112 protein-coding genes and 10 pseudogenes (1 of these 122 running past the window's edge) are annotated in these 115,343 nt (G+C 34.5%); 62 read left to right on the top strand and 60 right to left on the bottom strand.

From position 1 onward, the window contains the following. The 36 genes from OTJ99_RS07060 to aroB all read left to right on the top strand — a co-directional run. Nucleotides 1–755 carry the final stretch of an acyl-CoA carboxylase subunit beta gene (locus tag OTJ99_RS07060; RefSeq protein WP_045164710.1) on the top strand. It extends 790 nt beyond the left edge of the window, so 755 of the gene's 1,545 nt are visible here — the last part of the coding sequence; its start codon lies beyond the left edge, outside the window; it ends in the stop codon at nt 753–755. A gap of 36 nt (nt 756–791) precedes the next feature. Further along, nucleotides 792–983 carry a hypothetical protein gene (locus OTJ99_RS07055; protein WP_045164711.1) on the top strand — a complete coding sequence of 64 codons (192 nt, stop codon included), beginning with the start codon at nt 792–794 and terminating at the stop codon, nt 981–983. Between the two features lie 8 nt (nt 984–991). Continuing rightward, the gene (locus OTJ99_RS07050; protein WP_045164712.1) at nt 992–1,378 is read left to right on the top strand and encodes a biotin/lipoyl-containing protein; all 387 of its coding nucleotides are present in this window, start codon (nt 992–994) and stop codon (nt 1,376–1,378) included. A gap of 25 nt (nt 1,379–1,403) precedes the next feature. Continuing rightward, nucleotides 1,404–2,795, top strand: coding sequence for an oxaloacetate decarboxylase subunit alpha (locus tag OTJ99_RS07045; protein WP_045165515.1), 1,392 nt, complete (start codon nt 1,404–1,406; stop codon nt 2,793–2,795). 130 nt (nt 2,796–2,925) lie between these two features. Next, a complete protein-coding gene (locus OTJ99_RS07040; RefSeq protein WP_083943491.1) occupies nt 2,926–3,093 on the top strand; it encodes a DUF4264 family protein in 168 nt (55 codons plus the stop codon). A gap of 14 nt (nt 3,094–3,107) precedes the next feature. Further along, complete coding sequence (locus OTJ99_RS07035) at nt 3,108–3,971, top strand: MurR/RpiR family transcriptional regulator (protein ID WP_045164713.1); 864 nt, start codon at nt 3,108–3,110, stop codon at nt 3,969–3,971. Nucleotides 3,972–3,977: 6 nt separating this feature from the next. Then, nucleotides 3,978–4,607, top strand: a complete 630-nt coding sequence (locus tag OTJ99_RS07030) for a histidine phosphatase family protein (RefSeq protein ID WP_045164714.1) — start codon at nt 3,978–3,980, stop codon at nt 4,605–4,607. Nucleotides 4,608–4,631: 24 nt separating this feature from the next. Next, nucleotides 4,632–5,051 (top strand): HutP family protein, encoded by a 420-nt coding sequence (locus OTJ99_RS07025; protein ID WP_045164715.1) that lies wholly within the window; start codon nt 4,632–4,634, stop codon nt 5,049–5,051. Nucleotides 5,052–5,079: 28 nt separating this feature from the next. Next, nucleotides 5,080–5,433, top strand: a complete 354-nt coding sequence (aroH, locus tag OTJ99_RS07020) for a chorismate mutase (protein ID WP_045164716.1) — start codon at nt 5,080–5,082, stop codon at nt 5,431–5,433. Nucleotides 5,434–5,448: 15 nt separating this feature from the next. After that, complete coding sequence (gene cmk, locus OTJ99_RS07015) at nt 5,449–6,129, top strand: (d)CMP kinase (protein WP_045164717.1); 681 nt, start codon at nt 5,449–5,451, stop codon at nt 6,127–6,129. Beyond that, the gene (locus tag OTJ99_RS07010; protein ID WP_045164718.1) at nt 6,119–6,724 is read left to right on the top strand and encodes a lysophospholipid acyltransferase family protein; all 606 of its coding nucleotides are present in this window, start codon (nt 6,119–6,121) and stop codon (nt 6,722–6,724) included. Before cmk ends, OTJ99_RS07010 begins: the two co-directional genes overlap by 11 nt. 1 nt (nt 6,725) lies before the next feature. Then, nucleotides 6,726–8,714, top strand: a complete 1,989-nt coding sequence (gene ispH / locus OTJ99_RS07005; protein WP_045164719.1) for a 4-hydroxy-3-methylbut-2-enyl diphosphate reductase — start codon at nt 6,726–6,728, stop codon at nt 8,712–8,714. A gap of 28 nt (nt 8,715–8,742) precedes the next feature. After that, nucleotides 8,743–9,189, top strand: coding sequence for a PRC-barrel domain-containing protein (locus OTJ99_RS07000; protein WP_045164720.1), 447 nt, complete (start codon nt 8,743–8,745; stop codon nt 9,187–9,189). Between the two features lie 11 nt (nt 9,190–9,200). Continuing rightward, nucleotides 9,201–9,362 carry a hypothetical protein gene (locus OTJ99_RS06995; RefSeq protein WP_200889463.1) on the top strand — a complete coding sequence of 54 codons (162 nt, stop codon included), beginning with the start codon at nt 9,201–9,203 and terminating at the stop codon, nt 9,360–9,362. Nucleotides 9,363–9,427: 65 nt separating this feature from the next. After that, a complete protein-coding gene (locus OTJ99_RS06990; protein WP_045164721.1) occupies nt 9,428–10,483 on the top strand; it encodes an AI-2E family transporter in 1,056 nt (351 codons plus the stop codon). A 104-nt stretch (nt 10,484–10,587) separates the two neighbouring features. Next, nucleotides 10,588–13,233, top strand: coding sequence for an alanine--tRNA ligase (gene alaS / locus OTJ99_RS06985; RefSeq protein ID WP_045164722.1), 2,646 nt, complete (start codon nt 10,588–10,590; stop codon nt 13,231–13,233). Nucleotide 13,234: 1 nt separating this feature from the next. Next, on the top strand, nt 13,235–13,579 hold the full coding sequence (locus tag OTJ99_RS06980) for a histidine triad nucleotide-binding protein (protein WP_045164723.1): 345 nt from the start codon (nt 13,235–13,237) through the stop codon (nt 13,577–13,579). A gap of 41 nt (nt 13,580–13,620) precedes the next feature. Further along, nucleotides 13,621–14,403, top strand: a complete 783-nt coding sequence (locus OTJ99_RS06975) for an NAD(+)/NADH kinase (protein ID WP_045164724.1) — start codon at nt 13,621–13,623, stop codon at nt 14,401–14,403. Nucleotides 14,404–14,431: 28 nt separating this feature from the next. Next, a complete protein-coding gene (locus OTJ99_RS06970; protein ID WP_045164725.1) occupies nt 14,432–14,890 on the top strand; it encodes an arginine repressor in 459 nt (152 codons plus the stop codon). Between the two features lie 5 nt (nt 14,891–14,895). Beyond that, a complete protein-coding gene (recN, locus tag OTJ99_RS06965; protein ID WP_045164726.1) occupies nt 14,896–16,551 on the top strand; it encodes a DNA repair protein RecN in 1,656 nt (551 codons plus the stop codon). A gap of 76 nt (nt 16,552–16,627) precedes the next feature. After that, a complete protein-coding gene (gene spoIVB, locus OTJ99_RS06960) occupies nt 16,628–17,869 on the top strand; it encodes a SpoIVB peptidase (RefSeq protein WP_045165516.1) in 1,242 nt (413 codons plus the stop codon). A gap of 81 nt (nt 17,870–17,950) precedes the next feature. After that, entirely contained in the window at nt 17,951–18,754 is an 804-nt protein-coding gene (spo0A, locus tag OTJ99_RS06955) for a sporulation transcription factor Spo0A (RefSeq protein ID WP_045164727.1), read from the top strand. A gap of 68 nt (nt 18,755–18,822) precedes the next feature. After that, nucleotides 18,823–19,395 carry an oligosaccharide flippase family protein gene (locus tag OTJ99_RS06950; protein WP_235374568.1) on the top strand — a complete coding sequence of 191 codons (573 nt, stop codon included), beginning with the start codon at nt 18,823–18,825 and terminating at the stop codon, nt 19,393–19,395. Nucleotides 19,396–19,583: 188 nt separating this feature from the next. Then, nucleotides 19,584–20,327 (top strand): MATE family efflux transporter, encoded by a 744-nt coding sequence (locus OTJ99_RS06945; RefSeq protein ID WP_269015320.1) that lies wholly within the window; start codon nt 19,584–19,586, stop codon nt 20,325–20,327. 9 nt (nt 20,328–20,336) lie between these two features. Further along, on the top strand, nt 20,337–21,119 hold the full coding sequence (gene proC, locus OTJ99_RS06940) for a pyrroline-5-carboxylate reductase (RefSeq protein ID WP_045164728.1): 783 nt from the start codon (nt 20,337–20,339) through the stop codon (nt 21,117–21,119). 14 nt (nt 21,120–21,133) lie between these two features. Continuing rightward, the gene (rnhA, locus tag OTJ99_RS06935; RefSeq protein WP_045164729.1) at nt 21,134–21,571 is read left to right on the top strand and encodes a ribonuclease HI; all 438 of its coding nucleotides are present in this window, start codon (nt 21,134–21,136) and stop codon (nt 21,569–21,571) included. Nucleotides 21,572–21,599: 28 nt separating this feature from the next. Beyond that, nucleotides 21,600–22,652 carry a DUF3866 family protein gene (locus OTJ99_RS06930; protein WP_045164730.1) on the top strand — a complete coding sequence of 351 codons (1,053 nt, stop codon included), beginning with the start codon at nt 21,600–21,602 and terminating at the stop codon, nt 22,650–22,652. Nucleotides 22,653–22,661: 9 nt separating this feature from the next. Next, nucleotides 22,662–23,213 (top strand): NUDIX domain-containing protein, encoded by a 552-nt coding sequence (locus OTJ99_RS06925; RefSeq protein WP_045164731.1) that lies wholly within the window; start codon nt 22,662–22,664, stop codon nt 23,211–23,213. Then, a complete protein-coding gene (locus OTJ99_RS06920; protein WP_045164732.1) occupies nt 23,210–24,361 on the top strand; it encodes an endonuclease Q family protein in 1,152 nt (383 codons plus the stop codon). The genes OTJ99_RS06925 and OTJ99_RS06920 overlap by 4 nt, the downstream gene beginning before the upstream one ends. A 16-nt stretch (nt 24,362–24,377) precedes the next feature. Then, nucleotides 24,378–25,079 carry a YggS family pyridoxal phosphate-dependent enzyme gene (locus tag OTJ99_RS06915; protein ID WP_045164733.1) on the top strand — a complete coding sequence of 234 codons (702 nt, stop codon included), beginning with the start codon at nt 24,378–24,380 and terminating at the stop codon, nt 25,077–25,079. Between the two features lie 13 nt (nt 25,080–25,092). Then, nucleotides 25,093–25,530, top strand: a complete 438-nt coding sequence (locus OTJ99_RS06910) for a cell division protein SepF (protein ID WP_045165517.1) — start codon at nt 25,093–25,095, stop codon at nt 25,528–25,530. Between the two features lie 31 nt (nt 25,531–25,561). Further along, nucleotides 25,562–25,837 (top strand): YggT family protein, encoded by a 276-nt coding sequence (locus OTJ99_RS06905; RefSeq protein WP_045164734.1) that lies wholly within the window; start codon nt 25,562–25,564, stop codon nt 25,835–25,837. 37 nt (nt 25,838–25,874) lie between these two features. Then, on the top strand, nt 25,875–26,645 hold the full coding sequence (locus tag OTJ99_RS06900) for a YlmH family RNA-binding protein (RefSeq protein ID WP_052671459.1): 771 nt from the start codon (nt 25,875–25,877) through the stop codon (nt 26,643–26,645). A gap of 27 nt (nt 26,646–26,672) precedes the next feature. Next, nucleotides 26,673–27,134 carry a DivIVA domain-containing protein gene (locus OTJ99_RS06895; protein ID WP_045164735.1) on the top strand — a complete coding sequence of 154 codons (462 nt, stop codon included), beginning with the start codon at nt 26,673–26,675 and terminating at the stop codon, nt 27,132–27,134. Between the two features lie 27 nt (nt 27,135–27,161). Beyond that, nucleotides 27,162–29,924: an isoleucine--tRNA ligase gene (gene ileS / locus OTJ99_RS06890; protein ID WP_045164736.1), complete on the top strand. Its 2,763-nt coding sequence runs from the start codon at nt 27,162–27,164 to the stop codon at nt 29,922–29,924. A 66-nt stretch (nt 29,925–29,990) separates the two neighbouring features. Next, entirely contained in the window at nt 29,991–31,079 is a 1,089-nt protein-coding gene (gene aroB, locus OTJ99_RS06885; RefSeq protein WP_045164737.1) for a 3-dehydroquinate synthase, read from the top strand. Nucleotides 31,080–31,169: 90 nt separating this feature from the next. Here the strand turns inward: aroB and mtnA are convergent, their stop codons facing one another. Both mtnA and OTJ99_RS06875 read right to left on the bottom strand, forming a co-directional pair. Beyond that, on the bottom strand, nt 31,170–32,195 hold the full coding sequence (mtnA, locus tag OTJ99_RS06880; RefSeq protein ID WP_045164738.1) for an S-methyl-5-thioribose-1-phosphate isomerase: 1,026 nt from the start codon (nt 32,193–32,195) through the stop codon (nt 31,170–31,172). Between the two features lie 8 nt (nt 32,196–32,203). Further along, on the bottom strand, nt 32,204–32,977 hold the full coding sequence (locus tag OTJ99_RS06875; protein ID WP_045164739.1) for an S-methyl-5'-thioadenosine phosphorylase: 774 nt from the start codon (nt 32,975–32,977) through the stop codon (nt 32,204–32,206). A gap of 89 nt (nt 32,978–33,066) precedes the next feature. Between OTJ99_RS06875 and OTJ99_RS06870 the strand changes: the two genes are divergently transcribed. The 16 genes and pseudogenes from OTJ99_RS06870 (at nt 33,067) to pyrE (ending at nt 47,030) form a co-directional block, all read left to right on the top strand. Beyond that, nucleotides 33,067–33,318, top strand: a complete 252-nt coding sequence (locus tag OTJ99_RS06870) for a DUF5665 domain-containing protein (protein WP_269015319.1) — start codon at nt 33,067–33,069, stop codon at nt 33,316–33,318. Between the two features lie 67 nt (nt 33,319–33,385). After that, nucleotides 33,386–33,679, top strand: coding sequence for a TraR/DksA C4-type zinc finger protein (locus tag OTJ99_RS06860; protein ID WP_235374570.1), 294 nt, complete (start codon nt 33,386–33,388; stop codon nt 33,677–33,679). Next, nucleotides 33,680–33,742 (top strand): annotated as a pseudogene (locus OTJ99_RS12520) (TraR/DksA C4-type zinc finger protein); the annotation flags it as partial. It abuts the gene before it with no gap. Nucleotides 33,743–33,796: 54 nt separating this feature from the next. Beyond that, nucleotides 33,797–34,009: a hypothetical protein gene (locus OTJ99_RS06855; RefSeq protein WP_235374571.1), complete on the top strand. Its 213-nt coding sequence runs from the start codon at nt 33,797–33,799 to the stop codon at nt 34,007–34,009. 98 nt (nt 34,010–34,107) lie between these two features. After that, nucleotides 34,108–34,566, top strand: coding sequence for a signal peptidase II (lspA, locus tag OTJ99_RS06850; protein ID WP_052671460.1), 459 nt, complete (start codon nt 34,108–34,110; stop codon nt 34,564–34,566). After that, the gene (locus OTJ99_RS06845) at nt 34,563–35,465 is read left to right on the top strand and encodes an RluA family pseudouridine synthase (RefSeq protein WP_045165520.1); all 903 of its coding nucleotides are present in this window, start codon (nt 34,563–34,565) and stop codon (nt 35,463–35,465) included. Before lspA ends, OTJ99_RS06845 begins: the two co-directional genes overlap by 4 nt. 220 nt (nt 35,466–35,685) lie before the next feature. Further along, a complete protein-coding gene (gene pyrR / locus OTJ99_RS06840; protein WP_045164740.1) occupies nt 35,686–36,234 on the top strand; it encodes a bifunctional pyr operon transcriptional regulator/uracil phosphoribosyltransferase PyrR in 549 nt (182 codons plus the stop codon). Between the two features lie 28 nt (nt 36,235–36,262). After that, complete coding sequence (gene uraA / locus OTJ99_RS06835; RefSeq protein ID WP_045164741.1) at nt 36,263–37,648, top strand: uracil permease; 1,386 nt, start codon at nt 36,263–36,265, stop codon at nt 37,646–37,648. 54 nt (nt 37,649–37,702) lie between these two features. Next, the gene (locus tag OTJ99_RS06830; RefSeq protein ID WP_045164742.1) at nt 37,703–38,614 is read left to right on the top strand and encodes an aspartate carbamoyltransferase catalytic subunit; all 912 of its coding nucleotides are present in this window, start codon (nt 37,703–37,705) and stop codon (nt 38,612–38,614) included. A gap of 3 nt (nt 38,615–38,617) precedes the next feature. Then, nucleotides 38,618–39,910 carry a dihydroorotase gene (locus OTJ99_RS06825; protein ID WP_045164743.1) on the top strand — a complete coding sequence of 431 codons (1,293 nt, stop codon included), beginning with the start codon at nt 38,618–38,620 and terminating at the stop codon, nt 39,908–39,910. Next, nucleotides 39,904–40,821 (top strand): orotidine-5'-phosphate decarboxylase, encoded by a 918-nt coding sequence (gene pyrF / locus OTJ99_RS06820; RefSeq protein ID WP_045164744.1) that lies wholly within the window; start codon nt 39,904–39,906, stop codon nt 40,819–40,821. Before OTJ99_RS06825 ends, pyrF begins: the two co-directional genes overlap by 7 nt. 33 nt (nt 40,822–40,854) lie before the next feature. Next, nucleotides 40,855–44,082, top strand: a complete 3,228-nt coding sequence (carB, locus tag OTJ99_RS06815; RefSeq protein WP_045164745.1) for a carbamoyl-phosphate synthase large subunit — start codon at nt 40,855–40,857, stop codon at nt 44,080–44,082. Further along, the gene (locus OTJ99_RS06810; RefSeq protein WP_045164746.1) at nt 44,063–44,827 is read left to right on the top strand and encodes a dihydroorotate dehydrogenase electron transfer subunit; all 765 of its coding nucleotides are present in this window, start codon (nt 44,063–44,065) and stop codon (nt 44,825–44,827) included. The genes carB and OTJ99_RS06810 overlap by 20 nt, the downstream gene beginning before the upstream one ends. Next, a complete protein-coding gene (locus tag OTJ99_RS06805; protein ID WP_045164747.1) occupies nt 44,828–45,727 on the top strand; it encodes a dihydroorotate dehydrogenase in 900 nt (299 codons plus the stop codon). Nucleotides 45,728–45,739: 12 nt separating this feature from the next. Continuing rightward, nucleotides 45,740–46,462: a histidine phosphatase family protein gene (locus tag OTJ99_RS06800; protein ID WP_045164748.1), complete on the top strand. Its 723-nt coding sequence runs from the start codon at nt 45,740–45,742 to the stop codon at nt 46,460–46,462. Next, nucleotides 46,455–47,030: an orotate phosphoribosyltransferase gene (gene pyrE / locus OTJ99_RS06795; protein WP_045164749.1), complete on the top strand. Its 576-nt coding sequence runs from the start codon at nt 46,455–46,457 to the stop codon at nt 47,028–47,030. The genes OTJ99_RS06800 and pyrE overlap by 8 nt, the downstream gene beginning before the upstream one ends. Before the next feature lie 292 nt (nt 47,031–47,322). Here pyrE and OTJ99_RS06790 read toward each other — a convergent pair whose 3' ends face one another. The 6 genes from OTJ99_RS06790 to OTJ99_RS06765 all read right to left on the bottom strand — a co-directional run bounded on the left by OTJ99_RS06790 (nt 47,323) and on the right by OTJ99_RS06765 (nt 53,755). Next, entirely contained in the window at nt 47,323–49,026 is a 1,704-nt protein-coding gene (locus OTJ99_RS06790) for an IS1634 family transposase (RefSeq protein WP_013431836.1), read from the bottom strand. A 222-nt stretch (nt 49,027–49,248) separates the two neighbouring features. Continuing rightward, complete coding sequence (locus OTJ99_RS06785; protein ID WP_045164751.1) at nt 49,249–49,953, bottom strand: ABC transporter ATP-binding protein; 705 nt, start codon at nt 49,951–49,953, stop codon at nt 49,249–49,251. Next, entirely contained in the window at nt 49,946–50,716 is a 771-nt protein-coding gene (locus tag OTJ99_RS06780) for an ABC transporter ATP-binding protein (protein WP_045164752.1), read from the bottom strand. Before OTJ99_RS06780 ends, OTJ99_RS06785 begins: the two co-directional genes overlap by 8 nt. A 2-nt stretch (nt 50,717–50,718) precedes the next feature. Beyond that, nucleotides 50,719–51,654, bottom strand: a complete 936-nt coding sequence (locus tag OTJ99_RS06775; RefSeq protein ID WP_045164753.1) for a branched-chain amino acid ABC transporter permease — start codon at nt 51,652–51,654, stop codon at nt 50,719–50,721. A gap of 6 nt (nt 51,655–51,660) precedes the next feature. After that, on the bottom strand, nt 51,661–52,545 hold the full coding sequence (locus OTJ99_RS06770; protein WP_045165521.1) for a branched-chain amino acid ABC transporter permease: 885 nt from the start codon (nt 52,543–52,545) through the stop codon (nt 51,661–51,663). Between the two features lie 97 nt (nt 52,546–52,642). Next, nucleotides 52,643–53,755, bottom strand: coding sequence for an ABC transporter substrate-binding protein (locus tag OTJ99_RS06765; protein WP_408612532.1), 1,113 nt, complete (start codon nt 53,753–53,755; stop codon nt 52,643–52,645). Nucleotides 53,756–54,006: 251 nt separating this feature from the next. Between OTJ99_RS06765 and OTJ99_RS06760 the strand changes: the two genes are divergently transcribed. Both OTJ99_RS06760 and xerA read left to right on the top strand, forming a co-directional pair. Then, on the top strand, nt 54,007–54,552 hold the full coding sequence (locus OTJ99_RS06760) for a pyruvate kinase alpha/beta domain-containing protein (protein WP_045165522.1): 546 nt from the start codon (nt 54,007–54,009) through the stop codon (nt 54,550–54,552). Between the two features lie 131 nt (nt 54,553–54,683). Continuing rightward, the gene (gene xerA, locus OTJ99_RS06755; protein WP_045164755.1) at nt 54,684–55,670 is read left to right on the top strand and encodes a site-specific tyrosine recombinase/integron integrase; all 987 of its coding nucleotides are present in this window, start codon (nt 54,684–54,686) and stop codon (nt 55,668–55,670) included. A gap of 11 nt (nt 55,671–55,681) precedes the next feature. Here the strand turns inward: xerA and OTJ99_RS06750 are convergent, their stop codons facing one another. Beyond that, the gene (locus OTJ99_RS06750; RefSeq protein ID WP_045164756.1) at nt 55,682–56,011 is read right to left on the bottom strand and encodes a LysM peptidoglycan-binding domain-containing protein; all 330 of its coding nucleotides are present in this window, start codon (nt 56,009–56,011) and stop codon (nt 55,682–55,684) included. Nucleotides 56,012–56,159: 148 nt separating this feature from the next. Here OTJ99_RS06750 and lexA point away from each other — a divergent pair, with 148 nt between their 5' ends. After that, nucleotides 56,160–57,140 carry a transcriptional repressor LexA gene (lexA, locus tag OTJ99_RS06745; RefSeq protein WP_235374572.1) on the top strand — a complete coding sequence of 327 codons (981 nt, stop codon included), beginning with the start codon at nt 56,160–56,162 and terminating at the stop codon, nt 57,138–57,140. A gap of 312 nt (nt 57,141–57,452) precedes the next feature. Here the strand turns inward: lexA and OTJ99_RS06740 are convergent, their stop codons facing one another. From OTJ99_RS06740 to OTJ99_RS06730, 3 genes are all read right to left on the bottom strand, one after another. Further along, on the bottom strand, nt 57,453–57,674 hold the full coding sequence (locus OTJ99_RS06740) for a hypothetical protein (RefSeq protein ID WP_045164757.1): 222 nt from the start codon (nt 57,672–57,674) through the stop codon (nt 57,453–57,455). Between the two features lie 165 nt (nt 57,675–57,839). After that, a complete protein-coding gene (locus OTJ99_RS06735; RefSeq protein WP_045164758.1) occupies nt 57,840–58,787 on the bottom strand; it encodes an ABC transporter ATP-binding protein in 948 nt (315 codons plus the stop codon). A gap of 50 nt (nt 58,788–58,837) precedes the next feature. Next, complete coding sequence (locus OTJ99_RS06730; protein WP_269015318.1) at nt 58,838–59,800, bottom strand: ABC transporter permease; 963 nt, start codon at nt 59,798–59,800, stop codon at nt 58,838–58,840. A gap of 216 nt (nt 59,801–60,016) precedes the next feature. On the opposite strand from OTJ99_RS06730, the gene OTJ99_RS06725 reads away from it, so the two are divergent. After that, nucleotides 60,017–61,720, top strand: a complete 1,704-nt coding sequence (locus OTJ99_RS06725) for an IS1634 family transposase (RefSeq protein ID WP_045164485.1) — start codon at nt 60,017–60,019, stop codon at nt 61,718–61,720. Nucleotides 61,721–61,795: 75 nt separating this feature from the next. Here the strand turns inward: OTJ99_RS06725 and OTJ99_RS06720 are convergent, their stop codons facing one another. Beyond that, nucleotides 61,796–62,416 carry an ABC transporter permease gene (locus OTJ99_RS06720; RefSeq protein WP_045165525.1) on the bottom strand — a complete coding sequence of 207 codons (621 nt, stop codon included), beginning with the start codon at nt 62,414–62,416 and terminating at the stop codon, nt 61,796–61,798. Nucleotides 62,417–62,469: 53 nt separating this feature from the next. Between OTJ99_RS06720 and OTJ99_RS06715 the strand changes: the two are divergent. Next, a pseudogene (locus OTJ99_RS06715) lies at nt 62,470–63,654 on the top strand (ISNCY family transposase). Nucleotides 63,655–63,955: 301 nt separating this feature from the next. Here OTJ99_RS06715 and OTJ99_RS06710 read toward each other — a convergent pair. The 3 genes from OTJ99_RS06710 to OTJ99_RS06700 form a co-directional block, all read right to left on the bottom strand. After that, nucleotides 63,956–64,189 carry a hypothetical protein gene (locus OTJ99_RS06710; protein WP_045164759.1) on the bottom strand — a complete coding sequence of 78 codons (234 nt, stop codon included), beginning with the start codon at nt 64,187–64,189 and terminating at the stop codon, nt 63,956–63,958. Between the two features lie 92 nt (nt 64,190–64,281). Then, nucleotides 64,282–64,872 (bottom strand): DUF3267 domain-containing protein, encoded by a 591-nt coding sequence (locus tag OTJ99_RS06705; RefSeq protein ID WP_045164760.1) that lies wholly within the window; start codon nt 64,870–64,872, stop codon nt 64,282–64,284. A 483-nt stretch (nt 64,873–65,355) separates the two neighbouring features. Then, nucleotides 65,356–65,523 carry a hypothetical protein gene (locus OTJ99_RS06700; RefSeq protein ID WP_157841342.1) on the bottom strand — a complete coding sequence of 56 codons (168 nt, stop codon included), beginning with the start codon at nt 65,521–65,523 and terminating at the stop codon, nt 65,356–65,358. 607 nt (nt 65,524–66,130) lie between these two features. Here OTJ99_RS06700 and OTJ99_RS06695 point away from each other — a divergent pair. Next, nucleotides 66,131–66,766, top strand: a pseudogene (locus tag OTJ99_RS06695) (transposase); the annotation flags it as partial. Between the two features lie 65 nt (nt 66,767–66,831). On the opposite strand, the gene istB reads toward OTJ99_RS06695, so the two are convergent. Together istB and istA are read right to left on the bottom strand one after the other, a co-directional pair. Beyond that, nucleotides 66,832–67,623, bottom strand: a complete 792-nt coding sequence (gene istB, locus OTJ99_RS06690; RefSeq protein ID WP_045164761.1) for an IS21-like element ISCsa9 family helper ATPase IstB — start codon at nt 67,621–67,623, stop codon at nt 66,832–66,834. Further along, nucleotides 67,620–69,098 carry an IS21 family transposase gene (gene istA, locus OTJ99_RS06685; protein ID WP_083943534.1) on the bottom strand — a complete coding sequence of 493 codons (1,479 nt, stop codon included), beginning with the start codon at nt 69,096–69,098 and terminating at the stop codon, nt 67,620–67,622. Before istA ends, istB begins: the two co-directional genes overlap by 4 nt. A gap of 144 nt (nt 69,099–69,242) precedes the next feature. On the opposite strand from istA, the pseudogene OTJ99_RS06680 reads away from it, so the two are divergent. Next, nucleotides 69,243–70,043, top strand: a pseudogene (locus OTJ99_RS06680) (transposase); the annotation flags it as partial. A 276-nt stretch (nt 70,044–70,319) separates the two neighbouring features. Here the strand turns inward: OTJ99_RS06680 and OTJ99_RS06675 are convergent. After that, nucleotides 70,320–70,472 (bottom strand): annotated as a pseudogene (locus OTJ99_RS06675) (IS110 family transposase); the annotation flags it as partial. Between the two features lie 137 nt (nt 70,473–70,609). Here OTJ99_RS06675 and OTJ99_RS06670 point away from each other — a divergent pair. After that, nucleotides 70,610–70,928: pseudogene (locus tag OTJ99_RS06670) on the top strand (transposase); the annotation flags it as partial. A 64-nt stretch (nt 70,929–70,992) separates the two neighbouring features. On the opposite strand, the gene OTJ99_RS06665 reads toward OTJ99_RS06670, so the two are convergent. The 25 genes and pseudogenes from OTJ99_RS06665 to era form a co-directional block, all read right to left on the bottom strand. Continuing rightward, nucleotides 70,993–71,904: an ABC transporter ATP-binding protein gene (locus tag OTJ99_RS06665; RefSeq protein ID WP_013431186.1), complete on the bottom strand. Its 912-nt coding sequence runs from the start codon at nt 71,902–71,904 to the stop codon at nt 70,993–70,995. A gap of 328 nt (nt 71,905–72,232) precedes the next feature. Continuing rightward, nucleotides 72,233–73,426, bottom strand: coding sequence for an ABC transporter permease subunit (locus OTJ99_RS06660; protein WP_014042404.1), 1,194 nt, complete (start codon nt 73,424–73,426; stop codon nt 72,233–72,235). 111 nt (nt 73,427–73,537) lie between these two features. Further along, nucleotides 73,538–73,756 (bottom strand): class IIb bacteriocin, lactobin A/cerein 7B family, encoded by a 219-nt coding sequence (locus OTJ99_RS06655; RefSeq protein WP_013431188.1) that lies wholly within the window; start codon nt 73,754–73,756, stop codon nt 73,538–73,540. 88 nt (nt 73,757–73,844) lie between these two features. Then, nucleotides 73,845–75,245, bottom strand: a complete 1,401-nt coding sequence (locus OTJ99_RS06650; RefSeq protein ID WP_045164764.1) for an HlyD family efflux transporter periplasmic adaptor subunit — start codon at nt 75,243–75,245, stop codon at nt 73,845–73,847. Beyond that, nucleotides 75,242–75,535: pseudogene (locus tag OTJ99_RS06645) on the bottom strand (peptidase domain-containing ABC transporter); the annotation flags it as partial. The gene OTJ99_RS06650 and the pseudogene OTJ99_RS06645, both read right to left, overlap by 4 nt. Nucleotides 75,536–75,607: 72 nt before the next feature. Continuing rightward, complete coding sequence (locus tag OTJ99_RS06640; RefSeq protein WP_045164766.1) at nt 75,608–76,714, bottom strand: hypothetical protein; 1,107 nt, start codon at nt 76,712–76,714, stop codon at nt 75,608–75,610. Then, complete coding sequence (locus OTJ99_RS06635; RefSeq protein ID WP_045164767.1) at nt 76,711–77,364, bottom strand: ABC transporter ATP-binding protein; 654 nt, start codon at nt 77,362–77,364, stop codon at nt 76,711–76,713. Before OTJ99_RS06635 ends, OTJ99_RS06640 begins: the two co-directional genes overlap by 4 nt. Before the next feature lie 15 nt (nt 77,365–77,379). Further along, nucleotides 77,380–79,770, bottom strand: coding sequence for an ABC transporter permease (locus OTJ99_RS06630; protein ID WP_045164768.1), 2,391 nt, complete (start codon nt 79,768–79,770; stop codon nt 77,380–77,382). Further along, nucleotides 79,767–80,948 carry a site-2 protease family protein gene (locus OTJ99_RS06625; RefSeq protein WP_045164769.1) on the bottom strand — a complete coding sequence of 394 codons (1,182 nt, stop codon included), beginning with the start codon at nt 80,946–80,948 and terminating at the stop codon, nt 79,767–79,769. Before OTJ99_RS06625 ends, OTJ99_RS06630 begins: the two co-directional genes overlap by 4 nt. Before the next feature lies 1 nt (nt 80,949). Then, nucleotides 80,950–82,344, bottom strand: coding sequence for a radical SAM/SPASM domain-containing protein (locus tag OTJ99_RS06620; protein WP_045164770.1), 1,395 nt, complete (start codon nt 82,342–82,344; stop codon nt 80,950–80,952). A gap of 413 nt (nt 82,345–82,757) precedes the next feature. Continuing rightward, on the bottom strand, nt 82,758–82,901 hold the full coding sequence (locus tag OTJ99_RS06615) for a hypothetical protein (RefSeq protein ID WP_157841343.1): 144 nt from the start codon (nt 82,899–82,901) through the stop codon (nt 82,758–82,760). A 110-nt stretch (nt 82,902–83,011) separates the two neighbouring features. Further along, nucleotides 83,012–83,903 (bottom strand): annotated as a pseudogene (locus OTJ99_RS06610) (cysteine peptidase family C39 domain-containing protein); the annotation flags it as partial. A 453-nt stretch (nt 83,904–84,356) separates the two neighbouring features. Beyond that, on the bottom strand, nt 84,357–84,785 hold the full coding sequence (locus OTJ99_RS06605; protein WP_045164771.1) for a PIN domain-containing protein: 429 nt from the start codon (nt 84,783–84,785) through the stop codon (nt 84,357–84,359). Next, the gene (locus OTJ99_RS06600) at nt 84,772–85,020 is read right to left on the bottom strand and encodes a DUF6364 family protein (RefSeq protein WP_045164772.1); all 249 of its coding nucleotides are present in this window, start codon (nt 85,018–85,020) and stop codon (nt 84,772–84,774) included. The genes OTJ99_RS06605 and OTJ99_RS06600 overlap by 14 nt, the downstream gene beginning before the upstream one ends. A gap of 159 nt (nt 85,021–85,179) precedes the next feature. Continuing rightward, nucleotides 85,180–86,574 (bottom strand): annotated as a pseudogene (uxaC, locus tag OTJ99_RS06595) (glucuronate isomerase). A 99-nt stretch (nt 86,575–86,673) separates the two neighbouring features. Next, nucleotides 86,674–88,362: pseudogene (locus OTJ99_RS06590) on the bottom strand (IS1182 family transposase); the annotation flags it as partial. Between the two features lie 159 nt (nt 88,363–88,521). Then, complete coding sequence (gene eno / locus OTJ99_RS06585) at nt 88,522–89,826, bottom strand: phosphopyruvate hydratase (RefSeq protein WP_045164773.1); 1,305 nt, start codon at nt 89,824–89,826, stop codon at nt 88,522–88,524. 48 nt (nt 89,827–89,874) lie between these two features. Beyond that, nucleotides 89,875–91,410: a 2,3-bisphosphoglycerate-independent phosphoglycerate mutase gene (gpmI, locus tag OTJ99_RS06580; protein ID WP_268748478.1), complete on the bottom strand. Its 1,536-nt coding sequence runs from the start codon at nt 91,408–91,410 to the stop codon at nt 89,875–89,877. Nucleotides 91,411–91,437: 27 nt separating this feature from the next. Further along, a complete protein-coding gene (gene tpiA / locus OTJ99_RS06575) occupies nt 91,438–93,390 on the bottom strand; it encodes a triose-phosphate isomerase (RefSeq protein ID WP_045164775.1) in 1,953 nt (650 codons plus the stop codon). Between the two features lie 107 nt (nt 93,391–93,497). Then, complete coding sequence (gap, locus tag OTJ99_RS06570; RefSeq protein ID WP_045165528.1) at nt 93,498–94,511, bottom strand: type I glyceraldehyde-3-phosphate dehydrogenase; 1,014 nt, start codon at nt 94,509–94,511, stop codon at nt 93,498–93,500. 72 nt (nt 94,512–94,583) lie between these two features. Beyond that, a complete protein-coding gene (locus OTJ99_RS06565) occupies nt 94,584–95,606 on the bottom strand; it encodes a sugar-binding transcriptional regulator (protein ID WP_045164776.1) in 1,023 nt (340 codons plus the stop codon). 165 nt (nt 95,607–95,771) lie between these two features. Beyond that, nucleotides 95,772–98,423, bottom strand: a complete 2,652-nt coding sequence (gene ppdK / locus OTJ99_RS06560) for a pyruvate, phosphate dikinase (RefSeq protein ID WP_083943494.1) — start codon at nt 98,421–98,423, stop codon at nt 95,772–95,774. A 110-nt stretch (nt 98,424–98,533) separates the two neighbouring features. Next, on the bottom strand, nt 98,534–99,829 hold the full coding sequence (locus OTJ99_RS06555) for a glycine--tRNA ligase (protein ID WP_307188750.1): 1,296 nt from the start codon (nt 99,827–99,829) through the stop codon (nt 98,534–98,536). A 54-nt stretch (nt 99,830–99,883) separates the two neighbouring features. After that, complete coding sequence (recO, locus tag OTJ99_RS06550; RefSeq protein WP_045164778.1) at nt 99,884–100,618, bottom strand: DNA repair protein RecO; 735 nt, start codon at nt 100,616–100,618, stop codon at nt 99,884–99,886. A gap of 6 nt (nt 100,619–100,624) precedes the next feature. Beyond that, nucleotides 100,625–101,527, bottom strand: coding sequence for a GTPase Era (era, locus tag OTJ99_RS06545; protein ID WP_045164779.1), 903 nt, complete (start codon nt 101,525–101,527; stop codon nt 100,625–100,627). Between the two features lie 120 nt (nt 101,528–101,647). Here era and OTJ99_RS06540 point away from each other — a divergent pair, with 120 nt between their 5' ends. Beyond that, nucleotides 101,648–102,526: an RluA family pseudouridine synthase gene (locus OTJ99_RS06540; RefSeq protein ID WP_045164780.1), complete on the top strand. Its 879-nt coding sequence runs from the start codon at nt 101,648–101,650 to the stop codon at nt 102,524–102,526. Here OTJ99_RS06540 and OTJ99_RS06535 read toward each other — a convergent pair. From OTJ99_RS06535 to OTJ99_RS06500, 8 genes are read right to left on the bottom strand one after another with little or no spacing between them, the layout of a single operon-like run. Then, a complete protein-coding gene (locus OTJ99_RS06535; RefSeq protein ID WP_045164781.1) occupies nt 102,468–103,691 on the bottom strand; it encodes an aminotransferase class I/II-fold pyridoxal phosphate-dependent enzyme in 1,224 nt (407 codons plus the stop codon). The genes OTJ99_RS06540 and OTJ99_RS06535 overlap by 59 nt on opposite strands. After that, nucleotides 103,688–104,176, bottom strand: a complete 489-nt coding sequence (locus OTJ99_RS06530) for an Lrp/AsnC family transcriptional regulator (protein WP_045164782.1) — start codon at nt 104,174–104,176, stop codon at nt 103,688–103,690. The genes OTJ99_RS06535 and OTJ99_RS06530 overlap by 4 nt, the downstream gene beginning before the upstream one ends. After that, on the bottom strand, nt 104,173–104,763 hold the full coding sequence (locus OTJ99_RS06525; RefSeq protein ID WP_045164783.1) for a hypothetical protein: 591 nt from the start codon (nt 104,761–104,763) through the stop codon (nt 104,173–104,175). The genes OTJ99_RS06530 and OTJ99_RS06525 overlap by 4 nt, the downstream gene beginning before the upstream one ends. Beyond that, the gene (locus OTJ99_RS06520; RefSeq protein WP_045164784.1) at nt 104,760–104,996 is read right to left on the bottom strand and encodes a hypothetical protein; all 237 of its coding nucleotides are present in this window, start codon (nt 104,994–104,996) and stop codon (nt 104,760–104,762) included. Before OTJ99_RS06520 ends, OTJ99_RS06525 begins: the two co-directional genes overlap by 4 nt. Before the next feature lie 27 nt (nt 104,997–105,023). Then, nucleotides 105,024–105,464: a dUTP diphosphatase gene (dut, locus tag OTJ99_RS06515; RefSeq protein ID WP_045164785.1), complete on the bottom strand. Its 441-nt coding sequence runs from the start codon at nt 105,462–105,464 to the stop codon at nt 105,024–105,026. A gap of 20 nt (nt 105,465–105,484) precedes the next feature. Continuing rightward, complete coding sequence (locus OTJ99_RS06510) at nt 105,485–106,753, bottom strand: M16 family metallopeptidase (RefSeq protein WP_045164786.1); 1,269 nt, start codon at nt 106,751–106,753, stop codon at nt 105,485–105,487. Between the two features lie 13 nt (nt 106,754–106,766). Then, nucleotides 106,767–107,342: a J domain-containing protein gene (locus OTJ99_RS12390; RefSeq protein WP_045164787.1), complete on the bottom strand. Its 576-nt coding sequence runs from the start codon at nt 107,340–107,342 to the stop codon at nt 106,767–106,769. Beyond that, nucleotides 107,339–108,193: a DUF5685 family protein gene (locus OTJ99_RS06500; RefSeq protein ID WP_045164788.1), complete on the bottom strand. Its 855-nt coding sequence runs from the start codon at nt 108,191–108,193 to the stop codon at nt 107,339–107,341. The genes OTJ99_RS12390 and OTJ99_RS06500 overlap by 4 nt, the downstream gene beginning before the upstream one ends. Nucleotides 108,194–108,345: 152 nt before the next feature. Between OTJ99_RS06500 and OTJ99_RS06495 the strand changes: the two genes are divergently transcribed. Continuing rightward, on the top strand, nt 108,346–108,858 hold the full coding sequence (locus tag OTJ99_RS06495) for a hypothetical protein (RefSeq protein WP_045164789.1): 513 nt from the start codon (nt 108,346–108,348) through the stop codon (nt 108,856–108,858). A gap of 44 nt (nt 108,859–108,902) precedes the next feature. On the opposite strand, the gene atpC is transcribed toward OTJ99_RS06495, so the two are convergent. The 8 genes from atpC to OTJ99_RS06455 form a co-directional block, all read right to left on the bottom strand. Beyond that, the gene (gene atpC, locus OTJ99_RS06490) at nt 108,903–109,319 is read right to left on the bottom strand and encodes an ATP synthase F1 subunit epsilon (RefSeq protein WP_045164790.1); all 417 of its coding nucleotides are present in this window, start codon (nt 109,317–109,319) and stop codon (nt 108,903–108,905) included. 21 nt (nt 109,320–109,340) lie between these two features. Beyond that, a complete protein-coding gene (gene atpD / locus OTJ99_RS06485) occupies nt 109,341–110,744 on the bottom strand; it encodes a F0F1 ATP synthase subunit beta (protein WP_045164791.1) in 1,404 nt (467 codons plus the stop codon). A gap of 42 nt (nt 110,745–110,786) precedes the next feature. Continuing rightward, entirely contained in the window at nt 110,787–111,665 is an 879-nt protein-coding gene (gene atpG / locus OTJ99_RS06480; protein WP_045164792.1) for an ATP synthase F1 subunit gamma, read from the bottom strand. A gap of 12 nt (nt 111,666–111,677) precedes the next feature. Further along, the gene (atpA, locus tag OTJ99_RS06475; RefSeq protein ID WP_045164793.1) at nt 111,678–113,201 is read right to left on the bottom strand and encodes a F0F1 ATP synthase subunit alpha; all 1,524 of its coding nucleotides are present in this window, start codon (nt 113,199–113,201) and stop codon (nt 111,678–111,680) included. A gap of 15 nt (nt 113,202–113,216) precedes the next feature. Then, on the bottom strand, nt 113,217–113,756 hold the full coding sequence (atpH, locus tag OTJ99_RS06470) for an ATP synthase F1 subunit delta (protein WP_045164794.1): 540 nt from the start codon (nt 113,754–113,756) through the stop codon (nt 113,217–113,219). 2 nt (nt 113,757–113,758) lie between these two features. Further along, nucleotides 113,759–114,250 carry a F0F1 ATP synthase subunit B gene (gene atpF / locus OTJ99_RS06465; RefSeq protein ID WP_045164795.1) on the bottom strand — a complete coding sequence of 164 codons (492 nt, stop codon included), beginning with the start codon at nt 114,248–114,250 and terminating at the stop codon, nt 113,759–113,761. Between the two features lie 109 nt (nt 114,251–114,359). Then, complete coding sequence (gene atpE, locus OTJ99_RS06460; RefSeq protein WP_083943495.1) at nt 114,360–114,572, bottom strand: ATP synthase F0 subunit C; 213 nt, start codon at nt 114,570–114,572, stop codon at nt 114,360–114,362. A gap of 21 nt (nt 114,573–114,593) precedes the next feature. Then, nucleotides 114,594–115,274 carry a F0F1 ATP synthase subunit A gene (locus OTJ99_RS06455; RefSeq protein WP_045164796.1) on the bottom strand — a complete coding sequence of 227 codons (681 nt, stop codon included), beginning with the start codon at nt 115,272–115,274 and terminating at the stop codon, nt 114,594–114,596. Nucleotides 115,275–115,343: the final 69 nt, after the last annotated feature.

Here is a 115,343-nt window from a genome sequence, read left to right as displayed (position 1 = left end):
GAGTAATACCAGAACTTGAGAGTGTTATTCCTGATGAACCAAATAAGGCATATGACGTAAAAGACATTATATACAGGGTTGTAGATAATGAAGAGTTTTTAGAGGTTCTACCTTACTTTGCTCAAAACGCAGTTGTGGGATTTGGTAGGATAGGTGGTTTTAGCGTTGGAATTGTTGCAAACCAGCCAAAGGTAAATGCTGGTGTTTTAGATTATGACTCATCAGACAAGATAGCAAGATTTGTTAGATTCTGTGATGCATTTAACATTCCAATTGTGACATTTACAGATGTACCTGGTTTTTTACCAGGTGTTAACCAAGAGCACAATGGAATAATTCGTCATGGAGCAAAGATTTTATACGCCTACTCAGAAGCAACAGTTCCCAAAATTAACGTTATTTTGCGAAAGGCATATGGTGGGGCTTATATAGCAATGAGCAGCAAACATATCGGTGCAGATTTTGTATTTGCGTGGCCAACAGCAGAAATAGCAGTAATGGGGCCTGATGGTGCTGCAAATATTATCTTCAGAAAAGAGATTCAAGCTTCTTCAAATCCTGAGGAGGAGAGACGAAAACGAATTTTAGAGTATACCCAGAAATTTGCGAATCCTTACGTTGCTGCTGCAAGGGGATATGTAGATGATGTGATTGAGCCAAAGTTTACACGAAATAAGATTATTGAAGCTTTGAATATATCAGCCACAAAAAGAGAGTCAAGACCGCCTAAAAAGCATGGAAATATACCACTTTAAAACCTTGATTGAATATGTGAAAAGAGGTGTTATTATATGTACATTTCCACAAACAGTATAACAGCCATTACAAAAGAAGAACTTGCAAGTATTTGTGCATGTCTTGCTATAGTATTAGAGGATTGTAACTTTAAAATTACCAATGTGACAAAACAGCAAAACAAATGGAAAAAGATTTCGAGACAGATGATGATTGAACAGAGACAATTATTTTTTAGATGGAGGTAAAAGTGCGAATGAGAAAATTCAAGGTTAAAATAAACGACCAGGAGTTTTTAGTTGAAGTGGAAGAGGTTACATCTTCTCCAAAAAATACATTTACACCCCCAAAAACAAAGTTTGAAATAGAAAAAACTGTTGCACAGACAAAGAAGGAACCTTCGATAGAAACATCTATTTCTTCATCAAACAAAAATGCTGTGTATGCCCAGCTTCCCGGTACAATAGTGAGAATTCTCAAAAGTGAAGGTGAAATGGTCTCTCTTAAAGACCCTATTTTAGTGCTTGAGGCTATGAAGATGGAAAATGAGGTATTTCCACTTGCTGAAGGCAAAATAAAAAAGATATATGTCAAAGAGGGGCAGAAGGTTTCAAAAGGTGATTTGCTATTTGAGATTGAATAAATTTTTTCGGAGGGTTTACAAAGCTATGGGAATCAAAATAACAGAGACAATTTTAAGAGATGCTCACCAGTCGCTAATTGCGACCAGAATGACAACAGAGCAGATGCTAAATATTGCACCAGTACTTGATCAAATTGGATATTACTCAATTGAGTGTTGGGGCGGTGCTACATTTGATGCATGTTTGAGATTTTTCAATGAAGACCCGTGGGAGAGATTGAAAAGATTAAAACAAGCTTTTAAAAAGACAAGGTTGCAAATGCTTTTGCGTGGTCAGAACCTTGTAGGGTACAGGCATTATCCTGATGATGTTGTAGTTGAATTTGTTAAAAAGGCTATTTACTATGGAATTGATATTATTAGAATATTTGATGCTCTTAACGACCTCAGAAACATCGAAGTAGCTTTAAAAACAACAAAAAGTGAAGGTGCCCATGCTCAAGTTGCAATTTCATACACAATATCACCCTATCATACAATAGAAAATTACGTAAAGCTTGCGAAGGAGATAGAAGCTTTGGGTGCAGATTCGCTTTGTATTAAGGATATGGCAGGTCTTCTTTCACCATTTGACGCTTATAACCTTGTAAAAGCCTTAAAAGAAGAGCTTTCTATCCCAGTGCATCTTCACACACATTACACAACAGGATTTGGCTCTATGACATACTTAAAAGCAATTGAAGCAGGGGTTGACGGTATTGATACAGCCCTTTCTCCCCTTGCACTTGGAACATCTCAGCCGCCAACTGAATCTATTGTATATGCTCTCTCCGGTACAAGTTTTGACCCTAAGCTTGACTTAAAGAAGATAAATGAGGCAAGTGAGTATTTTAAAGCACTTCGCGAAGAGTATTTGAAAAAGGGACTTCTTGACCCCAAAGTGCTGACTGTAGATATTAATGCTTTGCATTATCAGATTCCGGGTGGAATGCTTTCTAATCTCATATCTCAGCTAAAGGAACAAGGGCAGGAAGACAAGCTTGATGAAGTTTTGAAAGAAGTGCCGCGTGTCAGGGAAGATTTTGGTTTCCCTCCTCTTGTTACACCTACAAGCCAGATTGTTGGAACTCAAGCAGTCTTAAATGTCATAGCTGGTGAGAGATACAAACTTGTGACAAAAGAAACAAAGGCGTATTTTAAAGGCGAGTATGGACGGCCTCCTGCTGAGGTAAATCAAGAGGTAAAGAAAAAGATCCTCGGCGATGAGAAGGAAATTGAAACAAGGCCAGCCGACCTGCTTTTGCCTGAGCTTGAGAGCAGTAGAGAAAAAATAAAAGAGTATATCGAAAATGACACAGATGTTGTGACATACTGTCTTTTTCCACAGCTTGCCGAAAATTATTTTAAGTTAAGAGCTGCAAAGAAGTACAAAATTGATGTTGGGCTTGTACAAGAAAACAAGGTGTATCCAGTGTAGAGGAAAGTACCTTCTGTGTTGTGCTTTCCTCTTCTTTTTTAATAAAATTTCTTATAACCAAGTGTACTGTTGTGATATAATTAATAACACAGAGTAAAAACAAATTTAAGAAAGAAGGGCTAAAACCAAGATGGAAAATGAAAAACTCGAATTGATATCATCAATGGAATTTGAAGAAGATGTACCGCTTTATAAGATAATAGATTTTATGAATAAGAGCCTTAAAGACAAAAACATCATTGTGGGCCTTTCAAAAAATAATAATAATAAAATCATAATTAGTATCTACCAAACATAAGGAGAAATGAAAAGATGAGTGGCGATTTAGAAGCAAGAATTATTGAGCTCATGCCAGAGTTTAGCAAGGGGCAAAAAAAGATTGCCCAGTTTATTCTGGAGCATGGTGAAAAGGCTGCGTATATGACAGCACTTGCCCTTGGCAACTCTGTTGGTGTGAGTGAATCTACTGTTGTCAGATTTGCGGAAAGGCTTGGTTTTGAGGGATATCCTGAATTCCAAAAAGCCTTGCAGGAACTCATGAAGAGTAAACTTACATCAGTGCAGAGGATAGAGCTTTCTGCAAGCAGAATTAATGAGAATGAGGTTTTAAAAAGTGTACTTCTTTCTGATATGGACAAGATTGAGCAGACACTCGAGCAGATTGATGAACAAACATTTAATAAGGTTGTCGATGAGATAGTTAATGCAAAAAGAATATACATCATTGGAATTAGAAGCTCGGCTGCCCTTGCAGACTTTTTGGGTTTTTATTTAAATATGATTTTGGACAATGTCAAGGTAATAACAACAAGTGGTATAAGTGATATATTTGAGCAGGTTTTCAGGATTACATGTGAGGATTTAATCATAGGCATTAGTTTTCCAAGGTATTCTAAGCGTACTTTAAAAGTTTTGCAGTATGCGAAAAAACAGAATGCAAAAATTGTATCGCTTACGGACAGCAAAATCTCTCCACTTTGTAAATACAGCGACTATGTTTTGATATGCAGAAGTGATATGGTTTCTTTTGCCGACTCATTGGTTGCACCTTTGAGTGTAATCAACGCGTTGATTGTTGCAACAGGACTTAGAAAAAAGGATGAGGTTGCAAAGACACTTGAAAAATTAGAAGAGATTTGGGATGAGTTTCAGGTTTATGAGAAAGAAAATAGGTGATGTAGCTTGAAAAGATTCTATCTTGTAAGACATGGCGAAACTGACTGGAACAAGTATAATAAAGTCCAAGGTTCTATTGACACAGATTTAAATGAGACAGGTATTGAGCAGGCAAAAAAAATTGCTGAGCGGTTGAAGGACGAGAAGATTGATATTATATTTTCAAGCACATTAAAAAGAGCTTATTTAACAGCATATGAGATTAAAAGTTTTCACCCTGAGATACCACTAAAGCTAACAGACAAATTAAATGAGATAAACTTCGGTGAGTGGGAAGGTTTGAGTTTTGAGGAACTTGAAAAAAGGTATTCAGAAACTTATAAATTATGGAAGGAATCTCCTGATAAAACCACTTTTCCTGGTGAAGGTAGCTTATATAATGTCATGGAGAGAATAAAGAGTTTTTTTGAAGAGATCTTGAATGAGTCGTATAGCAACGTTGTCATAGTTACACACGGTGGTATAATTAAACTTGCCATTATTTATCTTTTAGAATTGCCACTTGACTTTTATAAAAAATGCTGGATTGGCAATGCAAGTCTTAGCATTGTAGATATAAAAGAAAAAAGCCGAATGCTCAGTCTTTTAAATGATATGTCACATTTGCAATCAATTCAAAGACGCCCAATAATATAAATTTTCATAAGCGGGGTAGAAGGTATGGATAAGAAAGAGTTTGGTAGCAAAGATGTTTCAAGAGCTGCTATCTTGATAGCATTGAGTCAAGGCAGGCAGGAAGAAAAGAATATTCAAGATGATTTTAGTAAGATTGGAATAAGGTGTGCTGCTGTTGATTTTGGTGGAGAGTTTATCACATCGGTGATGAAGATAATTGAAAGAGCAGTTGTTGCGGCAAAAAGGGAAGGGGTAATAAATGAAGTACATCAAGAAGAGGGTGCAGTAGCTGGTGCAACAAGAGAAGCAATTTCTCAGATTATGCAAAAGGCGATAGGATTAAACGTAGGCGGTAAGATTGGTATTGCAAGATACAATGAACATGTTGCAGTTGCCATCTTTTTTGGGATAGGACTTTTACATCTCAATGAGGTAGCAATTGGACTGGGTCACAGGGTTATATAAAAAAGCTTTTTAGCAGGGGGAGAAGAGCTTGGTTTATGCAATCAGAGGGGCAACTACAGTTGGAATAGATACAAGGGACGAGATAATTATCTCAACCCAAGAACTTTTAAATGAAATTATTGCGAAAAATCAGCTTAAAAAGGAGGAAATTGTTTTTATTTTGTTTACTATGACAAAGGATTTGAAGTCAGCGTTTCCGGCATACGCAGCAAGGCTAATGGGCTTTACAGATGTGCCTTTGATATGTGCTCAAGAACTTGACATTGAAGGTGCGCTTGAAAAGTGCATAAGAGTACTTATGCTTATCCAGAAGGATTCAACTTTCACCCCAAAGCACGTTTATTTGAAAGATGCTAAGTCTTTGAGAGAAGATTTAACCTAACAGAGGGGGAAATAGATGAAGAAAATAAATATTGCGATTGATGGCCCTGCTGGGGCGGGTAAAAGCACAATTTCAAAGCTTTTGGCTAAAAGACTCGGTTATATCCACATCGACACTGGTGCAATGTATAGAGCAATTGGACTGAAGGTTTTAAGCCAGAATATAAAATCCGACGATGTCGATAAAATACTTGAGATTTTAAACAACACGGAGATTGAAGTTAAACTTATTAATGGGAATCAGCTTGTGTTTTTAGACGGAGAAGATGTTACTGATAAAATAAGAGAGCCAAATGTTTCAATGTATGCATCAGATGTATCTAAAATAAAAGAGGTAAGGCAGCGGCTTGTTAAAATCCAGCAAGAGTTAGCAAAACAAAAAGGTGTGATAATGGACGGCAGAGACATTGGTACTCATGTTTTGCCTGATGCTGAACTAAAGATATTCTTGACAGCAACACCTGAGGAAAGAGCAAAGAGAAGGTTTTTGGAGCTTAAAGAAAAAGGTTATGAGGTTGATTATTACGAACTTCTTGATGAGATAAAACAAAGAGACCTCAACGATATGACCAGAGAGTTTGCACCTTTAAGAGTTGCTGAAGATGCTGTTGTAATAGATTCTACCAATCTTACAATAGAAGAGGTTTTGGAAAAAGTGCTAGAGCTTTTTTATAAGGTGATAAGAAATGAAGTATAACTTCTTTATGAATGTTATACGAAAATTAGCATATCTTATTTTAAAATGTGTCTTTTTGATAAAAGTAGAAGGTAAAGAGAACATTCCGAAAGCACCATACATTATCTGCGCAAATCACAGAAGTTATCTTGATCCAGTATTAATTATTTTGATATTTGACGAGCGTGTTTATTTCATGGCAAAGAGCGAACTTTTTAGAATATGGTGGCTTTCGCCTATTATAAGGGCATTTGGTGCTTTTCCTGTAAGAAGAGGCAAGAGCGATATTAGCGCAATCAAAAAGGCAATAGAAGTCATAAGGAGCAATAACATCTTGGGAATATTTCCTGAAGGCAAGAGAAATAGAACAAATGAGATAGTTTTAAAAGGAGAAAAGGGAGTTGCTACAATTATAAAAGCAACTGGAGCAAAGGTTTTACCTGTTGCTATCTGTGGTAAAATCAGACCTTTATGTGGAATTACGGTTAGAATTGGAAAGCCTCTTGAGTTTAAGAATAAAGATGAGGATAATCAGAAGATAGTTGATACAATCATGCAAAGCATCAAAGATCTCATCCTAAACACAAACAAAATAAAAAAGGAGAAGAGGAATTAAGATGATTATTAAGGTTGCAAAAAGTGCAGGTTTTTGTTTTGGTGTCGAAAGAGCAGTGAATGGGGTTATTGCTTGGGCTAAAGCAAATAAAGACAAGAATGTAAAAGTTTACGGAATGCTTATACACAATAGCTATGTTATTGAAAGATTGAAAGAACTGAATATCAAGGTAATTGAAGACATAAATGAAGTAGGAAAAGATGATATTGTGTTCATTCGTTCACATGGAGTTTCGACAGACGAATTTTCTGAGATTGAAAAAAGAGCATCTAAGGTCTATGATTTTACTTGTCCGTATGTGAAAAAGATCCATGAAATTGTGAGAGAATGGTCGGTAAATGGCAATGACGTGATAGTTGTTGGAGATATTAACCACCCGGAAGTAAAAGGTACAATAGGTCATGTTGAAAAAGGAAGAAAATGCATAGTTATTGATAGTGTAGAAAAAGCAAAGGATGCTATAACCCAATTAGGGTCAAAAGCCATTGTTGTGTGCCAGACAACTTTTGACAATGCAAAGTGGCAGGAGATAAAAGACTACATCGAGAATAATACAGATTACAGAGTGTTTGATACAATCTGCAAAGCTACCATAAACAGACAGCAAGAGGCAAAAGTTCTTGCGCATGAGGTAGACGTCATGCTTGTCATAGGTGATAGAAAAAGTTCTAATACCAATAAACTCTATGAGGCTATAAAAGAAATCAAACCAACCTACTTCATAGAAACTCTTAAAGATTTGGAGGGTATTGACTTTAGCAAAGTAAGGACAATCGGAATAACAGCTGGTGCTTCTACTTCACAAGAGCAAATAGATGAAGTAGTGCATGCGCTTGAAAGAAAATTTAATGAAGTTGATATTTATGATTTTGAAAAACTACTTGATAAAAGTTTTAAAGATATTAAAAAAGGTGAAATAGTAAAAGGTAAGATAGTAAAAGTTGAAGAAGATTATGTTCTTGTGGATATTGGATATAAAGCAGAGGGTATAATCTACAAAAATGAGATTTTCAAGAATGCTAATGCAAACTTAAAAGAGATATTTAAAGAAAATGAGATGATTGAAGCAGTAGTTGTCAAAGAGTCTGATGAGGAAGGAAATGTTGTACTATCAAAACTCAAAGCTGACAATATTCACGGTTTTGAAGAGCTATTGTCAAAGTTTGAAAGTAAAATACCTGTCAAGATTGTTGTGAAACAGATCAGAGAAAAGAATATTGTAGGTGAATTTAGAGGAATTAACGTATTTGTTCCAATTTCGCAATGGGCAGAGGAGGTTTCTTCTTCTATCGTTGGTAAGGTCTTTGAAGTTGAAATTGTAAATATTGATAGTGAAAAAAAGATAGCTTTTGGCAGTAGAAGAGCCCTGCTGCGACAGGCTCAAGAACAAAGACTTGTAGAGGCTTTAGAGAATCTTGATTTTAATAAAGACTATGAGGGATTTGTGGCCGAAATAAGAGAAAAGGGTATAATTGTCGACTTTGAAGGTTTGCGAGGTTTTGTACCACTAAGTGAAATAAGTTATTCAAAGAGGGCAGAGGACATCAAAAAAATATTTAAGATAGGAGAACGAGTAAAAGTAAGAGTAATTGATGTAGACAAGCAAAAGAAGCAAATTTTTTTGAGTATAAAAAAGACTCAAGAAGATGAATGGATAAAGAAAGTAAAGGATTTATACTTGGGTATGCTTGTAGATGTAGAAATTACAAAAGTTCTTCCTTTTGGGCTTGTTGTGTTGATATCGGACTGCGGTCTTGACGGTTTTGTGCATATATCGAATATTCCGCTTGGTTACAACCAGCGGCTGCATAAATTATACAAAGTTGGAGATAAAACAAAGGCAAAGATAGTTGAAATTGATGAACAAAGACGGAGAATAGGCCTTTCTTTGAAAGATCTCCATGAAGAAGAAGAGCAGATACCTCAGTACAAAGAGAATTTTGTTATAACTATTGCTGATATGGTGAAAAATATTAAATTAGAGGGCTAGAGTTTAAGAAAAGAAAGAGTAAAGTAACATGCAGATTTCATTTAAAGATATAAAAGATAAAACTGCTATTTTGGTTGATGGTAAGAATCTGGGTATTATTTATGATATGTTTTTTTCAGATGAGAAAGTTGAAGGGTTTCAGATACAGAAAAATGTGATATTTGGAATATGTACTAATATTTTTGTTTTGACAAAGGATATTGAGTCGATAAATCACGATCTTTTAATTGCTACAAAGTTAGTTTCCTGCATTAATATGACTTCTTTTGTGAAAGCACAAGAAATTCTCTCAAATAAGGTCATCACAAAGGATGGTTTTCTTATGGGAACAGTAAATGATATATTGTTTGATTCTATAAATTTTAAGATAACCGGTTATGAGATATCGCCGAGCATATGGAGCTATATTAGAAAGAGGAAAATAATATTGAGTCCAGAGGAAATAATATTAAAAGAGAATAAAATATTAAGCTGAGGTGTTCATCTTTGAAATTAGTTTCTGCAAAACATGTAGTTACTGGCAGTATAGTTGGTGCATTAATTGGTATACTACTGAGCAAGTCTTCTTCAAAAAGCGTGAAAAATAGACTTTTCAAAAAAATGATTGCAAAAAGACTTATTTCAATGATTAACAAGCTTTTAGGATAAGGGAGGGTTCTTCCCTCCTTTTTTATAAAATGGGCTAAGAATTTTTTTAGTTTGAGGTGTTGTAATTGATAATAGGAAAATTTTTAAAAAAACATTTTTTAGACATTGTATTTCTTATTTTTATTGGGTTTGTCATTTATTTTTTTGTTAATATCAAAACATTTTGGCCTATTTTGCTTCCATTCATAATAGCGCTCTTTTTATCATACCTATTAAAGCCGATGGTTGACTTTTTAGAGACAAAGATTAAATCACGTGATATCTCAATTTTACTTTCATTTATATTGGCTTTTAGCATAGCTATTTTGATATTTGTATACTTTATTCCACTATTTATTACAGAAATGAGGCAGCTTATACAAAACATCCCGGAATATATAAATCTATTTAACAAATGGTTCAAAGAGATAGATTCAAAGCTTTCTAATAAAGTAAACATCGACTTGGAAGAAATTTTAAGATCAAATTCAATAAATGTTGAGGCTATATCAAAACAAGTACTTACTACTTTTCTAAATATTCTCAAAAGCATTTATTCCAATATTCTTTATTATCTCTTAATACCAATTATTTCATTTTACATTCTAAAAGACTGGACTAAGATTGTAAAATGGATTAAATGGGTATTACCTGAGAAATACAGAAAAGAAGGTATTTCTATTTTCAATGATATCAACAAAGTTCTTCATCAATACATAAGAGCCCAGCTTTTGGATGCTATAATAGTTGGAATCTTGAGCTTTTTGGGATTTTCAATATTGTCAGTTAGATATGCAGCACTACTAGGTATAATCGCTGGAATTGGTAATCTTATACCTTATTTTGGACCCATATTTGCAAGTATTCCAGCTATTGTGATAGCACTTTCGGACTCTTATATAAAAGCTATACTTGTAATAGTATTTTTGGTTGTGCTGCAGCAGGTAGACAGTTTTCTCATCTCACCAAGGATAATCGGCTCAAGATTAGGATTGCATCCACTGACAATTATAATTGTACTGATAATATCAAATAAATTATTTGGTTTTATTTCCATGTTTTTCGCAATACCCTTAGCTGCTGTGATAAAGATAGTTTTTATAAATATTCTCAGAAGAGTCCATCCAGAAGATAAGAAATAAATTTTGTTGACTTTGTTTTTTGGCTTTAATAAAATTTTGATTGTATTGAAAAATTATAAAACTCAAAACAATTTTAAAATTCTAAGTGGAAAGGCTGATTGAAGATGTATATGAGCACAGATGAGATAAGAGAGAAGTTTCTTCAATTTTTTGAATCTAAGGGACATTTGAGATTGCCGAGTTTTTCTTTAATTCCCAGAAATGATAAAAGCCTACTTTTAATAAATGCTGGTATGGCACCTCTAAAACCTTATTTTTTAGGTATTGAAGAACCGCCAAGAAGAAGAATAACTACATGTCAAAAATGCATAAGAACTCCTGATATTGATAGAGTAGGAAAGACGGCAAGACATGCTACTTTCTTTGAGATGCTTGGTAACTTTTCGTTTGGAGATTACTTTAAGAAAGAGGCGATTACATGGGCTTGGGAGTTTGTGACAGAGGTTTTAAAGCTCCCTAAGGAGAGGCTTTGGGTGACAATATACGAAGAGGACGAGGAGGCATTTGAAATTTGGCACAAAGAAGTGGGCCTTGAAGAGGACAGAATTAAGAGAATGGGCAAAGAACATAACTTCTGGGAGATAGGAACAGGCCCATGTGGTCCTTGTTCAGAGATATATTTTGACAGGGGCGAGGACAAGGGTTGCGGCAAACCTACATGTGGAATTGGATGTGATTGTGATAGATATGTTGAATTTTGGAACTTAGTATTTACTCAGTTTGACAAGGACGAAAATGGTATATATCACAGACTAAAAAACCCAAATATTGATACTGGAATGGGTCTTGAAAGAATTGCTGCAATCATGCAAGGTGTAGATTCTTTATTTGATATTGATATAGTAAAGCCTATTTGCGATAAGATATGTGAAATAACTGGTTATGAGTATGGCAAAGACAGTGAAAAAGATGTTTCAATTAGAGTTATTACAGACCACATTCGTGGTACTGTTTTTATGATAGGTGATGGGATTTTACCATCAAATGAGGGAAGAGGTTATGTTTTAAGAAGGCTTATAAGAAGAGCAGCCCGACATGGAAGGATGCTTGGCAGAAAAGAAGCATTTTTGCATTTAATTGTTGATACAGTTATAGAGTCATATAAAAATCCATACCCTGAACTTGTTCAGAAAGGTGAGTATATTAAAAGAGTACTCTATAATGAAGAGAGCAGATTCAACCAGACAATTGATGTCGGACTTGAGCTCCTTGAAAATGAGATTGACAGTCTTAAAAAGAATAAAGAAAACGTCCTAAAAGGTGAGATTGCTTTTAAACTGTACGACACATACGGTTTTCCGCTTGATTTAACAAAAGAAATAGCTGCAGAAAAAGGAATAATTGTTGACCAAGAAGGTTTTGATAAACTTATGCAGCAGCAGAAAGAAAGAGCACGCATGGCACAAAAGGAACTTGAAAATATTGGTTGGAAGGATATCAATATAACAATTGAAGATGAGATTGAAACAGTCTTTGTTGGATATGAAACTTTAGAAACAGAAAGCAGGATATTAAAAATGTTCTCAAATGATGAGGAAGTTGCATATGCAAAAGAGGGAGATATCTGCTACATTATTTTGGACAAGACACCATTTTACGCAGAAAGTGGTGGACAAGTAGCAGACAAAGGTGTATTAGAAACTAAAAGCGGTGTTGCAGAAGTTCTGGATGTCAAAAAAGGTCCAAAAGGGACAATCCTTCACAAAGCAAAGATAACACAAGGTGAAATTGCAGTTGATGAGATTGTTGCTGCGAAAGTTGACAAGGATTTGAGACTTGCCACAATGAAAAATCACACAGCGACCCATCTTTTGCACAGCAGCTTACGCAAAGTACTTGGAGAACATGCAACACAAAGTGGTTCGCTTGTTGAACCAGAAAGACTCAGATTTGACTTTGCTCACTATGAGGCACTGAGTGAAGAACAAATAGCCGAAATTGAGAAAATGGTAAACGGTATTATCCAGCAAGCTATTCCTGTAGAAAAGATTGAAACTGACTTGGATTCGGCAATAAAGATGGGAGCCACAGCACTGTTCGATGAAAAGTATTCTAATATAGTCAGGGTTATAAAAATAGGCGATTTTAGCATGGAGCTTTGTGGTGGAACACACGTTGACAATACGGGCCAGATAGGAATGTTTAAAATAATTTCAGAATCGAGCATTGCAGCGGGTGTTAGAAGAATTGAGGCTATAACAGGTAACAAAGTATATGAATTTATGGTAAATAACCAAAAAATACTGAAGGAAATAAAAAGCAAACTCAAGGCTGCTAATGATTCTGAAATTATTGCTAAAATTGACCAGTTAGAAAGCAAAGTAGGTGATCTTGAAAAAGAATTAGAAAGGTACAAACTGCTACTTATTGACAATGAACTTGAACTTCTTTACAAGAGTGCTTTACAAGTTGGAGAATTTAAATTGATTATTAATAGAAAAGACACCCAAGATACAGATTATATAAAACTTTTGACCGATAGAGTTAGAGAAAAAGACTCAAAAGCGATAGTTTTGAATGTCATAAAACAAGACAATAAAGCCATAGTACTGATGGCATGTTCCAAAGAGGCAGTAAAAAAAGGAATTGACTGTGGTAGGATAGTAAGAGAAGTGTGTAGTGTTCTTGGTGGCAAAGGTGGTGGTAGACCTGATTTTGCACAGGGTGGTTCAAACAATGTTGAAAATTTAGAGTCAGCAGTTCAAAAGGCTGTTGAGCTTGTAAAAAGTGCTATTGAAGGAGGAGTGTAAGATGAATGATTGCATCTTTTGTAAGATTGTGGAAAAACAAATTTCTTCTGAGATTGTATATGAAGATAAATATGTTTGTGCTTTTAAAGATATAAATCCAACTGCTCCTGTCCATATTTTGGTTGTACCTAAGCAGCATATTGAAAGTTTGAAAGAGGTTGAGGAAAGTCACAAAGAGTTGATAGGTCATGTATTTGTTGTTGCAAAGATACTTGCTGACAAATTTGGAATAAAAGAAAAAGGATTTAGAGTGGTTGTTAACTGTGGAGAAGATGGTGGACAGACAGTAAATCACCTACATTTTCACTTGCTTGGAGGCCGTAAATTCTCTTGGCCAGCTGGCTAATTTTTAAATCTTTTTATCTTTGAAGGAGAAAAAATATACAAATGGTTGTAGGAATATTTGTAAATTTTCAAAAAGAACATAGCAAACAGATTTTAGATCAAATCGTAAATGTGCTTGAAAATGAAAATGTAGGTTGTATACTTGTAAATGAGGAAAATAAATACAGTATAAAAGTTGATTTTTTAGTAACAATTGGTGGTGACGGAACTCTTCTTAATGTGGTTGAGAAGGCCGTCAAGGAAAATCTTCCTGTACTTGGAATAAATTGTGGTCGTGTTGGATACCTGACAGAAGAGGTGGCTACTAACTTTCATTCTGCCATTAAAAAGATAGTTGACAATGACTATTTTATTGAAGAGAGACATATTATTGAAGCACATTTTAAAGGGAAAGTTTTCTATGCATTGAATGATGTATGTTTAGTGAGAAGCACGTTTAATATTGTAGATCTGAGTCTTTTTATAGATAATGTATTTGCCAAAGAGTACAGGAGCGATGGGATTATTATCTCAACTGCAACAGGTTCCACTGCATACTCTCTCTCAGCAGGTGGACCAATAGTGGAACCACAGTTAGGGGTGATGGTTGTCACCCCTATTTGTCCCCATTCCTTGAGTTCCAGAAGTTTGGTGTTGGGTGATACAAGAACAGTAAAGATAAAAAGTCAATCTGATGAAATTCTAATGGTAAATGATGGACGGATTGTAGATATGCTAAGGGAAGGCGAATATATTGAGTGCAAGATTTCATCAAAAAAGCTAAAACTCGTGAGACTCAAGAAGAAGAACTTTTACGAGGTACTAAGAGAAAAGATTAGAGAGTAATCAAAAGTGTGAGGTGTGAATTTGTAAAATGAAATCTGAAAGACAACAAAAGATTTTAGAGATAATTCAAAGTGAAGATATAGAAACTCAGGAAGAGCTTGTTGAGAGGCTGAGAGAATTAGGTTATGACGTCACACAAGCAACGGTCTCAAGAGATATAAAAGAGTTAAGACTTACAAAAGTATTAACAGAAACAGGTAAATACAAATATGCAGTATTATCCGGACCTGAGGCAAACATTACCGAAAAATTAATCAAAGTGTTTTCTGAGTCGATTATAAAATACGACACAGCTGATAATCTTGTCATAATAAAGACAATAACTGGTGCTGCACAGGGTGCTGCCGCTGCAATTGATTCATTGAACTGGCCAGAGGTCATAGGAACTATAGCTGGAGATGATACCATTTTTATTGCTACAAAAGGAAGCAGTGCTGCTGAGAAGATTGTTGAGAGGATAAAAGCTATTTTGAATCAAGGTGATTAATTATCATGTTAAAAAGATTATACATTGAGAACATTGCTATAATTGATAAGCTGGAAATAGAATTTGAAAAAGGTTTGAGTATACTAACAGGCGAAACTGGAGCTGGCAAATCAATAATAATAGATTCTCTTTCTTTGCTTTTAGGTACAAAGGCTAAAAAAGATATTATTCGAACAAATTCTACAAAAGCTTTGGTTTCAGCAGTTTTTGATATTGAGAAGGAAAGTACTGTAAATTTTATAAATTCAAGGGGTATTGAACTTGAAGATGGACAGCTGATTGTATCACGTGAAATATATTCAAATGGAAAAAGTGTTTGCAAAATAAATGGGCAATTTGTAACCTTGTCTAGTTTGAGGGAGATAACAACACATATTTTTGAAATTCATGGGCAGAATGAAACTCATCTATTAAACGACAAAAAAATTCAGCTTATGTACATAGATAGGTTTTGTGGGAAAGATGTTGAGGATCTGAAAAGAGAATACAAAAAGCTTTTTAATGAGTATCAAGAAAAAGGTAAAATGCTAAGAGAACTTATTGAGAACGAAGAAGAAAAAGAAAGAAGGTTAGATATCTTAAATTACCAAATAAGTGAAATTGAAAGTGTTTCTCCACGTGTTGGAGAAGATATTGAACTTGAAAAGAAAAGAGAAATTGTTCAGAATTTTTCTAAATTAAAATACAACACAGAAAAAATAATGCACATTATTAACAAAAACCTTATGGAATACTTGGAAGTATGTATAAAACTTGCAAATGAGAATGCAAAATTTGATCAAGACTTCAATCAACTCGCTGAGAGACTAAATAGTGTATATTACGAAATTGAAGATATATTGTTTGCTATTTCAAAAAAGTTTGATTCTTACACAGTTGATGAACATGAAATAGACAAAATAATTGACAGGCTTGATAAAATAAACAGACTGAAGAAAAAGTACGGAGGAAGTATTGAACAAGTATTGAAATTTAAGGAAGAGTTAATTAGACAAAAAATAGCAATTGAAAAAAATAGTGAGATAGTAGAGGAATTAAAAGTTAATTTGTCAAAGATAGGGGAAAGACTTTTGTTTTTGGCAAATGAGATTTCAAATTTGCGAAAAGACGCTGCAAGGGAATTTGAAAAAAAGGTATTAGAAGTGTTAGAACAACTTGAAATGAAAAACGTGAACTTCAGGGTGTCATTTATGCAAAGTGATTTATATGAAGAGGGAATTGACGAGGTAGAGTTTTTAATCTCAACAAATGTTGGGCAAGAATTAAAAAGTTTAAGCAGTATTGCCTCAGGTGGAGAGCTTTCAAGAATAATGCTTGCCATAAAATCTATCATGGCCGAAAAAGATGACATTTTGCTGTTGATTTTTGATGAGATAGACAGTGGACTCAGCGGAGTTGCGGCAACCAAGCTTGCAAGACTTTTAAAGGACCTTTCTAAAAAACATCAAGTTATCTGTATCACACACCTACCTCAGGTTGCAGCAGCTGCAGATAACCATTTTTATGTGTACAAAGAGGTCAAAGACAACTCAACAGTTTCAAATGCAAAAAGATTAGATGAAAATGAATCGCTCAAAGAAATTGCACGAATGTTTTCAGGTGAGAACATCACTGAAAGTTCAATTCTTCATGCAAAACAACTAAAAGCTCAGTTTGTATGAAAAATATTCGGAATATATCAAGAAAGAATGGAGAGGATATTTTAATAGAATTTTGATTTTAAACGGTGTCCAACAAGTGAAAAAAATAGTGGTTGCTGTTCTTCTTTTTTATCTACTCCTTACTTCTTTGTTTTTCTTATATTTAGTAATTACTCCTGATTATTTAACATATTACAAATCAGATAGGTGTATAACTTTAAAAACTCCTGTCTTTGTGGATATTACTTTCACAAACAGTAGTGCGATAAAAACAACTAAAAATCATTTGTTGTTTAAAACAAACACAATTTATCTAAAAAGCAGACCAATTTCTTTTGTCTGCGAGCTTAAAGTAGGAGGCATTCCTCTCAAAACGGTAAAGATATCCATAATAGAGCCAAAAAGTTTAAGTGTTATAGGAAAATTTGTTGGTATTAAGCTAATGACGAATGGAATATTAGTAATAGGGTACTCTTATGTATATCCAGAAAATTCAAAATCTAAGATTCCTGCAAGAGAAGCAGGGATCCAAATTGGCAACAAGATAATATGTGCAAGTGGTCAGAAGCTAAGAGATTGTGAACAACAACTATTTAGAATCATAAACTCATCTCATGGTAAACCAATTGAGCCTTTAGTTAAAAGAAAAGAGCATACCAAAAAAGTTAAGATAAAGCCTCTTTTGAGTAGTGAAGGGGTTTATAAAATAGGACTTTGGGTAAGAGACGGAACAAGTGGTATAGGTACCCCTACATTTGTTGACAAGAGGAAAAAGATATTTGCTGCCCTTGGACACGGAATTTCAGATATTGATACAAATATACTTCTTGATTTGAAAGAGGGTCAAATTTATAAGGCATATGTAATCGATATAAAAAAGAATAAATATCAAGAAATTGGTGAAGTTATAGTAAAGATTGATGAAAACTCAGTTGTTGGTGATATTCTAATTAATAGCCCGTTTGGTGTGTACGGAATGCTGGAAGATAAAAGCTTTTTGAAGTATGGAACTGATTATAAGATTGCAAGAATACAAGATGTTCATGTGGGTGACGCCTATATTATAACAGATGTTTCGAATAGTGATAAAAAATTTAAGGTGAAAATAGAAAAAATATTGCCTCTTTATAGAAATTCTACAAAGGCATTTGTAATTAAAATTACTGACAAAAGGCTTTTGAAAATCACACGGGGAATTGTGCAAGGTATGAGTGGAGCTCCAATTATTCAAGATAACAAACTGGTTGGTGCCGTTACACATGTGTTCTTGAATGAACCAAATAAAGGTTATGGTGTTTTTATCGAAAACATGATAAATATGACAAATAAAATAAGGTAAATTTGTAGAATATTGCTAAAAGGATGTTTTCTTCAACTGTTGAATTTTTATGTATATAATAAAATAAAATGAGGGAGAAGTATGGATAAGCTCAAAGTTGTCATTGCCGACGACAACAGACAATTCAATATGCTTCTTACAGAGGTTTTCAATTCTCAGCCAGACTTTATAGTTGTGGGAAATTCTTATGATGGTGTTGAGACATTGAAAGTAGTAGAGGAGTTAAAACCTGACCTTTTAATGCTTGACATAATTATGCCATACTTAGATGGAATTGGAGTTATTGAAAGTTTATCCACAAAAGAAACCAGACCAAATATAATTGTAATCTCCGCAGTTGGGCAGGAAAATATATCTCAAAAGGCTGTTAACATGGGTGCGTTGTATTACTTTGTTAAGCCTTTTGATTTGAATGTGATGATAGAAAGAGTAAGACAACTTGTATCAAACCTTCCCTCTAAAAAAGAGTTACAAGATGGTATGGCCATCCAAACATCTACAAAAAAGAACACCAATGAAGTTGATTTAGAAACCGAAGTGTCAGAAATTTTGAAAGAGGTTGGGATTCCTGCGCACGTAAGAGGCTACCAGTTTTTAAGAGATGCAATTATTGCTGCAACTTTGGATGCTGATCTAATAAATGCTATCACTAAGGCATTATATCCCTTGATTGCTGAGAAGTATAATACAACACCCACAAGGGTTGAAAGAGCTATAAGACATGCTATTGAGATTTCATCGACGAGAGGTAAGGTAGATACTCTCTACAAATACTTCGGCTATTCAACTTCACAGGATAAAGGAAAACCCACTAATGCTGAGTTCATCGCCATGATAAGTGACAGACTGCGACTTAAACTCAAAAAAACTTCTCAGTCAAAGTAAAGAAGGTTTTTAAAGAAGAAGATTATACATAAACTTATTAATAAGACTAAAAATTTTTTGAGAACTAAATGCAAAAAGGATTGATATATTCTGCTGCTATCTTAGCAATAGGTTCAATATTTGCAAAGTTTTTGGGTGTTTTCTTAAAAGTACTGCTTATAAATATAGTTGGAGATTATGAGATAGGGTTGTATCAACTGCCTTATCCCATTTATACTACTATCCTGACATTTAGCATGACAGGTTTTTCTTTAGCTGTTGCAAAACTTATTTCAATTTATCATACAGAAAAAGATTACAAAAATGCTGAGTTTGCTTTTCACTTGAGTTTGATTTTAATAACAATCTTATCGTTTATATTTACTCTAAAGATGATAGAAATTTTTAAATGGCCTCAAGAAGCTTTACTTCCATATTTAGCTTTGGTACCTGCGCTTTTTGTTGTGTCTGTTCAGTCAGCTTACAGAGGTTATTTCAACGGAATAAAAAAGATGTACATAACCTCTATATCACAGATAATAGAATCTATAGGCCGTGTTGGATTTGGCCTTGGGCTATGTATCACTTTTCTTCCAAGAGGTATTCCTCTGTCCATTGCAGGTGCCCTTTTAGGTGCAAGTTTAGTGCTCTGGCCTCGTTGATATTTCTTTCTTTTGTTTTTAAAAAAGAAAGAAGAACTTTTGGAAGTCCAATTCCAAAGTTTACATTGAAAGTGAGTTTACCAATAGCAAAAAGAATAATTATCCTTACATTTTATTTTTCTTTTTCCTCAATTTTGATGTCTGTTATATCAATCACAGATTCACTCTTTTTCCCATATTTTATGGACATGAGACATTATCCGGACAGGCTTACGTCTAAGCTTTTTGGTATTTTTTCTGGAAAAGTAATGACGTTAATCCACGTACCGCTTACATTTAGTCTCTCAATGGCGGTAAGTATTATCTCATATATATCATCAGCTAAAACATTACCAGAAAAGAAACAAATAACTTCTAAAGGTTTAGATTATATGTTTTTAGTAAATATCCCTTGCACTGCAGCCTTCGTCTTTTTTCCAGAGACTATTATCAATTTAGTATTTTTCAACACTCCAACAGGGAGTGAGATTTTAAAACACTCAGCGCCTCTTGCTCTGGTAGTCTCGCTTGTACAGTTTTCTACCTCTGTACTTCAGGGGCTTGGCAAATTTTTGGTACCTGTCAAAAGCTTACTTGTTGCTATTCCGATAAAGATTGTATGTATGTTTGTCTTTATCGTAGTATACAATTTGAACATTGACGGTTGTATTTTGGCGAACTTAATATGTTATACAGTAACTTTTGTAATGAATTTTTTAGAGCTGAGAAACCAAGTTATAAACATTTTAAATCTTAATAAACTGTTTTACATTGGGGTTTCAAGTGTTATAATGGTTATTACAGGAAGGCTAATACTTAATATGTTGACAGGATACTCTTTTGTGTTACAAGGAAGCATTCTTATAGTTTGCTGTATAGCAGTTTATGCAGTCTTTCTTTCTATCTTTGGAGTGGTTAAACTTTCTACTATAAAACAACTTATTATGAGGTGATTTTTTAAGATGAAGATAGGACTAATTGGCTGTGGCAATATGGCAAATTCAATTGTATATTCAATAACAAAAAATCAAAAGTATCAGATATTCTGCTATGATGTTGATACTCTGAAGGCAGAGAAGTTTAAAAAACTTTATGGAGTAGCTGTACTTATGAGCGAAAATGAAGTTGTTTTAAGCTGTGATATAATAATAATTGCGGTAAAGCCGAAAGACATATTCAATGTACTGAGCAAAATAAAAAACGAGGTGGATGATAAGATTATTGTATCCATTGCAGCAGGAATCTCAATTGACAAGATGAAAGATGTAATTGGAAACAAAAAGATTGTAAGGGTCATGCCAAACATAAATATAAGCGTTGAAGAAGGTATCTTGGGCATGTGTTTTTCAGAAAGCATTTTAGATGATGAAAAAGAAAAAATAAGAGAACTTTTTGAGAGCATGGGCAGCGTCATAGTAGTAGATGAAAAATTTATGGATGCAATAACAGCACTCTTTGGGAGTGGGCCCGCATTTGTCGCGCATTTTATTGAAAGTTATATAGATGCAGCAGTAAAGCTTGGTTTTTCTAAACAAGAAAGCTATGAGCTTGTTTTAAAACTTTTTTATGGTACGGTGGTTAACATGAAAAATAATATGTTAACTACACACCAAATAAAGGATATGGTTACATCACCAGGTGGTACTACTATTGAGGGGCTTGTGGAATTTGAAAGAAGGGCTTTGAAGGGTGCTATTATTGATGGAATTGTCAAAGCTTATGAAAGGTCTAAAAGTATATTATAGGTGTGAGAAGAGATATGAAGGAAGTTTTGATATACACAGACGGAGCATGCAGTAAAAATCCCGGACCTGGTGGATGGTGTGCCATACTGATTTACAAAGGTATTAAAAAGGTGCTAAAAGGTTCTGAAGAAAATACTACCAACAATAGGATGGAGCTCAAGGCCATAATTGAGGGATTAAAGGCCCTCAAAGAACCTTGCAAAGTGACAGTTTATACTGACTCTGCGTATGTTGTAAATGCTATTAACCAAAATTGGATTGAAAAGTGGCAGAAGAACAATTGGAGAACTTCAGTGAAGGAAAAGGTAAAAAACATTGATCTGTGGAAAGAACTGATTGATCTTCTTAAAATACACAATGTAAAGTTTGAAAAAGTAAAAGGACACAGCTCAGATGAATTGAATAACCTTTGCGATGAGATTGCAAGAAGCATGATCAAAGAGATCGAGTGATTTTACAAAAAAGGGGAAGGTAAAAAGGGTGTTTGAGTTAAAAAAAGGAATTGTAAAAAGAGAGTGTGAAGTTACAAAGGGCTATCAGGTGGTTGAGGTCGAATACGAGGACAAAGATGTATCTCTTGCAGTAAACTTTTTGGATATAAACAAAAAGGTAACTGTGGGACAAGAGGTTTTAGTGAACATAACGGCAAGAAAGTTAAAACTTGGGAGTGGAGGGTATGATTATATCCTTCCTACTAATTCGTTTTGTAATCATTCTAAAGGTCATATTATGAAACTCAGGTATACTCCTTTGCAATTTTCAGTGCTGACAGAAGAGGAAAAAAATCCAGAGCTTTTCAATAGAATACCTAACTTTAATGATTTGATTATTGTAGTATGTGAGCTTCACAGTATGCTGATGCCAATTTGTCTTTATCTTAAGGAGTGTGACAGGAACATAAGGATTTCTGTAATAATAAATGATTGGGGAATGCTAAATGCAAAACTTTCACATAACTTATCTTTTTTAAAAGAAAATCATTTTGTCGATTATGTAATATCATGCCAAGAAGCATTCAATGGAGACTTTGAGTGTATAAACGAAATAAACTCCCTTATATTTTCCAAAAGTTTAGATGCTCAAGTAACAATAATATCACCACTTCCCGGGATTGTTGGTACAGGAACAAAGTTTGGATTTAGTGCGTACAAAGCTGTAAATGTAATTGAAGATATATCAAGGTTTGGTGGTAAAGTTGTTTTTCCTATAAGAGTTTCTAAAAGTGAAGAAAGAGAAAGGCATAAATTCGTAAGTCATCATTCTCTTACAATCCTAAGTTATGTGAATTCATCTGTCGAGATTCCAATCTATCAATTTGAGGACAAAATTTTCTATACTCAGGTTTTTAAAATTTTAAATAACTACAGAACAAAACACATATTAATACCTATAGACAGAATAGACGATAATATAGTTGAAAAATACAAACTTTTGCTAAAAACAATGGGAAGAGGGTTTGAAGAAGACAGCGAATACTTTTTACAGCTTTTTGCAACAGCAGAGTATATTCTAAAAAAATTACGAAGGAGATGAAATAGCAAAATGGACCTCTATGAAAAAACTATAGAGTCTCAGACCATTTACGATGGTTCGTTTATTAGCTTAAAGGTGGACAAGGTTTTACTTCCAGATGGGAGAACTTCTCAGAGAGCAATTGTTCTTCATTCAGGTGCAGCAGTTATTGTTCCAGTTGATGATGAAGAGAATGTCATTTTGGTAAAGCAATTTAGAAAACCAATTGAAAAGGTTATAATAGAGCTCCCCGCGGGAAAACTTGACAAAGGTGAAGAGCCACTTGAGTGTGCAAAAAGAGAACTTGAAGAAGAGACAGGTTATAGTGCAAAAGAGTTTGTAAAACTTACAGAAATATATACTACTCCCGGATTTTCAAATGAGGTTATACATGTTTATTTAGCAAGAAGGCTTACTCAGGGCAGTTCACACACAGACCTTGATGAATTTGTTGAAATTTTTAAAGTTAGTTTAGATGACGCTGTGAAAATGGTTAAAAATGGTGAAATTAAAGATGCAAAGACAATAATTGGCCTGCTTCTTGCAAAGATGTATTTAGAGGAGCATGGATACAAGAAATGAGAGTCTATGCCGACCTTCATGTGCATGTAGGTTTTTCAAATGGAAGGTACATAAAAATACCATCTTCTAAAGAGCTCACAATAGAGAATATTTTAAAAATATCAAAAAACGAAAAGGGTTTAAATGTAATTGGAATTGTCGATTTTTTGTGCGATGATGTACTTTCTGAAGTAGAAACTCTTATTGATTGTGGCAGAATATCATTGAAGGATAATAACTTGTATTTCGAAGATATTTTAATCATTCCTGCGGCTGAAATCGAGCTAAGATATAATCAAGAAGATTTTCATTGTCTCATTTTTTTCGAAAGTATTGATAAGCTAATCAGTTTCAAAAAACAAAATAAAAGGTATTTTAACCAACTTAATTTTAGCTGCCCTGTTTTTAAAGGAAATATTGAAGATTTTGAAAAGATTGCAAAGGATTTTAATCTTTTTGTTGTACCAGCCCATGCATTTACACCTTATAAAGGTTTTTATTCAGCAGCCTTTGCAATTGAAGAGGTTTTCAAAAAACTTGAAATTTATACAATTGAGCTTGGTCTTTCAGCAGACTCCTATATGGTAAAAGATGCTTTTGACATACAAGGAAGGACTCTTTTGTCAAACTCTGATGCACATTCTTTAAGAAACATCGCAAGAGAATTTAATGAAATTGAGGTTCTAAAACTCACTGCAGATATGGTGTTAAAAAGTATAAAAGAAAACAAGGTGATTGCAAACTATGGTATAAATCCGAGGCTTGGCAAATATCACAAATCATATTGTAAAAGTTGCAATCTTTCGTTTAACATTGAGAAGAGGCAACCTATTTGCCCCTTTTGTGGAAGGACCAATATAGTGGTGGGTGTTGAAGATAGAATCTCAATGCTTAAGAAGATTAAGGGTAACAATAAAAAACCGCCATATTTTTATACATTCCCATTTGAGTTGGTTGAAGGATTTGGAGAAAAGACAAGAGAAAAGATAATTGAGATTTTCAAAACAGAAATAAACTTTGTAAAAGCTTTAAATAATGACCAAAGTTATAAAGATCTTAAATTCCTTGTTAGCAATAATATTTGGGAAAAGTTAAACCGCTATATCAAAGGACAATATAGTGTAAAATTTGGTGCAGGTGGTTATTTTGGAAAGATTAGATTTGAATGAAAATGGGTGAGAGCTCATGATAGATGCTGAAAAATTAAAGAAAAACATTGAAGAGATTCAAGAGAGGATTGAAAAAGCTTGTTTGCGAAGTGGAAGAAACCCAAGCGAAGTAAAACTACTTGGTGCAACAAAGGGTGTGGATATCGATACAATTAGACTTGCAAATGAGCTTGGTGTAAAGGTTTTTGGTGAAAATCGCGTTCAGGAATTTTTGCCAAAGTACAACCAACTTCCACATTTGGAGTGGCACTTTATTGGAAGGCTTCAGACAAACAAAATTAAGTATATTTACGATAAAGTTTTGCTAATTCATTCCATAGAAAAAGTAGAACAGATTCAAGAATTAGAAAAAAGATGTTCAAAAGTAGGTAAAAATATAGATGTTTTGATAGAAGTAAACATAGGTGGTGAGCCTTCAAAAGGAGGGGTTTTACCGGACAATGTTGAAGGGCTGATAGAGAAGATTTGTGAGTGCAAGTATGTTAATTTAAAGGGCTTTATGACAATTCCTCCAATTGAGAAGGATGAAAAAAAGCTGAGGCAGTATTTTAGAAGGATGAAAGAAATCTTTGAAAATTATAAAAAATTAAATTATAATAATGTTAAAATTGAAGTGTTGTCAATGGGCATGAGCAACGACTTTGAAGTGGCAATCGAAGAGGGTGCCACTTTGGTTAGGATAGGAACAAAACTATTTGGTGAAAGACCAAAAACTTAAGGAGGTTTTGGTTATGTTTGATAACCTTCAAAGAAAGATTTTAAATCTAATTGGCATTGAGATTGAAGATGAGGACAAGCCACAGGAGAGTACAAAATCAAGAGAAGAAAGTGTAAAACCAAAGCACGAAACACCGAAAGTTGTGACAATAGGAAAGGCCAATCAGACAGAGGTTACAGTTTATAACCTTAAACTTTTTGATGAAGTTGTAAAGGTTTGCGATGCGTTGAGAGAAAACAAGATTGTTGTATTTAACTTAGAGCAAGTGGCAGAAGAGCATATCCAAAGAATAATAGACTTTGTAAGCGGGGCAGTATATGTTCTTGATGCAAAGATTCACAAAGTGAGCAAGAAGATATTTGTCGTTGTTCCGAGGAGCATTGATTTAGAGGTAGACGAGCAGTTAAAGGAAGAATTTAGAGCAAAAGGAGTATTTGCTTGGTTGAAGTAGGAATATATTACTTGATGTTTGGAGGATTTAGATGTTAAGATTAATATTTGGTCTTGTCGATAAAGCCATTGCATTCGTTGAGTTTTGTATTGTTTTAGATGCACTTTTATCCTGGGTGATTCATGACCCTTATAACAAGTACAGAAGAGTACTTGGTATAATTGTAAATCCTATACTTGACCCTATAAGGGCAGTTTCTCTAAGATACATCAGAACAGGGTTTATTGACTTTTCGCCTCTGATTGCAATAATTTTACTTGAGATTGTAAGAAAACTGTTGTGGGTAATTTATGCAATATTAGTATAACACGACACATCAATCTAGATGGAGTTGTACAAATAAAATGTATTACATTCCTGAAGAAAACAAGTTTGAAATTCTAAAGGTTAAAAATTTGTTGGAAAGGCGTTATGGAAATATCGAATACTCAGATTTTCTTTCTCCTTTTGCACAAAAGTACGTTATTGACGTTATTTTAAAAGATAAAAACAGACGCCCATTTTATCAAACATGGGGCGGGTACGAAGAGAGTGAGAGAAAGGTTTTAGCAATCTTTAGCGACAGCATCATAGAAGGGATGGACTTTTCTCATTTTCCAATTGACGTAATCTTGGTCGATTCAGATACAATACTTTCTCACAGGCAGATTTTAGGAACATTTATAGGCCAAGGACTCAAGCGTGACAAGATTGGAGATATATTGGTAAAAGAACACAAGGCCTTAGTTTTTGTAAAAAAAGAAGTGAGTCTTTTTATAACTACACATATAGACAAAATAGGAAGGGATAAGGTGAAAATAGAGATTGTTAACAAGGATGAGTTAGATATCTCACAATTTATGCAAAATAGTGGCAAGAGAATTGTCTGTAGTGTTCCTTCTATGAGAGTGGATGCAATTGTCAGCCACGGTTTCGGAATTTCAAGGGAAGAGGCAAGTGATCTAGTGAGGCAGTTTAAAGTTGCTGTGAACTGGGTGTATATTGATAAGCCCTCGCATGAGGTCAAAGAAGGTGATTTGATTTCTGTAAGACGTCATGGTAGATTAAAGGTAGAGAAGGTATTGACAACTACAAAAAAGGGAAGAATTAGTATTGAGCTTTTGAGGTTTTCATAATTCTGTATTTGTGGAGGTAAAACTTTTATGTTAACTCCTCAAGACATTGAGTCCAAAACTTTCAAAAGGGTGTATATAGGCGGTTATAGTGTTGAAGAGGTGGAAGAGTTTTTAGAGCAAGTATTAAAAGATTATGAAGCACTGTACAAAGAGAATTTGGAACTCAAAGACAAGATTGCTTTACTTAACGAAAATATTCAAAATTACAAGGCAATTGAAGAGACCTTACAAAACACTTTAATTGTTGCTCAGTCGACGGCGGAGGAGATAAAGAAGGTTGCTTATCAAAAGGCAGAAGCTATAATAAAAGAAGCTGAAATGAAAGCATCAAAAATGATTGAAGAGGCAAATAGCAAGGTTTTGCAAATCACTTATGAATATGGCGAACTCAAAAAAAGATATCAGCTTTTTTTGAACAAATTTAGGAATTTACTTCAAACAGAGCTCAGTGCACTTGAAATGGTAGATAAAGAACTACAAAATGACTAATTATTTTGCAGGGGGATGAAACATAAGATGGACTGGAGTCAAACATTGAACTTACCAAAGACTGATTTCCCAATGAGAGCAAATCTTGCACAACGTGAACCTGAGTTTTTGAAGTTTTGGGAAGAAAGACGAATTTTTGAAAAGATGCTAAAGAAAAATAAAGGTGTAAAAAAATTTATACTTCATGACGGACCACCTTATGCAAATGGGGATATTCATTTGGGGCATGCTCTTAACAAAGTGTTAAAAGATATTGTGAACAAGTACAAGGCACTACGAGGGTATTACACACCTTATATCCCTGGTTGGGATACTCACGGACTTCCCATTGAACAGCAGGTTATAAAACAGCTTGGGGTCAATAGACATGAAATTGATGCTATAGAATTTAGAAAGAAGTGTAAGGAATTTGCACTAAATTACATTGACATCCAAAGAAATCAGTTCAAACGCCTCGGTGTGTTTGGCGAGTGGGAAAATCCTTATATGACATTAGACCCTAAATTTGAAGCAAGGCAGATTCGTGTTTTTGGCGAAATGGCAAAAAAAGGATATATTTATAAAGGACTAAAACCTGTTTATTGGTGTCCGTCATGTGAGACTGCTTTGGCAGAGGCAGAGATAGAGTATCAGGAAGACAAGACATATTCAATCTACGTTAAATTTGAGGTAATAAATGACAAAGGATTGTTTACCAACTTAAATTTAGGAGGCAAAAAGGTTTATATTGTAATTTGGACAACTACTACTTGGACACTTCCGGGCAACTTAGCAATTGCACTCAACGCTGATTTTGATTACAGCTTGATTGACGTTGGAAAAGAAATCTTGATCATGGCAACAGGGCTTGTTGAAAGAGTGATGAAGACAAACAAGATTGAAGACTATAAAGAAATTGCAAGGTTCAAAGGCAAAGAGTTAGAATACGTAGAATGCAAACACCCATTTTTAGACAGAACATCTCTTGTAATCTTGGGTGAGCATGTGACTTTGGAGGCAGGAACTGGCTGTGTTCACACAGCGCCAGGACATGGTGAAGAGGACTTCGAGGTCTGTCAGAGGTATAATATTCCTGTAATTGTGCCGGTTGATAATAAAGGATATTTGACACAAGAGGCTGGAAAGTTTGCAGGGCTGTTTTATGAAGACTCAAACAAAGAAATAGCAAAAGAATTAGAATCTTCGGGACATCTTTTAGGTGTTGAGAAGATAACTCACCAATACCCGCACTGCTGGAGATGTAAAAATCCTGTTATATTCAGAGCAACAGAACAGTGGTTTGCTTCAGTCAAAGGTTTTAGAGAAGAAGCTTTAAAAGCTGTAGATAGCGTCAAATGGGTTCCCGAGTGGGGAAGAGATAGAATATATAATATGATTGCAGACAGGCAAGATTGGTGTATCTCAAGGCAGAGAATTTGGGGCGTGCCGATTCCAATATTTTACTGCAAAAACTGTAGAAAAGAGCTTATAACAGATGAGACTATAGATCATATTGCAAAAATATTTGAAAGAGAGGGTTCTGATGCGTGGTTTTCTAAGGATGTAAAAGAACTTTTGCCAAAAGGTATAAAATGTCCAAGCTGTGGCTGTGAGGAGTTTGAAAAAGAAACTGACATCATGGACGTTTGGTTTGACTCAGGTTCTTCTCATGCATATGTTCTTGAGAGTCGAGAAGATTTAGAGTGGCCATGCGATATGTACTTAGAAGGAAATGACCAGTACAGAGGGTGGTTCCAGTCATCACTTTTGACTGCTGTTGCAACAAAGGGAAGGGCTCCATACAAGATTGTTTTGACACACGGTTTTGTAGTTGATGGTGAAGGAAAGAAGATGTCAAAGTCAGAAGGAAATGTAATTTCACCACTTGATATAATAGGTGAGTTTGGTGCTGATATATTAAGGCTTTGGTGTGTGTCTGCTGACTACACGACAGATATGAGAATTTCAAAGGAGATTATAAAACAGCTAACAGAAATCTACAGAAAAATTAGAAACACAGCAAGATTTCTGCTTGGCAACCTGTATGATTTTGATCCAGCTACCGACAAAGTTCCTTATGAGAATTTGAAAGAGATTGACAGATGGGCATTGCAAAGACTAAATCTTTTAGTTGACAAGGTCACCAAAGCATATGAAGAGTATGACTACAATCAGGTGTACCACTTGATTCATAATTTCTGTGTAGTTGACATGAGCAATCTGTATTTGGATATAAATAAAGATAGACTCTATGCATCAAAAAGTACTTCAATTGACAGAAGGTCTGCCCAAACAGTTATGTATGAAATACTTGTAACTTTGACAAAATTAATTGCGCCAATTTTATCCTTCACAGCAGAAGAGGTATGGCAGTTTATGAAATATAAAGAAAACGATGCTGAGTCAGTGTTCTTAACAGACTGGCCAAAGGTAAATGAAGAAATTCTCAATGATGGGAAACTGAAAGCAAAATGGGAAAAGATTATTGATATCAAAGACATTGTTGCAAAGCAGTTAGAGATTGCAAGAAATGGAAAACTTATTGGGAGTTCTCTGGATGCAAAGGTAAGAATTCTTGCAAAGGGAGATCAAAAGAAGTTCTTAGAGGAAAACAAAGACATTTTAGAAGAAGTGCTTATAGTATCCCAGCTTGAGATTGCTGAAGGTACCCAAGATGAAATAAAGGTTGAAGTTTATAAAGCAGATGGTGCAAAATGTGAAAGATGTTGGAAGTATAGTCCAATGGTAGGTGCCAATTCTGAAAATCTTGCTGTATGTCCAAGGTGTTATGAAGTTGTGTCAGCAAAGTAAAATAAGATAAGCCGGGTATAAGACCGGCTTATCTTTTAATTATTTTTATGAAAAAGGGTGGATAGCATGGAAAAGAAGGTTACCTTAAGTTTAAAAACATCTGAAAAAGATATTCCTATTTTTTTGGCAGAAGAGCTTTCAAAAATAACCGAGTATATCAATCTTTGTAAATATTCAGATCTTGTAATCTTTACAGATGAGGGCATTTATAACCTTTATAAAGAATTTATAGAGAGTTTTAAAACTCCTTACGTGTATATTTTCAAAAACGGAGAAGAATCAAAATCGATAGAATCATATCTCAGTGCCATAGACTACCTTTTAGAAAACAATATTGACAGAAAAGCGCTACTCGTTGCAATTGGTGGTGGGGTTGTTGGCGATGTTTCTGGATTTATTGCCTCTACATACAAACGAGGTATAAGACTGATAAATATTCCTACCACGCTACTTGCCATGGTCGATAGTAGCATTGGAGGAAAAACAGGGATAAATTTTAAATTGTACAAAAATCAAATTGGCACATTTTATCAGCCAGAGATGATTATCATCTGCCGGGAATTTTTAAAAACCTTGCCAAGGCTTGAGCTAATATCAGGCATTGGTGAAGTAATAAAATATGGTTATACCCTAAATAAGGAGATTTTACAGCTCGTCTTTGATGGAAGTAAAAGTCTGGATGAAATTTTCCAAAATGAAGTTTTAATGCATGAGCTTATTTTGAAATCTGTTAAGTGCAAGGTTTCAGTAGTAGAAAAAGATGAAAAAGAAAGCTTTTTAAGAGAAGTTTTAAACTTTGGCCACACAGTAGGTCATGCTTTTGAGTCGTATTACAATTTTTATTATCCACATGGGATTTTTGTTGTTTTCGGTATGATAGCTGAGATGATACTTTCCCATTTGCTTTTTGGTTTTGATTTTTCATATGTTAATAAGTTGTTTGAAATAATTGTCAAGCGAAATTTTCTTTCACTTCCAAAGGACTTTGATATAAATGACATTATTTCAATTATGAAATATGACAAAAAAAATATAAAAGACAAAATAAGAATGGTTTTGCTAACGGACGTGGAGAAGTATCAATTGGGCATTGAAGTAGAGGAAGATGTTATTAAAGAAGGACTAAGTATTTTCAGAAGGTTAACTTTCTCTTAAAATATAGAGAAAATTAAATATTGAAAACAAAACGGGGCAAAAGGTTAGTAAGACTTTTTTATGCCCCGTTTTATTAGTTATCTTCTTCTATCAATCCTTTAGTTTTAAGATATTCTGTTTAAAAGGCGGATACACAATTCCCTTTTCAGTAATTATTGCTGTAATGTTTTCAGCTGGAGTCACATCAAAGGCAGGGTTGAAGACATTTGAGGTGTCTGGCACAATCTTCTGACCGTTAAAGATTCTTACCTCATCTTCATCTCTTTCTTCAATAGGTATTTCATCCCCTGAAGAAATACTAAAATCAATTGTTGAAGTTGGTGCTGCAATGTAAAATGGAATTCCATGATGTTTTGCTAAAACAGACAAAGAATATGTTCCAATCTTGTTAGCAGTATCACCATTTAGAGCAATTCTATCAGCTCCAACTATAACACAGTCAACCTTGCCTAATTTCATCAAATACCCTGCCATGTTATCACAAATGACAGTGTTAGGAATACCATCTTCAGAAAGCTCAAAAGCAGTAAGCCTTGCACCTTGCAGGTAAGGGCGTGTTTCATCAACATATACATGGACATTTTTGCCTGAGAAGTGAGCTTCACGGATAACGCCTAAGGCTGTTCCATATCCTCCTGTTGCCAATGCCCCAGCATTGCAATGAGTCAGTATATTAGAATTTTCCTTTATCAACTGGTTCCCGTATTCGGCAATCTTTCTGTTTATATTTTTATCTTCTGATTCTATCTTTTTGGCTTCATTTAGAAGTTGTTTGTAAATTTCTATTTTATCCATATCTTTTATCCTTTCAAAAGTACTTTTCATTCTGTCAAGTGCCCAGAAAAGATTTACAGCAGTGGGTCTTGATTTTGAAAGATGGACAATTACATCGTGAATTTTATCTTTTTCAAGATTCTTCTCAATTATCTCCTTAAAACCTAAAACAACACCATATGCAGCAACAATTCCAATCAAAGGTGCTCCTCTTATTATCATATCTTTTATTGCAGTATAGGTATCTTGATATGTTTTGCAAACCACATATTCTTTTTGAAACGGAAGTTTCCTTTGGTCAAGTACAATTAGTCTATCGTTTACAAATTCAAAGTGTTTCATCTTTCTTCTTACTCCTCACAAATATAGTCTACATCGATTTTTTCAATCATCTTGTAAATGAGTTTTTTTACCTTGTCATTGTTTTCTCTAAAGACTCTGTAAACTTCTTCTTCAGTCACAGGTTTTATATCATCTCTACCTTCAAGACCCGCATCATAATCAGTAATTAACGAGATGTTGACATAGCAAATCCCAAACTCCTTTGCAAGAATTACTTCAGGATACTGTGTCATATTGATAACATCCCAGCCCATGCTTGAAAACCATCTGCTCTCAGCTGTTGTTGAAAACCTTGGACCTTGTATCACAACCACAGTTCCTCTTTCGTGTACAGTAATTCCAAGCTCTTTTGCAGACTCAATTGCAATCTTTCGCAAGTATTCACAGTAAGGCTTGGCAGCAGATATATGTCTTACCTCAGGTCCTTCAAAAAAGGTGTCCTTTCTTCCCCATGTCCTGTCAACAAACTGGTCACATACAACAAAGTCGCCCGGTTTTATCTCAGGTTTAAGACTTCCTGATGCAGTTGGTCCAATTATTTTTTTTACTCCAAGCATCTTCATTGCGTATATATTTGCCCTGTAAGGAATTAGATGAGGAGGATACTGATGATTCTTGCCATGGCGTGGTAGAAAAGCAACCTTCTTGCCTGCAATCTCTATCAGTGAAATCTTGTCACTTGGCTTTCCATAAGGAGTTTCAAGTTCTATCTCCTCAACACCATCCTCAAGCGAGTAAAAACCTGAACCGCCAAATACACCTATATCAGCTTTGTATTCCATTTTTCTTCCCTCCAATACAGCTTATACATTACCAAAAAAATTATATAAATAAAAAAGAGTAAAATCAACAAAATAATCAGTAGAAGAAGGTGAAGAAAGTGTACAAGGATGACCTTGAGAAAAAACTTCAAGACTTCATTCTTCAACTTGAAAGGATGAACCTTAATTACTATGTAGAATACTTGAAAAATCCAAAAAAAATTATCTGGCAAAACTTTTTATCGGGTGTTGCAAGGGGATTTGGCACAGCTTTCAGCTTTTCAATTTTAGGTGCACTACTTATATATTTTAAACTCTGTTGTAAAATACAACTTGCCAGTGATTGGAAGATACATTGCTGAGATTTTAAAATTTGTAAAGTTTTATATGAGATAAACTCTTAAATAAAAAAAGGGAGGTAATACCAAAATGACTCATGGAGAGCTTGAAAGATTTAAAACGTTGCTTCTTCAAAAGAAGGCTGAATATGAGAAAATGCTAAAAACAAGCAAAGACAACCAAGTTGGCAATTTCAGTTCTTTTTATTCAAACGAGCTTTCAAACTATGATAATCATCCAGCTGACATGGCATCTGATCTGTATGAGGCAGAAAAGAGTTTGAGCATGGAGGCTTCTGCCAAGCGAAAACTCTATCTTATAAATAAAGCACTTGAAAAGATTGAAAAGGGAATATATGGAATCTGCATCTCATGTAAAAGATAAATTCCTTCAGAAAGACTTGAGGTAATTCCCTATACAGAGTTTTGTGTAGAGTGTAAAAAGAAGCTTGAAAAAACCGAAAACTACAAAACTAATGCAAGACCAATTGAGGAAAAGGCAATGAGAAAGCCATTTAATGATAAGTTTGTCAGCACTAAAGAAGAAGAACATGAAGGGTTAGATATATGGAGTATATTTGAAACCCATTCAAGCAGCAATGGTCCTCAGGATAATATGGAGACAAATTCAAAGAGTTATTATAAAAGGATAAATGAGATTGATGATATGGTAGAAGAGGTTGATAAACTTCAAACCAAGACAACAAGAAAATGATTGGGAAATAGTAAAATTTTGTCTTCTTCTAAAGCTTATATTTTGCTATACTAAAGAAAGATGCTATTTGCGCTTTGAAGTATAGGAGAGGTTTTTCTTTGGTTTACTGGATTATTATTATGTTAACTTTTTTAGCAGATCAACTCGCAAAATTTTTAATTGAAAAATACTTTCCATTAGGGTATTCTAAAGAGATGTTAAAACATTTATTGTGGGTGACATATGTTCAAAACACAGGTGGAGCTTTTTCAATACTTGAGGGGAAACAATTTATCTTCATTTTAGTTTCAATCATTTTAATTATTAGCTTGTTTTGGTTACTCATCTTTAAAAAATTGTCTAACCAAACCAAATTGTCAATAGCGCTTATTTTGGGCGGCGCTTTGGGGAATCTCTTTGATAGAATTTTCAGGGGGTATGTTGTCGACTTTATTGACATAAAAGTAATACCTGTGTTCAATATAGCGGACATGTGCATAACAGTTGGGGTTTTTGTTTTAGCATTAGAATTGCTAAAAGAAGGGAGAGGAGAGTTATTGCAGAGGAAAGGTATCTGACAGTTGAGGAGTTTGAAGGAAGGGTGGATGTATTTTTAGCAAAGGCACTTGATAAAACAAGAAATTTTGTCCAAAAGATAATAGAAGATGGAAATGTATGGGTAAACCAAAAACAAATAGTAAAGGCTTCTCATAAGGTCAAGAGTGGAGACTTAATAAAGGTAGTGATACCTGATCCAGTGCAAGTAAATTTGACCCCTCAAGATATTGAGATTGATATAGTATACGAAGATGAACACTTAGCAGTTATAAACAAACTTCGAGGGATGGTTGTTCATCCTGGTGCTGGAAACTATGATAGCACGCTTGTTAATGCGCTTTTGTATAAGTTTGAAGGAAAACTAAGCAGCATAAATGGTGTTATAAGACCAGGTATTGTTCACAGGCTTGACAAGGATACCTCAGGTCTTTTGATTGTTGCAAAGACAAACGAAGCACATATAAAGCTTTCTGAAGCGCTTAAAAATCACGAGATTAAAAGAGTTTACTTTGCAATCTGTGAAGGTGTATTTAAAGAAGACAGCGGGATAATAAACGCACCGATTGGCAGACATCCTGTAAACAGATTAAAAATGGCAGTTGTGCCAAAGGGAAAAGAAGCAATAACATATTTTGAGGTTCTCGAAAGATTTGACAAATACACTTTTGTAAAGCTACGATTAAAAACAGGAAGAACACACCAAATAAGAGTTCATATGTCTTATATAGGTTATCCTGTTCTTGGAGACAATCTATACGGTAGAGCAAAGAATGAATTTGGAGTAGAAGGTCAGCTGCTTCATGCAGGTGAGATAGAATTTGTTCATCCAATTGAAAACAAACTTATGCACTTCAAAGCTGAACTTCCTGAATATTTTTCAAATATTCTTGAGACATTGAGACTTCGTACCCTAAAATAGGTGACAATGGAATATAAAAACATAGACAAACTGTACATTTTGGTGTTATAATATCCTAAAATCAAAGATAAGAAAATTAAATATCGAGAAAAGTGCAAGACCTTTAAGCTGGCCCTGTGAGGCGGCAAGGTTGGAGAAAAAAGTGGGATAAGTGTGTCAAAAAAGCTTCTTGCCAATTCACAGGCAGGAAGCTTTTTTTATGAATTTGGAGGTGAAATAAATGGAAAAATTTAAAGAAATTATGGATTCTGCCCAGATGAATAGAGCTTTAATAAGAATTTCTCATGAGATACTTGAGAAAAATAAAGGTGTTGAGAATTTGTGCCTTGTTGGAATTCAAAGAAGAGGTGTAACCCTTGCAAAGCGGATAAGAGATAATATCGAGAAAATAGAAGGTGTTAGACTGCCTTTAGGTATTCTTGACATAACTTTTTACAGAGATGATTTGAGTCTTTTGAGTGAACATCCAACTGTTAACTCTACTCAAATTGATTTTGATATCAACAACAAAAAGATTGTACTGGTTGATGATGTCCTGTTTACCGGAAGAACTGCAAGAGCTGCAATTGAAGCACTTATGGACATGGGAAGACCCAAAATGATACAGCTTGCGGTTTTAATTGACAGAGGACATAGAGAACTTCCAATCAGAGCTGACTATGTGGGGAAGAATGTGCCTACATCAAGGCGCGAAATAGTTCATGTTTTAGTTGATGAGTTTGACAATGATAACAGAGTAATAATTGAACAGTTAGATAAAGAAATATAAAAACTTCCATCGGAAAGGAGAATTAAAGATGCACAGGGTTGTTCAAGTGGAAGAAAAGCTTCCTTTTTCAAAAACACTGCCACTTAGTCTTCAGCACCTTTTTGCAATGGTTGGTGCAACAATACTTGTACCGATATTAGTGGGTTTGAACCCATCAGTTGCGCTATTTACAAGCGGTGTTGGGACAATCATCTATATACTTGTGACAAAAAACAAGGTTCCTGCTTACCTTGGTTCATCTTTTGCATATATAAATCCAATTATCACAGTTTCTGCTTCACTTGGCGGAAAAGAATATGCACTTGCTGGCTGTATCGCCTCAGGTGTTGTCTATTTAATTGTAGCTTTCTTGATATATCTGTTTGGTACAAAATGGATTGACAGAATTTTGCCACCTGTTGTTGTGGGTCCGGTTGTGATGATAATTGGTCTTTCCTTAGCAAGAGCTGCTGCAGTCAAGTCCGCGGGACTTTTCAAAGAAGTCATCAAGGATGGACAAATCTTAGAGGTTGCTGTAAATGTCATAAAAAGCCCTGTTTGCTGGGTTTCAATATTTACATTGCTTGTTGCAGTTTTTGGTTCGGTTTACTTCAAAGGTTTTTTCAAGGTAATCCCTGTGTTGATTGGACTTGTAAGTGGATACCTATTTGCATATATACTTGATTTGATTGGCATGAACACGGGACTTTTAAATTCCTTTTATCCAAACGGTAAATATGTACCGTTTTTAAATTATGAAGTAATTAAAAGCGCAAAATGGATAGGCATTCCTCAGTTTACCTTTCCAAAATTTTCACTACCTGCTATCTTAGCAATTGCACCTATTGCGATTGTTACAATAACAGAACACATAGGACATCTTCTTGTCACAAATAACGTTGTTGGGAGAGATTTTACAAAAGATCCAGGTCTTCACAGATCTTTAGCAGGTGATGGGCTTGCAACAATTGTGGCTGGCTTTTTTGGTGGTCCACCTAACACAACTTATGGAGAGAATATTGGTGTTATGGCAATAACAAAGGTTTATAGCACATGGGTGATTCTCTGGGCAGCTATAATTGCTATTTTTCTTTCGTTTGTGCAAAAACTCGGTGCTCTGATACAGGTCATTCCTGCGCCGGTTATTGGTGGAATTAGCATTCTTCTCTTTGGAGTTATTGCTTCATCTGGCTTGAGAATGATGATTGAGAATAAAGTGGACCTTTCTCAAACAAGAAATTTGGTCATTGCATCGGTTATTCTCATAATTGGTGTTGGAGGCACAAAACTTAAGATTTTCAACATTGAGTTTGAAGGAATGGCTCTGGCAACATTCGTTGGGATTATATTAAATCTTCTTTTACCAGAAGCAAAGGCAGTTTCAAAAGACGATATTATTTCAGAATCAGGCATTGTCAACAATGCAGAAATATGAGATTGGGTAGGGAATTATCCCTACCTTTCTTATAAGCATTTGGAGGTGAATAATTTGAAACATCTGCTTGGACTTAAAGACCTTTCAAAGGAGGAAATACTAAAGATTTTAAATCTTGCTAAGGATATGAAATTAATTCTAAAAAGTGAGACAAAAAAGACACCTCACCTGCAAGGATATTCTGCTGTACTACTTTTTTATGAAAACAGTACACGTACAAGAACATCTTTTGAGCTTGCAGCAAAGTTCATGGGCGCAAACACAACATCTATTTCTGTTGTAACAAGCAGCGTTCAAAAAGGCGAATCACTCTTGGATACAGTTAGAACCTTAGAAGCTTTAAAGACAGATATTTTAATTGTACGTCACTCTTTCTCAGGTGCCCCTCATTTTATAGCCAAAAACTGCTCTTTTTCAGTTATCAATGCAGGAGACGGAATGAATGAACATCCAACCCAAGCCTTGCTTGACATGTTTACAATAAGAGAAAGGCTTGGCAAACTTGAAAATCTCAAGGTTGCTATAATTGGCGATATTCTCCACAGCCGAGTTGCAAGAAGTAACATCTGGGGACTCAAAAAATTTGGAAATGAAATAACAGTATATGGTCCACAGACACTTTTGCCACCTTTTATAGACAAGTTTGCAAATGTTGCTTCATCCTTAGAAGAGGCAGTAACTAACAAGGATGTAGTAATTGACCTTAGAATTCAGCTTGAGAGGCAAAAAAGAGGATTAATTTCTTCAAAATACGAATACTACAAGTTCTTTGGTCTGAACGAAGATATCTCTAAGTTTATTTCCAAAGATACTCTCATTATGCATCCTGGTCCTGTAAACAGGGGAGTTGAGATATCCTCTGACATTATGAACCTTCCAAACTGTACAATTGAGGAGCAAGTGACAAACGGAATTGCTGTGCGAATGGCAGTTTTATATCTTTGCACTCGAAAGGGGGCAAGTTAAGAGGTGATATTGATTAAAAATGCTGATATTATAAATGGTCTTGATAAGAGCGTCAAAAGAGCTGATATATTAATTGTGGGTAACAAGATAGAAAAAATTGGGATAGATATTAAGATACAAAATCCAGATTTGCAGACAATAGACGCATCTGGCAAGTACGTTATGCCAAGCTTTACTGATATTCACTGTCACCTCAGAGATCCCGGTTTTGAATACAAAGAGGATATAAGAAGTGGGAGTTTGAGCGCTGTAGCAGGTGGGTTTACGACAATTTGTTGCATGCCAAACACAAACCCACCGATTGATAACAGAGCGATGGTAGCATATGTGCGATACCGTGCAAGGGAAGTGTCACCTATTGAGGTTTTGCCAATTGGTGCAATCACAAAAGGACTAAACGGAGAGGAGCTTTCCGAAATTGGTTTAATGAGGGAAGAAGGGATAGTAGCAATTTCAGACGATGGCAAGTGTGTCATGAACGCAAATCTAATGAGAAATGCTCTTTTATACGCAAAAGATTTCTCAATTCCTGTGATTTCCCACTGTGAGGATACAAATCTATCTGAAGGTGGACAAATGAATTTAGGATTTGTTTCAACCATGCTTGGACTTAAAGGAATTCCACGCGAAGCAGAGTCTGTTATTGTTGCAAGAGACATCCTTCTTGCAAAAGAGACAAAAGCACATCTGCACATAACTCATGTGTCTACTAAAGAGTCGGTAGAGCTTATAAGAAGAGCAAAAGAATGGGGCGTAAATGTAACCTGTGATACATGTCCTCATTACATCAGTCTTACTGAAGAAGAGGTTATAGGTTTTAACACAAATGCAAAGGTAAATCCTCCTCTGAGAACAAAAGAAGATGTTGAGGCATTGACTGAGGCTATAAAGGAGGGGGTTATTGACTGCATTACAACCGACCATGCACCTCATCACAAGGACGAAAAGAATGTAGAGTTTAATCTTGCACCAAGTGGAACAATTGGTTTTGAAACAGCTTTTGCAGTGCTCTACACCCATCTTGTAAAAAATAGAGGATTTGAGATTTCAAAATTAGTTGAGCTGCTTAGTATAAATCCAAGGAGGATAGTAAACCTGAAACCAAATGTAATTGTAGAGAATCAAAAAGCAAACCTTGTGATAATTGACCCGAATAGAGAGTGGGAAGTTAAAGAGGAAGACATTATTTCAAAGTCAAAGAATAGTGTTTTTTTGGGCAAAAAACTTACCTCATATGTCGAAACGGTGATATATGAAGGAAAGATATTAAAGAAGGATGGTGAAATTAAATGCTAAACTTTTCTGACAAGCTAATTGAAGCAATAAAGAAGAAAAACAGTGTACTTATAGCCGGGATTGATACTACAGTGGAAAATATTCCAGATTATTTTATAAGAAAGTATTATGACGATGAAAAAAATGAGATAGAAAATCTAAAATATATACTCTATGAATACAACAGAAGAATAATTGATGCAATTGAAGAAAATGTAATTGGTGTGAAATTCCAAGCAGCATTTTTTGAGCAGTACTCATACTATGGCATAGAGGTGCTTCATAAACTCATCCAATATGCGCAAAACAAAAAGTTAATTGTAATCTTTGATGGTAAAAGAAACGACATTTCAAGCTCAGCTAAAGGCTATTCTAATGCCTACATTGGCGAAACAACATTGTTTGACAAGAAAATAAAGTTCTTTGACTGTGACGCAATGACGGTAAATCCTTATCTTGGTGAGGATGGAATAAAACCGTTTGTAGAAGATTGTGAAAGATTCAAAAAAGGTCTTTTTGTGCTTGTAAAAACTTCAAATCCTTCATCTAAGGACTTTCAAGATTTAATTGTAGATAGCAAATACCTTTTTGAAAAGGTAGCTGAAAAGGTACATGAGTGGGGGGCAAGTTGCAAAGGTAAACATGGCTACTCGGATATCGGCGCAGTTGTTGGCGCAACACAACCACAAGCAGCAAAAATGGTAAGGTCAATTCTTCCAGACTCTTTTCTGCTCATTCCCGGAATTGGAGTGCAAGGTGGGAAAATTGAGGACTTAAAATATTTCCTTGGCAAAAACAAAATGGGAATTATAGTAAACTCATCACGTGACATAATATACGCATATAAAAATCACATACATTCAGACTTTGAAAAAAGCAGCTTTATCGCATCAAAGAATCTTAAGGAAAGTATAAATAGCGTAATTAACTAATGCGAAATTTTTTAAAAGAGGTGAGAATATAAAGTGCCACTGAGAAAGGACATAAAAAAGGTTTTGGTAATAGGTTCTGGTCCAATAATAATTGGTCAGGCTGCCGAATTTGACTATTCAGGAAGCCAAGCATGTAAGGCTTTAAAAGAAGAAGGAATAGAAGTGGTCCTGATTAATTCGAACCCCGCAACTATTATGACAGATAAAACCATGGCAGACAGCATCTATATTGAACCAATAAACTGCGAAATAATAGAAAAGATAATTCAAAAGGAAAAGGTTGACTCTATATTGCCAACCTTAGGTGGTCAGACAGGTCTTAACATTGCAGTTGAGCTTTACAAAAGCGGAATTCTGGATAAGTACAACGTAAAGGTGATTGGCACAAACATTGAGGCAATAGAGTTTGCCGAGGATAGGCGGCTTTTTAAAGAACTCATGATAAAGATTGGGGAACCTGTTGTGCCAAGTGAGGTTGTCACTTCTGTTGAGGATGGACTTAAATTTGTCGAGAAGATTGGATTTCCAGTTATAATAAGACCTGCTTATACACTTGGCGGGACAGGCGGCGGCATTGCAAACAACAAAGAAGAGTTTGTTGAGATTGCAAGAAGGGGGCTTACCTACAGTCCAGTTTCACAGATATTAGTTGAAAAGAGTATAAAAGGCTGGAAAGAAATAGAGTATGAGGTTATGCGCGACTCAAACGGCTGTCTTATTACTGTGTGCAATATGGAAAACATTGATCCTGTTGGTATTCACACAGGTGACAGTATTGTTGTTGCACCATCCCAAACACTTTCTGATAAAGAGTATCAGATACTGCGTTCATCTGCCTTAAAGATTATTGATGCACTAAAGATTGAAGGTGGTTGTAACGTTCAATTTGCTCTAAATCCTGACAGCTTTGAGTATGCAGTAATTGAAGTAAATCCAAGGGTAAGCAGATCCTCAGCTCTTGCTTCTAAAGCAACAGGGTACCCTATTGCAAGAATTGCAGCAAAGATTGCACTTGGTTTTACACTTGATGAGATAGAAAATGCTATCACAAAGATGACCTATGCGAGCTTTGAACCAGCACTTGACTATGTTGTATTGAAGATTCCACGCTGGCCTTTTGACAAATTCACATATGCAAACCGCAAACTTGGAACACAGATGAAAGCAACAGGAGAAGTAATGTCGATTGGAAGAACATTCGAAGAAAGTCTTCTCAAAGGTATAAGGTCGCTTGACATCGGTGTTGACAGCTTGGATTTGCCTGAGCTAAAGAATTTTAGTAATGATGAGCTGAAAGAATTAATAAAAGAGGCAGATGACAGGAGAATCTTTGCTTTGGCTGAAGCTTTGAGAAGAGAGTTTACTATTGATGAGATTTATGAGCTTTGCAAAGTTGATAAGTTCTTTTTATATAAGATTAAAAACATCATTGATATGGAAAACAGAATTAAAAATGAAAATCTTGATGCTAACCTTTTAGCTGCCGCAAAAAAGATGGGGTTTGGTGACAAAACAATTGCAAGCTTGAGAGGTAGCACTGAAAGTGAAATAAGAAGTCTTAGAAAAAGGTTTAACATAAAGCCTGTTTACAAGATGGTAGACACCTGTGCTGCTGAGTTTGAAGCAAAGACGCCTTACTATTACTCAACTTATGAAAGAGAAAACGATATAATTAATGACCAAAAACTTGAATCTTCTAAAAAGATAGTTGTGCTTGGGTCAGGTCCAATTAGAATTGGCCAAGGCATTGAGTTTGACTATACCTCTGTCCACAGCGTATACACTCTCTCAAAACTTGGAATAAAATCTGTAATAATAAACAATAATCCAGAAACTGTAAGCACTGACTTTGACACATCAGATATGCTATTTTTTGAGCCTTTGACTAAAGAGAATGTTTTAAATGTAATTGAAGAGCTTTCTGCTGATGGTGTAATAGTACAGTTTGGTGGACAGACTGCAATAAAGCTTTCTCAAGAGCTTGCAAAAGAGGGAGTTAGAATATTTGGAACAAGTGCAGAAGGAATAGACATTGCAGAGGATAGAGAAAGGTTTGATAAAATATTAAACAAGTTAAACATAAAACGTCCACCCGGTTTTACTTGTTATAATGTTGATGAGGCTCTTGAGATAGCAAATAAGCTAAAATACCCTGTTTTAGTAAGGCCCTCATATGTCCTTGGCGGGCAGGGTATGAAGATTGCGTTTGATGATGATGACATAATTGAGATGCTGAGCTATGCAAAAAATCTTAATGAACATCCTATTTTAATTGACAAATATATAGTAGGGAAGGAAATAGAAGTTGATGCGATATCTGACGGTGAGGATATTTTAATCCCGGGAATAATGGAGCATATTGAAAGAGCAGGCGTCCACTCAGGTGACAGTATCTCCTTGTACCCTGCAAGAAATATATCAAAACATATAGAGAGCTTGATTGTCAAATACACTCAGGATATAGCTAGAGAGCTAAAATGCAAAGGTCTTATCAACGTCCAGTTCATAGTCCAAAACGAGGAGCTTTATGTGATAGAGGTAAATCCAAGGGGAAGTAGGACGGTGCCATTCCTTAGCAAAGTCACTGGTGTGCCGATGGTTGAACTTGCAACAAAGGTAAGTTTGGGCTATAAATTGAAGGATTTAGTAAACACAGTGGGACTTTTGCCCAAAAAAGATTTTTACGCTTTCAAGGTACCTGTGTTTTCGTTTGAAAAACTGCCTGACGTTGAGGTGTCATTAGGACCAGAGATGAAATCAACGGGCGAGGTAATGGGAATATCAAAAGATTATCATATTGCCCTCTACAAAGGACTTATTGCAGCAGGGATAAAGCTTCCTCTGACGGGTGGTGTTCTTTTCACAGTTGCCGACCCTGACAAGAATGAGATAATTCCTATTGCTGAGAAGTTTGAGAAGCTCGGGTTTAAGATATATGCAACATCCAAAACAGCAAAGCATCTTAATTACTATCAGGTTGCTGCAAACTGTGTTAGAAAAGTCTCAGAAGGAAGTCCTAACATAATAGATTTGATAAGAAGTGGTAGAATAAACATTGTCATAAATACTCCGACAAAGGGAAGACAGCCTCAAAGAGATGGGTTTTTAATCAGAAGGTTTGCAGTTGAAAACAAAGTTCCAATCTTTACATCTGTTGACACGGCAAAGGCTGCTGTTGAGATAATTGAGTTTATCAAACAAAAGAAAGAACTTGACATTTTCAACATAGGAGAGATTGACAATGAAGCTATTAGACGTTGAGATAGCTGAAAATAAAATGATTGCAAATGGAATATATCTTCTTTCTTTTGAGTCAGATTATTTAGCAAATACATTCAAACCAGGAAATTTTGTAAATATCCTTGTTGAGAAAGATTCAATATATCCGCTATTAAGACGTCCTTTTAGCATTTCATTTGTAAAAGAAAATAAAGTGTTTATTGGATATAAAGTAGTAGGCAAAGGTACTCAAATTCTCTCTCAGAAGAAAAAAGGTGACTCGATAAACGTGTTAGGTCCTCTTGGAAATTCATTTTTGATTGATAAGTTTAATGGCAAAGTAGCAGTGGTGGGGGGAGGTGTGGGGATTTTCCCACTTCTTTCCCTATGCCATGAACTAAAAAAGGCTGGAAATAAAATAGATGTTTTTCTTGGATTTAGAAGCAGAAGTGATTTGTTTTTTGTAGAGGAATTTAAAGAACTCTCAGACAATCTCTTCATATCAACAGATGATGGTAGCATAGGTTATAAAGGGAATACTGTTGAAGTTTTTAAAACAAAAATTGAAGAAGGAAATTACAAAGTAGCATTTTCATGTGGACCAAAACCCATGTTAAGATTTCTTAAGTCTTTAAACTTGCCATTTAAATGCTATGTGTCTCTGGAAGAAAAAATGGCATGTGGAATTGGTGCATGTCTTTGTTGTAGTATTAAAGGAAAAGATGGCAATATGCTACATGTATGTTCAGATGGCCCTGTTTTTGATATAATGGAGGTAGAGATATAAATGTTAGAAGTCGAAATAAGCGGTGTAAAGCTCAAAAATCCTATAATTGCTGCCTCAGGGACATTTGGGTTTGGTCGTGAATTTTCAAAACTTATTGACTTAAACCTATTTGGAGGAATTTCGACAAAAGGAATAACTCTCAAAAAATGTGCTGGAAATCCTCAGCCAAGACTGTGTGAAGTCTATGGTGGAATAATAAATTCAATTGGGCTTGAGAATCCCGGAGTTGAAGCATTTGTAAACGATGAGCTTCCTTTTTTAAAAAAGTTTAATACAAAGATAATTGCTAACATTAACGGTTTTAACAAAGAAGAATTTATAGAGCTTGCAAAGATAGTAAGCCCACTTGTAGATATGATTGAGGTCAATCTGTCGTGTCCCAATATAAAAGAAGGTGGTATGGCATTTGGAAAAGACCCCAATAGAGTTTATGAAATAACAAAAGAAGTAAAGAAAGTATCTGCATGCCCTGTAATAGTAAAACTTACACCCAACGTTACAGATATTACAGAGCTTGCTAAAGCAGCAGAGAAAGCAGGAGCAGATGCAATTTCACTTATAAACACCGTCTCTGCTATGGCAATTGACATTGAAACAAGAAGACCTCTTATTAAGATGGTAACAGGTGGACTTTCTGGTCCTGCAATAAAACCGATTGCCGTAAGGATGGTGTATGAGTGTTTTCAAAAAGTCAATATACCTATTATTGGAATGGGCGGAATCATGAATTATAAGGACGCAATAGAGTTCTTTTTAGCTGGTGCTACTGCCATTCAGATTGGCACAGTGAATTTTGTAAATCCCAATGCTGTTTCAGAAATAAGGAAAGGAATTGAAAACTATTTAAAAGCTCATGGGTTTAAATCAGTTAAAGACTTAGTTGGCAATATTATTATTTGAGGTGACCTGAAGATGTCAAAGACTACTATTTATCTTATACGTCACGCGGAAGCTGAAGGAAATTTCATCAGAAGGTTTCATGGCGTAACAGACTCAAATGTGACTGAAAAAGGGAAGCTCCAGGCTCAAAGGCTTGCTGAGCGTCTGAAAAGTGTCCACTTTGATGCCATATATTCAAGTCCTCTCAAAAGGGCACTTTATACTGCTCAGCAGATAGCAAAGGGAAGAGATATTGAGATAATAATAAGAAATGACTTGGTTGAGATAAACGGAGGAGATTGGGAAGATAGGTGCTGGGATGAACTTCCTATTTTGTACCCAAAAGAGTATGAACTGTGGGAAAAAAGACCACATGAGCACTGTATGCCAAATGGAGAGAGCATGCATGAGCTTTATCTTCGTGCAGTCTCTGCTTTTGAGGATATTGTAAAGACAAATGTTGGAAAATGTGTATGTATAGTAACGCATGGAACATTGATTCGTGCACTTTTGACATACATAAAAGGATATGAGTTTGAAAGGCTAAACGAAATCTTGTGGCAGGATAACACTGCAATAAATATAATTGAATACAAGGATAACAGATATAACCTGCTTGTAGAAGGTGACTGGTCACACTTGGGTGAAGAGCTTTCTACTATTGCCTATCAAGACTGGTGGCAACAGTTTTTAAAAGAACGAGGAATTTGCAATAGTAATATCAATATAATCGAAAGGAGAGAAAGGTATGAATGAATCAGCTTATCTTCAGATGTTCAAAGACACAGATGCACTTTTAGAAGGCCACTTTTTATTGACATCAGGAAAACATAGTTCAAAATATCTTCAGTGTGCAAAGATATTGCAATATCCAAACCTTGCAGAGACAATTTGCAAAGACCTTGCAAAAAACTTTGCAGGACAAGAAATTGATGTTGTAATTGGACCAGCGATAGGAGCGATTACTTTGTCATATGAGCTTGCAAGACAGCTAAATTGCCGTTCTATCTTTGCAGAAAGAGAAGATGGAATAATGAAACTTCGTCGAGGCTTTAAGATTGAAGAGGGTGAAAAAGTATTAGTTGTAGAAGATGTCATTACAACAGGTGGCTCTGTAAAAGAAGTAATAGAAATCGTCAAAGAAAGCAGAGGAGAGATTGTAGCAGTTGCAGGAATTGTTGATAGAAGTGGCGGTAAGGTGGATGTGGGATATCCGTTAAAGACCCTTTTGACTCTTAACATTGAAACCTACGAACCTGATTCTTGCCCTCTTTGCCGGGAAGGGATTCCTCTTGTAAAGCCGGGGAGTAGAAAGGTGAAATAATAGGACGAAGAAAAATACCAAAGTGACCTCCTTCCTCCTTTATTCCAGTGAGAAGGAGGTCTTTTTTCTTGACTTTGTCAGTTTGAAGCTCAAAAAGCTTGGGAGGACTGGGATTGACAAAATATGGACCTCAATTTTGTCACTACATCATTTGCTAATACCAATAAATTCTAAGCCTTCCTCATATGTCATGAAGTTTTTTGGACCCTTTACTTGACTTTGTCAGTTTGAAGCTCAAAAAGCTTGGGAGGACTGGGATTGACAAAATATGGACCTCAATTTTGTCACTACATCATTTGCTAATACCAATAAATTCTAAGCCTTCCTCATATGTCATGAAGTTTTTTGGACCCTTTATCTTCATTACATTCAGTATATCTCCAGCTCCTCCCTCAATTCTTTGCTTTATCAAATATTTCTTCCCTTTTATCTCTATTTCAAAAAAGTTCATTGAATATATTGCTTCCATTATCCTTTCACTACTTATTCCTTTACCTTTTCTCCTCAAAATATATTCCAATGTCCTTTGCAGTAAAAATGCCAAAAAACATATCACAAAATGTCCTTTTATTCTGCTTTCTGTAAAGTGATATATCGGTCGCACTTCTAAACAGCTTTTCATTACTCTGAATGACTGTTCTATCTTCCATAAATCGTGATATGCTCCTAAAACCTCTTCTACATCCATATCCTTTTTGCTCGTTTGAATTGCATAATAACCGTCAAATTTCTCATCTCGTTTTATCGCTTCCTCATCCAATACATATTCTTCTGATTTTGATTTCTTCTTCAAATATTTCCTTGCACCTTTCTTTTCTAAGGCTGTTATGCTTCCTTTGTTCTCTAAAAGCTCTTTGGCTTTTCTTACCAATCTCTCTCTGTCTTCTTTGTCTTTCTTGGCTCTCTTGCTTGAATACGTTATTATCAAATTCTCTTCTATTTTGAACTCTTTACCCTCTTCATCCTTGACAATATTTGTTCTTTCCAATACCTTATATTTGAATTCATCACCATAAATTTCTTCAGCATTCAAACATCTTTTGCCATCAAGTCTTTTATATCCTTCTTCATTAAAAACTTCATCTAAAATTTCTTTACTTGCATTCTTTAATCTGCTTGCTACTATATAGTCGTACCCAGCTTCTTTTATCATCTTTAAATTTATTCTGCTGTTAAGCCCTTTGTCTGCTACTATTATTATCTTATCTATACTAAATTTTTCCTTCAGCTTCCTCAGTATCTTTACCATCGTCTTGCTATCTATCGTATTACCAGGAAAAAGTTCATACCCTATCGGTCTGCCTTCTTTGTCCACCAAAAGCCCTAATACAACTTGCACTTCATTTACCTTGTTGTCTTTGCTAAACCCAAAATTTTTAAGTTCATCCGCTCTACAACTCTCAAAGTATATTGTCGTCACATCATAAAACACTACATCAACTACCATCTTAAATAAGTCTTTATTTCTCTGATACAGGTATGTCTCTAAATCTTCTTTTACACTGTCAAGAAAATCTAAACACCTGTACAATTGATTCAAATCTATATCCTCTTCAAATCCAAAATATTTGCTTCTCTGATGATAAGTTCTTAGTTTGCTCATTGGCTCTATCAATCTCTGTATGGTCATTAAAAAACTTACTTTGTCTACATCAAATTTTATCTTTCTCTCTTTTGCTGCTTTCCCTTTTAAAAACTTATCAATTTCAAGCTCCTGCCATAACTTTCTGTATACAATGTATCCCCAGTTTTTTACAACTGCATCCGAAATATCTTCTTCAGATTCAATAGTAACAGCTTTTGCATTCTCAGTAGTTGTTTCAGCGACAATATCAGATAGTTTTTTTACAATGTTTTTAAAAGCGGGGTCATCTTTGAGAATATCAAGTCTACCAAAGTTAAATAGTACTCTTTGCTTTACTTTACCATTTTCACGGTAATTTTCGACTAACCTAACATACTGATAACCGCCAGCATTAGTAATTTTGACAAACATATGGCAACTCCTTGAAGATAGTTTGTTATATTGTACCACAAAATATTTAAAAAGTCAAGCAAATTCAGTATATATTAAGCTAAAATTTGTCCCTACATTTTTTAAAATTTTTTATTTTTCTCTTCTTGAAACCCGCATAAATTAAGACTTTGTTATTTTTTGTTAGCTCAAAAACACCTCTTAACTGACAAAGTCAAGAGGTCTTTTTTTATTACCCTTCAATTACCCACCCAGATATGCTTTTTTAACTTCAGGGTTTGCTGCAATTTCTTTAGCCTCACCAGATAAGACAATTTTGCCTGTTTCAATGACATATGCCCTGTCTGCGATTGAAAGTGCCATGTGGGCATTTTGTTCAATCAAAAGTATAGTTGTACCTTGTGAGTTTATTTCTTTTATTATCTTAAAAATCTCAGTCACAAGTATAGGCGCCAAACCCATTGAAGGCTCATCAAGCAAAAGTAGCTTTGGCCTTGACATTAGTGCTCTTCCAATTGCAAGCATCTGCTGCTCTCCGCCAGAGAGGGTGCCAGCAAGCTGATTTTTTCTCTCATATAATCTTGGAAATCTCTCAAACACCTTTTTCAAATCCTCTTTTATTCCTTGCTTGTCCTTTCTCAAGTACGCACCAAGTTCTAAATTCTCAAGAACAGTCATCTCTGGGAAGACACGTCTTCCTTCTGGCACATGTGAAATTCCAAGCTTTACAATTTCCATGGGCGACTTTTTTGTTATATCAATATCTTCAAAGTGGATTGAACCTGTACGTGGTCTAATAAGGCCAGAGATTGTTCTGAGCAAAGTAGATTTTCCTGCACCATTTGCACCAATTAAAGTGACAATCTCACCTTTTTGAACCTCTAATGAGACCGAAAACAACGCTTGTATAGCTCCATAGTAAACATCTATTCTATTTACCTTAAGCAAATTCTAAAGCCCCCTCTCCGAGGTATGCTTCAATTACACGAGGGTTGTTTTTGACATCTTCAGGTGACCCTACTGCAATCACTTCACCATAATCAAGCACGTATATCTTTTCGCATATATCCATTACAACCGACATATCATGTTCAATTAATAAAATTGTAAGGTCAAATTTGTCCTTTATGAACCTAATCAGGTTCTTTAGTTCCTGCGTTTCTTGAGGGTTCATACCAGCTGCTGGTTCATCTAACAAAAGAAGTTTTGGTGATGTTGCAAGAGCACGAACAATTTCAAGTTTTCGCTGCTCACCATACGGCAAATTTTTAGCAAGTTCATACCTTTTATCATATAAATTGAATATCTTCAAAAGCTCTTCAGCCTTTTTGTGATTTTGCTTCTCTTCTTTTAGAAATTTTTTAGTCCTAAAAATTGCATCAAACAGGTTATAACCTATATTTTTGTGAAAAGAGATTTTCACATTGTCAAGTACGCTCAATTCTTTAAAAAGTCTTATATTTTGAAAAGTTCTTGAAATCCCTAAAGCAGATACTTGGTAAGTCTTTTTATAGGTTATATCATAATTCGAAAACTCAACCTTACCTGTGTTTGGGTTATAAATCCCTGATATGACATTAAACACAGTTGTCTTGCCAGCACCGTTTGGACCAATAAGTCCAATTATCGAACCTTTTTCCACATCAATATTGACATTGTTAAGAGCCACAATTCCGCCAAAGTTGACTGTTACATTTTGTATTTTAAGCATGTTTACTTATCACCACCAACCATAGGAATAAGCTTAGAGAGCTTTATTTCTTTCTTTCCCATTAATCCTTGAGGTCTAAAGAGCATAATGACAATCAAAATAAGCGAATATAAAATCATTCTAACCTCAGGATAGTTTTGCAAAAGTGCTGAGATTACAGTAAGAACAATAGCAGATATAATGGACCCTGAGATACTGCCAAGCCCACCCAGCACAACAATTACTAATATGTCTATAGACTTGAAGAAGTTGAACATATCTGGCTGGATAAAGCCAAACGATCCAGCATAAACAGAGCCTGCAACACCTGCAAAAAATGCTCCTATCATAAAAGCTAAAACCTTATATAAAGTTGTGTTTATTCCCATAGCTTCTGCTGCAATTTCATCTTCCCTTATAGCAATCATAGCCCTTCCGAATGATGAATTTATGATATTTAAGATTACAACAACAGTGATTACTGTAACGACAAAATATCCTGTCCAGTCAATTCCCTGAGGAATGTCGCTAATCCCACTTGCTCCACCTAAATAGTCAATGTTTTGGACAATAACCCTTATAATTTCACCAAATCCTAAAGTAGCTATTGCAAGGTAGTCACCTCTTAATCTCAAAACAGGAAGCCCAATGAGCAGCCCACAAATCATTGCCAAAAGTCCACCAGTCAAAAGTGTCAAGTAAAAGGGAAGAGGTTTTTCAAGTGTTGTCAGCACTGCTGTTGTATATGCACCAATTGCCATAAAACCTGCATGGCCAAGTGAAAACTGCCCAGTTATTCCATTTATTAGGTTTAAACTCACGGCCAAGATGATATTGAGCATTATCAAGAATAAGTTAAGTTTTATATAATCGTCAATTACTCCAATTTTCATTAAGACTGTAATAATCGCATAAATGACAACCACAATCAGAAAGTAAACTAAAAACCTCTTTTTCATCCTTCTCTACACCTTCTCTTTTATATTTTTGCCAAGAAGTCCAGATGGCTTTAGAATCAAGATTAAAATCAATAGGGCAAATGCAACCGCGTCCTTGTACATAGAGCTACCGTACCCACTTACAAGCGTTTCAATAACACCAAGAGAAAAGCCACCAAGCATAGCTCCTGGAATTATACCTATTCCACCAAAGACTGCTGCAATAAAGGCTTTAAGTCCAGGCAAAACTCCCATCAGAGGGTTTATTGTGTTATAGTAAAGGCCAACCAAAACACCACCAGCTGCAGCCAGAGCAGAACCTATTGCAAAGGTATATGAGATTGTTGTATCAACGTTTATTCCCATAAGCCTTGCTGCGTCCATGTCTTGGGATACAGCTCTCATAGCCTTGCCTATCTTTGTATTTTTGACAATGAAGTTGAGAAGTAACATTAGTAATATCGTAATTATCAGAAGATATATTTGCTTATTGTTTACTACAACTTTGCCATGAAAGAGGTGATAATTTTTTTCATTTACAAGTCTTGGGAAGACTCTTGAGTCAGCTCCCATCAGAAGCTGCATTAGATTTTCTAAAAAGAGTGATACGCCAATTGCTGTTATCAAAGCAGAAATTCTGGGTGAATTTCGTAAAGGTTTATAAGCAAATTTTTCAATTAACATTCCTAAAAGTGCACAGAAAATCATTGAAATTATTAGCGCTGGCAATAGACCCAACTTTAGATATGTAACACATAAAAAAGCAATGTAAGCACCTACCATAAAAACATCGCCATGGGCAAAGTTTATGAGTTTGATTATCCCGTATACCATTGTATACCCAAGCGCAATTAATGCGTAGACACTTCCAAGAGTGATACCATTTATCAATTGCTGAATAAATGTGGTCAACTTCCTATCACCTCTTTTTTGAAAATAGAAATAAAATAACATAATGGAAGGAGTAAAAATTACCCCTTCCTTTTTTTGGTAGTTTGTTAGTACTTATTTATGGATTTAACTTTTGTTTGAACATCTGAACACCATTTTTAAGCTCTATTATAACAGCAGACTTTTCAGCGTTATGATTTTTGTTTATATTAACAATCCCAGTTACACCAACAAAGTTTTTGGTGTTTTCAATAGCAGTTTTTAGTCTTTCTCTGTCTTTCGCAATGCTATCAAACTTTAGGTTTGCTCTTTTGAGGGCGTCAGCAATAAAGTATCCCAAATCGTACCCAAGTGCAGCAAAAGCATTTGGTTCAGTATTGTATTTTTTCTTAAACTTCTTTATAAACTCTTGAACCTTTGAATCTGTGTCCTGGGAAGAGTAGTGAGCAGAGAAGAATACGTTGTCAGCATATTTTTTGCCAGCCTTTGCAACAACTTTTGGATCATCAAAACCATCTCCACCCAGTATTGGTATACTCATACCGAGTTCGCGAGCCTGTTTTATTATAAGCCCTGCTTCATCGTAGTAAACAGGAGCAAATATTACATCGGGTTTTTTGTTTTTTATCTTTGTGAGTATACTACTAAAATCTTGTTCACCCCTTGCAAATGCTTCCTCGGCAACTATTTTACCGCCACCTTTTGTAAATGTCTGTTTAAAGTTTTTAGAAAGCCCTTTGCTATAGTCAGATGAAGCGTCATAAATTATCGCAGCTTTCTTTACTTTTAAAGTCTTCAGTGCAAAATTAGCCATCACATTCCCTTGGAATGAATCATTGAAGCAAGTTCTAAAAACATAAGCTTTTGTCTTTCCGGTTCTTTCATCGACGGTCACAGTGTCATCTGTTGCAGATGGGGAGATAATGGGAACCTTATACTTCATTGCTGCAGATGCTGCTGACTTTGTTGCTCCTGATGTAGCAGGTCCTAAAATTGCAAGAACTTTGTCTCTTACTGCAAGTCTTGTTGCAACGTTCAGAGCTTCTGTTTTGTCAGATTTGTTGTCAACCACAACAAGTTCAATTTTTTTTCCGCCAACTCCGCCTTTTTGGTTTATCTCGTCAATTGCAAGTTTTATACCTTGGAGTTCTTTTTGTCCGTACTGGGCAACTGCTTGTGAGAGCTCTAAATTTACACCTATTTTAATAGTTTTTGATGCAGCAAAGGACATGGAGAATATTAAAAGTACAAAAATTACTAAGGTACATGCAGTAACAAGCTTTTTCACAGAAACTTCACACTCCTCTAATAGAATGTTTTTATAAAATTATAGCATAAAACATTTTTTTATTGAATACAAGTATTCAAATTGAATTTTTGTGATTATGTAGACATGAGTTTATGAATGTTATAAAATTTGTGGTGAGGAAGTATTATAAACAAAAGCTTTTCAAAAAACTTTTTGAAAAGGAGGAAACAAAGGTGTATTTTGAATCAGCTGGACCACAAAATACTCAAAAAACAATTGAGCTTGCAGTAAAAACTGCTCACGAGAGAGGAATAAATTATATTGTTGTTGCATCCTGTTCAGGAAAAACTGCAAAACTTTTGGAAAACTGCGGTAAAAACGTTGTCGTTGTTACTCATGTCAACGGCTTTGCAGAACCTGGAAAGATGGAAATAGATGAAAAGACGATTGAAGAGCTAAAGGCTAAGGGATTTAAGGTATACACAGGTACACATGTTTTATCTGGTGCGGAAAGAGGAATATCAAGAAAGTTTGGTGGAGTATATCCGGTTGAAATCATGGCACATACGCTCAGAATGCTGGGGCAAGGCGTAAAGGTTGCAGTGGAGATTTCTGTTATGGCTTTAGATGCAGGATTAATACCATATGGGGAAGATATAATTGCAATTGGTGGAACATCTGAAGGTGCAGATACTGCTGTTATTATAAGGCCTTCTCATGCAGCTTCTATATTTGAGACAAAGATTAAAGAAATAATTTGTAAACCCTATGAATTTTAAGAAGTTGCATAAGGTTGTCAACCAGCAAAAGAGAAAAAAGTTGACAGGATGAAAAGGAAAAGGGTATAATAGTTTTCAAGAAAATATAACTGCACAAAATAAAAATTTTGTGCAATGAGGGGAATTGAAAAATGAACTTTTCCGATGTTCCACATTATGTTGTAGATTTTTTAAATTACATGATTACAATCAAAAATAAGTCACCAAATACAATCAAAGAATACTATTATGACTTGAGAACCTTTTTAAGATATCTCAAAGCAAAAGATTTGAATATGCTCAGTCAAATCGAAAAGATTGAAGACCTTGAAAATATCGATGTGAGCAGCTTTGAAATTGAAAAGCTAAAAACAATAACTCTTAGCAATCTATATGAGTATTTTTCTTTTCTTGCCACACGTTTTAACAACGGTCCCTATGCAAGAGCCCGTAAAGTTGCTTCAATCAGAAGCTTTTTTAAATACCTATATAGCAAAGCCAAACTCATTCCTGATAACCCTGCAAAAGATTTAGAGTCGCCAAAACTTGGTAAAAGAAATCCAAGGTATCTTACACTTGAGGAAAGCAAAAAGCTACTTTCTGCAATTGACGGTGAAAATAAAGAAAGGGACTTTGCAATAATTACCCTTTTTTTAAACTGTGGCCTTAGACTTTCAGAGCTTGTAAATATAAACCTTTCGGATATAAAAGAAGGTATGCTAAGGATTGTTGGTAAAGGGAATAAAGAAAGAATAATATATTTAAATAAAGCATGTAGAGAAGCTATCGAAAATTATTTAAAAGTTCGCCCCACAGAAGGTGTAAAGGACAAAGATGCTCTTTTCTTGAGTGAGAGAAAGAAAAGAATTAGCAGAAGAACTGTTCAATACATTGTTGAAAAGTATGTGAAAATGGCAGGTATAAATCAGAAAAGGATTTCTGCCCACAAGCTTCGTCACACGGCAGCAACACTTATGTACAGACACGGCAAAGTTGATATAAGGTCTCTTCAGACTATTTTGGGTCATCAAAGTATCTCCACAACAGAGATTTATACTCATGTAAATGACGATGACATCAAAAAAGCCTTTGAAAAAAACCCCCTCTCAGGAGAAAATCAAGGTACTTTAGACTCCTGACAAGGGGGTTTTTATTTTGTGCATAAAAGTTTGTATGTTTTTACATCTACAAATTTTAACACTTGCCCAGGATACAATACTGCATTTTCCAATTTATTTACTTTTCGTATGAAAGAGATATAATCGCGAATGTCTATACTTTCATCAACAAAGTTCTTTGAAATTGTCCACAGCGAATCTCCTTCTTTTACCTTCACAAATATCCAATTTATATTCTTTTCTTTGTCAATGCCCTTCCCTTCTCCAATCGAAATCATCAAGACTGTTATAACAAATACCATTATAAGAAGCAATGCAATACCAAAGCGAAACTTATTTCTTATAACAACTTTTGTTCTCATAAAATATTCATTCTCTCCGATAAAATGTTCTATATAAAGAATATCAAACAAATGTTTATATGTCAAGAGGTGAAGATATAATCTGTTTAGAAACTTTATGTTTTTCCCTAGGCTGTATCTGTGCTGCTCAAGAAAAGCATCAAAATTTTTGAGTGAGCTGAATACAAAGCTTCTTCGAATTGATTCTAAATGCATTCTTCGCAGTTTTTACAAACTAAGGATTGATGATTACAGATACATAAACAAAATCAGAGATATCTACTGCAAAGAGGAAGAGGTTCGCCAGTGGCTTATAAATGAACTTATTGAAACTTATAAATACCCAGAAGAATTGATTGATGTTGAGTACAGAATAAACGTATTTTCAAAACCTGCATTTGTTGATGTTGTTGTTTTCAGGTATGATTCAAATAAAGAAAAGGTACCATTTATCATTTTTGAGGTAAAACCCTATCTTTCCGGAATAGGTCAGGGTGCAGAGCAGCTGAAAAGCTATTTAAATGTGGTTCCAAAATGTTCTTTTGGAGCTGTGACAGATGGAAATAGCATTTTAATATTTGAGAGCAGATTTGAAATTATAGATGATTTTCCACACTTTGATATAAGTATGCTTCCTTCTCAAATTGAAGAATATGAAGTTGTGGATTTCAGAAGGTCGAAAACTTACAGACTTAGAAAATTAGTTGACACAGGACATACTGACTTAGTTCAAGATGGACACTCAATAGAGATAAAATCAGAAGATGTTTTTAAGATAAACCTGTATGAAAAGGTCGCAGCAGGAGTGCCCGTGGAAACATCTGATGAGGCAATTGGTAAGGTTGCCTTGCCAACATCTATTATCTCTGATCCTGAAAGATATTTTGCTATTAAAGTTAAGGGCGACAGCATGGTGGAAGCAAATATAAAAGACGGAGACATTGCAATTGTGCAAAAATGCAATACTGCAGAAAATAGAGATATTGTTATTGCATGGCTTGATGGAGAAATAACTGTGAAAAGATTTTGCAAAATGGGAAGCACAGTCCTGCTCATTCCTGAAAACAGCAAATATGAACCAATTAATATTAAAGAAGGAGAACTTCGTATAGTTGGAAAAGTTGTTGGTGTGATGAGAAAGAAGAGATGACATCACTTTTTAAAACAAAAGGTGGGATTTTCAATAAAAATGCCCACCTTTTACTATCTTTATGTTTATTTTGTGAGTAATCATCTTACTAAATTATCCAAACAAAATTTTTCCTTTTTTAATATATTCATTGAAGTTTGAGAATGTTCCTATTGTTTAATCTCTGATTTTAATTACTCATATTTAATTCTATCATTAAATATTAGTTACAACAGTTGTAACATTGTTTGGCAGATTAAATCCTATCCAAAAGAAGGCAGGAAAACAGAATACCCACCTGAAGTTTTGATAAATAATTTTAAACTTATCAGCTCAAACTATTTTAAATCTTCTTAATAAAAATACAATAATTACCACTAAACCGCCTAACCCATATAAGCCCACATTTTGTTTGTAAAGTGCAAGTAAAGCTACACATTCTAAATATATTGGTATTATAATTGCAATTTTACTCCATCTACTTTTACTTTTAACAATTCCTAATGCAAATAAAAAGGCTAAAATGGAATATAATATAAAAAAAACTATCAGCATAAGAATATCCCCCAACTCTAAATAAAATTAATTATCTTAAAATATATTTTGTTATACTTCCTTGTAATTGTTCGCTAATCTTAGCAAACTATAGAGTAACTCCTATTTCTTCTGTAACTATTTTTATCTCTAATAGGTATATCTTTTAATTTAAAAAGTTCTTGATTATTGTAAATAAAGTTGTTTGTAAAAATCTACTAAACTCATTTTTTGTTCTTCTATGTCTCGAACTTTTATACCCTCATTCTGTAATATATCTAAAACATCATAATGAGAATTTAGATTATGAACTTTTATAGAGTTATTAAACTGAGTTTCTACAGTTATATATGGTAATTTTTCTTTTATTAACCTGCACGCTATATCAACATGCTCCTTTTCAGTAAAATGAAAAATCACTACTGTATTTCTTTTTAACAATTCTTCTTTATTTTTGTCTAATATTATTGAACCATTTTTGATAAAAATAATTCTTGAACATAACTCCTCTATATCACTTAATATATGTGATGAGATTAAAACGGTTATGTTATTTTCTCTCCATCGTGTTTTTAAGAGTTCTTTAACTTTAATTGTGGTGGTTGGGTCCAATCCATTAAAAGGTTCATCCAATATCAACACTTCAGGGTTGCCAATAAACATTTGAAGCAAACTAACTTTCTGTTTTGTTCCTAAGGAATATGTTTTTGCCTTTCTTTTTAGCATTTTATTATCTAATTCAAAAAACGGTGCTAATCTATTAACTTCGTCTTTAACGTTAAAGGCACTCCCATATTTTAATTTAGCATACAGTTCTATATTATCATAACCACTAAGTTTAAGATACAGTGCTGGTGTTTCAATAAAAAATGAAGATCTTCTTAGAGCCTCTATCCTTTCAAGTTCATTAGTCATGTCACATCCCAGAATATAGCATTTCCCTTTTGGTTTTGGTGACCATAAACCTGATAGTATTTTCATTAATGTGCTTTTGCCGGCACCATTTGGTCCTACAAGACCAACAATTTCTCCTTTTCCTATTGAAAAGTTTATTTCTTTTAGAATTTGAGAGTTTCCAATTTTCTTGTACACATCAGTTACTTTTATTACCATTTCCACTTGGTTTTCAGCCAATCTATTTTACCCCCCTTTAACTGTTCCCAAATCTTTATTATTTTCCCATATTATACCTTTTCTTTATATTTAAATATCTTTATTGAACTTAATACAAAAATAACCGTCAACAATAAATTTACACCTATTACAATATAAGAAGAAGCATAAATCCATTCTATTTCCCCTGGTAATGAATTTGTATATACCGTTGCTAGTTCCCAAGGAAATATTAACGACAACAACTTTAATATAGGTGTTTTAAGAATAAGCATCTTTTGACGAAAAATACTTATAGCTATTATTATTGCAAAAAAGCTAATACTTGCAAATGCTCCGTTTTCAAATATTGTGGAGAAAAATATGATAGCTCCCGATATAGCCAATATAATAATAATTTCAATTAATAATTGTAGTAAACTACATTCAAGTAGGTTCAACAATCTCACATTATCTAAAACAGGATATACTTTAAAACCTATCACCTTATATTTAGAAATCCAGTAACAATACACATCGTAGTATTTCAAAGAATTTGTTATAATACTTAAAACTATAAAAAATATAATTTGTATACCAATTACCAATGCAGAAATAGTTAATACAGTTGCAATAAATTTGTTTAATATAATATTACTTCTTTTTACAGGCAAAGTTTTTAAAAGCTTTGCTGTTCCTTCCTTATATTCATCTGAAACTATACCACTTCCAATAAGTAAAGCTAAAACAATAATTATAAAAAATGCTATTCCGTACGATTGACTAAGTAAATAAGTCCATCCATCAAATTGTCCACCAACACTGTAATACTTCTTCCTCTTTATATTTTCATTTAAAATCTCATAATTCACCTTATTAATTTCAAGTTCTCTATAATTACCAGTTTTCTTAGAAATTTCATACATCATCTTGTAATATTGAGCTTTCTCTTCTATTTCTTTCTTAGGATTAGAACCATATTGCAATTTTAATTTTTCCTTTTGAACAATTCTAGTCAATTCATCAATTTGCTCCTGATACAATCTTTTCTTCATGTCGTCTTTTTCTTTTTTCTTGACTTTGTCAGTTAAGAGGTGTTTTTGAGCTAACAAAAAATAACAAAGTCTTAATTTATGCGGGTTTCAAGAAGAGAAAAATAAAAAATTTTAAAAAATGTAGGGACAAATTTTAGCTTAATATATACTGAATTTGCTTGACTTTTTAAATATTTTGTGGTACAATATAACAAACTATCTTCAAGGAGTTGCCATATGTTTGTCAAAATTACTAATGCTGGCGGTTATCAGTATGTTAGGTTAGTCGAAAATTACCGTGAAAATGGTAAAGTAAAGCAAAGAGTACTATTTAACTTTGGTAGACTTGATATTCTCAAAGATGACCCCGCTTTTAAAAACATTGTAAAAAAACTATCTGATATTGTCGCTGAAACAACTACTGAGAATGCAAAAGCTGTTACTATTGAATCTGAAGAAGATATTTCGGATGCAGTTGTAAAAAACTGGGGATACATTGTATACAGAAAGTTATGGCAGGAGCTTGAAATTGATAAGTTTTTAAAAGGGAAAGCAGCAAAAGAGAGAAAGATAAAATTTGATGTAGACAAAGTAAGTTTTTTAATGACCATACAGAGATTGATAGAGCCAATGAGCAAACTAAGAACTTATCATCAGAGAAGCAAATATTTTGGATTTGAAGAGGATATAGATTTGAATCAATTGTACAGGTGTTTAGATTTTCTTGACAGTGTAAAAGAAGATTTAGAGACATACCTGTATCAGAGAAATAAAGACTTATTTAAGATGGTAGTTGATGTAGTGTTTTATGATGTGACGACAATATACTTTGAGAGTTGTAGAGCGGATGAACTTAAAAATTTTGGGTTTAGCAAAGACAACAAGGTAAATGAAGTGCAAGTTGTATTAGGGCTTTTGGTGGACAAAGAAGGCAGACCGATAGGGTATGAACTTTTTCCTGGTAATACGATAGATAGCAAGACGATGGTAAAGATACTGAGGAAGCTGAAGGAAAAATTTAGTATAGATAAGATAATAATAGTAGCAGACAAAGGGCTTAACAGCAGAATAAATTTAAAGATGATAAAAGAAGCTGGGTACGACTATATAGTAGCAAGCAGATTAAAGAATGCAAGTAAAGAAATTTTAGATGAAGTTTTTAATGAAGAAGGATATAAAAGACTTGATGGCAAAAGATGTTTGAATGCTGAAGAAATTTATGGTGATGAATTCAAATATAAGGTATTGGAAAGAACAAATATTGTCAAGGATGAAGAGGGTAAAGAGTTCAAAATAGAAGAGAATTTGATAATAACGTATTCAAGCAAGAGAGCCAAGAAAGACAAAGAAGACAGAGAGAGATTGGTAAGAAAAGCCAAAGAGCTTTTAGAGAACAAAGGAAGCATAACAGCCTTAGAAAAGAAAGGTGCAAGGAAATATTTGAAGAAGAAATCAAAATCAGAAGAATATGTATTGGATGAGGAAGCGATAAAACGAGATGAGAAATTTGACGGTTATTATGCAATTCAAACGAGCAAAAAGGATATGGATGTAGAAGAGGTTTTAGGAGCATATCACGATTTATGGAAGATAGAACAGTCATTCAGAGTAATGAAAAGCTGTTTAGAAGTGCGACCGATATATCACTTTACAGAAAGCAGAATAAAAGGACATTTTGTGATATGTTTTTTGGCATTTTTACTGCAAAGGACATTGGAATATATTTTGAGGAGAAAAGGTAAAGGAATAAGTAGTGAAAGGATAATGGAAGCAATATATTCAATGAACTTTTTTGAAATAGAGATAAAAGGGAAGAAATATTTGATAAAGCAAAAAATTGAGGGAGAAGCTGGAGATATACTGAATGTAATGAAGATAAAGGGTCCAAAAAACTTCATGACATATGAGGAAGGCTTAGAATTTATTGGTATTAGCAAATGATGTAGTGACAAAATTGAGGTCCATATTTTGTCAATCCCAGTCCTCCCAAGCTTTTTGAGCTTCAAACTGACAAAGTCAAGATATAATATTACTTCTTTTTACAGGCAAAGTTTTTAAAAGCTTTGCTGTTCCTTCCTTATATTCATCTGAAACTATACCACTTCCAATAAGTAAAGCTAAAACAATAATTATAAAAAATGCTATTCCGTACGATTGACTAAGTAAATAAGTCCATCCATCAAATTGTCCACCAACACTGTAATACTTCTTCCTCTTTATATTTTCATTTAAAATCTCATAATTCACCTTATTAATTTCAAGTTCTCTATAATTACCAGTTTTCTTAGAAATTTCATACATCATCTTGTAATATTGAGCTTTCTCTTCTATTTCTTTCTTAGGATTAGAACCATATTGCAATTTTAATTTTTCCTTTTGAACAATTCTAGTCAATTCATCAATTTGCTCCTGATACAATCTTTTCTTCATGTCGTCTTTTTCTTTTTTTAATTTCTTCTGCAATTCCTTTATCTGTCTTTCTGTATCTGCAATATATTGTTTTGTGGATTCAACACTTTTATTCTCATAATTATACACAAACCAGCAATAAAAAAGATTAAAACAAATTGCGATTATTAAGGCAATAAAAAATTTTTTGCCTTTGAGAATTTTTTGGATTTCCATATACAATAACAATTGTGCTACCTCCTTTGCTATTACAGTTATAGCCTTTTGCAGAAACGCTCAATATGAGCGTTATCAAGCTTTATAAAGATTCAAAAAGTCTGGTCACCCTCCTCATAGTTGTAGTAAAAAAGGCTTCGGCTCTCTACAAGCCTGAAAGCCTTTTAGGCTTGTTCAATAAATTCATCGACTTATCAAGCTACATACCTTCTTCTTTCTACAATGCTTACTATAAACACTTTGGCAAGCATAGATGCTTCTCATTAGATTCTATGCACATAGGCTTCTTTGTCTAAAAATTACTCAAACTCAATACCCTTACTCAGCTTCGGGTCGTCCTTCTTATACTGTTATGAACTTCGTTTTTTCTGTAACCTAAATGACAATGTTCCTCTTTGCCTAAAACTGCTAATGCTAATTCTAATATCCGCCTTATGTTTGTAAATGGCCATTTCTGCTGGGCTTTAAAATTTGCTGTCATAACCAACGCTCTCGGTATCCCTTTAGCTTTAGTACCTCTGTTTAACTCTGATTCTACTTCTTCTGACCCTATAGAGCATAAAAGTATCTGCGACTCTAAAGCTTTAATTCCTTCGCTAAAAACTTTATTCTCTTATATTCCCAAAAATTTCTCCACTTTCATTGCTGACAGTGCCTTGGATTCATATAACATCTACTCCACTTTAAAAAACACCTTCAACTTCTCCAAAATTGTTATTATTCTGCCTACAAGAACCTCTAAAAATACTACACCTACATCAAGCCCTAATATCGTTATATCTGAAGATGGTGTTCCTATCTGCAAAAAGGTCGATAAACCTTTTAAACCTGAAGGAAAATATCAGGGTAAAAATCGCTCTTTGCGTTTTAAATGGACTTGCCCTATGTCTTCTTACAAAGATGGCAAACGTACCTGTTCTTGCCCTCACCCATGTACTACCTCTAAATCAGGTAGAACATTCTACACTTACCCTGACGATTTTCGGTCTTTCCCAGGTCTGAGTAGAAATTCTCAAGAGTTTTTAGACCTCTACCACAAACGTGTCACTGTGGAGCAGACTATTTACCACCTAAAATCCTACATGGGTTCTGATACCATCCAAACTCTTGACCATATTTCTATTTTCTCTGGTTTCTTGCTCTCTGCCATTACTTTTTCGCTCTTATTTATTCTCGCTCACAATATTAAGCTTTATTGTTCTAAATTGACTATTAAAAAACTGAACAAACTTAAAAAACTTATCGCTTAAAACTACAGTATTTGAATCTCTAACCTACAAAAAATTTACAGTTTTTTACTTAACCTTCTAAAACTTAGAATTTAGAAGGTTTAGGATACTATTGTCTTTTTTGAGGTTGTAAATTTTTGGCATATGTTTGTTGTTCAATATTTTTGTCATTATTGATAATATATGGTTGTAACTGTGCCATTCCTTTTACGCCTTGTTTGTACTTCTTGTTTTTATTGTTACTTCTTACCTTCAATCACCACCCATTTTGCAAACGGCTAATTTAATAGTCCTTTCATTATAGTCAAAAAATTAAACTTATTCAACTGACTTCGGAAGGAACCATTCTTTTAACCAACATTGGCAATAACACAATAACAGCTACTAAACCACCTAATCCATATATTGCAAGGCTTTGCTTGTAAACAGCAAATAATGCTATGCATTCTAAATAAATTGGTATTATTATTGCAAGTCTACTACATTTGTTTCTGACAATTGCTACTACACATACAAGGGCTAAAATAGAATACAATGCAAAAAAGACTACAAGCATCAGAAAATCACTCCATAAATTCAATTTTTATCGATATTCTTATATTTACTTTATTCATTTGTCAATAGTGGTATTTAAATTGATTTATTTTATTATGTTCTCGCATTAAGATAATTTTCCAATTTCCAATATGTTTTTTCTTCACTATTAACTACAAGTCCTTCTTTGGGTACCTGTAATAAAATCAAAATACAGTTAAATATATCTACACACGAACTTAAAGCATTGAAAAGTACAATTAGCAATAACAAATCACTTTTAAAATCTAAAAATAGCATAACAATGGTCGGAATAATAGAGAGTACAGCAAATGGAGCAATATAAACTAATAAATATCTATTTCTTTTCAAAATACAGCTATTATATGCATAAAAAACAGATACCTCAGCCCAATATCCAATTACTGTATCTTTTGAATTCAAACCGCCAGGATAACACAAAGCATGTATCATCTCATGTATGGGTATCATTAGAAAATAGGCTAAAATGTATTCTATCCCAAATTTAGGTATATATATGCCTCTGAAATAATATAAAATGAAGAAAATTAGTCCTGCACAAATTAACCCTATTGGTAAAGCAATTACCTGAGTAACTATTAAATTTTTTGGTTCCTTAAGCAAGTTCCATTCTGATACATTGATATTTTCATTAACTGGTGGTTTTCCTGTTTTAAATTTCATTTAACATCACCTTACTCTGATGTTAAGCTCTTAATCCTAGCTTTTATATAACACTATTTTGGTATGACTATACATTATATTTCGATTGTATAGAATTCCTCAGATAGATAAAAATCAATTATTTCCAATATTATCCTTTTTATAACTTATATGTATTACAATTTACTTTATGGTTTTTGTGCGGAAACAATTTTTATTTAAATTTCTCTTTAACTCAAAATTATTCTTACTATTATTTAAAATTTAATCATTTTGTTATAGCCTCATCTTTCAATTTTAAATACACACTAACACCTCTGACTGTAACCTATTAATTAGCAAGAAGTTTTTAATTGTAAATCATATTTTTGAATGTCTCAATTTAACAATGCAAAATCACCAAACAGTTACTATCCATTTCTTTTTTTACATGGCACTTTTATTATAATTCTAATACCATTTTAATTTATCAGCCACAAATTGACATACAATTTTTATCAAGGTTTAAATTATACTTTTAAATATGTCATAAATCAATCTCCCAATTATTCTTCCAATATGGTAAGCAGCAACTAGAATAAAGAAAAATATAGCTATTTTAACAAAAAAACGTGACAGTTCATTTTTAATCATCGTATTAAAGAACTCATCAAACAATCTGTTTCTTATCATTAGTTTGCCCCCTGTTTGATATTATTTAATGAACTATAAAGTTCGATTTTAACTAATCCCCAAATAAATTTAACTGTCATTTAGCTATTTTTATCTTTTGAGTTGCTTTTCTTATTGAGTTATTTTATTTGTATTTAATTCATTTGTTACAAAAAGCATAAACATCTATATTTTTAAACTCTTATCTAAAGCAATTATTATTAAGACCATCATTTCAGAGTTTGTTAAGAACCTAAGTTTAATCTTATTTCTTCACCTGATTTTTTATTCGCTGGTTTTAACATCTTCTCCCACAACGCATTACAATTTTGCTTTTTGCTTATAGACCCTTTCGAAAAATAATACATCACTATTAAGCTCAGATTCTTAAAGTTTATTATTGCTCCACAAATTGATCTCTTTCAAGTATATTCTTCAATGTTTCTACTGTTATTGTTGAAAACTTAACCCTCCTTTTGATATAGATTATTATAGCCTTTTGCAGAAACGCTCAATATGAGCGTTATCAAGCATTTTAAATATCTAAAAAAGTCTGGTCACCCTCCTCATAGTTGTAGTAAAATATGAGTATATAAAACAAATATGTTACTGTGAGGAGGGTCCTAAAATGTTTAAAAACAAACCTAAACAACTTTCCTTTTTGGAACTTAACTCTCATATAATGGCCTCGGCTCTTTATTCGCCAGAAAGCCTTTTGGGTTTGTTCGAAAAATTTATCGACCTATCTCAATTCATCCCTGACTCATTCTACAAAGCCTACTACAAATATTTCGGCAAACACAGAAGCTTCTCTTTAGAATCCATGCTCTGTGCTTTCTTTATCCAAAAAATCCTCAAACTTAATACTATCACCCAGCTTCGTGCTGTTCTATTTAAATCTTATGAACTTCGTACATTCTGCAACTTTGAAAATGTGCCCTCTATTTCTACCTTCTCAAGGTTTAGAAAACTCTTTGCACTTGAAATCGAAAAATTGTTCAATAACATCGCTCTTTTCGCTCATAACATAGCTTTTGAGCATTGCCCAGATTTAGCTTCTACTCTAATATTCGATACTACAGGACTCGAACCTAAAGTCCGCGAAAATAACCCTAAATTCTTTCAATCTCTACTGCGAAAAACTTCAAAAGCTAACCCTGACCTCGAAACTAACCAGGTATACTCTCTTGTCTATTCTTCTTTGTCCAAAACATCCGCCGCTAATTCTAATATTCGCCTTATGTTCATAAATGGTCATTTTTGTTGTTATTGTCAATACCTTTTCCCCACTTTTGATAATATTTTTTCCCCACCTGTTTTCAAAAAAATTTAATTATCATTATCTAACTGATTTGACTCATTCTTGGAATCATCTGTTAAAGCTTTTATAGCACCCTCCCTTTGCTTCATCCTATAACTTTCACCTTTGATAACTACAAAATGACAGTGATGTACAAATCTATCTAAAATTGCCGTTGCTAAGACTGGGTCATAAAATATCCTCGGCCACTCTTCAAATACCTTGTTTGTGGTTATTATTATCGATCCTCTCTCATACCTCTTCGATATTATCTCATAAAAATCATCTACACTGCTTTGATTAAATTTCCTTAAGCCCAGCTCATCTATTATCAACAAATCCACATTAACATAGTTTTTTAGCTTTTGTTGATACGAATTATCCGCTCTTGAAATATACAACTCTTCTAACATCTCATTTGCTGTGGTAAACAAAACTCTATATCCAAGTGCTACAGCTTTAAGTCCTATCGCTATTGCAAGATGTGTTTTTCCTGTCCCTGGCGGTCCTATGAAGGCCACATTCTCTTTCTTGCGGACAAATTCACAGGTCGCCAAATTGTATATAAACCTCTTATTAATTGAAGGCTGATAACTAAAATTGTATTCTTCTAATGTCTTGTGCCATGGAAACCTCGCTTTGCTTATCCTCTTTTGATTACTGTTTATTCTCCTGTTACTCACTTCATCATTTATCAATATCTCAAAAAACTCTCGATAAGAAAAGTTATTCTTAATAGCTTCCTCTACTCTTAAATCAAAACTCTTTATTATCCCAGATAATTTCAAATCTTTTAGTTTTCCCAACAAAAGATCATTCATCTTTGCAATTCTCCCATCTCAAGCAATTTGTTATATTCCTTGATATCCCTGTAAAGCTCTGTTGTACCCTCATTAATGTAACTCTCATCTTCATATACAGGCAAATCGCTTATCCCTTTTTCGCATATGTTCTTGACAACCTTATAACTCAATCCTCTAAAACTTAAAGCTCTTTTACACGCATTGTCCACTGCCTCCGCTCCATATCTTTCTTTCAAGGCTATTATCCCGCTTATGCTTCTGTAATCATACTTTTTAAATCCTTCTTGCTTAATAAATTCCTCAAAAAACTCCAACGCCCAATTACCAATTTCTGCCATTTTATCCCTCTGTCTTGACAATATATCCTCAATTGTTATATTCTTAGACGAGGGATAGTGTTCTTTGTTGGTTACGTATTTGCCCTTCTCATTGTTTTTGACAATTTGATGAAGGGCTATTTCTTTACCTTCAAAGAACACCCTCAAAAAACTGCCCATCTCAACTACCTCTACTTCATATCCTGCATACTCATATGGCACTGAATAATAGTTCCCTTTGTATATGAGATGACAGTTAGTAGTTACTTTATGAATTGAGCTCCTTGATATGTGGTATTCCTCAATAGGAAGAGCTATTAACTTTTCTTTCTCTTCTGAGAGGAAAACTTCTTTGGGAACTTTCTTGGTTGTGCCATGTACTCTCACATTTGCTACATCATCAAGCCAGTTTTTTAAATGCTCCCTCGCCTCATCAATATCCTTAAATTCTTCCCCAGAAAAACAGTTTTGCTTAACATACTTAACTGCCGATTCTACCTTGCCTTTATCAGTCGGTGTGTATACCCTGCATGGCTGAGGTAAAAATCCATAGTGGCTTGCAAAACTTGCATAATCCTTTTGTATTTGCGCTTCATAAAAATCAACATTCAATACACCTGCTTTTAAATTGTCTATCTTCACAACTTCTACTACTCCACCAAAATACTTAAATGCGTTCTTATGACACTGTATAAATGTTTCAACTGTCTGGTCAAATACTATCTCTGCATACATATATCTTGAATAACTTAAAACCATTGTAAATACCCATGCTTTTTTGAATTTCCCATCAACTTTTATCTTACCTATATATCCAAAATCAACTTGAGCTTCTTCTGCAGGTAGCGTTGTTAAAACCATGTACACCTTTGAATTTGCTATCTTTTGTTTTACCTTTTGGACATATCTTCTTACATTCGAGTAGCTTCCTTCAAAACCAAATTCCGCTTGTAGATCTTGATATATTTTCTTTGCTGAAAGTCCTTTGTTAACTTTTGCCTCAATGAATTGCCTGTAATTATCCAATACTGAATTTTTTGATTTTCTCTCAACTTCTCCTTTCTGTTCAATGTCTTGGATTACTTTTCTAACAGTTTTTCTATCCACGTTTAACAACCTTGCTATTTGACTTTTGTTGTATCCCTGTTTGAAAAGAGTGTAGATTGTTGTGTGCATTGCAACCCCCAACATTTTCTTATTATCTTCTCCTTCTGTAGTTTTTCCATACTTTCCATTCTACACTACAGAAGGCTTCTTTTTAAGTAGCAGGTGGGGAATTTTTGATGTCATTTCTGATGATTTTATTTTATCATTAACAATTTTTGTTACGCTCTTAAATTCGCTGTCATTACAAATGCTCTCGGTCTTCCTCTGGCTATCCATCCTCTGTTCAATATAGATTCACCAAACTCTGACCCTATTGAAGATAAAGCTGTCTCTGATTCAAAAGCTTTGCTACCTTGCCTTGAAAAACTTTTTTCATACATCCCTAATAACTTCTCTACTTTCATCGCTGATAGCGCCTTGGATTCTGCTAATATTTATTCCACTTTAAAAAACTCTTTCAATTTCTCTAAAATGGTTATCCCTCTAAACAAAAGAGCTAACAAAAACTCTACTACCTCTGACCCCAATATTATTATCTCAGAAGATGGTATCCCTATATGTCAAAAATTCAATCTGCCTTTTAAACCAGAAGGCATTTGCAAGGGTAAAAATCGTTCAGAGCGTTTTAAATTGGTCTACCCTATCTCTTCATACAAAGACGGCAAACGTGTTTGTTTGTTCTTGCCCTCAGCCCTGTACTTCTTCTAAATCAGGCACAATAGTTTATACATACCCTGATAACCTTCGTTCTTTCCCTGGCTATCTGTTAGAAACTCTCAAGAATTCTTAAACCTCTACAAAAAACGTGTCGTTATTGAACAAACCATCGCTCACCTTAAATCATACATGGGCTCTGACATCCTGCCAACACGCGACCATATTTCCCTGTTTTCTGATTTCCTTTTGTCTGCTGTGTCTTTCCTCTTGCTATTTATTCTCGCTCATAATATTAAGCTTCATTGCTCTAAGCTTACTATTAAAAAACTTAATAAACTCAAAAAACTTATTGCTTAAAACTTTAGGTTTTTTCTTGGTTAAATCTTTCAACCCTTTACTCAATATCATAGTTACCTGTCTTAAACCTTCTAAAAGAAAGCTTTTTTAGAGGGTATAGGATAGTATTGTCTTTTTAAACACTGTTAATAATTCCCATTATTTTGATTTAGCTATTGTTGTTTGTATTAGTATTAATTGTATTAGCTTTTCCTTTGTCTTCCTACTTCTTATTTGTACATAATTTCTGTTTTCCCATCTATTACCTGCAAACATCACCCTTTTTGCAAACGGCTATTCTTTTCTATTCTCAAATTCTATTCTCTTGCCAAGCTCCACTCCTCTAAAATCAAACGCTCTGCCAACATGCCTCTCCTTTGCTATGTCTACTCCTACAACTAAAGTTTTCTCTGTCACTTGTAATATCTTCTCATTTTGTGTATACTTCAAGGTAGGTACCTCCTTTGTTGTGTTTTGTCGTAAGTTGTACAACTTACATTCTGTATTTTACCAGGAGGTACCTCCTTCTTGCAAATCTCATTTCACTTCATTTTCGCTCATTTTCGTTCATTACAGGAATGCTTGTAAAATATCTTCGCTTTGTTAAGGGAATATCCGAAAAAGCAGAGTTCTATCTTGCCCATATGAAATATCCTGAAGAATTAAGAAAACATATTTACACCACAAACGCTGTTGAAAGTATCAACAGTATAATTGAAAAAAATCAGAGTAAATTTAGTTGGATATTTTCAGTCTGTTGATTTTTTAGAAATTAATGTTTACTTGCAACGTTAAAACTTTCGCCGTACAAAATGGAAAAATGGAGTTCCCAGTATTAGAAAATGCATCAATAACATAGCCCAACTTTACAACTTACGTTATAAATTGGAAACACAAAATTCTTGAAAAGTTTCCAAGAAGAATTTTTTCATTTATTACTACATCTACTCTATACGTTTATTTCTTTTATTCAACAACCTATATTGTCAATAAAAATTTCTCTATAAACTTCCTCTAAATCTTTCTTCTTTCTTTTGATTTCTTCTACTCTAATATTCTTTGACATTAAATAGCTATTTATCTCGGTTATATCTGCCCCATCTAACTCAATTTCCACTTCGTTTCCCCCTATGCTGTAATACTTTATATGCAACTCATCAAGAACATTTAAAACTTCTTCTTTTTTACTTTTAAAAATAATTGTGTATTTTTGCGATTGCATAATATCACTTTTTTCTAATTCTTTTATAATTTTTCCGTTATTAATAAAAACAAACTTATCGCATAAATCCTCTAATTCGTCCAATAAATGGGATGAAATAAGAAAAGTTGTGCCTTTTTCTTTCTTTACTTTCTTTATTATTTCCTTGAACTCTATCTTCCCTGTCGGATCTAATCCATTAGTGGGTTCATCTAAGATTACAAATTTTGGATTACCCAATAAGACCTTCGTTAGAGCAAGCCGTTGCTTCAACCCAGTTGAATACTTCTTTACTTTTTTTTTCAACTGCTCTGAAGTAAGTCCACACATCATTGCATTTTCAATTATTTGTTCTCTCGTTACTTTCTTAAAATCTTTCCATAACTTTAAATTGTCAAATCCACTAATATTCTCGTAAAAAGCTGGATTTTCGATTAAAGCATCTACTCCTGCCAACGCTTTTTCCTTTTCCCTGTAAACATCATAACCATTTATTAAAACCTTCCCCCTTTCAGGAAATATGAAACCTACAATTGTCTTCATTGTGGTACTTTTTCCAGCTCCATTTGGTCCAACAAGCCCTACTATTTTCCCCTCTTCTATATCAAAGCTAACAGTTTTCAATATAGTTTGTTTCCCTAATTTTACTTCAATATTGTATACTTCTAAAACTTTTTTCAATTTTGTAATCCTCCCTTTTTTACAAGGTTATTTTTGCAAATGCTTCATTCAACCATTTCATACAACAATGAAAGTTAGGTTAGCTTTATTTTTAGTAAATTAGAGCATAGGAAACAAATAATATGTTTTGATAACAAATTTTCAATGTCCAAAAACAAAACCAAAAAACTCTCCTCTGCAGAATTATAATTTCCATAATATTCCTTTATTTTTAATTGAGTGAAAATTGTTTGAGTTTGTTAATAACAATTTTTAGGGTTTATTTAATTTCATTTTATATTGCAATAAAATACTTATTTAAATTGTATATTAGAAAGTATCTAATTCCTCAATATACTTTTCTTCGCTCAAAAATTAATCCACCTACAAGCAGAAATAAAGTTGTCCACAACACAATAAGACCCAAATAAATCATGCTACTGTTAATTGGTATATTATAAACTCCCGAAATTTCTAAGTTTGCAATCTCTGTACTTACGTAAAGAGAATAAGGATTTAAAAGAAAATAGCTCTTGTTTGTTATATTTGTCCATATAATCTTAGGAATAAATAAAAGAGCACTTATAAATATGAAAGACAAATTTTCATTCCAAAATAGTACATTTACAAACATATTAATTGAAACAAGCATACATAATGTAACAACGGTAATTATTAAAGTACTTATATATTGTTGAATTATCGGCATAAATTCAATTTTTGAAGGATCAATTATTACATCTTTTGCTATAATTTGCCATTTATATATCCTTACAGGAATATCTATTCTTTTGTTTTCTAAACTAAAAAACAAGATGGCAGTGACAAGAATGTTTACAATAACATAAGTCGAAACTATAACAAATGAATTTGATAAAAACTGTGCCATCCATAATTTCATTCTGCTGCAAGGAAGAAGCATCATATTTCTTATTGTCTTATTTTTTACTTCGTTTATTTGAGTACTTTTCAAAAGTGCAAACACAATAAAAACTGGAAGTAAAAATCTAATAAAAACTTCATTTGCCATAGATGCCGTAAATAAGCCATTTTTTGAGTACAACATTTGTTTGTCCCATACATAAATTTTTTTCTCATATAGTTTTCTTAAATAGTGTATTTCTGCTTCCATTTTAAACCTTTCTCTGGTAATTTTCGCCTGTTTAAGTGCATTTTCCATCATTTTTATTCTTTCTTCCATTTGAGTTTTCAAATCATTATTACTTGACAACAATCTTAATTGATTAATTTCTCTTTCTATTTCTTTAATCTTTTCTACCTGATATAAAACTTCTTTTTGTGACCTTTTCTTATTTTTTAACCATTGTAAATACTTCTTTTCACTTTTTAAAGTTTCTTCTTTTGCTTTTATTGTTTCTCTTAAATTAGCTCCCCCAGTAAGTTTTAATCCCCAAAGAGTAAATATAATTGCCAAAATATAACATATAGCCATTGCTACTATTAAATATAAAAACGTTTTGTTATCTAACATCTTTTTAATCTCTAACTTCAACAACTTTGATAATAATTTAAGTTTATTCACTGGTACACATCCTTTCAAGATATTTTAAGTTCTTTAAAAATTGGATGCAAAATACTTTATATAAGATTCAAGTACAACAGCAAATGCTGTTGTACTTGAATTGTAAACAGTTTAATCAAGCAGGCTACGAACAAAGTCTCTCGCATGTGTCTTTATATCTTTGCCTGTTGCTCCTTCTATTGCACCGTCTATTGCACGAATGATTGCACCTCCCACAATTGACGCACCAACTCGTATTGCAAACATTGCAACTGGACCTACTCCACCTTCCACCTTACACATCTCTTTTTCATTTAGTACTAAAAAGCCTTTCAAAGCAACCTCATTCATAACACCTCAAACCTCCTCTTTATATGATTTTATTTTTACTATACTCCAACCCCTCACAGCCGGCTGATAGAAGAGTTGTTGCCTCACCTCATAACCTCAATCCCATCTTTTCTAAAACCCATTCAATCACTCGCTTTTGCTCAACCACTATGCTCATCTCACAGGCTTGCCCTGCCCTCAAATTAATACCTTTTGAAACATTCTTCACTTCTACTTCAACTTCATAAAATCCTTGCCCACTTTGACTTGCTACCTTTATATCCCGTGATACCCTGGTAACCTTTCCTTCTACTACATTCAAGCCACCTGCTCCTGTCAATTTCACCTTTACTCTTTGCTCTTTTTCTATACCACTGCTTTTTGTGTTTGGTATGTATCCAATTATCTTAAAACCTTTTGCCTGACTGTTAACTATTCTGCCAATCTCAGTTCCGCTCCTTACTACCACACCACTGACCATTTCGCTACTGTATTCCACATAACCATCTTTTTCCGCTCTTACACTACAGCTTTCTATCAACTTCTCAGTTTCATCCAAGTTGATTTTCAGGTTCTTTATTTCATTACTCAAATTACTAATCTCATTATCAATCTGCTGCAGCATGTCCAGCTGATACTTCTCAATATCTCCTTTTGTATCATCACCTGAAATGTTTAGCAGCTTCAGCTGCCTTTCTATTTTTTGTTTTTGTAAAACCAACTCACTTTTTGACTGCTTCAGCTCATCAAGTTTCAAATCTATCTTCGATACTAAAATCTTCTTCTGTATATCACTACCATCCAATTTTGCCTTCACCTGCTGATTGTAAACTTCTATTTCACTCAATATAAATCCCATATACCCTATATCATATTTGGCAAGCTTAATTTGTTCACCTTTGTCGACAATCTCTTTTATTTCTTTCAACGTGCTTTCAAACTTATCAATATTTTTGATTTTCTCCTCCAAACTCTCTATCTGCTTTTTAAAATCCATAATGCTGTATTCTCTTTGTACTCTTTCTTCTTCTGCAGCTTTTTTTAATTTGTTTACCTCATAACTATAGCTCAAGTACCTCAAATAGTACACATTATTTTTGTTCCTAAGACTTTCACCTTTCTCTATGCTCTTTCTCAATTCCTTCAAATCACTAACTTTTTTCTCATATTCTCTCAATTGCTGTTTTAACAAATCCCTCTTCTTTACATATTCTTCATCATCAATCTTAAATAGAACCTCACCTTTCTTTACATATTCACCTTCTTTCACAAAAATCTCTTTAACCTTCCCACCAACATAACTTATCACCTTTGCTTCATCTTCCCAAGGTCTTATTATTCCTTGAACCTTCACATTTATATCAATTTTCCCTACAATACTCCACAAAACAAGCCCTATTATTAAAGCCAACAAAATGTATGTAATAAAAAGTCCATACTTTGGAATCTTTGCTTCGTACAAAAGCTTACTTTCTCTAAGTTCACCAAAATCATATATTACCTCTCTCATGCTCTGGCTGCACTCCCAACCAAATCCCATAGCCCTTTTTGCTCAAGTCCCATCAGCTGCTCTCTCCACAGGTTATAATAATATCCTTTCTTTGCCATGAGTTCTTCATGTATCCCTACCTCTACTATCTTGCCTTCATGCATTACCACAACCCTGTCGCACTTTAATATGGTCGATAGCCTGTGCGCTATTATTATGGTTGTTATCCCCTCACATACCTTCTCTATAACCTTCCCTATCGCCTGCTCGGTTACAGAGTCAAGGTTACTGGTTGCTTCATCCATTTTCACTAATCTCAGACCTCGCATAAAAGTATATCAATTAAGCCAAAAAACCATACACTTGTTTATTACAACTGTCTTCTAAGTGTTATAATAAGTTAAATTGGCAAGTATTTCTGATGCTCGCCTTTCAAGATTCAACACTTCATCAAACATATCAATTATTTTCCCAATAAATTCTTTTTTACAGCGGGTATAATTACCCACTGAGTATAAAAACCTCGATATTTGTCTCAGTTTATTTCCGCTCTCACGAAACAATACGCTTGCTTTTTTTAATCTTGAATCTCTTGTTATTTCATATAGCGCAAATAAAGCATCTGCCAATTCATGCCTATTAAAACTTGAAGATCCAGAAACTAAAGATTTCCTTAAAAGAAGTATTTTTAAAGTGAAAACCTTATCAATTATTTCTGACGATACCCTAGCAATGTTGTCAATCTCACTTAATACCTTTAATTCACTTTTTAGAGCATAAAAAGCACCGAAATTGCAAATTCCTTTAACTCCAACATTTGAGATTATTAGCAAATTACTATCATTGAGTATATTCCGAAAACATTTTGACAATTTTCCCATCATTATATCAACGTCATTAATTCGTTTCGATATAGCAGTAGTCTGATTCTCATCCAACTCAAGATAAATACATCTGTTCTGAGGTGAAGAAGGATATACTCTCAGCGTTCGCGCACGAGAAAAAATTGAGTAATCAATTGGTAAAAGCTCACACTTTCCCTGAGGCAATATCTGATTGCAAATCACCTTCGTGGGAAAATCTACGCCCACAACCACCACACCACTACAAACGCCAATTTGAACATCGTTTTTTGGTATATTTAGAGTTGAAATTGTATTAGCATCGCATAATGTATATATTGGAACACCCTCTTTTATAAAAGTAACTATGTCATTTATTGAATTAATTTTATCTGTTACATGGTATTTTATATTGTTTTCATCAAAAAATGTTTCTTCAAAATACTCATTGAACCCTACCAGGAATAAATACTCCAAATTCTTATATGGTATATAACACAAAGCAGCTAAGATATTGAAGCAATGAATGTACAGTAAATTAGGATTAATAAAAATATTATGTAAACTTAATAAATCACACAAAGATTGAATACGGCAATTTGCATGTTTAAAACTTCGTTGTAGTTTATCTGCACTCTTTAAAATCATTTTACAACTCTCCCGTCAGATAAAGTAATAACATTATCACAATATTTAAGCATTTTTTCACTATGTGTAACCATAATAATTGTCTTTTTTTTAGTTACATTTATCTCATGAAGCAATTCAAGTATTTTATTGGAGTTCTTGGAATCAAGATTACCTGTCGGTTCATCGGCAAGAATAACCACAGGATCGTTTATTAGTGCGCGTGCAATTGCCACTCTTTGCTGTTGTCCACCAGACAATGTTGTTACATCTCTGTCAATATATTCGGACAATCCAACAGCATCAACTAACTCTTCCACTGCCTTTTTCATTTCTTTACGATTTCTATTACTAATAATAATTGGTAATTCTACATTTTCCCTAACAGTCATTCCTGGAACTAAATTATAAAATTGAAAAATAAATCCAATTTTATTACATCTAAACTCACTTAATTCATTATCATTTAATCCAACGATATTTACATTCTCGATAAAGATATCACCACTACTCGGCCTAAGCAAACCACCTATCATATAGAGCAATGTGCTTTTTCCCGCGCCTGATTCCCCAATTATGCCAGTAAAACTTCCTGCTTCTATTTGAAGACTTACATTATTTACAGCTATGTAACCATCATAACTTTTAACTACATTAACTAGTTTAATCATGTAACATAACACCTCCTAATAATATCTAATCTCGCTAATAATATCATCAACTGAAATTTTTGTAAAAATTTTTAAGGAATAAACACATGATAATATCAATATTGCAATTCCTATTAAAGCAAATTGAATAATGGGTGCTTTATAATCAACAGAGAATCCGCTCATAATACAGTTAATCGCAAAGAATTTCTTACTTACTACTATTCCCATTCCAATTGATACGAGTATTGTTACCATTTCGGTAATTAAGTATTCAAACATCAAGATTGTCTTTACATTTTTCCTTTTAAGGCCAATACTTCTTAAAATTAGAAAGTTATGTTTCTTTTCTTCTGCATTTGTCAGTATTGTATTTCCAAGCAGTAGCATTAATGCGATAATAATAGCCGCAATAATGTATTCAAGGGGTTCTATTCCTCTAACAATGTTTTCTTTCCACTGAGTTTTAATATCTGTCATAGAATAAAAATCCAAGTTGCGTTGAGAAGCCTTGGACTTTAATTCGGTAATTGAATTTTGCTTAGAAATCTTTCCACAAATTCTAGTCTTTTTATAATTTGAAATGTCGAACAAATCTTTTGAAACATATACGGCAAATGCTGAATTATCTAGTAAGTCAGTTTTATCGCTGACTGTAACGATTTTTTCAATGCCATTTAATGATAGATTTACTTTATCACCAGGTTTGATGTTTAGATCTTTCATTACTTTTGATGACAAAACTACATTGTTACCCGAAATACTTTTTTCATTGATCTTAACGTTATACATTGCATTAAAATCATCAGCAGTTGTTGCACAAATATATACATTTATTCCTTTAATGGTTGCAACGTCGACATAGTTTCGCCCCACCACTTCTATCTTTTCATCATCAATAAAGGCGTTAGCATTGCTTGTGTTTAAGTGGTTATTAGCATATACGATTTGAAAATCAAAGTTAAGCTGTCTGTCAGCCATATTAACTGCCCAATCCTTGAAGTTCGTTGAAAAACCAATTATTGTATAAAGTATTATGACCGTTAATACCATCGACATAACAATACCTTTAAGACTTACAAGGTTAGTTTTTATATTGAAGCAGGCAAGCCTCAAAAAGGGATTTTTTATATTCATCAAAAACTTCGCACTCACTTCTATGAACGGCTTTAAAATGAATATTACACCTATTAGACATAAGATGATTTGCAATGAATATACCAATACAAGTGTCTTATCGTCAAATTTTCCAAACATTAATATATCTACGACCGACAGTACAATAAGTAATATGCCTATACCTATTTCAATTGTTATTGCACTCCTAGGTCTGTTTTTATCAGCAGTTGATCTTGTCCCAAAAAGCATTTCAATAGGCGACTTTTTCAGCAGCTTTCTAGTCGATAACAGTACTGACATAATAGGTACAATTAAACTGATTGCAATTGCTATAATTGTAAAGTAATTTTCCGGAATATATGAATAAATATTTGTATCAGTCAAAATGCATATAAGGATCCCCATACCTATGCCGAATACTACACCAAACATTATTCCTAAAATGGAATAGAAGCATATCTCCATAAGCATTGTTACAATTACTTTGCTTTTCTTTAAACCTAGTGTCCTTAATGTCCCCCAATATTCTAATCTCTTTCTAACGTTGATTGAGTATGTATTATAGATCAGAACACCGCCAATAATAGCAATTGCAGCAAACAGAATATAAATATTACTTAATAAATTATCAAATTCATCTGTTAGGGGCTTGATATTTTCATACCTGTTGATATAACTTATATCCTGCGCTTTAAAGTAATCTATTAAGTTATTTATTTTTTCTACATTGTGTGCACAATCAATAAGTAAACAAACGGTATCAACATCATAATTGTCTGGATCACCATTAATAAGAACTATGTCATTATTGATGTTGAATATATCTGTTGATTCAAGTATCTGGACTATCTTATATTTAGTATTATTGATTGAAATAATTGCATTTTTTTGAACGTTCAATTCTTTTGCTAAATGTGATGTAATAATAGCTTCATTTGAAAAAACTGCATTTGTAAGTTTTAATGAATAATGCTCATTTACTTTGTTTATATCTGCATAGGCAATAATACCATATCGGCCTATTTTATTGTGCTCAATTAGCGTACCTGAAGTATTTATTCCGATGGCTGTATAGTTGCAATCCATCATATTTACTGACGATAATTTGTCTTTTTTCCCTAAAACTATAAGGTCGGCACTGCCATTTTTCGCCCAATATTGTTCGAGCATAGTACGGCGCGCATTGCTATATACCACTCCCGTCGACAATATTATAATACATACAAGCATAACCGCAATAGTGATAGGTATATTTCTATTCCGCTCAAGTTTATTTTTAATTCTGCCAGCTACAAGTATAAAAATCAACGGATTTTCCCTCCTTTAGATTTCAACACAATATTTACAACTGTTACAATAATAGTAATAGCAAATATTGTCAATATAAACAGTCCATACATGTAATTGCCTAAATAAAAGCAGTTATATATATGAATGCAAAAAGAGTAAATAGATAATGCAAATGTTACAAAAGAGAAAATCGCATAGGATATTACTAATTTTCTCGCTCTTCTGCTTACATCATTAATACCCTTAAAAGATATTAAAAGTTTTATTAAAGTTATTCTCAAGTCATATTTATTGAGCAATATTGACAAAATATAGTAGCCGTCACATAACTTAAATGGAAGCAAATTGCCTACTATCATATATACATTCAATATCAGAAATAAACTGAGAACTTTATAAGCATTTTCCGACACAAAAGGAAGTTCTAATAATAATAAACACAACCCTGCACATATAAGGTTAGTATATATACCGGCAACCGTTACTCTAAATTTAATTTTAGGTGACGCAGGTTTTAAATCATCGTATGTAAAATAAAACATTGGTATTAAGCCTAGATACAAACCAAATGAAAATGTTTTAATTTTAATACCATTAGCTATTGCAGCTATCGCATGACCTATCTCATGTAACAAAAAACACAATCCTGTTAATAACCAGGTAACTCCAACATTTAAAGTGATAACATCAGTATTAGTTAAAATTTCTATTAAAGTATATTTATTCAATATCATGTAAATAAAAGCATATATGATCTCGAAAAATATTATACATAATACTATTTTGTAGTGCCTAAAAACAGAATAAACATAATTTGATATAACATAAAAAACGTTGTTGATTAAATTAATATCTTTTTTTATCAACGTCAATCCGAATATACTCATTTCATCGTCAATTTCCTTCTCAAATCCTTCTATCAACCCAGCTTGAGATATTTTTTTGACAAACATAAAAACATCAATATTTTCACCATACTTTCTGGACAATATATCTTCTATCTCTTCGATCGAATGATTACCATCGAGTTTGTCAATTATGTCTTCACAATATTTTACCAAGTTTATTGGAATCTTTATATAGGAATTTTTGCTTTTGCTCCCAAGTAAATAAAAAAACTCATTAAATAAGCTTTCTTGCCTTGTAAGAGAAATATCATCTACAATTTTATAACGTCCTCTCTTACATAATTCCATATTATAGATTACCTCCGAATTTTTTCCATGAATACAAATGTGACAATTTTCTTAGATTGCGTATAAAAATAGCCTTCTTTTCTTCATTTTCAAACATTAACGCAAGATTGTAAATGACTCTTTCACCAATAGATTTTTGAATTATACAACGAACTTTATTTACAGCATACTCATTATTAGCAAATTGATAGGAGGCTCCAGGACACCAAAAATTACAAAAAGAAACAGCAAAGCAGCTTTTACACTCGCTTATTTCATTTCTGGAAATTAGCTTATAAGATTTGATATTTTTCTTCAGTTCATTCTCATCAGCTATATTCCCCAATTTTTTATATTTTGACAAGTAATACATTTGACAAGGATAAACATCACCTGAAGCAGTGTAGAATATACTTTTCTTTCCTGCAGCACACACATTTTTTTCCTTGCGTGTCACAATATTAATGATTGTTGAGGCTATAAAATTTGGAATTGACATACATTTATTATCATCTAGTAGAAGTTCAAATGAATAATCAACAAGATCATAATAAAACTGTTTTATTCCATCTCTCAAATTAGCGTCATTTGTTACCATATAATTGGTATTACTCATTTCTGCAAAATATGGTGAAACCGAATCAAATCCCAGATTTATAAATGTATCAAAATACTCTCTTGCATAATTCTTTCTATAATTTCTGAGAAAAAACTCACCTAATGTTGCTTCCGCGACTAACACATGAGTTCTACCTGAGCATTTCTCAAGATTATGCTTAACAGTATCAAAAACACTTTGATGTTCATCACGAAAAATTCGCATTCTATCATTAACCTCTTTAGGACCATCTAAACTGATAGTAACAGCAAAATGATATTTCTCAAATATCTCCCATGCATATTCATCGATAAGAGTACCGTTTGTTACTATTGCAAAGTGCGGTTTAATTAAATTATTCTTTTCACATACATCTGTTATATATTCAACAAACTTAACAATTTCCTCAAATCCAAGCATAGGTTCGCCACCAAAAAATGTATAATTAACAACCCCCCGCGGAAAAATTTTTAGTATTTTTTCAAAAAATAACTTGTAATCTTCAAATGTCATTATAGCTTTACTAGTTCTGTCGATATTATTGTATGTTCCTAAATTTGCGTAGCAATATTTACATTTTAAATTACAAGTTTCTGCTGAACACATCGTTACCGATAATAAAAAACCATCATCCCATTCTATTTTTTGAGATCTGATATAGCGATGTTCTATATTCAAGTAACTCTTACTTTTTATCTTTTGTTTAATTCTATCTAAACTATCACGACATTTATATATTTTCCCTGTAATTATATCAAATATCACGGCATCTTTATTATCTAATAGTAGTAAACAATTATCAATAATTAAACTTTTCATTTAAGCCCCTCCTATATTATTTATGGATATTTAGGGTATTTTGTAAAAACTTAAATTATTACTAAAAATACCAATTATTTGTCGTTTTACCTTCATTTTGTATATTCATTTCTATTTCTGGTTAATTATTACTTCTGACCAGTTTTCGTATGATTTTTGTCAAAATCATTCGAAACCGCTCAGAACGTGCACTAGAAGACTTTCATTTCTATTTGCGCTTTAACGGTATAAATAGATACTTTGATTAATATATATTGGTATTTTAAACTATCTTCAACATTTTTCTGTGGGCTCTAATGGTACACCTTTCTATTTAGGATGATAATCCTAAGTGTATCAAAGACTAATAATTAAAGTGAAGAAAAGGGGGCTTGCAATATGATTAAAAAGATAGTACAACCTCTCAATAATAATCAATTAGCAATACAACAACCTACTAAACCTGATGCTGCACCTGTAATGATCTCTTCTATTGTCTCAAGTTCATCAAATGTTACTTCTGTAAGAGTTTCATACATATCTTTTTCTTTTGTTATTTTTTCCTTCTCCTCCATCATACTTCATTCCCTCCTTTCGTTCATGTACAAGTCATCTGTGACATCATATTACAAATTGCAAGCCCCTTTAAAAACAATTTTTGCTTATGGTAAGTTTTAATATCTTGTTAGTACAAAATTACTCCGCCTGCCACAGCCATTATGCTGTCTATCATAAGTGTTAGAGCGTTGCGCCTGATACCGCATCCCTCATCTTTGACGCATCCATAAACCTTGAAATTATCTCTCCTATCTTTCTGCTACCAAAAAACTCATCGGAAGCTTAATCACATGTTCATAATACCCCAGCATCAATTTAATATCCAATCTCTGACTCAAATGTATCAAAAGTCTTACCCTGAATGCTCCTAATATCACCTTAAATATCGTAATCAGTATTGCACCTGCTGCTATAACATGAAGTGTATTCTTCAAGAGATTCGGTATTACATCATCCATCAAAAACTTGTAATAAAACGCTGCCACTATTCCAAGTAAGGTATATACAATAGATACTGTAAAAATATTCAATATCAAGTTCTTCTGTGGACTCAATAACTTAAAAAACTTCTTCAAAACTCCCTCTTGTTTTCCTCTCTTGAACCTCTCGTTTGGCACAAGAAGTATCAAAATGCCTGTCCATATCTCAAAAAACTCTTCAGGCTTTAGCTTCACAATCCCTTTCGCCGGGTCTGCTATCACTATCTTTTCTTTACCAATTTCATGTATTACAACATAATGAAATAACTTTCCATCTATCAGCACATGCGCTATGCACGGAAGTGGTATTTTCTCAAATATTGCTTCTTTTGCTTCTGCCCTGACTGCTTTTGCTTCAAATCCAAGCTTTTCTGCCGCTTTTACAACTCCATATGCTGTGGTGCCAAACCTGTCTGTCCCTGCCATCTCTCTTATTCTGGCTATCGATACTTCCTTTCCATACTGCAGGCAAATTGTTGCTAAAGTCGCTGCCGCACAATCTGTTATATCATGCTGCTTTACACAATAGTATCTCCTTCTCATTTCTTCATCCCACTTGATTCTTTAGTCTCTTAGTTTCTTTATTCTCTTATTTAGAGCATTTTATTCTCAAACTATTTTTTCTGTAAACTTCTTCTTGGAATTTCTATGCAAATTTTATCTTATACATTTTCACTCTGTCAATCCCGTTTTTTTTTTTTTAGCCAATTTTCAACCAAATTTTGAGCTCAGAATACACTTTTCTTTAAATAGCTTAAAAGTTCTTAAATTTTCTTGAGTTTATATCAAGGCCAAATTTGCAAATAGTTAAAATATATAGTTTGTTGAATAAAAGAAATAACCATATAGAGTAAATGTAGTAACAAAAGAAAAAAGCCCCATCGTATTATAATTTTGATCTTTAGAGAAAAGCTGCAACAAAACATAAGGGAAGATAAAAAATAAAGAACAGAACAACCAAGGAAATGTAATCTATTTCAAATTTTCACTATGTGCTTAAAGACAAAATGGATTTACTACTTTTATTTTCTCAAAATACTGCCCAGAATTTAAGTCTTCACTCCATATTACTGAACATCCCAAATTTATAGCGCTGCAAAGTATCAAAGCATTCCACAAAGATATTTTATATCTTTGTGAAAGCTTGATAGCTTCTAAAATATCTTTTACTTCAATTGTGGCTACCTTCCATAACTTTAAGTCTGATATGATTTGAGAAGCGCTTTCAAAACTTAAAGGATTTTTAACCTTTTTTGTAACAACAACAAAAAACTCTTGAAGAACTTGAGTGCTCAGAGCACCATTTCTTTCTTTCCAAAGTTTCTCCACAATTTGTTTAGCAACTTTGTGTTTTTCTCCAGCAGATTTATCATATGCATACACCAAAATATTTGTGTCAACAAATTGATAGTTACTGTCTTTCATATAAATCTTCTCTCCTCCAAGTGATTGCTCCACCTGTTCCAAGGTCAAATCCTTCTTCTAAAAGCTTAAGATGCTGTAGATAAATCTTTTGATATGACTCCTCTCTATTTACAAGCTCTTCTAACAAGCTTGTAAGCAGCGCAGAAATAGATGTATTCCTTTCAACAGCAATATGTTTTATCTTTTGAATTAGTTCCTTAGGAAGAGACAAAGTAATGTTCTGATATTTACGCATACTATTTCACCTCCACGTAAAATAGTGTATCACATATTTACGTGAGATTCAACATTAAGTTTGGATGTATTATTCACCAATCAATTATGTGATAGGAAATGGAAGTATAAAAATAGGGTGGAATATACAACTCCACCCTATGTCTTCCTCATCTATCTTTTAAAACCCAAAATACTCTTTTGCATTATAATAACAAATGCCTTGAACTATTTTGCCAAGTGTTCCTAAATCATAAGGATATTCGCCGTTTTCTACCCACTCGCCAATCAAATTGCAAAGAAGTCTTCTAAAGTATTCATGTCTTGCGTAAGACAGAAAGCTTCGAGAATCTGTTACCATTCCAACAAATCGGCTCAAGAGCCCAAGATTTGCAAGATCTTTCATCTGCTGAAGGTTGCCATCTTTGCTGTCATTAAACCACCAAGCTGCACCAAGTTGCATCTTCCCAGGAACGCTACCATCCTGGAAAGACCCCATGATTGTTGCAAGAACATAGCTATCTTTTGGATTTAAAGAATATAAAATTGTTTTTGGCAGAGAATTTTCCTTCTCTAATGAATCAAGGAATTTGACAAGTGCAGAGGCTATATGACCATCGTTTATTGAATCATATCCTGTGTCAGGCCCCAAAATATTGAACATTCGTGTGTTGTTGTTTCTCAGAGCATTTATATGAAGCTGCATTGCCCAGCCAAGATTTGAATAAACTTTCCCTAAGAATCTCATTGTGTACGTTTTATATTTTGCAACTTCAATTTCTGTAAGTTTCTCACCTGCTAAAGCTTTTTTGAAAATATTAGCTACTTCATCAAAAGATGCATTGGCAAAAACCATATCGTCAATAGCATGGTCAGAAGCACGACACCCCACAGAGTGGAAAAATTCTGCTCTTGACTTTAAGGCATCTAAAAACTCATCATAGCTTTCTATCTTCTTTCCACATCTCTCTGCAAGCTTTTTTACCCACGGGATGAATGTTTCTCTTTCAATGTTCACACCCTTGTCAGGTCTGAAAGTAGGATAAACTTTTACATTAAAATCTTTATCTTCTTTTAGTTTCAAATGATACTCAAGTGTATCAACAGGGTCGTCTGTTGTACAGATTATTTCTACATTAGACCTCAAAATTATATCTCTTGCACCAAGCTCTTTTAGAACTTTGTTTGTCTTTTCCCAAACGATAGGTGCTGATTTTTAATTCAATATCTCATCTATTCCAAAATATCTTTTAAGTTCTAAATGTGTCCAGTGATAAATTGGGTTTCCTATTGCCATTGGAATGGTCTTTGCCCATGCCAAGAACTTTTCATAGTCATCTGCGCTACCTGTTATATACTTTTCTTCAATTCCGTTTGCTCTCATAAGTCTCCACTTGTAATGGTCTCCTCCAAGCCAAACCTCCGTGATATTCCTAAACTTCTTGTTTTCATAAATTTCCTTTGGATTCAAATGACAGTGAAAGTCAACAATTGGCATATCTTTTGCATATTTTTCGTAAAGCACTTTAGCAGTCTGGTTATTCAAAAGAAAATCCTCATCCATAAATCTTTTCATCTTTCCAAACCTCCTTGTAACTTGTTTCAACACAATTTTGTAAAAATTCAAACAAAATTCACAACTCAATCTGTTTGAATATATTATAAAATGAAAAGAGGCTGTCCAAAAACAATAATTTTTAATAACCAAAATCAAGCATTTGATGGTATTTAATGTTAATATTGAACTATGCAGTAAAAAGCAAGAGGGTTGGCTGGCAATTTTGCCCCAACCCCCTATTATTATCTTCGCCAATCTTTCTATGTTATAGGCAATACAAACCAAACTCTACTTTAGCTTCACACCCTTCATACCCCTGAGCAGGAATCTCCTAAACCCTTTATTGTTCTTTATTATCCCAAATACTGTCTCAACTTCTATCTTCCTTTTTTCGTAAATCTCTTCGCCTTCTCTACTTAACAGCCTTTGCCTCACCTCTTCCTTCAATTTCTCTAACCTCGGTCTTATACTAAATCTCTTCTTCCATCTCTTACCTTTATAACATTTTTCTCTGTGTTCACAACCATTACAAATATCTTCACATTGATATACCTTCTCATAACTTACAAATCCTCTCTCATTTGCACTTATCTTCGGATATAAGTATTTCACCTTCTTACCAGCAGGACAAATATATGCATCTTCTTCAGCTATGTACTCCCAGTTCCTTACATTGAAAATATCCTTCTTAAATCTTCTTGTCTGTTCCAAGTCAAATGTGTTATACTTAATGTAGCTATTTATGCCACATTCTTTCAGATGAAGGTAGTTTTCTTCAGACCCATAGCCACTGTCTGCTACAATGTTCTTTGGCTTGTGGCCTGTTATCTTCGTCACAAGCTCAAGGTGTTCCTTTAGACAGACAGTGTCTGTGGGACTTTGGTGGATGCTAAAACCTATGACAAATCGGTTCTGTGTGCCGATTTGTACATTATACCCGGGTTTTAGCATCCCATTTTTCATATGGTCATCCTTCATCCTCATAAATGTGGCATCATTGTCTGTTTTTGAAAAACTATTCCTGCCATTTAAGATCTGCTCATAAGACTCATATTTCTTGAGTCTTAATACGCAGTTGTTTTGGAGAGTTTTTACAAGCTTTTTCACTCTCCTTTCTTTCCTTTTGCTCCCAAAGTTAGCTTCTGCTATCTTTTGGGAGAGTTCTTCAACTTTTTGTTCAAGCTCTTGGCTATCATAATCAGCTTCTAAATTGACATCCAACTCGCCAAGAATTCTGTCTTCTTCCTCATTTATCCTCTCTATTTCATTAAGAATTTCTCTTACTTTTTCTCTTAATTTCTTTTTGTATGTTCTTGTACTTCTTGCCCATACAAATGTATACTTGTTCGCATTTGCTTCAATCTTTGTCCCGTCAAGGTAGTAATACTCAAAGTTTACATACCCCAGTTTTACAAGAAGTTCAATAACTTGTGCGAAAATCTCTTCAATGCAATCACCTATTATCTCTTTTCTGAATCTATTGATAGTTCTGAAATCAGGGGTTTGAAGTTTTGAAAGCCACATAAAGGTTATATTCTCTTGAAGTGCTTTTGCTATCTTTCTTGAAGAGTATATCCCCTGTATGTAAGCATAGATAAGTACTTTCAAAAGCATCAAAGGATGGTAGCTGGAAGTCCCACCACCTTTGTATTTCTCTACTATGGTTGAGATATCTATTTTATCAATGATTTTATCGATTGCTCTTACTAGATGAGTTTGAGGGATAAAGGCTTCAGGGTCGATTGGCATTATTAATTGGTTGGGGTTATATTCTTTGAAGACTATTTTATCATGTTTGCGTGGCATATTAATCCTCCTTATGTAATCATTTCTGAGATATTATATCATAAATATCTCACAATGTAAATACAGTAAAAATAAAGAGGCTGTCACCTCATCTTTTTAGACAGCCTCTTTCTTTATTCCATTGCAAATCCAAAAACTTTTCTTTGGACTTTTGTGGAGTTATTTTTTCTTCAAGTTAAAGAATGCGTTCATTCCAGGATATACGGCAACGCTACCAAGTTCTTCTTCGATTCTCAATAGCTGGTTGTATTTTGCTACTCTGTCTGTCCTTGACGGTGCACCTGTCTTTATCTGACCAGCATTTACTGCAACAACAAGGTCAGCAATTGTTGTATCTTCTGTCTCACCTGATCTATGGGATACAACTGCAGTGTAGCCTGCTCTATTTGCCATCTCAATTGCTTCTAAAGTTTCTGTAAGTGTTCCTATCTGGTTGAGCTTAATTAATATTGAGTTTGCAACACCAAGCTCAATTCCCTTTGCAAGCCTCTTTGTGTTTGTAACAAACAAATCATCACCCACAAGCTGAATTTTGCTGCCAAGTGCTTCAGTAAGCATTTTCCAACCTTCCCAGTCCTCTTCAGCAACACCGTCTTCAATTGATACAATCGGATACTTTTCAACAAGTTTTACCCAGAATTCTACCATTTCTTCTTTTGTTCTAACTTTACCTTCTCTCTCGAAATGATACTTTCCATCTTCTTCATTGTAAAGCTCAGATGTTGCAGGGTCAAGCGCTATTGCTATATCTTTACCTGGAGTATAACCAGCTTTTTCGATTGCCTCAACAATCACTTCCAATGGCTCTTCGTTAGACTTCAAGTTTGGTGCAAATCCACCTTCATCGCCCACTGTTGTGTTGTAACCTCTTGCCTTCAATACATTTCTTAATTGATGGAATGTCTCAGCACACATCCTGAGCGCTTCACTAAAAGATTTTGCACCAACAGGCATTATCATAAACTCTTGCAAATCGACAGAGTTGTCAGCATGCTTACCACCGTTTAAGATATTCATCATTGGCACAGGCAAGTATTTTGCGTTGACACCACCAATGTATTGATACAGTGGAAGGCCAAGTGCGTTTGCTGCTGCCTTTGCAACTGCCAAAGATACACCCAAAATTGCGTTTGCACCAAGCTTGCTCTTGTTCTCTGTTCCATCAAGCTCAATCATAAGCCTGTCAATCTCAACTTGGTTTAAAGCATTCATTCCAATAATCTCTGGTGCAATAACCTCATTTACATTTTCAACTGCTTTGAGAACCCCTTTACCCATATATCTTTTTTTGTCACCATCTCTGAGCTCAACAGCCTCAAACATACCTGTGGACGCACCTGATGGAACAGCAGCTCTACCTACAAATTCATCATTTACAACAACCTCTACCTCAACAGTCGGGTTTCCTCTTGAATCAAGAATTTCTCTTGCTTTTACAGCTGTAATTGAAAGATCAACTTTCATTCGTTTATTCCTCCTTCTGAATATTTTTTTCAGTCTCTATAAATGAATTTATTTAATAACAAGCGAGCTTCCTTTCATCTCTGAAGGCTTTTCTAACCCTAAGATGTCTAAGATTGTCGGAGCAATGTCTGCTAAAATTCCATCATCTCTTAATTTAACATTGCCATACCCAACAAGATACAAAGGCACCTTATTTGTTGTATGAGCTGTATGAGGCTCACCTGTCTCATAATCGATCATCTGTTCGCAGTTACCATGGTCAGCAGTAATAATAACCACTCCGCCTTTTTCTAAAACTTTGTTAACAACTTTTCCGATACACTCATCAACAGCCTCAACTGCTTTTATTGCAGCCTCCAACACTCCAGTGTGCCCAACCATATCACCGTTTGCATAGTTACAAATTATAACATCATATTGGTTACTTTCAATTCTCTCCAGTAGAGCTTCAGTTACCTCATAAGCACTCATCTCTGGTTTAAGGTCATATGTTGCAACCTTCGGTGATGGTACCAAAACCCTGTCTTCTCCGACATTTGGTACTTCAACACCACCATTGAAGAAGAAGGTGACATGAGCGTACTTTTCTGTCTCAGCAATCCTGAGCTGTTTTAGGCCAAGCTTGCTCAAATACTCACCCAAAGTGTTTTCTAAATTTTCTGGTTTGAAAGCAACATGGCAATTCTTTATAGTGACATCATACTGTGTCATGCATACAAAGAATACTTCAAAATATCCTTTTTTTCTTTCAAAACCATCAAATTCTATATCACAAAATGCTCTTGTAATTTGTCTTGCTCTGTCAGGTCTGAAGTTAAAGAAAATAATACTGTCATGTTCATTTATTGTGGCGACAGGCTTTCCGTTTTCAAGCACAACAGTCGGAATTACAAATTCATCAGTGTTACCTTTTTCATACGACTTTTCAACCGCCTCTAATGCTGAGCTTGCATACTCGCCTTCACCAAATACCATTGCATTGTAAGCCTTTTCTACTCTTTCCCATCTTTTATCTCTGTCCATTGCATAGTATCTGCCCATCACTGTTGCAATCTTGCCACAACCTATCTCTTTCATTTTATGTTCAAGTTCTTCAATGTAAATCTTTGCGCTTGAAGGTGGAACATCTCGCCCATCTAAGAAGCAGTGAACAAATACCCTTTCAAGATTATGCCTCTTTGCAAGCTCCAAAAGAGCATAAAGGTGAGTGTTGTGACTGTGCACACCACCGTCTGATAAAAGCCCCATCAGATGAAGCGAAGAGTTATATTTTTTGCAATTCTCTATTGCCATCAAAAACTCTTCTTTTTCGAAAAAGTCACCATCTTTAATTGACTTTGTTATTCTTGTAAACTCTTGATACACAATTCTCCCAGCACCTAAATTTAGATGACCTACTTCAGAATTTCCCATCTGACCTTCAGGAAGACCAACGTCCATGCCACTGCTGCCAATCAAAGTATATGGGTAATTCTTTTCGTAATAGTCAAGGTTGGGGGTCTTGCCCAAAGCAACAGCGTTTCCCTCTTGCTTTGGGTTATAACCCCAACCATCCATGATGATAAGAACAACAGGTTTTTTCATTATCTTATTCCCCTTTACTTGCCATAATTAGTAGTGCAATATCTTTGCAAATTCCTGAGCATTAAGGCTTGCGCCACCAACCAAGCCTCCATCAATCTCTGGCATATTGAAAATGTCTGCTGAATTTGCAGAGTTTACACTACCACCATATTGAATCCTTATTTTCTGAGCTGTATCTTCATCATACATCTCAGCAATTACATTTCTGATTACACCAATTACCCTATTTGCCTCTTCAGGGGTTGCATTCTTGCCTGTGCCTATTGCCCAAATAGGCTCATATGCAATTACAACCTTTTCAACATCTTCTTTAGAAACACCATTTAGCGCAATCTTGACTTGAAGCCTTACAAGTTCATCTGTAATACCATATTCTCTTTGTTTGAGTGTTTCACCAACACATACAATAGGCTTTAGACCAAACTTGAGCGCTGCTAACACTTTCTTGTTCACAATCTCATCAGTTTCGCCAAAGTATTGTCTTCTTTCAGAGTGACCTATTACCACATACTCGACCCCAACTGCTTTAAGCATTGGACCAGATATCTCACCTGTATATGCGCCTTTTTCTTCATAGAACATGTTTTGTGTTCCAAGTTTTATATTTGTTCCTTCTATTGCTTCTTTGACATAAGGAACAAGAATTGATGGAGCACAGATAACTACTTCTGCTTGTACATTATCAATATACTTTTTCAGCTCTTCAACAAACTCTTTTGCTTCTTGTGGAGTCTTGTTCATCTTCCAGTTTGCTGCGATTATCTTCTTTCTTGGATTTTTGTCAAGCAGACATGCAATACCAGGCAGTACCTTTCCTTCTAAAAACTCTAATGAAGCACCGCCACCTGTTGAAATATGTGTCATCTTATCAGCAAAGCCGAGCTTTTCAACAGCAGCTGCAGAGTCGCCACCACCGATAATGGCAATTGCGCCATTTTCTTCAACTGCTTCAGCAACAGCTCTTGCAATAGCTTCTGTTCCTTTTGCAAAATTTGGAAATTCAAATACACCCATTGGTCCATTCCAAACAATGGTCTTTGCCTTCTTTATCTCTTTTGAGAAAAGTTCAATTGTGGTATTTCCTATGTCCATGCCCATCATATCGTCTGGCATTGCATCAGATGGAACATACATATACTCTGTGTCGTTCTTGAACTCTTTTGCAACAATGCTTCCAACTGGTAATAGAAGGTTTACTCCTTTTTCCTCTGCTTTTTTCATTATCTCTCTTGCAACATCAAGCTTATCATCTTCGCATTTTGATTTTCCGATTTTATATCCTTTTGCCTTCAGGAAGGTATATGCCATTGCACCGCCAATTAAGAGACTATCAACCTTTTCAAGAAGATTTGTAATAACCCCAATCTTATCAGAAACCTTTGCACCACCCAAGATTGCAACAAATGGTCTTTGAGGATTTGCAAGAGCGTTGCCAAGCATTTCAATCTCTTTTTCCATTAAAAATCCAGCAACTGCTGGTAAGAACTCTGCAACACCTGCTGTTGAAGCATGAGCTCTGTGAGCTGTTCCAAACGCATCATTTACATATATATCAGCAAGAGATGCCAATGCCTTTGCAAATTCTCTGTCGTTTTCTTCTTCCTCTTTATGAAATCTGACGTTTTCAAGAAGGACTACAGCTCCTTCCTTCATCTGCTCAACACATTTTTTAGCATCTTCGCCTATTACGTCTTTTGCAAGGACAACTTCTTTGCCAAGAAGCTCAGAAAGCCTCTTTGCAACAGGTGCCATGGAATATTTCGGGTCAAATTTGCCCTTTGGCCTTCCTAAGTGCGAAACAAGTATTACCTTTGCATTGTGGTCGATCAAGTATTTAATTGTTGGAAGTGCCTCTCTGATTCTTCTATCATCTGTGATATTTCCATTTTCATCTTGTGGGACGTTAAAATCAACTCTTACTAAAACTCTTTTACCACTTACATCTATATCGCGGATTGTTTTCTTGTTCAATCTTGGCATGAAACTTCTCACCTCGAAAATATTAAATATTAGTTCTATTTTCAAATCAAGACTGGTCCGGACAAAACAACTTTTTGACTTTTTGCCGGACCAGTCACCCTTTATAATTATAAGCCCTTCTTAACAATGTAGTTCAGAAGATCAGCAACTCTGTTAGAGTATCCCCATTCGTTGTCGTACCATGCAACAACCTTGACAAGAGTACCTTCAATAACCATTGTGGAGAGAGCATCAACAATTGAAGATCTCGGGTCACCTTTGTAGTCAACAGAAACAAGTGGCTCTTCGCTGTATCCCAAGATTCCTCTGAGTTCACCTTCTGCTGCAGCTTTTAATACGCTGTTGACCTCTTCTTTTGTGGTTGGCTTTTCAACTTCAAACACAACGTCTGTAACTGAAACAGTTGGAGTTGGAACTCTCAAAGCAAAACCGTTGAGTTTACCTTTAAGGTGCGGAAGAACAAGTGCCACTGCCTTTGCGGCACCAGTTGTTGTTGGAATAATGGACAGAGCGGCAGCTCTTGCTCTTCTCAAGTCTTTGTGTGGAAGGTCAAGAATCTGCTGGTCATTTGTGTAAGAGTGAACAGTTGTCATAAGTCCTCTTTTTACCTTGAAATGGTTATCAATTACCTTTGTAACAGGTGCTAAACAGTTTGTTGTACATGATGCATTTGAAATAACATGGTGTTTGCTTGGATCATACATCTCTTCGTTAACACCCATTACAATTGTAATATCCTCATCTGTTGCTGGAGCTGTGATTATAACCTTTTTTGCACCTGCTTGGATATGCTTTTCTGCATCTTGCTTCTTTGTAAACTTACCTGTTGACTCGATTACAACTTCAACACCCAAATCCTTCCATGGTAAGTTTGCTGGGTCTTTTTCAGCCAAAACTTTTATCTCTTTGCCGTTAACAATGATTGATGTGTCTGTATACTCAACAGTTCCGTTGAATATACCATAACATGAGTCGTATTTTAAAAGATGCGCCAAAGTTTTTGGATCTGTCAAGTCATTTACAGCAACAACCTCAAATTCGTTTGGATATTTCGCCAAAATTGCTTTAAAAGCATTTCTACCAATTCTTCCAAAACCGTTAATACCAATCTTTACCGCCATCTTTCCTACCATCCTTTCTCTTTTTTTATTTTTTTCAACACTGCAACAATAATTGAAATTGCTGCAGTGTTTCTACCCTTTAATACTCAAGATTCTCCGTGCAATTCCCTCATCAATGACAAATATTGCATTATGTTTTATACCATTTAATGAAAGGATTGCCTCTGCCTTGTGTGCACCACCTGCAACTCCTATCATATATTTAATGTTTTTAATTTTTTCAAGTTTTATACCTACTGTAGTTGTGCTGTAAACAATATTACCTTCTTTGTCAAAATAATAACCAAAGATCTCGCCAATTGCTCCCACTTGGCTGAGTTTTTCTATCATCTGTTGGTTAAATTTTCTTCTCTTTGCCATTTCAATTGCATTTCCTATGCCAAATATCAGCATGTCAGCATTGTTAATGTCATTCAAGACATCCTGTACATCTTCTTTTTTCACAATCAGCTTATATACTTCCTCATCCATTGTATCTGGTAGATGTAGCAGTTTATATCTTCCGCCCAACTTCTTAGCTAAATTTGCTGCTAAGGTATTTGCTTGTTTTTCAACTTCTTGCCCAATTCCTCCTCTTGCTGGAACCACTAAAATGTCTTTAAAGAAACATGTTGGAAAATTATCAACAACTTCTTTTACTGTCTGGCCACCTGTCACAGCAATTATCTTGACATTCGGCAGAAGTGAAAGTACAACTTTACTTGCTACAATCCCTAATTCTTTAAGGACATATGGATTTGTGTCAGCATCTCCTGGCACAATAAAAAGATCTTTTGCACCTAAAATATCTTTTACTGTTTGTCTTAAAGCTTCTAATACCTTTATATCATATACTATGTTAGAAAGTTTTTCAAGAAGGTCTTCACCCTCGTTTGTTAAAATTGTACCATTATCTGTGATTGTTAGAAGTCCGAGACTTCGTAAAATGTCTACTTCATTTCTCACAATTCTTTCAGAAAGCTTTAATTTTTCCGAAAGCATTCTTCTACCAATGGGTTGATGATATTTTACATTTTTTAAGATGTCATATCTTCTTTCAAATATTTCTATAACTTCAGGAGTTATTCTTTTTAAAAGTTCAAGAAAATCATCCATCCTATCATTACCTCATCGGGGACAGTTTTATCCATCCCTCTTATTGTTTTGTCCCACTATTTAATTATATCACTTTTAAAGCTTTATTCAAGTGTATACATGCAAAAAAAGCAGAGGAAGGCAATTTATTTCCTCCTTCCTCTGCCTTTCCTTCACTTATAACTATTATTTGTCAATAAATGTTTTCATCTTTGATTTTACCTGTGCTTGAGCAGCTGCAAGTCTTGCTATTGGAACCCTGAATGGTGAACATGATACATAGTCTAGTCCTGCATTATAACAGAATTCAATACTTGCTGGGTCACCACCATGCTCACCGCAGATTCCGAGTTTGATATCAGGTCTTGTAGCGCGACCGAGTTCTGCAGCCATCTTGATGAGTTTACCAACACCTTTCTCATCAAGTCTTGCAAATGGGTCTGTCTCGAATATCTTCTTTTCGAAGTAGTCATTCAAGAACTTGCCTATATCATCTCTTGAGAATCCAAATGTCATCTGTGTAAGGTCGTTTGTTCCAAATGAGAAGAACTCAGCTTCTTTTGCAATCTCATCAGCAGTAAGTGCTGCTCTTGGCACCTCAATCATTGTTCCAACTTTGTACTCAATCTTTACGCCTTTCTCTTCCATAACTTTCTCAGCAGTCTTTACAATGACATCTTTGATATATTTGAGCTCTTTGAGTTCACCAACAAGTGGAACCATTATCTCAGGTACAACATCTATACCTTCGTTTTTTACATTAATAGCAGCTTCAATTATAGCTCTTGTCTGCATTTCAGCTATCTCAGGATATGTGATAGCCAAACGGCAGCCTCTGTGACCAAGCATTGGATTGAGCTCATGCAAGCTTTGAACAATTGATTTTAGTTCTTCAAAGGTGATACCCATCTGTGCTGCAAGTTCTCTTATAGCATCGTCTTCTTTTGGTAAGAATTCATGAAGTGGTGGGTCTAAAAGTCTTATTGTAACCGGGTAACCTTTCATTTCTCTAAATAGTGCTTCAAAGTCGCTTCTTTGCATTGGAAGAAGCTTGTCCAAAGCTTTTCTTCTCTGTTCTTCTGTTCTTGCAACAATCATCTCTCTCATAGCTGGAATTCTGTCTTCTTCGAAGAACATGTGCTCAGTTCTGCAAAGACCAATACCTTCTGCACCAAACTTTCTTGCCAGTGCAGCATCTCTTGGTGTGTCAGCATTTGCTCTTACCTTTAGTCTTCGTATCTCGTCAGCCCATTGCATGAAGGTCGCAAAGTAACCTGTCAACTCCGGTTCTTTTGTTGGAAGTTCGCCTTCATATACATAACCTGTAGAACCATCAAGTGAAATCCAATCACCTTCACGATATACTTTACCATCTGGTGTTGTAAAGTATTTTTCTTCTTCGTTAATTGAGATATCTCCACATCCAGCAACACAGCACTTACCCATACCTCTTGCAACAACTGCTGCGTGTGATGTCATACCACCACGTGATGTGAGTATTCCTTGTGCTGCAACCATACCTTCAATATCTTCTGGTGAGGTTTCTGTTCTGACAAGAATAACTTTCTTTTCGCCTCTTTCAACTGCTGCCTTTGCATCTTCTGCTGTGAAGTAAATCTTACCAGTTGCTGCACCTGGTGATGCAGGAAGGCCTTTTGCAATTGGTTTAGCAGATTTTAAAGCGCTTGGTTCAAATGTTGGGTGAAGTAATGTGTCAAGCTGTTTAGGATCAACTTTCAACATAGCCTCTTCTTTTGTTATAAGCCCTTCTTCAACCATGTCAACTGCAATCTTAAGTGCAGCTTGTGCTGTTCTCTTACCATTTCTTGTCTGAAGCATATAGAGTTTACCTCTTTCAATTGTAAACTCCATATCCTGCATATCTTTGTAGTATGTCTCAAGCTTCTTTGCAATCTCAGCAAGCTGCTGATAAACTTCTGGCATTGACTCTTTTAATGCTGAAATTGGTTGTGGTGTTCTAATACCTGCAACAACATCTTCACCTTGAGCATTCATCAAGAACTCGCCATAAAGCTCTTTTTCACCAGTTGCTGGGTTTCTTGTGAAAGCAACACCTGTACCAGAGTCATTGCCCATGTTACCATATGCCATCATCTGGACGTTTACAGCTGTTCCCCAATCATGAGGAATCTCATGGAGTCTTCTATAAACAATTGCTCTTGGGTTATTCCAGGATCTGAAAACTGCTTTGACTGCTTCTAAAAGCTGTACCTTTGGGTCTTGTGGGAAATCTTCGCCTTTTTCTGCCTTGTATAGTTCTTTGTATCTCGCAACTACCTCTTTTAAGTGATCAGCTGTTAGATCAGTATCGTATTTTGCTCCGTATTTTTCTTTTACTTCATCAAGTATTTTTTCAAACTTGTTCTTTTCAATTCCCATGACAACATCGGAGAACATCTGAATAAATCTACGATATGAGTCATATGCAAATCTCTCATTGTTTGTAAGTTTAGCTAATCCTTCAACAACTTCATCATTGATACCAAGGTTTAAGATGGTATCCATCATACCTGGCATTGAAACTCTTGCACCGCTGCGAACAGAGACAAGAAGTGGATTACTGGGATCACCGAATTTTTTACCAGTAATCTTTTCAAGCTCAGCAAGCTTTTCAAAAATTTCTTCTATAATTTCATCAGCTATTTTTTCGCCTTCCTCATAATATCTTGTACATGCCTCTGTTGTTACAGTAAAGCCCGGAGGAACTGGAAGCCCAAGATTTGTCATCTCAGCAAGATTAGCGCCTTTTCCTCCAAGAAGTTCTCTCATATCCTTATTTCCTTCATAGAACATGTACACGTATTTCTTTTTGCTCAATATAAATCCCTCCTACTTAAAATTTGATTGGGAAAATATGTTAAAAGAAAGTTTAAATGCAACAACATAAATTATTATAGCATATTTTTGCAGTTTGAGAATATCCTTTATTAAAACTTCACTTCTATTTTTTCTTCTAAATATGGAATTATTTCCTCAATATGAACTCTTATTTGCTCCATTGTATCTCTGTCTCTAATTGTTACCGTATTATCTTCTAATGTCTGATAGTCTACAGTTATTCCAAACGGAGTGCCAATTTCATCTTGGCGTCTGTATCTTCTTCCTATACTTCCACTTTCGTCATATTGCACAATCCACTTGTATTTCAGAGTATTATAAATTTCTTTTGCTTTTTTAACAAGTTTCTCTTTTTTTAGCAGTGGAAAAATTCCTGCTTTAACCGGTGCGATGGCCGGATGAAGGTGAAGAACAATTCTTGAATCATTCTTGTCAAGCTTTTGATTTTCATATGCGTCTACCAAAAATGCAAGGAACGATCTATCAACGCCAGCTGACGGTTCAATCACATATGGAATATACCTTTGCTTTGTCTCATCGTCAAAATAAGTCAAATTCTGACCACTGTATTCTTGATGTCTTGATAAGTCAAAGTCAGTTCTATTTGCAATTCCTTCGAGCTCTGACCAACCCATCGGGAATAAATATTCGATGTCAACACATGCCTTTGCATAGTGTGCAAGTTCATCTTTCCCGTGCTCTCTTATTCTTATGTTCTCCTTTCTAATACCCAGCTTATAATACCAATTTATTCGTTGCTCAATCCAATGTTTGTGCCAATATTCATCTGTTCCAGGTTTTACAAAATATTCTATTTCCATCTGCTCAAATTCTCTTGTCCTGAAAATGAAATTACCAGGTGTTACTTCATTTCGGAATGACTTTCCTATCTGAGCAATCCCAAAAGGAAGCTTTTTTCTCATGGTTTGCTGAACATTTAAAAAGTTTACAAATATACCCTGTGCAGTTTCAGGTCTCAGATAAACTACAGCAGATTCGTCCTCAACAGGACCCATAAATGTTTTAAACATGAGATTAAACATTCGCGGCTCTGTTAATTCTCCACCGCATTCAGGACATTTGTTCTCAGAAAGCTGATCTGTCCTCCATCTTTTTTTACAAACCTTGCAATCAGCCATTGGGTCTGCAAAATTTTGTAAATGTCCACTTGCTTCCCATACCTTGGGATTCATTAGTATACTCGAGTCAAGTCCGACAACGTCATCTCTTAGCTGGACATTTGCCTTCCACCAAAGTCTTTTTATATTGTTCTTCATCTCAACACCAAGCGGGCCATAATCCCAGCAGCTATTAAGTCCACCATATATTTCACTTGATTGGAATATAAATCCTCGGCGTTTACAAAGTGAAACTATCTCATCCATTGTTACCATGCTATCATTACCACCTTCAATTTATTTTGTGCAATCGACTCTATTTTATTTTATAAATCTAAAAAAATCAAGAATCCTGACATCCTTCTGTAAAACCAATTTTATATACGTTATCATCAAATTTTTCAGTATAGTATTTAATTCCTTATCAATTTTTATTTTGCTTAACTTTTTTAAATCTGTTGCTGCAATTATTAGTATCTTCTCAACAGTTTCAAGACTTATTTTCACGTCATCTTCTTCCTTACATTCTGGGCAAACAACTCCCGCATTTTTGAAGGAGAAAAAAATCTGATTCAAACTTGACTTGTGACATTTTACACACTGGGTAAACTGAGGAAAAAATCCTGTAAAAATTAAAATTTTAATTTCAAAGATTCTGCAAATAGTCTCAGGCTCTGCTCCCTTTTTCAGCATGTACAACGAGTTTAACAAAAGTCTCAACACGTCTTCATTCTTCTGTTCCAATTCGATAAAATTGTCCACAAGTTCTATTAAATAACTGGAATAAATAGTAAGGTCGACATTTTGAGTGAGGTCAAAAAATGATTCAATTACACTTGCAGATGATATAGAGTAAATATCTTTTGCCTTTGTAAATACAAATTCTGAATATATTAGCGGTTGCGAAACGGCACTTAAAGGACTTAAAGTCCGTCTACAATTCTTAGAAAGTGCTTGAATCTTTCCTATCTCGGCTGTTAAAATGGTCAAAACCTTACTTGATTCTTCAAAATTTATGTCTTTTAGCACAATACCCTTTGCTTTTACGAATTTCATTATTCATCAGACCTCTTTTAGGTTATATCCCAACATTTTCATTGCAGCTATATCATCTCGCCAGTTCTTCTTTACCTTAACCCAAAGCTGAAGATTGACTTTTATACCAAATAACATCTCAAGCTCTTCACGAGCTTGTATTCCAATCTTCTTCAACATCTGCCCACATTTTCCAATAATTATTGCTTTATGGGATTCCTTTTCACAATAAATAGTCGCTTCTATGTCCAATATGTCCTTGTTTTTTCTTTCAGAAAACCTCTCAACCGAAACTCCAACGCCATGCGGTACTTCTTCAGAAAGGTTTAACAATATCTTTTCTCTTATTATCTCTGAAACAATAAAGCTCTCTCTCACATCTGTTGTCATATCGTCAAGATAGTATTTCGGTCCTTCTGGAAGTAGCTGCTTGACTTTTTCTAACAATACGTCACAGTTATACCCATTTATAGCTGCTATTTCAATTATAAATTCGAAACTTAACCTACTTGCAAAAAGGCTTTTCAAAATTTCAATATTTTCTTTTGATGCCAAATCAGCCTTGTTTAAAACAAGTATTTTGGGTGTTTGTACTTCTTTCAACTTTTCTAAAATTGCTTCATCCCATGGTCCTATTCCATTGTCGATAGCTTCAACAATATAGAGAATTAAATCAACCTCTTTCAATGTTTTTTCAGAAACTTTTACCATATACTCTCCGAGTTTATTTTTTGGCGGATGTACACCTGGAGTGTCAATAAATATTATTTGGGCATCACTTAGTGTCAATATACCTTTAATACTATTTCTTGTTGTCTGGGGTTTTGGTGAAATAATTGATATCTTCTTCCCTACAAAATAATTCATCAATGTAGACTTACCAACATTTGGACGCCCTATTAAAGCTACAAACCCTGATTTAAAAGCCATATCTTAATATCACCTCAATTTTCTCTCTTATTTTCAAAAAATGCATTGTATTTATCCTTCCTTTAAATTATCATATCATATGTGTTCAATTTTTAACAGGAAGGGAGAAAAAATTTTGCAATGAGACTTCTATACATTGTAAAGAAAGAGGATTTAAATATGACATACAAACAAATTCTGAGAAAAAGACTATTTTTATCATCAACAATGATGAGCAGGTTGAAATTCAACAACAAAATAAAATTTATACCACAAATATTTTCCATAAACGAATACCCTTCTGAAAATTCAATTATAGAAATTCAACTGGAAGATTTACCTTCAAATATAGTACCAACAAAAGGTAACATTGATATTCTATTTGAAGACCAATTTTTTGTGTTTGTCAACAAGCCATCTGGTATTCCTTCACATCCTTCAAAGGGTCATTATTTTGATACACTTGCAAACTACGTAGAAAAATATTTAAAGTCTCAAGGTCTTACCTCACATATAATAAATAGGCTTGACAAAGATACCTCTGGCATTGTAGTATTTGCCAAAAACTCGTACTTTCATAGCATAATTTCTTTAGAATTTGAAAAAAGGTTGGTTGAAAAGATATATATAGCAGTAGTGCATGGAAAATTGACAAAAAAAAGCGGGCTTATAGAAAAACCCATCAAAAGGTCAAATGATGGTATCAAAAGGGAAGTTAATGAAAAAGGTAGCTATGCAGCTACAATGTTCGAAGTAATTGAGCAAAATGAAGATTTCTCAGTTTTAAAACTAAAGCCTATAACTGGACGAACGCATCAGATAAGAGTTCATCTGGCTTCAATAGGTCATCCTATTGTAGATGATACTTTGTATGGCATCGAAAAAGAAGCAAATTTTCCGTTGCTACTTCATGCTTATTCCATTAGCTTTAATTTCAAGCTGGTTGAAAAAGAATACAAGGTTACTGCTCCACTACCACACTATTTTTCTGAATTTCTTGGTTCTCATTTGGACATTTGAGACTTTTTACAAATTTCTCTATTCTGTCTAAAGCCTCTTTAATAGTTTCTAATGAATATGCATACGAACACCTTATAAAACCTTCACCACAACTTCCAAATGCAGTTCCTGGTACGACTGCGACCTTTTGTTGATACAAAAGCTTCTCAGCAAACTCTTCTGATGAAAGTCCAGTCGATTTTATTGATGGAAAAACATAAAACGCTCCTTTCGGTTCAAAACATTCAAGTCCCATCTTATTGAACCTGCTCACCATATACCGTCTTCGTCGGTTATATTCCTCTCTCATCTTTTCAACTTCAGCTTCACCATTTCGCAAAGCTTCAATTGCAGCGTACTGAGAAAATGTAGGTGCACTCATAATAATGTATTGATGAACCTTTGCCATTGCTTTGATAAAAACCTCATTTGCTGCAACAAATCCAAGTCTCCATCCTGTCATTGCAAATGCCTTTGAAAAACCATTTATTAGTATTGTCTTATCTTTCATCTCTGGAAAATTAGCTACAGAAACGTGATCACCTTCATATGTAAGCTCAGCGTAAATTTCGTCTGAAATTACAATTATATCCTTATCTTTCAAAACATCTACAAGCTCTTTTAAGTCCTCCCTGGTCATAATCGCGCCTGTTGGGTTGTTTGGATATGAAAGTATCAACGCCTTTGTTCTTGGTGTAATTTTAGAAATTATATCCTCTGGACGAAGCTTAAAGTCATTTTCTGCTTTTGTTGGAACTGCAACTGGAACTCCACCCGCAAAGATTGTACAGGGTTTGTAAGAAACAAAGCAAGGTTCAGGAATTAACACCTCATCACCCGGATTTATAATGCTTCTTAATGCAATGTCAATTGCTTCGCTTGCCCCGACTGTAACCAAAATCTGATCTCTGTAATTTGGGTAATCAAGATTAAATCTCCTTTTCAGATAGTTGCTAATTTCTTTCCTGAGCTCAAGTAGACCATAATTTGACGTATAATGTGTATGCCCTTCTTCGATAGAGTATATGCCCATCTCTCTTATACTCCATGGTGTGACAAAGTCTGGCTCGCCAACGCCAAGGGAAAGTGCATCTTTCATTTCAGATACAATATCAAAGAATTTCCTGATACCAGAAGGCGGAACACTTTGCACAGACCTTGACAAAAATTTTTCTAAGTTATTCACGGTGTTATTACCTCCCTGTCGTCCTTCTCACCATCTTCTAAGATTACTCCTGCGTCTTTGTACTTTTTCATTATAAAATGAGTTGCCGTAGACAAAACATATTCAAGTGGGGCAAGTTTGGAGCCTACAAAGTGTGCAATGTCTTTCATACTCTTTCCCTCAACAATTACATGTAAGTCATAGTCCCCAGAAAGAAGATAAACAGCCTTGACTTCTGGAAACTTGTATATTCTCTTTGCAATTGCATCATATCCAAATCCTCTTTGAGGAGTTACCTTTACTTCAATTATAGCTTCAACAACTTCTTTTTCTGTTTTTTCCCAATTTACAATTGTGTGATACTTGACTATTACCTTCTCATCTTCAAACTTTTTAATTATCCTTTCAATTTCCTCTTTTTTCTCATTTAGCATAATGGCAATTTCTTCTGCAGAGAGCTTTGGATTTTGCTCAAGAAGTTCTAAGACCTTTACTTCAATACTCATATATCTTCGTCCTCCTTTGCAAGATGTTTCAAAAATTCTATTAATAGTCCCTTTTCTTTCATACCTTCAATAACTTCATGATTAATAACAACGCCAGCTGGTAATATAAGAGTTCCATCCACATAAAAATCTTTTTGCAATTTTCTAAAAGGAACATCATCTTCATTTGCAAGTAATTTCTCAATTTCGTTTATGGTATCTTTTAGTTTTTTTAATATTCTTTCTTTCTGTTTTTTTATGTATGAAATATGAGCAAGTACATTATCTCTAATCTTTTCTAACTCTCCCAAGATTCGTAAAATTTCTGACTCTATTTCTAAAGCCCTTTTCGAATAATACTCTTTCCATTCATCAAAAAAATACTCATCAATAAACTTTTGATAGTGGCTTATATCCTTGATATCTATCTTAGACAGTTGATGGTTTAACTTGTCAATCTCTTTTTTAAGTCTCTCATTTTCATCCCTCAACAATTTTTGTTGTCTTTCAAGTTTGTTAGACCGGTCTTTAAAATCCTCATTTAGTTTTTCAATATATGCTCTCACTTCAGCTTTTGAATATCCAAAAAAGGAGGTTGGAAGTATCATTCAGGCTCCCCCTCTTTTACATTTACAATTATCACGTCATCACCAATTACAACTATGTTTTCCCAGCTAATTACTTCTGTTTCCCACCGGAAATTTCGTCTTTTTTTAAATTCTATACCACAAACATTTCCATCATCGTCAATCAAAAGTTCTATAGCATCTGAATTGCCTATAATCTTTCCTGAATACTGACAGACAATGGGTTTTGAATTTTTTATATTACTCAAGAGCAACCTTCATAACACCTCTTTTTAAAACTTTCAAATACCAGTTGAGCCAAATCCACCATCTCCACGCTCTGTTTCAGAAAGTTCTTGAGCCTCTTCGATTTCTACCTTTTCATACTTGCATATCACCATTTGTGCTATCCTATCACCTCTTTTTAATACAAAAGGTTCTCTCCCAAGGTTAATCAAAATTACACCAATTTCTCCTCTGTAATCACTGTCGATTGTCCCAGGAGAGTTTAGAACTGTAATACCATATTTTAATGCAAGCCCACTTCTTGGTCTTATCTGGGCTTCATAGCCATCTGGAAGTTCTATGTATATTCCCGTTCTAATGAGCTTTATCTCTCCTGGGTTTATCACCATTTCCTCCTCCACACAAGCAAAAAGGTCCATTCCGGCAGAACCAGATGAAACATATTGAGGCAGTGGTAAATCTTTTGCATCATCTGCTCTTTTTATTTTCAAAATCATTTGTTTTTCTCTCCTTTTCTTTATTTGGCCACAATCCTTTGATCAAAAATCTTACCATTTATTTCCTTTTTATTTCCCACAACAGCTACAGAGAATTCTTTTGTCAGTATTTCTCGTGCAGTATCCATTACCTGGTCAAACTTAATGGAATTAATTGTGTCAATTATTTCCTGTAGCTCAATTACTCTATTCAAAAGTAGCATATTTTTCCCAAGGTTTGACATTCTGCTACTTGTGTTCTCTAATCCAAAAATGATACTGCCTTTTATCTGTTGTTTTGCAACCTCCACCTCCTCGGGTGTCAATTTTCCCTTCACCAGCAGACTAATTTGGTTTAGAATCTCTTTATAAACAACTTCTAAGTTTTTTGGGTTAGTCCCAGCATGAATTATTAGAGTACCCACATCTCTGTAGGTGCTGACAAAAGAAGTTATACTGTACACCAGTCCAAGATCTTCTCTTATCTTTTGAAAAAGTCTTGAACTCATTCCACCGCCAAGTATATTCGAAACTATCAACAATTTGTAAACATCTTCATCTTCTTGACCAAAACCTTCAAACGCTATTGCAATTTGAGCTTGGTCACTCTTTTTTGATTTTATTACTGTACCTCTTTTAAATACAGGTTTTGAACCATCTATGCTTTTTGATTCTGAATGGTTTTTCCATCTGCCAAAATATTTTTCACACAAACTTATAAGAAGTTTTTCTTCAAAATTGCCTGCAACCGAAATCACCACATTTTCTGGTTTGTATCTCTTGTTCATGAAATTTAGAATCTTATTTCTATCAACTTTCTTTACAGTAGTTTCCTTACCAATTATCGGATACGACAATGTTTCTCCTTTCCATATCAAGTCATTTAGCGATTGATACAGAATTTCTTCTGGGTCATCTTTTGACATACTAATTTCTTCAATTATTACAGATTTTTCTTTTTCAATGTCTTCTGGACTTATTAAAGGATTTAGAATCAAATCAGATAGAATTTCAAACGCTTTTTCCAAAAACTCATCTAAAACTCTCACGTAAAAACATGTATACTCTTTTGCAGTAAACGCATTAATCTGCCCACCTATCGATTCTATTTCATATACTATTTCTTTTGAACTTCTATTTTTTGTCCCCTTAAAAAGAATGTGTTCAATGAAATGAGAAATTCCATTCTCATTTTTAGTCTCGTACCTTGAACCTGCTAATACCCACACTCCAACACTTACTGTTTTTACAGTGTCTACTTTTTCATAAACAAGTCGAAGATTATTGTCGAGCGTATAAATATTTACCAATCAATCTACCTCCTCAGCAACCAACGTCATTGTCACAACAACATTCCCAGCATGCAATTATCTGGCATATTGTACATATATTACAGTCATCGTGTCGTCTGTAACCCCTATTATATGCAGACCATTCATAGTTTCTTGAGGTTGTTTCAAACTGTTCTTTTGCACGTCTGTATTCAAAATTGCCTGGGTCACGGCTATATGCTTCAATAAAGTATCTATAAGCTTGGTTTATCCATCCTCTTTTTTGATATATTATCCCCATCAAATAAAACCATTCTGCTTCATTCCGGGGGTTTTGATTAAGCAGGTTTTCTGCGGCAGTTAAATTGCCTTGTATAATTAAATCTCTTACCTGCTTATAAATGGAAGTCTCATCATATGTAGAATATTCATATTCTGTATACTTGTCATTCATAAGAATATTATATGCTTCATTGATCTCCTTTAATTTCTCTTCTGCAAGCTCACGGAGTGGATTATCTCTAAATTTATCCGGATGATACTTTTTAACAAGCTCAAGATAAGCTTTCTTTATTTCTTCTTTTGATGCACCTTTTCTCACACCTAAAACCTCGTATGGGTCTCTCATGACAATTTCAACTCCTTAAAAAAGTTTGCTTTTAATTTGTTTATTACTTCTTGTGTTTTTGAGTACATCCCAAGCTGAACTATATTGTCTAACAATTGATTATTATACCCTTTTACGAGTTCATTTAATCTGGCAAGATAGTTATCCAAACTTACTTTCAAGATATCTACTTCTTTTTCAAACAAAGTCTTGTCTTCTCTGCACCTTTGAAGATAATATTTCAAACAATTATATCTCTTTTTTTTCACATCATCAATATAGTCGTCGATGGCATCCACAAAGTAAATCCACACTCCAGTATAAAAGCCTATTTCTTTTAGCTTCTGGTCATCATTGTATGCAAAAATCTCAGCCAGAATTTGACCAAAATTGTGTGCTACCACGTCAATATTTTGGCACTCTGTCTTTTCTAATAAAAGTTGATTTCTAAAAAGTTCTTTAACTTTATTAAACGAGTCAGAATAGTGTCTTGTTATTTTTTTGATATACAGGCTTAGCATCTTATATAAACATAAACTCACGAAGTGTTTTTCATCAATATAATCATCATATAGTTTGAGAAAGCTTAACATTATCATTTGGTTACTCACATATTCTAATACTGGGTTTGATTTTACAAACACTCTTTTCTTTTTAGGATGAACTATACATCTTGTGGTGCCAAATTCCTCTTGAATATTAAAATGCTCTTTCAAAATCAGATACAAAAACACAAAATCATAATTTAAAAATACTCGCGGGATATTACCAATCTTCTTTGTCTGCAGGCATATCCCACAATAGACTGCCTTGTAATATTCATACTCTCGTATTCTAAGTTCAGGTTTGTATGGCACAACGTATCCAAACAACTTGAGAAATTTCTCCTTATGTCTCTTATTTTCTTTATGTTTTTATAGTAGCAAAAATAAAAGCTATTGTTAAGTAAAATTTAGTTGATTTTTTTTACGAGACTAATTAATATTATTTTGATAGCAAATCAACTTTTTTAGGGGGAAAAAAGATGGGTTATAAGTACTGTCCAAGATGCGAATTAAATAGAATACCTGAAGAAGAAGAACTCTGCCCTATTTGCAAAAAGGATTTAGAACAGCTAAAGAAAGTGACTGACGAAAATATGAAACTTTGCCCATATTGTCATGAGGAGTATATCCCAGAGGACCAAGACATGTGCGAGTCCTGTTTTGAAGAAAGATTGTTAACAGGTGTTGTTGACGATTCTGAAATGGAAGAAGAAACTATGAAAGAGCATGAAACAGAAGTTTTTGAAAATGACTTTGTAGACATAGAACCAGATATTCTTACAGAACTGCCTGCCGAAGAAATAGACCTTGGAGATGCACCATTGGATTTTGAAGAATTAGACGTAGATGAAGAAGTTCTGTTAGAAGATGAAGAAGTCAAGGAAGAAGAGGAGGAAGAAGAACACAGCGAGTCTTTAAAAGAAGAGGAAAGCACCAAAAAAAGTAAAAAAGAAGGAAAAGGTGAAAAAAAGAAAAGCAAGAAGAAAAAATAAGAACAAAAAAGGTGGGCTGCTTTTCTTTATTGTAGCCCACCTTTTTATTGGGTATTTCCTCTTTTTTCCTCAACCATTCTAAGCCTGTTCAAAGCTCTATACAAAGCTGCCTGATACCTTTCAAATTCGTCAGGAGGTAGTTTTTGTTGAAGCTTTCTTTCAGCTCTTTCCTTTGCTGCTAAAGCTCTTTGCCTATCTATTTCCTCTGGCCACTCAACAGCGTCAGTCAAGATCACGACCTTATTCTGGTTAACTTCAAGAATACCTCCTGCAATCGCTGCCTCAAGCCATTTTCCGTCCTTTTTTATCCTAAGTTTTCCAATTCCAATTGGCGTGACAATTGGCTCATGCCCAGCCATCACACCTACTTCTCCATCTATTGCCCGAACAACTATCATTTCTACCCTGTCTTTAAAAAAGACCCTTTCAGGTTGCAAAACTTCTAATTCAAACTCAGCCATTTTGGAGTATCACCTCAAAACTTATTTACCCTTCATATCCTTTTCGTAGTTTTCATAAACCTCGTCAATTGTCCCCACCATGTAGAAATACTGCTCAGGAATATGGTCCATTTTACCTTCAATTATCTCTTTAAACCCTCTTATTGTATCTTTCAACTTGACGTACCTTCCAGGTCTTCCTGTGAAAGCTTCAGCAACAAAGAATGGCTGAGAAAGAAATCTCTGGATTTTTCTTGCTCTGTAGACAATCAATTTATCCTCTTCAGAAAGTTCATCCATACCCAATATTGCAATGATATCCTGAAGTTCTTTATACCTTTGCAAAATCTGCTGGACTGTTCTTGCAACATAATAGTGTTCTTCGCCCACAATTCGTGGGTCAAGTATTCGCGAGGTAGAGTCAAGCGGGTCAACAGCAGGATATATGCCAAGCTCAGCAATCTGTCTTGACAAAACAGTTGTTGCATCAAGGTGAGCAAACGTAGTAGCAGGTGCCGGGTCAGTGAGGTCATCAGCCGGAACATAAATTGCTTGAACAGAGGTTATTGACCCTCTTTTTGTAGAGGTTATTCTCTCTTGAAGGCTACCTACCTCATTTGCAAGTGTTGGCTGATAACCAACAGCTGACGGAATTCTTCCCAAGAGTGCTGACACCTCAGAACCTGCTTGAATAAACCTAAAAATGTTGTCAATGAACAAAAGCACATCCTGTCCTTCTACATCACGGAAATACTCAGCCATGGTAAGACCAGTGAGGGCAACTCGCATTCTTGCCCCTGGTGGCTCATTCATCTGGCCAAAGACCAAAACTGTCTTTTCTATAACACCTGATTCGTTCATCTCAAGCCAAAGTTCATTTCCCTCTCTTGTTCGTTCACCAACCCCAGTGAATATTGAAAATCCACCATGTTCTGTTGCAATATTTCTGATAAGCTCCATGATGAGGACAGTCTTGCCAACACCCGCGCCACCAAAAAGTCCAATCTTTCCACCCTTTGCATATGGTGCTAAAAGGTCTATAACCTTAATCCCTGTCTCAAGAATCTCTACTGCAGGCACCTGTTCTTCAAACGAAGGTGCACTTCTGTGAATTGGCCAGTAGTCTGTTGCCTGGACCTCACCCTTGTTGTCAATCGGCTGGCCTAAAACATTGAATATTCTTCCCAATGTTCCTCTTCCAACAGGAACTTTAATGGGTCCGCCTGTGTCAATTGCTTTTACACCTCTTCTGAGCCCGTCTGTTGAACCCAGTGCAACACAGCGCACTGTGTCATTGCCAAGGTGCTGGGCTACTTCTGCAACAAGTGTTTTGCCATCAAAATGAATTTCTATGGCATTGTTAATAGCTGGAAGATTTCCACTCTCAAATCTAATGTCTACAACAGGACCAATTATTTGAACAACATAACCAACATTTTGTTCCATCTTTGGCTACACTCCCTTTAAAATCAAGTTTAAAATGGTTTCTCATTTCAAAGCAGCTGCGCCACTTATTATTTCTGATATTTCCTGAGTAATCATTGCCTGACGTTCACGATTGAGCTTCAAAATTAACTTCTGTATCATCTCATCAGCACTCTTTGTTGCATTGTCCATTGCAGTCATCCTTGCAGCAAGTTCGCTTACATATGAGTCCATCATCGCCCCAAAGATTATACCTTTTAGATATTCATATATAACAACATCGAGTACATCTGTTGGACTTGGTTCGTATTTTATTACCTCATCCGTTTTAACCTCACCAGAGACAAATTCGTTTGGATCAAGAGGAAGAAGTTTCTTGACAATTACATCTTGCTTAATTGCGGAAATTAGCTTGGTATATATGATATAAAGCTCATGAATATCTCCTCTATAGTACTTTTTTACAACATTTTGTGCAATTCCCTTTGCAACTTTTACAGACACAGACTGAGTCTGATAATTAAAATTGTCTTCTACTTTGTAGCCATGGCGTGATAAAAAGTTTTTGCCCACAATGCCTATTGGAAAAAACAACACTTCCGAGTCTTTTGAAATCTTTTCGTACAAATTCAACATGCTTTTCAAAACGTTTGCATTGTAACCGCCGCACAGCCCTTTGTCACCACTGATGACAATCACACAAGTCCTTTTTTTTCCTTCTTTGTACGAGCCCTCAAAGAGAATGTGATTTGTTCGCATACCATGCACAATAAGATCTTTCATAAATTCATTTATCTTTTCAAAATAAGGTCTTGTTGAGTCAAGCCTATCTCGTGCCCTTTTCATCTTTGATGCAGAAATCAAATACATAGCTCTTGTAATCTTCTTTGTCTCATTGACACTTCTAATCCTCGATTTTATCCACCTTGTTTTGTTTGCCATCTTAAGTTTCACCTACTTGCTACTTTTAAATCTCTCTTTGAATTCAACAATTACCTTCTTTAAAAGTTCTTCATTTTCAGGCGTCAAGTCCTTTGTCTCTTTTATAGAATCAAATATTTGCGGATAGTTTGCAGAGATGTATTGAACCAATTTTTCATTGAATTCTCTAACTTTACTTACTTCTATATCCATTAAATATCCATTTACTGCACTGTAAAGTATGACAACTTGATGCCAAACAGGCAGTGGCCTGTACTGAGACTGTTTTAGAGTTTCCACAATTCGCTGACCTTGAGCAAGTCTTTCACGAGTTGATTTGTCAAGCTCTGAACCAAACTGAGCAAAAGCTTCAAGCTCTCTGTACTGAGCCAAGTCGAGTCTAAGTCTTCCAGCAACCTTCTTCATAGCCTTTATCTGAGCATTACCACCTACTCTTGAGACTGATATGCCTGGATTTATCGCAGGTCTTATACCAGCATAGAACAGCTCACTTTCAAGATATATCTGACCATCAGTGATAGAAATTACGTTTGTAGGAATATATGCTGAAACATCACCAGCTTGTGTCTCAATAATTGGCAAAGCTGTAAGTGAGCCCCCGCCTCGTTGTGCATTCAATTTTGCTGCTCTTTCCAAAAGTCTCGAATGAAGGTAAAAAACATCCCCAGGATATGCTTCACGACCAGGTGGACGTCTCAAAAGAAGCGACATTGCCCTGTATGCAACTGCATGTTTTGACAAGTCATCATAGATTATTAGTGCATCTTTCCCAGACTCCATAAACTCTTCTCCCATTGCACACCCTGCATATGGCGCTAAGAACTGAAGTGGTGCTGAGTCACTCGCAGTTGCGCACACAACAATTGTATAATCCATTGCACCATATTCTTTTAGTGTGTGCACTATCTGCGCAACAGTTGATGCTTTTTGACCAATTGCCACATAAATACAGTATACTCCTTGGTCTTTTTGATTAATGATTGTATCAATTGCAATAGCAGTCTTCCCTGTTTGTCTATCTCCAATAATAAGTTCTCTCTGACCTCTTCCAATTGGAATCATAGCATCAATTGCCATAATACCTGTCTGAAGTGGAGTTTTAACAGGCTCTCTTTCAATAACACCTGGTGCTATCCTCTCAACCGGTCTGTACTTTTTGGCATTGATGGGACCCAAACCGTCAATAGGCTGCCCCAAAGCATTTACAACTCTACCCAAAAGCTCTTCTCCCACAGGTACCTCTACTACTCTGCCCGTTCTTTTGACAATTGTACCTTCTTTAATTTCCCTCTCATTTCCTAAAATAACACATCCAACATTGTCTTCTTCTAAGTTCAGTGCCATGCCATAAACGTTGTTAGGAAACTCTAAAAGCTCACCGGCCATACAATTGTCAAGACCATGTATTCTTGCAATACCATCTCCTGACATTATCACAACGCCAACGTCACTTGTTTCTATCTTCTTTTCATAATTCTTTATTTGCTCTTTTATAATTGAAGCAATCTCATCTGGTCTTATTGTAACATCAACCATCTCAAACCATCACCCCTACATAGCATTGTGGATGAGTTCCTTTTTTATAGAATCTAATGCACCTTTAATTGTAGCGTCAACCTCAATGTTGTTAAACAAAAGTTTTACTCCCCCAATGATACTTTTATCAACCTTAACTTTAAAGCGTGGATTTTTCACACCATATCTTTTCAAAAGCCAATTTGATATCTTACTAAGAATACCTTCATCAACTTCTTCCGATACAATTACTTCAACATCTACATTTCCCATTATTTTGTCGTACATTTCTTTATAATAAAAAGGTATATATGGAAGCAAAATCTCCCTCCGCTTGTCAATTAGTAAATAAACGAGATTGACAATATATTTGTCAAGTTTTAGATCTAAAAATTGCTTTATTTTCTCTTTTTTTTCTGAAACTTTCATCTTATGATCAAATAAGATATCCACGAATTCTCTATTTGTCTTAAACAAATCATATATTCTAAAAAGATCCTCATAAAAATTCTCAAGTTTCCCTTCTTCTTGTGCGAGTTTAATAAGTCCTTCTGCATATCTTTTTGCTGGCAACATTTTCAAGCAACCCCTGCCTCATCGAATATATTCTCAACCATTTTCCTATTTTCTTCGGTGTTTAAATTCTTTTCAATAACCTTAGATGCAGCAAGAAGAGCAATTGAGACAAACTGGTTTTTGAGTTCATTTATTTGTTTCTTCTTCTCAATCTCAAGTTGTTTAAGAGCATTTTCAATAATCTTGTTTGCCTCAAGTCTGGCATCTTCAATAATCTTGTCAGCCTGTTTTTGGGCTTCAGCCATGGCGTTTTGGACTATCTCGTTTGCTTTTGCATGTGCCTGAGATAAGATGTTTTCATATTCTTCTTTCAATTTCATAGCCTCTTCTTTTGACTTTGCAGCAAAGTCAAGCTGTTCTTGAATTATGTTCGAACGTTTTTCCATAAAGGCAGTTACTTTTTTGAAAAAGAATTTTCTAAAAACCAAGTAAAGTATTAAAAAGTTTATAACTGCCCAGAAAAACATGTTTTCAAAAATTGCAAGGTCGAACATCTATGTTCTCATCTCCTTTTTTGAACCATCTTCCAAAATTTCTATCTCAAACTCACGTTTTAATTTCGAAAATAAAGAGATGACGCTCCCCAATACATCTGGAGAGCGTTTAAGCTTTCAAAACCAACAAAATAGCTATAACAAAGCTATAAATTGCAACAGCTTCTGCAAGCGCAGCACCAATGAAAAATAATAGTAAAATCCTACCATACGCTTCTGGCTGTCTTCCTACAGATTCTGCTGCTTTAGCAGTTGCAATACCGATGCCTATACCTACACCTAAACCTGCAAGCATTGCTATACCTGCTGCTAATGCTGTCAATTGAAACACCTCCAAAAACTTTTATTCTTCAAGGGCTTCATATAGATAAATCATAGACAAAAACGTAAAGATTACTGCTTGCAAAACACCATCAAAAATATCAAAATATAAACTTAACGCTGCTGGTATACCAACTGGAGGTATATGAGCTTTTATAAGCCCATGATAAATTAGCTCCATGACGGTAACACCAGCAAGGATGTTGCCAAACAGTCGCGCAGAGAGAGACAGAGTTCTTGTGAAATAGTCCAAGAATTTAAACGGGAAAACTATGGGAAGAGGTTTAAAGTGATCTAAAAACCATCTAATCGGATTTTTAAGTATGATAGTTGAAATTATTAAAACTAAAATTGACATAACACCAAAGCTTGCAGTTACATTTAAATTACTTGTAGGAGGCTGAAGACCTATAAGACCCAATAGATTGAGTCCCAGTAAGAACAAAAAGAGAGTACCTAAATAAGGAGCAAATATATGCCAATAATGACCTAAAAAACTTTTAGTAATCTTGTTTATTGAGTCGACTATAAACTCAGCAACGACTTGTTTTTTTGTAGGGACCAATTTCATGTTGGATGTGAGATAAAACGCTAATATAATCAAAAATGCCATCACGCCCCACATTTCAACAACCGCTACCCTCACAGGAATTCCCTTGCCAATTGGTATTGTGAATAAAACTTTCATTACACCTTCGCTCATTTTATTTTTCACTTCCTTGATGATGTTTTATAAATATAAGCTACAACATATGACACAATAAAAATCAAA

The sequence above is a fragment of the Caldicellulosiruptor naganoensis genome, from assembly GCF_026914285.1.
In the GTDB taxonomy this organism is placed as follows: Bacteria; Bacillota; Thermoanaerobacteria; order Caldicellulosiruptorales; family Caldicellulosiruptoraceae; genus Caldicellulosiruptor; species Caldicellulosiruptor naganoensis.
This window is presented reverse-complemented; position numbering and strand designations above follow the sequence as displayed.

What these genes read in the sequence shown, in the direction of transcription:
- OTJ99_RS07055 (WP_045164711.1), top strand. Translation starts at nt 792, where the DNA reads ATGTACATTTCCACAAACAGTATAACAGCCATTACAAAAGAAGAACTT.
- OTJ99_RS07050 (WP_045164712.1), top strand. Translation starts at nt 992, where the DNA reads ATGAGAAAATTCAAGGTTAAAATAAACGACCAGGAGTTTTTAGTTGAA.
- OTJ99_RS07045 (WP_045165515.1), top strand. Translation starts at nt 1,404, where the DNA reads ATGGGAATCAAAATAACAGAGACAATTTTAAGAGATGCTCACCAGTCG.
- OTJ99_RS07040 (WP_083943491.1), top strand. Translation starts at nt 2,926, where the DNA reads ATGGAAAATGAAAAACTCGAATTGATATCATCAATGGAATTTGAAGAA.
- OTJ99_RS07035 (WP_045164713.1), top strand. Translation starts at nt 3,108, where the DNA reads ATGAGTGGCGATTTAGAAGCAAGAATTATTGAGCTCATGCCAGAGTTT.
- OTJ99_RS07025 (WP_045164715.1), top strand. Translation starts at nt 4,632, where the DNA reads ATGGATAAGAAAGAGTTTGGTAGCAAAGATGTTTCAAGAGCTGCTATC.
- cmk (WP_045164717.1), top strand. Translation starts at nt 5,449, where the DNA reads ATGAAGAAAATAAATATTGCGATTGATGGCCCTGCTGGGGCGGGTAAA.
- OTJ99_RS07010 (WP_045164718.1), top strand. Translation starts at nt 6,119, where the DNA reads ATGAAGTATAACTTCTTTATGAATGTTATACGAAAATTAGCATATCTT.
- ispH (WP_045164719.1), top strand. Translation starts at nt 6,726, where the DNA reads ATGATTATTAAGGTTGCAAAAAGTGCAGGTTTTTGTTTTGGTGTCGAA.
- OTJ99_RS07000 (WP_045164720.1), top strand. Translation starts at nt 8,743, where the DNA reads ATGCAGATTTCATTTAAAGATATAAAAGATAAAACTGCTATTTTGGTT.
- alaS (WP_045164722.1), top strand. Translation starts at nt 10,588, where the DNA reads ATGTATATGAGCACAGATGAGATAAGAGAGAAGTTTCTTCAATTTTTT.
- OTJ99_RS06980 (WP_045164723.1), top strand. Translation starts at nt 13,235, where the DNA reads ATGAATGATTGCATCTTTTGTAAGATTGTGGAAAAACAAATTTCTTCT.
- OTJ99_RS06975 (WP_045164724.1), top strand. Translation starts at nt 13,621, where the DNA reads ATGGTTGTAGGAATATTTGTAAATTTTCAAAAAGAACATAGCAAACAG.
- OTJ99_RS06970 (WP_045164725.1), top strand. Translation starts at nt 14,432, where the DNA reads ATGAAATCTGAAAGACAACAAAAGATTTTAGAGATAATTCAAAGTGAA.
- recN (WP_045164726.1), top strand. Translation starts at nt 14,896, where the DNA reads ATGTTAAAAAGATTATACATTGAGAACATTGCTATAATTGATAAGCTG.
- spo0A (WP_045164727.1), top strand. Translation starts at nt 17,951, where the DNA reads ATGGATAAGCTCAAAGTTGTCATTGCCGACGACAACAGACAATTCAAT.
- OTJ99_RS06950 (WP_235374568.1), top strand. Translation starts at nt 18,823, where the DNA reads ATGCAAAAAGGATTGATATATTCTGCTGCTATCTTAGCAATAGGTTCA.
- OTJ99_RS06945 (WP_269015320.1), top strand. Translation starts at nt 19,584, where the DNA reads ATGAGACATTATCCGGACAGGCTTACGTCTAAGCTTTTTGGTATTTTT.
- proC (WP_045164728.1), top strand. Translation starts at nt 20,337, where the DNA reads ATGAAGATAGGACTAATTGGCTGTGGCAATATGGCAAATTCAATTGTA.
- rnhA (WP_045164729.1), top strand. Translation starts at nt 21,134, where the DNA reads ATGAAGGAAGTTTTGATATACACAGACGGAGCATGCAGTAAAAATCCC.
- OTJ99_RS06925 (WP_045164731.1), top strand. Translation starts at nt 22,662, where the DNA reads ATGGACCTCTATGAAAAAACTATAGAGTCTCAGACCATTTACGATGGT.
- OTJ99_RS06920 (WP_045164732.1), top strand. Translation starts at nt 23,210, where the DNA reads ATGAGAGTCTATGCCGACCTTCATGTGCATGTAGGTTTTTCAAATGGA.
- OTJ99_RS06915 (WP_045164733.1), top strand. Translation starts at nt 24,378, where the DNA reads ATGATAGATGCTGAAAAATTAAAGAAAAACATTGAAGAGATTCAAGAG.
- OTJ99_RS06910 (WP_045165517.1), top strand. Translation starts at nt 25,093, where the DNA reads ATGTTTGATAACCTTCAAAGAAAGATTTTAAATCTAATTGGCATTGAG.
- OTJ99_RS06905 (WP_045164734.1), top strand. Translation starts at nt 25,562, where the DNA reads ATGTTAAGATTAATATTTGGTCTTGTCGATAAAGCCATTGCATTCGTT.
- OTJ99_RS06900 (WP_052671459.1), top strand. Translation starts at nt 25,875, where the DNA reads ATGTATTACATTCCTGAAGAAAACAAGTTTGAAATTCTAAAGGTTAAA.
- OTJ99_RS06895 (WP_045164735.1), top strand. Translation starts at nt 26,673, where the DNA reads ATGTTAACTCCTCAAGACATTGAGTCCAAAACTTTCAAAAGGGTGTAT.
- ileS (WP_045164736.1), top strand. Translation starts at nt 27,162, where the DNA reads ATGGACTGGAGTCAAACATTGAACTTACCAAAGACTGATTTCCCAATG.
- aroB (WP_045164737.1), top strand. Translation starts at nt 29,991, where the DNA reads ATGGAAAAGAAGGTTACCTTAAGTTTAAAAACATCTGAAAAAGATATT.
- mtnA (WP_045164738.1), bottom strand. Translation starts at nt 32,195, where the DNA reads ATGAAACACTTTGAATTTGTAAACGATAGACTAATTGTACTTGACCAA.
- OTJ99_RS06875 (WP_045164739.1), bottom strand. Translation starts at nt 32,977, where the DNA reads ATGGAATACAAAGCTGATATAGGTGTATTTGGCGGTTCAGGTTTTTAC.
- OTJ99_RS06860 (WP_235374570.1), top strand. Translation starts at nt 33,386, where the DNA reads ATGACTCATGGAGAGCTTGAAAGATTTAAAACGTTGCTTCTTCAAAAG.
- OTJ99_RS06855 (WP_235374571.1), top strand. Translation starts at nt 33,797, where the DNA reads ATGAGAAAGCCATTTAATGATAAGTTTGTCAGCACTAAAGAAGAAGAA.
- pyrR (WP_045164740.1), top strand. Translation starts at nt 35,686, where the DNA reads ATGGAAAAATTTAAAGAAATTATGGATTCTGCCCAGATGAATAGAGCT.
- uraA (WP_045164741.1), top strand. Translation starts at nt 36,263, where the DNA reads ATGCACAGGGTTGTTCAAGTGGAAGAAAAGCTTCCTTTTTCAAAAACA.
- pyrF (WP_045164744.1), top strand. Translation starts at nt 39,904, where the DNA reads ATGCTAAACTTTTCTGACAAGCTAATTGAAGCAATAAAGAAGAAAAAC.
- OTJ99_RS06810 (WP_045164746.1), top strand. Translation starts at nt 44,063, where the DNA reads ATGAAGCTATTAGACGTTGAGATAGCTGAAAATAAAATGATTGCAAAT.
- OTJ99_RS06805 (WP_045164747.1), top strand. Translation starts at nt 44,828, where the DNA reads ATGTTAGAAGTCGAAATAAGCGGTGTAAAGCTCAAAAATCCTATAATT.
- OTJ99_RS06800 (WP_045164748.1), top strand. Translation starts at nt 45,740, where the DNA reads ATGTCAAAGACTACTATTTATCTTATACGTCACGCGGAAGCTGAAGGA.
- pyrE (WP_045164749.1), top strand. Translation starts at nt 46,455, where the DNA reads ATGAATGAATCAGCTTATCTTCAGATGTTCAAAGACACAGATGCACTT.
- OTJ99_RS06790 (WP_013431836.1), bottom strand. Translation starts at nt 49,026, where the DNA reads ATGTTTGTCAAAATTACTAATGCTGGCGGTTATCAGTATGTTAGGTTA.
- OTJ99_RS06780 (WP_045164752.1), bottom strand. Translation starts at nt 50,716, where the DNA reads ATGCTTAAAATACAAAATGTAACAGTCAACTTTGGCGGAATTGTGGCT.
- OTJ99_RS06775 (WP_045164753.1), bottom strand. Translation starts at nt 51,654, where the DNA reads ATGAAAAAGAGGTTTTTAGTTTACTTTCTGATTGTGGTTGTCATTTAT.
- OTJ99_RS06765 (WP_408612532.1), bottom strand. Translation starts at nt 53,755, where the DNA reads ATGTCCTTTGCTGCATCAAAAACTATTAAAATAGGTGTAAATTTAGAG.
- xerA (WP_045164755.1), top strand. Translation starts at nt 54,684, where the DNA reads ATGAACTTTTCCGATGTTCCACATTATGTTGTAGATTTTTTAAATTAC.
- OTJ99_RS06750 (WP_045164756.1), bottom strand. Translation starts at nt 56,011, where the DNA reads ATGAGAACAAAAGTTGTTATAAGAAATAAGTTTCGCTTTGGTATTGCA.
- OTJ99_RS06740 (WP_045164757.1), bottom strand. Translation starts at nt 57,674, where the DNA reads ATGCTGATAGTTTTTTTTATATTATATTCCATTTTAGCCTTTTTATTT.
- OTJ99_RS06730 (WP_269015318.1), bottom strand. Translation starts at nt 59,800, where the DNA reads ATGAAGAAAAGATTGTATCAGGAGCAAATTGATGAATTGACTAGAATT.
- OTJ99_RS06725 (WP_045164485.1), top strand. Translation starts at nt 60,017, where the DNA reads ATGTTTGTCAAAATTACTAATGCTGGCGGTTATCAGTATGTTAGGTTA.
- OTJ99_RS06710 (WP_045164759.1), bottom strand. Translation starts at nt 64,189, where the DNA reads ATGCTTGTAGTCTTTTTTGCATTGTATTCTATTTTAGCCCTTGTATGT.
- OTJ99_RS06705 (WP_045164760.1), bottom strand. Translation starts at nt 64,872, where the DNA reads ATGAAATTTAAAACAGGAAAACCACCAGTTAATGAAAATATCAATGTA.
- OTJ99_RS06700 (WP_157841342.1), bottom strand. Translation starts at nt 65,523, where the DNA reads ATGATAAGAAACAGATTGTTTGATGAGTTCTTTAATACGATGATTAAA.
- istB (WP_045164761.1), bottom strand. Translation starts at nt 67,623, where the DNA reads ATGAATGATCTTTTGTTGGGAAAACTAAAAGATTTGAAATTATCTGGG.
- istA (WP_083943534.1), bottom strand. Translation starts at nt 69,098, where the DNA reads ATGCACACAACAATCTACACTCTTTTCAAACAGGGATACAACAAAAGT.
- OTJ99_RS06655 (WP_013431188.1), bottom strand. Translation starts at nt 73,756, where the DNA reads ATGAATGAGGTTGCTTTGAAAGGCTTTTTAGTACTAAATGAAAAAGAG.
- OTJ99_RS06650 (WP_045164764.1), bottom strand. Translation starts at nt 75,245, where the DNA reads ATGAGAGAGGTAATATATGATTTTGGTGAACTTAGAGAAAGTAAGCTT.
- OTJ99_RS06640 (WP_045164766.1), bottom strand. Translation starts at nt 76,714, where the DNA reads ATGATTTTAAAGAGTGCAGATAAACTACAACGAAGTTTTAAACATGCA.
- OTJ99_RS06635 (WP_045164767.1), bottom strand. Translation starts at nt 77,364, where the DNA reads ATGATTAAACTAGTTAATGTAGTTAAAAGTTATGATGGTTACATAGCT.
- OTJ99_RS06625 (WP_045164769.1), bottom strand. Translation starts at nt 80,948, where the DNA reads ATGGAATTATGTAAGAGAGGACGTTATAAAATTGTAGATGATATTTCT.
- OTJ99_RS06620 (WP_045164770.1), bottom strand. Translation starts at nt 82,344, where the DNA reads ATGAAAAGTTTAATTATTGATAATTGTTTACTACTATTAGATAATAAA.
- OTJ99_RS06615 (WP_157841343.1), bottom strand. Translation starts at nt 82,901, where the DNA reads ATGATGGAGGAGAAGGAAAAAATAACAAAAGAAAAAGATATGTATGAA.
- OTJ99_RS06605 (WP_045164771.1), bottom strand. Translation starts at nt 84,785, where the DNA reads ATGAAAGACAGTAACTATCAATTTGTTGACACAAATATTTTGGTGTAT.
- OTJ99_RS06600 (WP_045164772.1), bottom strand. Translation starts at nt 85,020, where the DNA reads ATGCGTAAATATCAGAACATTACTTTGTCTCTTCCTAAGGAACTAATT.
- eno (WP_045164773.1), bottom strand. Translation starts at nt 89,826, where the DNA reads ATGAAAGTTGATCTTTCAATTACAGCTGTAAAAGCAAGAGAAATTCTT.
- gpmI (WP_268748478.1), bottom strand. Translation starts at nt 91,410, where the DNA reads ATGAAAAAACCTGTTGTTCTTATCATCATGGATGGTTGGGGTTATAAC.
- tpiA (WP_045164775.1), bottom strand. Translation starts at nt 93,390, where the DNA reads ATGCCAAGATTGAACAAGAAAACAATCCGCGATATAGATGTAAGTGGT.
- gap (WP_045165528.1), bottom strand. Translation starts at nt 94,511, where the DNA reads ATGGCGGTAAAGATTGGTATTAACGGTTTTGGAAGAATTGGTAGAAAT.
- OTJ99_RS06565 (WP_045164776.1), bottom strand. Translation starts at nt 95,606, where the DNA reads ATGGATGATTTTCTTGAACTTTTAAAAAGAATAACTCCTGAAGTTATA.
- OTJ99_RS06555 (WP_307188750.1), bottom strand. Translation starts at nt 99,829, where the DNA reads ATGGATGAGATAGTTTCACTTTGTAAACGCCGAGGATTTATATTCCAA.
- recO (WP_045164778.1), bottom strand. Translation starts at nt 100,618, where the DNA reads ATGAAATTCGTAAAAGCAAAGGGTATTGTGCTAAAAGACATAAATTTT.
- era (WP_045164779.1), bottom strand. Translation starts at nt 101,527, where the DNA reads ATGGCTTTTAAATCAGGGTTTGTAGCTTTAATAGGGCGTCCAAATGTT.
- OTJ99_RS06540 (WP_045164780.1), top strand. Translation starts at nt 101,648, where the DNA reads ATGAGACTTCTATACATTGTAAAGAAAGAGGATTTAAATATGACATAC.
- OTJ99_RS06530 (WP_045164782.1), bottom strand. Translation starts at nt 104,176, where the DNA reads ATGAGTATTGAAGTAAAGGTCTTAGAACTTCTTGAGCAAAATCCAAAG.
- OTJ99_RS06525 (WP_045164783.1), bottom strand. Translation starts at nt 104,763, where the DNA reads ATGATACTTCCAACCTCCTTTTTTGGATATTCAAAAGCTGAAGTGAGA.
- dut (WP_045164785.1), bottom strand. Translation starts at nt 105,464, where the DNA reads ATGATTTTGAAAATAAAAAGAGCAGATGATGCAAAAGATTTACCACTG.
- OTJ99_RS12390 (WP_045164787.1), bottom strand. Translation starts at nt 107,342, where the DNA reads ATGAGAGACCCATACGAGGTTTTAGGTGTGAGAAAAGGTGCATCAAAA.
- OTJ99_RS06495 (WP_045164789.1), top strand. Translation starts at nt 108,346, where the DNA reads ATGGGTTATAAGTACTGTCCAAGATGCGAATTAAATAGAATACCTGAA.
- atpC (WP_045164790.1), bottom strand. Translation starts at nt 109,319, where the DNA reads ATGGCTGAGTTTGAATTAGAAGTTTTGCAACCTGAAAGGGTCTTTTTT.
- atpD (WP_045164791.1), bottom strand. Translation starts at nt 110,744, where the DNA reads ATGGAACAAAATGTTGGTTATGTTGTTCAAATAATTGGTCCTGTTGTA.
- atpG (WP_045164792.1), bottom strand. Translation starts at nt 111,665, where the DNA reads ATGGCAAACAAAACAAGGTGGATAAAATCGAGGATTAGAAGTGTCAAT.
- atpA (WP_045164793.1), bottom strand. Translation starts at nt 113,201, where the DNA reads ATGGTTGATGTTACAATAAGACCAGATGAGATTGCTTCAATTATAAAA.
- atpH (WP_045164794.1), bottom strand. Translation starts at nt 113,756, where the DNA reads ATGTTGCCAGCAAAAAGATATGCAGAAGGACTTATTAAACTCGCACAA.
- atpF (WP_045164795.1), bottom strand. Translation starts at nt 114,250, where the DNA reads ATGTTCGACCTTGCAATTTTTGAAAACATGTTTTTCTGGGCAGTTATA.
- OTJ99_RS06455 (WP_045164796.1), bottom strand. Translation starts at nt 115,274, where the DNA reads ATGAGCGAAGGTGTAATGAAAGTTTTATTCACAATACCAATTGGCAAG.